Here is a 115,343-nt window from a genome sequence, read left to right as displayed (position 1 = left end):
GTTGCGCAAAAGTCGTGAACTGAAACAGGCGTTGCTGTCTGAAGCGAAAAGCGGCGGTAAAGCGGCGTCTGGGGGAAAGACCGGGCGGTCGGCGCCTGACAAGGCCTCCGGCGGCAAACCGAGCAAACATCGTAAAGGCCCGCCGAAAGCGGGTTCGGCCCCAGCCAAAAGCGGCGGGTCGCGTAAACCTAAGGCCAAGTCATGAGTCAGTTGGAAAAGATCTATGGCGTGCACGCTGTAGAAGCGTTGCTGCGTCATCACCCAAAACGCGTCAAGCAGATCTGGCTGGCTGAAGGCCGCAGTGATCCGCGGGTACAGACGCTGATCGCACTCGCTGCCGAAAATCGCGTAGCGGTCGGTCAAGCTGAGCGTCGTGAGCTGGATGCGTGGGTAGAAGGCGTGCACCAGGGCGTGGTCGCGGACGTTAGTCCGAGTCAGGTCTGGGGCGAGGCGATGCTCGACGAATTGCTCGATCGCACTGAAGGCGCACCGCTGTTGCTGGTGCTCGACGGCGTGACCGATCCGCACAACCTCGGCGCTTGCCTGCGTTCGGCCGATGCGGCCGGTGCGCTGGCGGTGATCGTGCCAAAGGACAAGTCAGCCACCCTGACCCCGACGGTGCGTAAAGTCGCCTGCGGCGCGGCGGAAGTGATTCCGTTGGTGGCTGTGACCAACCTGGCGCGCACCCTGGAAAAACTCAAGCAGCGCGGCTTGTGGGTCGTCGGTACGGCGGGCGAGGCTGAGCAGGAGTTGTATCAGCAAGACCTGACCGGCCCGACCATCCTGATCATGGGCGCGGAAGGCAGCGGCATGCGCCGCCTGACTCGCGATCTTTGCGATTATCTGGTGCGTCTGCCAATGGCGGGCAGTGTCAGCAGTCTCAATGTGTCCGTGGCGACTGGCGTGTGCCTGTTCGAGGCCCTGCGCCAGCGTGGCGTCAAGGGAGCCGCCAAAAAGTCCTGACACAACCCTGTAGGAGCTGCCGAAGGCTGCGATCTTTTGACTTTGACTTTTAAAGATCAAAAGATCGCAGCCTCGTTTCACTCGACAGCTCCTACAGGTGCTCGGCTTTCCAGTCGAGGTGATTGTTCAAATATTCACCAATTGCCTTGCGCCTCTCTTGTCCCTTCTCTACAATTGCGCCCCTTGCTGTGACGGCAGGCACGCATGTGTCTATCGCAAGCAAGTCCATAAGTGTCATTCACTCCTTGTCTGACCGCTTTTGAGCGGCAGGCTACAACCCGTAAGGAGCATTCATGCGTCATTACGAAATCATCTTTTTGGTCCACCCGGATCAAAGCGAGCAAGTCGGCGGCATGGTTGAGCGTTACACCAAGCTGATCGAAGAAGACGGCGGCAAAATCCACCGTCTGGAAGATTGGGGCCGTCGTCAACTGGCCTACGCAATCAACAATGTTCACAAGGCTCACTACGTGATGCTGAACGTTGAGTGCACTGGCAAGGCCCTGGCCGAGCTGGAAGACAACTTCCGCTACAACGATGCAGTGATCCGTAACCTGGTCATCCGTCGCGAAGAAGCCGTTACCGGCCAATCCGAGATGCTCAAGGCTGAAGAAAACCGCAGTGAGCGCCGTGAGCGTCGCGACCGTCCTGAGCACTCCGACGCCGAAGGCGTTGATGGTGATGACAGCGACGCCAGCGATAACGCTGACGAGTAATCCACGGACCTTTTAAGGAGCCTATCAAATGGCACGTTTCTTCCGTCGTCGTAAATTCTGCCGCTTCACCGCTGAAGACGTGAAAGAGATCGATTACAAAGATCTCAACACTCTGAAAGCTTACGTATCCGAGACCGGCAAAATCGTTCCAAGCCGCATCACCGGTACCAAAGCTCGTTATCAGCGTCAGCTGGCCACCGCTATCAAGCGCGCCCGCTTCCTGGCCCTGCTGGCCTACACCGACAGCCACGGCCGCTGAGACCGGGCAGTCGACACGTAGCAAAGGATTGAATGCATGCGCGCCTTAGCTGAGTTCATCATGCGCGGCCGTATGCAGGCCACTCTGGTAGTGGCCGGATGCGCAACATTGCCGTTGTTGTATTGGTTGGGTGCTGCCGCCGGATGCCTTGTGCTCCTGCGGCGCGGATTGAAGGACGCCTTGGGCGTTCTTGCTCTGGGACTGCTGCCGGCGTTGATCTGGTGGCTTTACTCCGACGACCCACGGGCACTTCTGGTGCTGCTGGGGTCTTCGAGCCTTGCGTTGGTTTTGCGCGCAAGCGAGTCCTGGAACCGCGTGCTGCTGGTCAGCATAGCGATGGGGTTGGTGTTTTCAGTGGTGCTGGGGGCGGCTTTTGCGCCCCAGATCGAGATGCTGGCGCAGGCTTTGATAAAAGTCATGCCGTCGCTACTCGGTGATGTCTACCAGCAATTGTCGGTAGACGAGCAAGCGCGTTTCGCGTCCCTGATTGCACCGGTCCTGACCGGCCTGATTGCGGCCTTGTTGCAAATCGTCAGTGTGCTGAGCCTGATTGTCGGGCGCTACTGGCAGGCGTTGTTGTACAACCCGGGTGGTTTTGGTCGCGAGTTTCGCGCCATCCGAATCCCGCTTTTACCGGCGATGTTGCTGCTGGTGTTGATGCTTCTGGGGCCTAACTTAGGCTCGCAGATGGCCATGTTGACACCGTTGTGCAGCGTACCGCTGGTGTTCGCCGGGCTGGCCCTGATTCACGGGCTGGTGGCGCAAAAGCGGCTGGCCAAATTCTGGCTGGTGGGGTTGTACGTCACGCTGTTGCTGTTCATGCAGCTGATCTATCCGTTGCTGGTGGTCTTGGCCATCGTCGACAGCCTGATTGATTTTCGCGGTCGTTCGGCACCGAAAGATGCCGATAGCGCGAACGGTGAAGGTTAAAAGTTAAGAGGATTTTCACATGCAACTGATCCTTCTGGAAAAAGTCACCAACCTGGGCAACCTGGGTGACAAAGTGAACGTTAAGGCTGGTTACGGTCGTAACTACCTGCTGCCTTACGGCAAAGCTACCGCTGCGACCGCTGCCAACCTGGCTGCGTTCGAAGAGCGTCGCGCTGAGCTGGAAAAAGCCGCAGCAGACCGTAAAACTTCGGCTGAAAGCCGTGCCGCCCAACTGGCTGAGCTGGAAGTGACTATCACTGCCACCGCTGGTGACGAAGGCAAGCTGTTCGGTTCGATCGGCACCCACGATATCGCTGATGCACTGACCGCCTCTGGCGTTGAAGTTGCAAAAAGCGAAGTTCGTCTGCCGAACGGCACCATCCGCAACGTAGGCGAATTCGACGTAGCCGTGCACCTGCACGCCGAAGTTGAAGCCACCGTACGCGTTGTCGTGGTAGCAGCTTAAGCAGCACTTGTCGGCTGGCACCCTCGGGTGCTTGTCGGTAACATCGGGCACGATCCTGTTTACAGGTCGTGCCCTTTGTCTTTCTGAAACTCCCAATTCCAAGTGGCCATGAACGATATCTCCGCTCCCGAGCAATACGATCTGCAAACCGCTGCCCTGAAGGTGCCGCCGCATTCCATCGAGGCCGAACAGGCCGTGCTCGGTGGTCTGATGCTGGACAACAACGCCTGGGAACGTGTGCTCGATCAGGTCTCGGACGGCGATTTCTATCGTCATGACCACCGTTTGATCTTCCGTGCGATCGCCAAACTGGCCGATCAGAACTCCCCGATCGACGTCGTGACCCTTGCCGAGCAATTGGACAAGGAAGGTCAGACCTCGCAAGTCGGTGGCCTCGGTTACCTGGGTGAGCTGGCGAAAAACACGCCGTCCGTCGCCAACATCAAGGCCTATGCGCAAATCGTTCGTGCACGGGCGACGTTGCGGCAGTTGATCGGCATTGCCACCGAAATTGCTGACAGCGCTTTCAATCCGGAAGGCCGCACGGCTGAAGAGATTCTCGACGAAGCTGAGCGGCAGATCTTCCAGATCGCCGAGGCCCGGCCAAAAACCGGCGGCCCGGTGAGCGTGAATGACCTGCTAACCAAGGCTATCGACCGTATCGATACCTTGTTCAACACCGACAACGCCATCACTGGCCTGTCCACCGGTTACACCGACCTCGACGAGAAGACCAGCGGCTTGCAGCCTTCCGACCTGATCATCGTCGCCGGCCGTCCGTCCATGGGTAAAACCACCTTTGCAATGAACCTGGTGGAAAACGCCGTGTTGCGCAGCGACAAGTGCGTACTGGTTTACTCGCTGGAGATGCCAGGCGAATCGCTGATCATGCGTATGCTTTCGTCCCTTGGGCGTATCGACCAGACCAAAGTCCGGGCCGGTCGCCTGGACGACGACGATTGGCCGCGCCTGACCTCGGCGGTCAATCTGCTGAACGATCGCAAGCTGTTCATCGACGACACGGCCGGTATCAGCCCGTCGGAGATGCGTGCGCGGACCCGGCGTCTGGTGCGTGAACACGGCGACATTGCCCTGATCATGATCGACTACCTGCAGTTGATGCAGATCCCAGGTTCCGGCGGCGACAACCGGACCAACGAGATTTCCGAGATCTCCCGTTCCTTGAAGGCCCTGGCCAAGGAATTCAACTGCCCGGTGGTGGCGCTGTCCCAGCTCAACCGCTCCCTGGAGCAACGACCGAACAAACGCCCGATCAACTCCGACTTGCGGGAATCCGGAGCGATCGAGCAGGATGCTGACGTGATCATGTTCGTGTACCGGGATGAGGTGTACCACCCGGAAACCGAGCATAAAGGCATCGCCGAGATCATCATCGGTAAGCAGCGGAACGGCCCGATCGGCACGTCACGACTGGCGTTCATCGGTAAATACACCCGTTTCGAAAACTTGGCGCCGGGCAGCTACAACTTCGACGACGAGTAAATTATTCGTTGTCTGGTCGGGCCTCTTCGCGGGCAAGCCTCGCTCCTACAGGGATCACGCCGAAGCTGTGGGAGCGGGCTTGCCCGCGATGGGGTTGTCGCAATTTCCGACCATAGCCGTCGGAATTGGTCAAATTTTGTGCTATATTCCGCGCCCGCGAAATTCAATGAAAGCCAACACCGGTTATCGACATGCAAGCAGCCAAGCCGTTATTTGACTATCCCAAGTACTGGGCCGAATGTTTCGGGCCGGCGCCATTCCTGCCGATGAGCAGGGAGGAGATGGATCAGCTTGGCTGGGATTCCTGCGACATCATCATCGTCACCGGTGATGCCTACGTCGACCACCCGTCGTTCGGCATGGCGATCATCGGCCGACTGCTGGAGGCCCAGGGCTTCCGCGTCGGGATCATTGCACAGCCGAACTGGCAGTCCAAAGACGACTTCATGAAGCTCGGCGAGCCAAACCTGTTCTTCGGCGTCGCGGCCGGCAACATGGACTCGATGATCAACCGCTACACCGCCGACAAGAAAATCCGTTCCGACGACGCCTACACCCCCGGTGGCCTGGCGGGCAAACGTCCGGATCGCGCGAGCCTGGTTTACAGCCAGCGCTGCAAGGAAGCCTACAAGAATGTACCGATCGTGCTCGGTGGCATCGAAGCCTCCCTGCGCCGCATCGCCCACTACGATTATTGGCAGGACCGGGTGCGTAACTCGATCCTGATCGACGCTTGCGCCGACATCCTGCTCTACGGCAACGCCGAGCGCGCGATCGTCGAAGTCGCCCAACGCCTGTCCTACGGTCACAAGATCGAAGACATCACCGACGTGCGCGGCACCGCGTTCATTCGTCGTGACACGCCGAAAGACTGGTACGAAGTCGACTCGACGCGCATCGACCGTCCGGGCAAGGTCGACAAGATCATCAATCCGTATGTGAACACCCAGGACACTCAGGCCTGCGCCATCGAGCAGGAAAAGGGTCCGGTTGAGGACCCGAGCGAAGCCAAGGTTGTGCAGATCCTCGCCAGCCCGAAGATGACGCGTGACAAGACTGTGATCCGTCTGCCATCGGTCGAGAAAGTCCGTGGCGATGCGGTTCTCTATGCTCACGCCAACCGCGTGCTTCACTTGGAAACAAACCCGGGTAACGCCCGCGCGCTGGTGCAGAAGCATGGCGAAGTGGACGTCTGGTTCAACCCGCCTCCGATTCCGATGACCACTGAAGAAATGGACTACGTGTTCGGCATGCCTTACGCACGGGTTCCGCACCCGGCGTATGGCAAGGAAAAAATTCCTGCCTACGACATGATCCGCTTCTCGGTGAATATCATGCGCGGTTGCTTCGGCGGCTGTACGTTCTGCTCGATCACCGAGCACGAAGGCCGGATCATCCAGAACCGTTCCGAAGAGTCGATCATTCGCGAAATCGAAGAGATCCGCGACAAGGTCCCAGGCTTCACCGGGGTGATCTCCGACCTCGGCGGCCCGACTGCGAACATGTACCGCATTGCCTGCAAGACTCCGGAAATTGAATCCGCGTGCCGCAAGCCTTCGTGCGTGTTCCCCGGCATTTGCCCGAACCTGAACACCGATCACTCATCGCTGATCCAGCTCTATCGCAGCGCCCGTGCCCTGCCGGGTGTGAAGAAGATCCTGATCGCGTCTGGCCTGCGTTATGACCTCGCGGTCGAGTCGCCGGAATACGTCAAGGAGCTGGTGACTCACCACGTTGGTGGTTACCTGAAGATCGCTCCGGAACATACCGAGGAAGGTCCGCTCAACCAGATGATGAAACCGGGCATCGGCAGCTATGACAAGTTCAAGCGCATGTTCGAGAAGTACACCAAGGAAGCCGGGAAAGAGCAGTACCTGATTCCGTACTTCATCGCCGCTCACCCGGGCACCACCGACGAAGACATGATGAACCTGGCGCTGTGGCTCAAGGGCAACGGTTTCCGTGCCGACCAGGTGCAGGCGTTCTACCCGTCGCCGATGGCCACCGCCACCGCGATGTACCACTCGGGCAAGAACCCGTTGCGCAAGGTCACTTACAAGAGTGACGCCGTGACCATCGTCAAGAGCGAAGAACAGCGTCGCCTGCACAAGGCGTTCTTGCGTTATCACGACCCGAAAGGCTGGCCGATGCTGCGTGAAGCGCTGACCCGCATGGGCCGCGCCGACCTGATCGGACCGGGCAAGAACCAGTTGATCCCGCTGCATCAGCCGGCGACCGACAGCTACCAGAGCGCCCGTCGCAAGAACTCGACACCGGCCGGCAGCCACAAAGTGGCAGGGGAAAAGACCACCAAGATCCTGACCCAGCACACCGGTCTGCCACCACGTGCCAGCGATGGCGGTAACCCGTGGGACAAGCGTGAACAGGCCAAGGCTGCGGCGTTCGCCCGCAACCAGCAGGCGGCCAAGGAGCGCAAGGACGCGGCCAAAGGCAAGGGGCCAAAACCGGCCCGCAAGCCAGTCGTGCCGCGTTAATTTCCGCGCCATATCGCAAAACGCCAGCCTCAGTGCTGGCGTTTTGTTTTCTAGCGAGTGTGCGGCCTGTTTGCTAAGGTGACGCGCACTTCAATGGCGGCCCTGGAAACCGATTTCCCTATACGACGCCAAACCCTGTGGGAGCCGGGCTCGCCCGCGATGAAGGCGGCACAGCCAATAAAGATCTAACCCCCGATCTTCAAGGACGATTCACATGAGCACCCCCTTACCGGGTATCGGCATGGACTACAGCCCCTCCCAGTTCATGGCCCGCCAACGCATCGAAAGCCAGATCAACCTGCCACGCCTGTTCGCCGCCATCGACGCCGATCCCGGAATTGTCGGCGCGGGCGTGGTGTACATCGACGCCGAATTCAACGTAGTGACCCTGCGCGAGTTCAAGCCGATTTGCAGTATCAGGCCCAAGCGAATCATTTTGCGCGAGGCGCAGAAGTACATTGCGCCTGCGCAGTTTGCTGATCAGGTAAAGAACAACCCACGTGAATCTCGTTTAGTGGGGGAGGCAGTCAATACGACATTATCTTGTGCCGGTGCCATTCTGGGCTGGATCGTGGTTTTCAGTGGCACAATTGCAGTTCCGTTTACAGCAGGTGCCAGCTTGGTTGTAACAGCAATTGGAGCAACAGCTGCTGCCGCGAGTACTGCGCAGTGTGTGGTGGGAGGCACGAGGACGTACAACGAAATCAACGACCCATCAGCCAATGATGATATGGACAGCGAGGACTGGTATCGCTATGCAATGCCGGTACTGGATGCTGCATCATTGCTGGGAGCCGGTGCGTCTACTCTAACCACCCTGAGGCTCTTGCAGGCCAGGAAGGTCTCGACCGGCAGGAGTTGGTACGAGCTTTCTAAAGGTCTGACCCGTCAGCAAAGAAAGGCGTTGACCAAAGAATTGTTAACATTAAAAGACCTGAGCCTGACAAATAAACTATTGAAGCTTCGCCAGCGTTCGGGGGCGCTTGCAAAGCGTTATACAGCTACTCAAATCAATCACGCGACGGTCACTCAGATTCGCGACTCTCTGGGGGCGGTCATAGGCTTAACAGGAAGTAGCTTAGCTGGGAACCTCAGAACAATTGCTGTTGGTCTGTATGAGGAGGTTGAGTAATGGATCGCAAGTATTCATTGAACGCTTTCCTTGCTCACTATTTTCCGACCTTTATCTGCGCCTTTTTTCTAGCTTGTTTTGCTCTTTCTGCTTCGATTTCATTAGTCTCAAGTACTTACTTTCGAGGCGATCCTGAACGGGGCAAGTATTCGTTTATTGTGGCGTTGGTGCTGTCTTTGCTCTTGGCTTTGAGCCACTTTGTCATGATCAGGGGGCGATCCTGGGGTGTGCGGGCCATCATCGTATTCTATTTGGTGTGTTTCCTCACAGTCCTCCCCACTTATGGTTATAAGCCGCATCCCGTCGCCTATGTGACTGGGTTGTTATTTCCGATGCTGGGTTTGCTACTGCTTAATAGCAAACGCCATCGAGAAATGCGCCAGAAGTTGCTTGAATTACGTCATGAGCGTATCGCAGCAAAATCTGCCGTCGGGCTTCAGAAAAACAAGAAGGGACGCTAGGTGGAACACTATCCGTTTTTTCTCAATTTTATGAAGCGCTACTTCCCAACCTTTATCGCCGCGATCTTCGTGGCGAAAATATCGTGTTTGCTTGCTCTCTTTGCTCTTCTCGATAACTTCTTTGTGAGCGCTCCACTGGCAGACGAAGCGAAATTCTTCGCCGTATGCACTGTTATTTGCATAGGGGTTCTGGTCCATAGCAACTTTATGGTCGTACGCGGCAGACCGGGTTGGGTCTGGGTGTTCGCAGGGCTTTTTGTGGTCTGTCTATTGTGTGTGTTGCCGACTATTGCCTATCGGCCAAATCGATTCGTTTATGCGGCAGGCATCCTCTTTCCATTGCTAGGCCTACTGCTACTCAACAGCAAACGCCACCGCGAAATGCGCATCCAACTGGTTGAAATCCGCCGTCAGCGCGAGTTGATCAGGCAAGCCTTCAAGGCATCGCGCCGCCGTTGAGTCGACTCAACCACCGATCCGCCACATTTATGTGCGCTCCTTCGCGCACGAAAGCGAGCAATGCGCGCTTTTAGTGCTCTACTGCCTTGAGTAACGGAAGAAAGGGTCCGACCTGCCTGCATGGCATAAGTCTTGCGCCGCTTTCGATAACGTCCAGGCTCGCAGGAGGCACGCCGTGTCGATTCATGTCGCATTGCACCACGTCACGCATTACCGCTACGACCGCGCCGTCGAGCTCGGTCCGCAGATCGTTCGCCTGCGCCCGGCTGCCCACAGTCGCACGCGGATACTGTCCTATGCGCTGAAAGTCTCTCCCGAGCAGCATTTCATCAACTGGCAGCAGGATCCCCAGGGCAATTACCTGGCGCGGTTGGTGTTCCCGGAGAAAACCGATGAGCTGCGGATTGAGGTCGACTTGCTGGCGGAGATGGCGGTCTTCAATCCGTTCGACTTCTTCCTCGAGCCCTACGCCGAAAAGATCCCTTTCGCCTACGCTGCGGATGAGCGCAAAGAGCTGGCGCCGTACCTGGAAACCTTGCCCCTGACGCCGAAATTCAAGGCCTATCTGGAGGGCATCGATCGCACGCCGCTACCGAGCGTGGATTTCCTGGTCGCGCTCAACCAGCGCCTCAGCGAAGACATTGGCTACCTGATTCGCATGGAACCGGGCGTACAGACCCCGGAATACACTCTCGAGCATGCCTCCGGTTCCTGCCGCGACTCGGCGTGGTTGCTGGTGCAGTTGCTGCGCAACCTCGGCCTGGCGGCGCGTTTCGTGTCCGGTTACCTGATTCAGTTGACCGCCGATGTCAAAAGCCTCGACGGCCCCTCGGGCACCGAAGTGGATTTCACTGACCTGCACGCCTGGTGCGAGGTCTATTTACCCGGTGCTGGCTGGATCGGCCTGGACGCGACTTCTGGGCTGTTTGCCGGTGAAGGACACATTCCGTTGGCGTGTAGTCCCGATCCGTCCTCTGCGGCACCGATCAGTGGCTTGGTGGAACCGTGCGAGTGCGAATTCACCCACGAGATGTCGGTCGAGCGGATTTGGGAAGCGCCGCGGGTTACCAAGCCCTACACCGAAGACCAATGGCTGGCGATTCAGGCATTGGGCCGGCAGATCGATGCCGACCTGTTCGAAGGCGACGTGCGCCTGACCATGGGCGGCGAACCGACGTTCGTTTCCATCGATGACCCGGACGGCGCCGAGTGGAATACCGCAGCGCTAGGGCCCGACAAGCGTCGACTGTCTGCCGAACTGTTTCAACGCATGCGCAAACATTACGCACCCAAAGGTCTCGTGCATTTCGGTCAGGGCAAGTGGTATCCCGGCGAGCAACTGCCGCGCTGGTCGCTGAACTGCTACTGGCGTCGCGACGGTGTGCCGATCTGGCACAACAGCGCGCTGATCGCCGATGAGCAGGAAGACTACGGTGCCGATGGCGAGTTGGCCGGGCGTTTTCTGGCGAGTGTCGCCGAACGCCTGAAAATTCCGACACGCTTTGTATTCCCGGCCTACGAAGACAATTTCTATTACCTCTGGCGCGAAGGCGCTTTGCCACAGAACGTCAGCGCCGAAGACTCTCGTCTCGAAGAGCCTTTGGAGCGGGCGCGTCTGCGCAAAGTCTTCAGTCAGGGTCTGGACAAGGTTATCGGTCAGGTCCTGCCGCTGGCGCGCACCGCCAAGGGCGATCAGTGGCAGAGCGGTCGCTGGTATCTGCGCGAAGATCATTGCCGATTGGTGCCGGGGGATTCGCCGCTGGGGTATCGTTTGCCACTCGGTTCGCAGCCCTGGGTGAAGGCAGCGGAGTATCCGTTCATTCACCCTGTCGACCCGAATCAGGATTTCCCTGAGCTGCCGGGCACCGACCAGCTACAGAATCACGCTCAACCGCAAACCGCCGACGAGCGTGCGCCAAAGATCGACGAGTCCGCCGACTGGCTGACCCGCACCGCATTCTGCGCCGAAGCGCGAGAAGGCCGGTTGTACCTGTTCATGCCGCCATTGGAGCGGGTCGAGGACTATCTGGAACTGGTCGCCGCCATCGAAGCCACCGCCGAGGAATTGCATTGCCCGGTGTTGCTGGAAGGCTATGAACCGCCAAGCGATCCGCGCCTGAGTAACTTCCGCGTTACTCCGGATCCAGGGGTGATTGAGGTTAACGTCCAGCCGTCCGCCACCTGGGATGAGTTGGTGGAGCGCACCGAGTTTCTTTATGAAGAGGCGCGCCAGACTCGACTCACCACCGAGAAGTTCATGATCGACGGCCGGCACACCGGCACCGGCGGAGGCAACCATTTCGTATTGGGTGGCGCGACCCCGGCTGACTCACCGTTTCTGCGCCGTCCCGATCTGCTGCGCAGCCTGATCAGCTACTGGCACAATCATCCATCCTTGTCCTACCTGTTTTCCGGTTTGTTCATCGGCCCGACGTCCCAGGCGCCGAGGGTGGATGAGGCGCGCAACGATTCGCTGTATGAGCTGGAAATCGCCTTCGCACAAATGCCGAAGCCGGGCGAGGAGTGCCCACCTTGGCTGGTGGATCGACTGCTGCGCAATCTGCTGATCGACGTGACCGGCAACACCCACCGCGCCGAGTTTTGTATCGACAAACTGTATTCGCCGGACGGCGCCACCGGGCGCCTCGGGTTACTGGAACTGCGAGCCTTTGAAATGCCGCCCCACGCGCGAATGAGCCTGGCTCAGCAATTGTTGCTGCGGGCGTTGGTGGCGCGGTTCTGGCGCGAGCCTTATGCACCGCCGAAACTGGCGCGCTGGGGCACAGAGCTGCACGACCGGTTCCTGTTGCCGCACTTTATCGAGCAGGATTTCGCTGATGTGATCGTCGACCTCAATGCCGCCGGTTACCCCGTGCGGGCCGAGTGGTTCGCGGCGCATCTGGAATTCCGTTTTCCCAAGATCGGCGACTACGCCGTCAGCGGCATCCAACTGGAATTGCGTCAGGCGCTGGAGCCTTGGCATGTACTCGGCGAGGAGGGCGCGGCAGGTGGCACGGTGCGTTACGTGGATTCGTCGCTGGAGCGTTTGCAGGTCAAGCTCAGCGGCCTGCCGCCCCAGCGTTATCTGTTGACCTGCAATGGCATTCCAGTGCCGTTGCAACCCACGGGGCGAGTCGGTGAGTTCGTCGCCGGCGTACGCTTTCGCGCCTGGCAACCGGCCAACTGCCTGCAACCGACCATCCCGGTCCACGCGCCGCTGGTGTTCGACTTGCTCGACACCTGGATGGGGCGTTCGCTGGGCGGTTGTCAGTACCACGTCGCCCACCCGGGCGGGCGCAACTACGACAGCCTGCCGGTGAACGCCAATGAGGCCGAGAGCCGGCGGATGGCGCGATTCTTCCGTCTCGGACACTCGCCAGGGAAACTTCCTATACCGAATCTGGAAATTAACGACGAGCTACCGATAACTCTCGATTTACGACGTTTCTAAACCGTACGCGACGCTCGGATTTTTCGTATATCCGGGCGTCATGAGCCTGCGTTAGTCTGACCGTTCTTTGCTGTCTGCCGAGCTTTCCATGCCTGACCTGCTTGACCGCTACCCGCTGACCGCGGGCACTTACCACGAACTGCTCGACGACAGCGGTGCCGTGCGCCCGCACTGGCAGCGACTGTTCGATCAATTGCAACGCAGCACGCCAGCGCAACTGGTGCAGCGTCAGGCTCTGCTGACCCGACAGATCCAGGAAAACGGCGTGACCTATAACGTCTACGCCGACCCCAAGGGTGCCGACCGACCGTGGGAGCTGGACCTGCTGCCTCATGTGATTGCCGCCGATGAGTGGGAACAATTATCGGCCGGGATCGCTCAACGGGCGCGCTTGCTCAATGCTGTGCTGGCGGATTTGTACGGCCCTCAGCGCTTGATCGCCGAAGGCCTGCTGCCGGCTGAGCTGGTGTTCGGTCACAACAACTTCCTCTGGCCCTGTCAGGGCATTGCGCCGCCCGACGGGGCCTTTCTGCATCTGTACGCCGTGGATCTGGCGCGCACACCTGACGGTCGCTGGTGGGTGACGGCGGACCGGACTCAAGCGCCATCCGGTGCCGGTTACGCGCTTGAAAACCGCACCATCGTGTCCCGGGCCTTCCCCGAGTTGTACCGCGATTTGAAGGTGCAGCACCTGGCCGGGTTTTTCCGCACCCTTCAGGAAACGCTCGCCCGTCAGGCGCCGAGCGATGACGAAGCGCCACTGGTGGTGCTGCTGACGCCGGGACGTTTCAACGAAAGCTATTTCGAACACTTGTACCTGGCTCGTCAGCTCGGTTATCCGTTGGTGGAGGGCGGCGACCTGACCGTCCGGGATGCCACGGTCTACCTGAAAACCTTGAGTGGTCTGCGTCGGGTTCACGCGATCATGCGTCGGCTCGACGATGATTTCTGCGACCCACTGGAGCTACGCACCGACTCGGCCCTCGGCGTGCCGGGGCTGCTTGAAGCTGTGCGTCAGGGCCGGGTGCTGGTGGCCAACGCCCTCGGCAGCGGCGTGCTGGAGTCGCCAGGGTTGCTGGGTTTCCTGCCGAAGATTAATCAGTATCTGTTCGGTGAAGAGCTGATCCTGCCGTCCATCGCGACCTGGTGGTGCGGTGAAGCGCCGGTGCTGGCCCAAGCCCTGGAAAAACTGCCAGAGCTGTTGATAAAACCGGCGTTTCCGTCGCAGAGCTTCGCCCCGGTGTTTGGTCGTGATTTGAGTGAAAAACAGCGTCAAGCCTTGGCTGAGCGCATGCAGGCACGGCCTTATGCCTATGTTGCGCAAGAATTGGCGCAACTGTCCCAAGCGCCGATCTGGCAGGCCGAAGGTGGTCAGTTGCAACCGCGGGCCATTGGCATGCGCGTGTATGCGGTGGCCAGTCGGGACGGCTATCGAGTACTGCCCGGCGGGCTGACCCGGGTTGCCGCCGAAGCCGACGCCGAAGTGGTGTCGATGCAGCGCGGCGGCGCCAGCAAGGATACTTGGGTGTTGGGCGATCGCCCGCCCAGCGGTGAACAATGGAAAGCCCAGCGCAACATTGGCGTTCATGATCTGGTACGACGCGATCCGTATCTGCCATCGCGGGTGGTTGAGAATCTATTCTGGTTCGGCCGTTACTGTGAGCGCTGCGATGACAGCGCGCGGCTGCTGCGCATCATGCTCGCGCGCTATGTCGATGGCGATGACCCGCAAGCCCTGGAGGCGGCAGTCGATCTCGGTGAGCGTCTGAATCTGTTGCCGGAGGAGGGCGAATTACCAGAGCGATTGTTGGCGGCGCTGCTCGGCGATGATTGGCCGTTCAGCCTGCGCTCCAATCTGCAACGCTTGCAGTGGGCGGCGTCGCAAGTGCGCGGCAAGCTTTCGCGAGAGAACTGGCAAGCGCTGGTGGAGTTGCAGCGCGAGGCCATGGAACTGGAAACCGAAGAGCCGGATTTCGGCGAACTGCTGGATTTCCTCAACCGACTGGTGATGTCACTGGCGGCGCTGTCCGGTTTTGCCCTTGACGACATGACCCGGGACGAAGGCTGGCGTTTCCTGATGATCGGACGACGGATCGAGCGGCTGCAGTTTCTCAGCGGCAGCTTGGCGGCGTTTCTGCGTGGCGCCGGGACTTTCGATCAGGCCGGGCTGGAATGGCTGCTGGAGCTGGGCAACAGCAGCATCACCTACCGCTCGCGGTATCTGGCGGTGGCGCAATTGATCCCGGTGCTGGACCTGTTGTTGCTCGACGAGCAGAACCCTCACGCGGTGCTGTTCCAGTTGAAACTGGTGACCCGCACGCTGAAGCGCTTGAACGATGACTTTGGTGCGCCGCGTGAAACAGGTCTGCCGCAGTTGGTGGATCGGCTGGCGCGCTTCGATCTGGGTTGCCTGGAAAACTCATTGTTTGGCGAGGCGAGTGTTCGAGCCGCCATAGAAGGGTTGGCCGATCTGTTGCAAGAAATCGCCGATGCCAGCGGACAAGTATCGGATCGCCTGGCCTTGCGCCATTTCGCCCATGTCGATGATGTCAGCCAACGTACGGTGTCCGTCTGATGAATGCCCATTACCAGATTTTTCACGACACCCATTATCACTATGACAGCCCGGTATCCCTGGCCCAGCAATTGGCGCATCTGTGGCCGCGGGCTTGCATTTGGCAGCGCTGCACCGATCAGCAATTGCAGATCAGTCCCGATCCGACCTCGCGCCGGGATGAACTGGATGTGTTCGGTAACCCGCTAACCCGGCTGGCATTCGAGCGGCCGCACGATGAGTTGCTGGTCAACGCCAGCCTGACGGTCGAAGTGCTGGCCCGACCATCGTTGGACTTCAATCAATCACCAGCCTGGGAAGAAACCTGCAATGCGCTGACCTATAGCAGTCAGCCGCTCTCTCCTGAACTGCTGGAAGCCTGTCGTTACCGGTTCGAATCGCCTTACGTGCACTTGAAGCGCAACTTCGTCGAGTTCTCCGAAAGTTGTTTTCCTCCAGGCCGGCCATTGCTGCTGGGGGTTCAGGCGTTGATGGAGAAGATCTTCAGCGAATTCACCTTCGACGCCGAAGCGACCCAAGTGGCAACGCCGCTGGTGGAAGTGCTGGAGAGGCGGCGCGGGGTTTGCCAGGACTTTGCGCACTTGATGCTCGCTTGTGTGCGCTCCCGTGGATTAGCGGCGCGCTATATCAGCGGCTACTTGCTGACCCAGCCCCCGCCGGGCCAGCCACGGCTGATTGGTGCCGATGCGTCTCATGCCTGGGTGTCGGTGTTTTGCCCGGTGCTGGGCTGGGTGGATTTCGACCCGACCAACAATGTGCAACCGGCGCTGGAACACATCACCCTGGCCTGGGGACGGGACTTTTCCGATGTGTCGCCGTTGCGTGGGGTGATCCTGGGCGGTGGCAGCCATGATCCGGAGGTACGAGTTACCGTAATGCCATTGGAGTAACGAAGATCCAGTGTGGGAGATTCTATGTGGTGAGGGGGAGGGATTTCAGATGGGACTGTGAGGGTCAGCAACATCGTTGCTGACCCTGGACACAGATCCGGTGGGCCTGATCAGATCATCGGGCCCTGAGGGTCTCAGGCGTCGGGCGCCTGATCTTTCGGTGCTTCAGTTTCGTCTGTAGCCACTTCGCCTTCGGTATCCGGGTTCAGTGCTGCTGCTTCTTCTTCAGCTGTAGCTTTCTTGCGCTGAAGCTTTTCCTCTTTCTTCTGCTCCTTGGCCAAGTCTCTCTGACGTTTGGCGAAGGAATAATTAGGTTTAGCCATGGGCGATCCTCTGGGGTCGAAGGTGAGGTTGAGCGGCGCATATTCTGCCCTGTATCGATGCCTAGCCGTTAGCTGGGTTTTTGCTCGGTCCATTTTGGCGGTACCGAGGGTTGCCAGGCGTCCAGTGCATCGAGCAGGGTTTGCGGCGATTCGCTCATTTGCAGCATGTCACGGTGCGCTTCGCGAACGAAGCCTTCGCCGACGATATGATCAAGAAAAGACGTCAACTTGCTGTAGAAACCGTTCACTTCCAGCAAACCCAGCGGTTTGCCGTGATAGCCGAGCTGGCCCCAGGTCCAGACTTCGAACAGCTCTTCCAGGGTGCCCAAGCCGCCGGGCAGAGCGATGAAGGCGTCGCTGAGCTCGGCCATTCGCGCCTTGCGCGCATGCATGCCATCGACCACTTCCAGGCGAGTCAGGCCGCTGTGGCCGATTTCCTTGTCTTTGAGGCTCTGCGGGATGATTCCGATCACTTCACCGCCGGCCGCCAGCGCGGCATCGGCCACAATCCCCATCAGCCCGACGGCGCCGCCGCCATAGACCAGAGTCAACTTGCGCTCGGCCAATGCTCGCCCCAGGGCGACAGCCGCTTCACGATAAGCCGGGTTAGTGCCAGTGCTGGCACCGCAAAATACACAAACGGACGCTAAAGACATGCCTTACTCCATGGTCATCAGGGCCACAGAGTAAAGGCAGGCTTGCCTCGTTCCAAGGGTTAAACCTCGCGTTCAGGTGTTTCACAGGTACCGCTGGCGCCACAGGCATAAGCGGCGAGCAAACTGCTCAAAAAACGGTTGAAAGACATGACAGGCGCTCCGGATGAGAGATGACGGTCCTGATGATAGGGCCGTGCCAGACGTCTGGCTGGTAGATTGTTTCGATGAGTGTCATAGCTCGAAAGTTGTATACAATTTTTGATTCAGGTCATAGGAACTTGCGAAGATTTCAGGCAGTCTTCTGTCCATTAGCACTTTTGTTAACCCTGCCTTGGAGATTCACCATGTTTGCCAAACTTGTTGCAGTATCCCTGCTGACACTGGCCAGCAGCCAATTGATGGCTGCCGAGTGCAAGACGACCATCGACTCCACCGATCAGATGTCCTTCAACACCAAGGCCATTGAAATCGACAAAAGCTGCAAGACCTTCACCGTTGAGCTGACCCACTCCGGCAGCCTGCCAAAAAACGTGATGGGCCATAACTGGGTGCTGAGCAAAGAAGCCGACATGCAGCCGATCGCTACCGATGGTTTGACTGCCGGCATCGACAAGGACTACCTGAAAGAAGGTGATGCCCGCATCATCGCTCACACCAAGCTCATCGGCGCCAAGGAAAAAGACTCGGTGACTTTCGACGTGTCAAAGCTCAATGCTGCTGAAAAGTACGGTTTCTTCTGCTCGTTCCCGGGCCACATCTCGATGATGAAAGGTACGGTTACTCTGAAGTAATCGAATCGAACCCACAAAAAAAGCGTCCATTAGGGACGCTTTTTTTGTGCTCATTATTGGGCCAGGCCGAATCCTTGTAGGAGCTGTCGAGTGAAACGAGGCTGCGATCTTTTGATTGTGATCTTAAAAGCAAGATCAAAAGATCGCAGCCTCGTTTCACTCGACAGCTCCTACAGGTTTCTATAAGGGCAAGGTCCTCAAGGCGCAAACGGCATCACACGCTTGTGATGGGTCTTTTTGTAAGTGTCGCAGATGATCTTGAACGCTTCTTCACGCACCGGTTCGCCGTGCAGGAAGGCGTCGATCTCGGCGTAGGTCACGCCGTGGGACGCTTCGTCCGGTTTGCCCGGCGACAGGTCTTCTAGGTCGGCGGTCGGGATTTTTTCCACCAGCGACTCCGGTGCGCCGAAACTGCGGGCAATCGCCCGGACCTGATTTTTCACCAGGCCGCTCAGCGGTGCGAGGTCGCAGGCGCCGTCACCGAATTTGGTGAAGAAGCCCATTACCGCTTCTGCCGCGTGATCGGTGCCGATCACCAGGCCGTGAGCTGCGCCGGCGATGGTGTATTGCGCGACCATGCGCATCCGCGCCTTGGTGTTGCCCAGCACAAAATCCTTCTGTACCGCCTCCTTGCCCTCGAAGGCCGCCACTTCGCTGGCCAGGGATTTGACCGCCGGGCCGATGTTTACGGTGTGGCGCTCATCGGGGGCAATGAAGTCCACTGAGGCCTGGGCATCATGCTCGTCGAACTGGACGCCATAAGGCAGGCGCACGGCGATGAACTTGTAGCTGGCATTACCCGTGCGCTCGCGCAGTTCACGCATGGCGCGCTGGGCCAGCAGGCCGGCGGTCAGGGAGTCGACGCCGCCGCTGATGCCCAGCACCAGCGTCTTGAGCCCGGCATTGACCAGGCAGTCCTGAATGAAGGTAATCCGCCGGGCAACTTCAGCCTCGAGGGCGAGTTGGTCCGCGAAGGGCGGTTGGACCTTGAGCTGTTCAGCAATCTCACGCTGTACGGCTTGCATGAATTCACTCCTTGCTAGATGGGCTGGAAATGGCGGCAGGTACTTGGAAAACATGTCGCAAATAGGCGACGAAATTCGGGTCTTTGCAGTGAGTCTTGCCAGGCTCATCAGAAATCTTGGCCACTGGCTGGCCGTTGCAGGCCGTCATTTTAAGCACGATGCTCATCGGTTCGACACCCGGAATATCGCACGTCAGGTTGGTGCCGATGCCGAAGCTGACATTGATCCGACCGCGCAATGCCCGAAAAATCTCCAGAGACTTGGGCAGCGTCAGACTGTCGGAAAACACCAGGGTCTTGCTCATCGGGTCGATGCCAAGCTTGTGATAGTGGGCGATGGCTTTTTCCGCCCACTGCACCGGGTCACCGGAATCGTGGCGCAAGCCGTCGAAGAGCTTGGCAAAGAACAGGTCGAAATCGTTGAGGAAGGCATCGGAGGTGATGCAGTCGGTCAGGGCGATCCCCAGCAAACCCCGATATTCGCGGACCCAGCAGTCGAGGGCGGCAATCTGGCTGTCGATCAGCCGCGGACCGAGTTGCTGGTGCGCCATGATCCATTCGTGGGCCATAGTGCCCAGCGGCTTCATGTCCAGCTCCCGGGACAGGTGCACGTTGCTGGTACCGACGAAGCGACCGGGGAAGTCATGCTTGAGCACGTTCACCACTTCTTCCTGTACACGGTACGAGAAGCGACGGCGGGTGCCGAAATCGGCTACTTGCAACTCGGACAATTCGTCCGCGCTGGCGTTGGCGGTCAGCCAGTCGAACTTGCGATAGAGCTGTTCGCGGGCCTGCTCCAGAACGATTTCCCGGTAGCGATAACGGTTGCGTACTTCGCTGACCATGGCCAGTAGCGGCACTTCGAACAGAATCACGTGCAGCCACGGTCCGCGCAGACGGATGAACAACTCGCCGTTTTCGATGCCGGTATGGATATAGCGCAGGTTGAAGCGGAACAGCCCGAGAAAACGCAGGAAATCCGGTTTCAGAAAGCTGATGCGCTCCAGGAAACTCAACTGATCGGCACTGAGGCTCAATTCGGCCAGACGCTCGATCTGAAAGCGGATCTCCGCCAGGTACGGGCGCAAATCCTCACTGTTACGGCAACGAAACTCCCATTCGACTTCCACATTAGGGTAGTTGTGCAGCACCGCCTGCATCATCGTCAGTTTGTAGAAGTCGGTGTCGAGCAGGTTCTGCACGATGCGATCGGCAAACACACTCTCGCTCATAAGGGGTCTCCAGGCTGGCCGCGGCCCGTGGCAGCGACGTTGCAACTGTTTCAATGAATGGGGCTAGTGGCGCATATCAGGGGTGGGGATAGCCAGTTTTTTTTGTGTTCATGATGGAATAATCACATATTGCTGGCCCCTTCAAATGCAAACACCTGTGGTTCCTCAATTATCTGCTGTTGCCTCAAGCGCTGCCTGGATGACGAGCGCCAGGCTTTCCCAGCTTCTTACATAGCCATCAAGGTGGGAGTGACGAGGAATAAGCCCTGTTTCAATTGCCTTGATCATTGCTGCTTTTATCATTTCATGGGTCGCTGATTTGGCCACGATTTACACTCCTTTGAATGTTATTTGGTCCAGCACGTCGACACCGTCCTGTAGCAATAAATAGGCTGGAAGTATCAGGCGGAAGAAATCAGCATCATTAGTATGTTTAACGGTTACAGAGGTCAACGCCTCTAAAAGGCTCGTGGCAGCGCGTATTCTGAAGCAGGCATCTTCAAATAACAGGTGGGGTGCGATGTGCGAGTCTATATAAAAAGTTGGAGTGTTAGATGCGTTAGATTTAAGAGGCTGATAGCGATTCACAGACGAACTCCTTGAACGCGCTTGGGGTGTGAGGGCGCGAGTAATTGTTTTTTTATGGGTGTTGATATTGCCTGGGCATTGCTTGTCGGCTGAACCACCGCATAAGTGCGCTGGCTCAGCGTTCATTGAAATTTACGCGATCTGAGCTTTAGCAGCGGGCCGATCCGCACAAACAGAGTTCTTCGGCGAGAGAGGATTTGTTATCGCGGGCCAAGCTGTCAAATCGAGATCCAGATCGCTAAATTTGCTTGAGTCAAAAACGGGGGTTTTTGTTCCAGCGCGACGTTGTTCATCATAGTCGCCAAGGATTCGCGTACAGACTTTGAATAGCAGTGTCATCGCAACAAGGTTGACCAAGGCCAAAAGTGTCATGGTGATGTCGGCAAACGCGAGCACCGTGGAAAGGTCTTCAACCGAACCCCAAAAGACCAGCATCAATACGGATATGCGGTACGTAACTAATGATTTATGCGGCGCTGCGAAGATGAATCGTAAACTGTTTTCTCCCAGATAGTAGTTGTAGAGCATTGCCGTGAACACAAACAGGGCAAGTACCACGCTGATAAACATCCGGCCCCAATCGCCTACTACCTCAGCAAGCGAGTTTTGTGCCAACGCAATACCGTCGCCTTCGAAACCGGGAGCATAAAAACCAGAAAGCAAAATGATCAACGCGGTACACGTACAAATAACGATGGTATCGATGAAGACACTGAACGCCTGCACCACGCCTTGTGCTATCGGATGGGCGATTTTTGCCGCAGAGGCGACGTTAGGCGCGCTGCCCAGTCCTGCTTCATTGGAGAACACTCCGCGCCTCACCCCCATAATGATTGCACTGCCCACCAGCCCGCCCAAAGCCTGATCCAGTCCGAACGCGCTTTTGACAATGCTGAGCAGCACTCCGGGGACCTGGTCGATTTGCAACACGATCACGTAAAGCGTTACACCGATATAGGCAACAACCTTAAGGGGAACCAATAAATCGGCGACCGCCGCGATACGCTTTATACCGCCCACGAACACTATGCCCAGCAACAAAGACAGCGTGAGTCCGGACCATGTCGTCGATAAACCAAAGGCATTGTTGAGAGAGTGCGATACGGCATGAGACTCAAGGCCATTAATGGCAAACCCGAAGGTCACCAAAAGCAGGAGAGCGGCAATCGTTCCGAGCCAGCGTTTGCCCAGGCCATGCTGGATGTACCAGGACGGGCCTCCACGATATTGACCGTTTGCATCGCAGCGTTTGTAGAGTTGACCCAATGCGCATTCGAAAAAGCTACTCGACATACCCAATAGAGCTGTCATCCACATCCAGAACACCGCACCGGGGCCGCCCATGCTCACGGCAATGCCGACGCCAACGATATTGCCGGTTCCGACCCGTCCGGCAAGGCTGAGCGTCAATGCCTGCAATGAGCTCAAGTGGGTGTTGCCGGTATGCGAGCTGCCACGTAATACCGAAATCATGTGGACGAAGTAGCGAAGCTGTACAAATCGTGACCGGATGGTGAAGTAGGTTCCAAGTCCAAGAACTAAAGGTATCAAAACCTTTCCAGAGAGAAAGTCATTAATGACGTCAAGCATTCAAAGCTCCTTGCTATTTAGAGTGCTGGCGGATTGATAGTGTGGCGATTCCTGAAAGCTTTCAGGTCCCGTAATATCCGGTCATTTATCGTTGTGCGCAATTTCGCAAGTTGGTTAAAAGTGATGCGAGTTGCTGCTATATTTGAGCCTTCTGGCACTACTGTGAAGGCTTGTATGCGTGATTTTCTTCCGGCTAACTTAAGGCTGCTGTGTAGTCACTACCGATCTGTCGCTGAAGTCTGTAGGAAACTTCGGATTAATCGTGGGCAATTTAATAAATACTTATGTGGGAATAGCGTTCCAACAGCTTTTAACCTAAAGCGTATTTGTGATTTTTTTGGGGTGGAAGAGTTCGAAATAGGTCTGCCGACAGATCAGTTTGTCAACCTTGTTGGTGGCAAGGCGGTGCGAATAAACTCTTCTCGCGAGGTGTCGGCGCCGGAACGAATACTTGAACACCTTCGGCAACAGTCTTCTTTGCAAATAAAAGCCTATACGGGTTACTACTATGAGTATTACCACGCGATGACGGAGCCTGGCTCTATTATTTGCGCTTTGGTGCATGTATATGAAGAAGACCAGCACTTCGTGTACGAACGAAATGAGCGTTTACAAATAGTCGGCGCGGAAGAGGAGTATGAGCAGTATCGGTATGTGGGAGTAGCCTACTACCTACAGGATCGCTTGTTTCTCATTGATTACGAATCGCTGACCTCCAACGAAGTCAGCCAAACCATCCTTATTCCTAGCTTCAAAAGCTGTATTACTCGGCTCAATGGCTTGAAAATTGGCGTTTCCGCTGCGGACCATCGCACTCCCGCGTGTTCGCGTGTTGTTTGGGAATATCTCGGTCAGGAGATCAATCGAATCGATGTGTATCGCAAGGTGCGGCTATACAGCATGGATGATCCAGTTATCGACGATGATTTGCGCGGACGCCTCGCGCAAACCAGCGTTGTCGACGGGCTCTTTGTTATTTCGTGAGGCCGCAGTGATCCTGACAAGCCGGGTTGTCAGATTGAAGGGCCGCTGCGCGACCCAACGGGAGCAAGCTCCCTCGCTACAGGTACTGAGTGCGGCACTAAATTTGTGACAGGTCAGGACTATCAATCTGCTCCAGCATCCACTTCACAAAATCCCGCACCTTGGGTACTTCCGCCGAATGCTCCGGATACGCCAGGTAATAAGCATCGGTGCTGGGCATCGCATGCTTCCAGGGAATGACCAGTTTGCCGTCGGCCAATTCCTCTTCCACCAGAAACTTCGGCAGCAGCGCCACGCCGCAGCCGACCTGGGCGGCGCGGATGCACATGTAGAAGGTTTCAAAGCGCGGGCCGTGGTAGCTGTGTTCGGTGTGGTAGCCCTGGCTGTCGAACCAGTCGTGCCAGGCCTGGGGCCGGGAAGCATTTTGCAGCAGGACCAGGTCGGTGAGTTGCGTCGGGTCGGTGAACGGCGTGTCCGGCAGGCTGCCCGGTGCGCAGACCGGTACCAGCTCCTCGCCAAACAGCTTCAGGCATTCGGTGCCGGGCCGAGAGCCCTGACCAAAGTAGAACGCCAGGTCGCTGCGACCTTGCAGCAGATCATCAGCTTCCTGTTCGCTGCACAGGTCCAGATGGATCGACGGATGTCGCAGGCGCCAGCCTTTCAAGCGAGGCACTAGCCAGCGCGCACCGAAGGTCGGAGGCGTCGAGACTCGCAAGACTTCGGTATCACCGCCGTAGGAGCGCAGGTAATGGGTCGACATTTCGACTTGGGTGAGGATTTTTCGCACCTCCACCAGGTACAAATCGCCGGCGGGGGTCATTTGCAGACGTCGACGCACCCGGCGGAACAACAGGTGCTGCAGCAATTCTTCGAGTTGCGCGACCTGTTTGCTCACGGCGCTCTGCGTCAGGTTCAGCTCTTCGGCGGCACGGGTGAAGCTCAAATGCCGGGTCACGGCCTCGAAGCACTGCAACGCGGTGATCGACGGCAAGTAGCGTTTATTCAGCATGGGTGGTCCTTTTTCTTGTTTCTCTATGCTCTTTTTTACCGGCAGATTCGCAGCATGAATAAACGGAATGATATCTCTCTTAAAGGTCGTTTGTTGGGTAACCTCTGGAGAGCTAAAACTACAGGTCTGATCAGCCGAATAAATCCGGCTGAACGTCTTCTGTTTTTTGCTTGAGGAGTGACCCATGGTTGCCGCATTGCTTGATCGTCTTGGTGTGAACCCGGCCCTGTATCAGAACGGCAAAGTGCCGGTGCATTCGCCGATCGATGGCAGCCGTATCGCTGCCGTGAACTGGGAAGGCGCCGCTGAAGTCGAGCAGCACATCAGTCGCGCAGATCATGCGTTCGAACTCTGGCGCAAAGTTCCGGCGCCGCGCCGTGGCGAGTTGGTGCGCCAATTGGGCGACATCCTGCGCGAGTACAAAGCCGACCTCGGTGAGCTGGTGTCCTGGGAAGCTGGCAAGATCACTCAGGAAGGTTTGGGTGAAGTTCAGGAAATGATCGACATCTGCGACTTCGCGGTCGGTCTGTCCCGTCAGCTGTACGGTTTGACCATTGCCTCCGAGCGTCCTGGCCACCACATGCGCGAAACCTGGCACCCGCTGGGCGTCGTTGGCGTGATCAGTGCGTTCAACTTCCCGGTCGCCGTTTGGGCCTGGAACGCCACGCTGGCGCTGGTCTGCGGCAACCCGGTGATCTGGAAACCGTCGGAGAAAACCCCGCTGACCGCATTGGCCTGCCAGGCGCTGTTTGATCGCGTCCTGAAAAATTTCAGCGATGCCCCGCCACACCTGAGCCAAGTGATCATCGGTGGTCGCGATGCTGGCGAAGCCTTGGTCGATGACCCGCGTGTCGCGCTGGTCAGCGCCACCGGCAGCACCCGCATGGGCCGTGAAGTGGCGCCGAAAATCGCTGCACGTTTTGCCCGCAGCATTCTTGAGCTGGGCGGCAACAACGCAATGATCCTCGGCCCAAGCGCCGATCTGGACATGGCCGTACGGGCGATTCTGTTCAGCGCCGTCGGCACCGCCGGTCAGCGTTGCACCACTTTGCGTCGCCTGATCGCCCATGAGTCGGTGAAGGAAGAAATCATCACCCGCCTCAAAGCCGCTTACTCCAAGGTGCGCATCGGCCATCCGCTGGAAGGCAATCTGGTGGGTCCGCTGATCGACAAACACAGCTTCGAAAACATGCAGGACGCGCTTGAGCAGGCCTTGAGCGAAGGCGGCCGGGTGTTTGGCGGTAAGCGTCAGCTGGAAGACAAATTCCCCAACGCTTACTACGTTTCGCCAGCCATCGTCGAAATGCCGGAACAGAGCGATGTGGTGCGCGACGAAACCTTCGCGCCGATTCTGTACGTGATCGGTTACAACGATTTCGAAGAGGCGCTGCGCCTGAACAACGCCGTGCCACAAGGCCTGTCGTCATGCATCTTCACCACCGACGTGCGTGAAGCCGAGCGGTTCATGTCGGCGGTGGGCAGCGATTGCGGCATCGCCAACGTCAACATCGGCCCGAGCGGCGCAGAGATCGGTGGCGCGTTTGGCGGCGAGAAGGAGACGGGCGGTGGTCGTGAGTCCGGTTCGGATGCATGGCGCGGATACATGCGCCGTCAGACCAATACCGTGAACTATTCGCTGGAATTGCCGTTGGCTCAGGGGATTACGTTCGACTGAAATGAGCTCAGATCTTTGATCCAATGAAAATCCAATGTGGGAGCGGGCTTGCTCGCGAAAGCGGTCTTTCAGTTACATAGATACTGAATACACGGACGCCTTCGCGAGCAAGCCCGCTCCCACACTGGAATGGATGTGTTTGTTAGGTTTCTGTTGGAGTCTGGCAATGCCGTTACGCGAAGAGTGTCTGTGGGAAAAACTGACGCCGCAAAGGCCCGACAACGCGGCGCTCAAAGGCGAGGTGACGGTGGATGTCTGCGTCATCGGTGCCGGTTTCACCGGTTTGTCGGCGGCGGTGCATCTGCTGGAACAGGGTAAAAGTGTCTGTGTGCTGGAAGCGCATCGCGCCGGGCATGGCGGTTCGGGGCGTAACGTCGGGCTGGTCAACGCCGGGATGTGGATTCCACCGGATGAAATCGAAGCCGGGTTCGGCGAGGCGGTCGGCAGTCAGCTCAACCGCATGCTGGGTGCGGCGCCGTCACTGGTGTTTAGCCTGGTCGACAAATACAACATCGATTGCCAGTTACGCCGCGAAGGCACGCTGCACATGGCGCACAACGCGCGTGGCGAAGCGGATCTGCGCAGTCGCGAAGAACAATGGAAACGTCGTGGTGCGCCGGTCGAACTGTTAACCGGTCAAGCCTGCGAACAAGCCACCGGCACAAAAAAGATCGCCGCCGCCTTGCTCGATCGGCGCGCCGGCACGATCAACCCGATGGCCTACACCACGGGGCTGGCCAATGCGGCCATCAGCCTTGGCGGTCAGCTGTTCGATCATTCACCGGTGACCCGACTTGAACGTCAGGGCCAGCGCTGGTCGGTGCAAACCGCCCAGGGTTCGGTGCTGGCCGAGCAGGTGGTCATCGCCTCCAACGCTTATACCGAAGGTGACTGGACGGAGCTGCGGCGCAATTTCTTCCCCGGTTATTACTATCAAGTGGCCTCGGTGCCGCTGACCGAAGAGGCTGCACAGCAGATTCTGCCCGGCGGCCAGGGTTCCTGGGACACCCGGCAGGTGCTCAGCAGTATTCGGCGGGACAAGGACGGTCGTCTGTTGCTCGGCAGTCTCGGCAACGGCAACCAGAAACCGACCTGGTTCCTGAAAGCCTGGGCCGACCGGGTTCAGCAGCATTACTTCCCGTACCTGAAACCGGTGGAGTGGGAATGCACCTGGACCGGTTGCATCGCCTTCACCCCGGATCATTTGATGCGCCTGTTCGAGCCGGCACCGGGTCTGGTGGCCGTCACCGGCTACAACGGTCGAGGCGTGACGACCGGTACAGTGGTCGGCAAAGCCTTTGCCGATTATTTGTGTAATGGAGATCCTCAAGCCCTGCCGATTCCCTTCGCGCCCATGCAGCCATTGGCAGGTGTGGGGCTGAGAAGCTGCCTGTATGAGGCCGGATTTTCGTTGTATCACGCGGGCCAGTGCCTGCGGATCGTCATCTGATTGTTGAAATATGTTGCTGGAAGCGGCGCTTTTCAGCGAAGCGGCTAGCCTGTAATGGTGCGGGTTGTAGCAGTTGCGCACCAGCAGTGTGCAGTTCGGTGACGCGAGCTGTTACAGGCTGGTTGCACATCGTTTGGCGCTGCGGTTGCAATGATGGCGCGCGTGGGTTGCGCCTTTAAAAATAAATGGTTTCACCTCCCGCGGTTTAGACGGTTGCACGCCCAATGAAAATGGGCCCGAAACAGTCGAAAAAACAATAAGGCAGCGACTTTTCCCAGAATAAAAAACCGATGGCACGGCCCTTGCTCTGAGCATTCAGTGAAGTCGCAGTGCCAACTAAAAAAAACCTTGGAGCACCACCTCATGTCCCAGACGTTTTACAAGAAAGGCTTTCTGGCCCTCGCAGTGGCAACTGCGTTGGGTGTTTCTGCGTTTGCTCAGGCTGACATCAAGATCGGCGTAGCGGGTCCAATGACGGGCGCCAACGCGGCATTTGGCGAGCAGTACATGAAGGGTGCGCAGGCAGCGGCTGATGCAGTCAACGCCTCTGGCGGTGTCAACGGGGAAAAAATCGTACTGGTCAAAGGCGATGATGCCTGCGAACCGAAACAGGCTGTGACGGTCGCCAAGGACCTGACCAACCAGAAAGTCGCTGGCGTAGTCGGTCACTTCTGCTCCTCATCGACCATCCCGGCCTCCGAGATCTACGACGAAGCAGGCATCATCGCGATCACTCCAGGTTCCACCAACCCGGCTGTTACCGAGCGCGGCCTGAGTGCCATGTTCCGTATGTGTGGGCGTGACGACCAGCAAGGCATCGTGGCCGGCGACTACATCGTCGACATACTCAAGGGCAAGAAAGTGGTGGTCCTGCACGACAAGGACACCTACGGCCAAGGTCTGGCGGACGCCACCAAGGCCCAGCTGGAAAAGCGCGGCGTGAAGCCGGTGCTGTATGAAGGCCTGACCCGTGGCGAAAAAGACTTCAGCACCATCGTCACCAAAATCCGCGGCGCTGGCGCCGACGTCGTTTACTTCGGTGGCCTGCACCCGGAAGCCGGTCCTCTGGTTCGTCAACTGCGTGAGCAAGGTCTCAAAGACGTCAAGTTCATGTCCGACGACGGCATCGTAACCGACGAGCTGGTGACCACCGCTGGCGGTCCGCAATTCGTTGACGGCGTGCTGATGACCTTTGGTGCCGACCCACGCATGCTGCCAGACAGCAAGACCGTAGTGGACGAGTTCCGCAAGAAAGGCACCGAGCCTGAAGGCTACACCCTGTACGCCTATGCTTCGGTCCAGGCCCTGGCCGCAGCCTTCAATGGCTCCAAATCCAACAGTGGCGAGAAAGCCGCCGAGTGGCTGAAGAAAAACCCGGTCAAAACCGTGATGGGCGAGAAGACCTGGGACGCCAAGGGCGACCTGAAAGTCTCCGACTACGTGGTTTACCAGTGGGACAAGGATGGCAAATACCACCAGCTGGAAAAACAGAAGTAAGGGCTGACGCGATCGCCTGATCCCTCAGTTCCCTGTGGGAGCGGGCTTGCCCGCGATGATGGCCTGACAGACGACAATTTTGTTGAATGTTCTACCGCTATCGCTGGCAAGCCAGCTCCCACAGGGGCGGTGGTGTCTGGGATGATCGCGTCTGACATTGCTCCGACGTAAATCTGTATTTTCCCTAGAAGAACCGCACAACGCACAGGCGTGCAGGTTCTCACTGCGTGAGATTGCGTTATGGATGGTATTTTCCTGCAGCAACTGGTCAACGGCCTGACCCTCGGGTCGGTCTATGGCCTGATCGCCATCGGCTACACAATGGTCTATGGCATCATCGGCATGATCAACTTCGCCCACGGCGAGGTTTACATGATTTCCGCTTACCTCGCGGCAATCAGTCTGGCTCTGCTGGCATACTTCGGTATTGAATCCTTCCCCCTGCTGATGCTTGGCACACTGGTCTTCACCATCATCGTCACGGCGGTGTATGGCTGGGTCATCGAGCGCGTCGCCTACAAACCGCTGCGCAACTCCACCCGACTGGCACCGCTGATCAGCGCCATCGGTATTTCGCTGATCCTGCAAAACTATGCACAAATTTCCCAAGGCGCCCGTCAACAGGGGGTACCAACACTGCTGACCGGTGCATGGCGAGTTGAGGTCGGGACCGGCTTCGTCCAGCTTACCTACACCAAGATCTTCATTCTGATCGCAGCGTTTGTCGGGATGGCCCTGCTGACCTACGTCATCAAGTACACCAAGCTCGGCCGTATGTGCCGCGCCACCCAGCAAGACCGCAAGATGGCCTCGATCCTGGGGATCAACACCGATCGGGTAATTTCCTACGTGTTCATCATCGGTGCGGCGATGGCGGCCCTGGCCGGCGTGCTGATCACCATGAACTACGGCACATTCGACTTCTACGCCGGCTTCATCATTGGCATCAAGGCGTTCACCGCCGCGGTGCTCGGTGGGATCGGTTCGCTGCCTGGGGCGATGCTTGGCGGGATCATTCTCGGGATTTCCGAGTCGCTGTTCTCCGGATTGGTCAACTCGGACTACAAAGACGTTTTCAGCTTCTCGCTGCTCGTTCTCGTTCTGGTCTTTCGGCCCCAAGGCCTGCTCGGCCGTCCTCTTGTGTCGAAGGTGTAAGCGATGTCTTCAACCACTAAAAAAACCATTGATCTCAAAAGAAGCCTGGTTGACGCGATTCTTGCCGGTCTGGTGGCCCTGATTGTGTTCGGCCCGATTGTCGGCGTAGTCCTCGACGGCTACGGCTTCAACCTGGAAGCGACCCGGGTGGCATGGATTGTCGCCATCGTCATGGCCGGCCGCTTTGCCTTGAGCCTGTTCCTGCAAACCCCCAAGGGCCTGAGAATTCTTGAAGGCTTTGAAAGTACCGGCTCCGGGGTCCATGTACTGCCGCCTGATTACAAATCCCGCTTGCGCTGGATTATCCCGGTGATGATCGTCATCGCCGTGGTGTTCCCGTTTTTCTCCAACTCCTATCTGCTGGGCGTGGTCATCCTCGGGCTGATCTACGTTCTGCTGGGCCTGGGGCTGAACATCGTGGTCGGCCTGGCCGGCCTGCTCGACCTGGGTTATGTGGCGTTCTACGCCATCGGTGCCTATGGGCTGGCGCTCGGTTATCAATACCTGGGGCTGGGCTTCTGGACGGTGCTGCCGCTGGCGGCAATCACTGCCGGGTTGGCCGGTTGCATCCTGGGTTTCCCGGTGCTGCGCCTGCACGGTGACTATCTGGCGATCGTGACTCTGGGATTCGGTGAAATCATCCGGTTGATCCTCAATAACTGGCTGTCCCTGACTGGCGGTCCGAACGGTATGGCGGCTCCGTTGCCGACGTTCTTCGGCCTTGAGTTCGGCAAACGAGCGAAGGAGGGCGGAGTCCCGTTTCATGAGTTCTTCGGCATCGCCTATAACCCGGACGTGAAGTACTACTTCATATACGCGGTGTTGTTCCTGGTGGTTCTGGCCGTGCTGTACATCAAGCACCGCTTGACTCGCATGCCAGTCGGTCGCGCGTGGGAAGCCTTGCGTGAAGACGAAATCGCCTGCCGTTCCATGGGCCTGAATCACGTACTGGTCAAGCTGTCGGCGTTCACCATCGGTGCATCGACTGCCGGTCTGGCGGGCGTGTTCTTCGCCACTTATCAGGGTTTCGTTAACCCGACCTCGTTCACTTTCTTTGAATCGGCACTGATCCTCGCCATCGTGGTACTCGGCGGCATGGGCTCGACCATCGGCGTGGTGATTGCGGCGTTCGTGCTGACTGTTGCCCCGGAACTGCTGCGCGGCTTCGCTGAATATCGCGTGCTGCTGTTCGGCATCCTGATGGTGTTGATGATGATCTGGCGACCGCGCGGCCTGATCCGGATCAGCCGCACCGGTGTGACCCCGCGTAAAGGAGTGGCGCCATGAGCGAAGAAATCGTTCTCTCGGTCGAAAATCTGATGATGCACTTTGGCGGCATCAAAGCGCTGAATAACGTGAGCCTGCAAGTCAAACGCAACTCGATTTTCGCGTTGATCGGTCCCAACGGCGCGGGCAAGACCACGGTGTTCAACTGCCTGACCGGATTCTACAAAGCGTCCGGCGGGCACATCGAACTCAATGCCCATGGTGTGAAAACCGATGTCATCAAAATGCTCGGGGAACCGTTCAAGGCCGTTGATTTCGTTTCGCCGAAAAGCTTCGTCAGCCGGCTCCACTACAAGATGTTCGGTGGCACGCACCTGATCAACCGTGCCGGTCTGGCGCGGACTTTCCAGAACATTCGCCTGTTCAAGGAAATGTCGGTGCTGGAAAACCTGCTGGTGGCCCAACACATGTGGGTCAACCGCAACCTGCTTTCGGGCATCCTCAACACCAAGGGCTATCGCAAGGCTGAAAGCGATGCACTGGACCACGCCTTCTACTGGCTGGAAGTGGTGGATCTGGTGGACTGCGCCAACCGCCTGGCCGGTGAACTGTCCTACGGTCAGCAACGCCGTCTGGAAATCGCCCGGGCCATGTGTACCCGGCCGCAGATCATCTGCCTCGACGAACCGGCCGCTGGCCTCAACCCTCAGGAAACCGAAGCACTGAGTGCGATGATCCGGCTGCTGCGCGACGAGCACGATCTGACCGTGGTGCTGATCGAACACGACATGGGCATGGTAATGAGTATTTCCGACCACATCGTTGTATTGGACCACGGCGTTGTCATCGCCGAGGGCGGGCCTGAAGCGATTCGACACGACCCGAAAGTGATTGCCGCCTACCTGGGCGCTGAAGAAGAGGAAGTGGTATGAGTGCACCCATCCTCGAACTCAAGGAACTGGACGTGTTCTACGGGCCGATCCAGGCCCTGAAGAAAGTCTCGTTGCACATCAATGAAGGTGAAACCGTCAGCCTGATCGGCTCCAACGGCGCCGGCAAATCGACCCTGCTGATGTCGATCTTCGGCCAGCCTCGGGCCGCTGACGGGCAAATCATCTATCAGGGTGTGGATATCACGCACAAGTCATCCCACTACATTGCGTCCAACGGTATTGCTCAATCGCCGGAAGGCCGGCGGGTGTTCCCTGACATGACCGTCGAGGAAAACCTGTTGATGGGTACGATTCCAATCGGTGACAAGTACGCCAAGGAAGACATGCAGCGCATGTTCGAGTTGTTTCCACGGCTTGAAGAGCGGCGTACCCAACGCGCCATGACCATGTCGGGTGGCGAGCAACAAATGCTCGCCATCGCCCGGGCGCTCATGAGTCGACCAAAGCTGTTGCTGCTCGATGAGCCGAGCCTGGGTCTGGCGCCGATTGTGGTGAAACAGATCTTCGCGACCCTGCGGGAACTGGCCAGCACCGGTATGACCATCTTCCTGGTGGAGCAGAACGCCAACCACGCCCTCAAACTGTCGGACCGGGCGTACGTGATGGTCAACGGCCAGATCCGCCTCAGCGGCACCGGTAAGGAGCTGCTGGTGAACGATGAGGTGCGCAACGCCTACCTCGGCGGGCACTAAACCGAAGAGCCCCAAAAAACGCCCTGACGCACTCAACGTCAGGGCGTTTTTTTTGCCCACAGAATCTCCCGTAGGAGCTGCCGAAGGCTGCGATCTTTTGATCTTGCTTTGAGGTGTCTGTGGAAAAGATCGCAGCCTTCGGCAGCTCCTACACGGGACGGTGCTTTGAGGTAAAGGGAAATTGTGGAAAACAATATTCACGACCTCTCAAAGCGCGACATAAAGCCGCTGCAAATTGCTGTTTTGTCACGGTTTTGACTTGTCCCCGTTTGCTGTGGAGCTGGCTGTGAATAACGTGGGAGTAGCTGGCTGAAAGCCTTTGAATCCGTGGCTTGTAGCGACGTGGTTGTTTTTTGATCAGGTGTTTTTGCTGGACATCGAGCCGGCTTTGTCAACCTTTTTGTTAGAGGTAAACACGCTATGAATCGAGGTGGACAAGCCTGTGGATAAGTCTGTGGTTAAACTCTGGAAAGAGTCGGCTGAGGGCCGTGGTTACTGGCTTGGCGCCATCGTCGGTTTGACCGCTCGGTCGTGCAAATTGCCCGGGGTTACACAGCAGGCACCTGAGGGTCAAGCAAAAAACTTTCTAATCTGCCCGCAAAGCCTTGTGGACAGCGGCTTGCAGCTTTTGCACTTGCCCCCGGAAACTGTGGACCGGCCTGTGGATAAGGTGCGCGTACATGGCTGCAAGCCACAGCCCATATGGCGTTGCCAGTGTTGATTGTTTTTTGTACGGTTTTTGCGATGGTTGCCGCTGTGGACAAGGCCGGGCATGCTGGCAACTGATTTTCTATTCCAAGGGCTGTCGATCAGCCGAAGCAAGGAGAACACGATGTCCAACACCCTGTTTATTACCGGCGCGACCTCCGGTTTTGGTGAAGCCTGCGCCCGTCGTTTTGCCGAAGCCGGCTGGAAACTGGTGCTGACAGGTCGTCGTGAAGAGCGCCTCAATGCCCTGTGCGCCGAGTTGTCGAAGCAGACCGAGGTCCATGGGCTGGTGCTCGACGTACGGGATCGCAAGGCCATGGAGGAGGCGATTGCCAACCTGCCGCCGTCCTTTGCCAAGTTGCGCGGGCTGATCAACAACGCCGGCCTGGCCTTGGGCGTGGATCCGGCTCCCAAGTGCGATCTTGATGATTGGGACACCATGGTCGACACCAACATCAAAGGCCTGATGTACAGCACTCGCCTGTTGTTGCCGCGTTTGATCGCTCACGGTCGTGGCGCCGGCATCGTCAACCTCGGTTCCATCGCCGGCAACTACCCGTACCCGGGCAGCCACGTGTATGGCGCGAGCAAGGCGTTCGTCAAACAGTTCTCCCTGAACCTGCGTTGCGACCTGCAAGGTACGGGCGTGCGGGTCAGCAACATCGAACCGGGCCTGTGTGAGAGCGAGTTCTCGCTGGTGCGTTTCGCCGGTGACCAGGAGCGTTACAACGCCACTTACGCCGGCGCCGAGCCGATCCAGCCGCAAGACATCGCCGAAACCATTTTCTGGGTGCTCAACGCACCGGCCCATATCAACATCAACAGCCTCGAGCTGATGCCGGTGAGCCAGACCTGGAGCGGGTTTGCCATTGAGCGTAATGCCAAGGCCTGAGACCGAGTAACGGCTATTCGCGGGCAAGCCTCGCTCCTACGGGTTTTGTGTTGAATCACGATTCTGCGAACGACACATGACCTGTAGGAGCGAGGCTTGCCCGCGAAAGCAATCGCCCAGTCAGCGCAAATATTTGACCAACCCGCGATAACAGGTCGCCAAGTGATAAGGCGTGGTCGAAGGCATGTCCTTGCGGCTTACTTCGCCATGTTCATCGCGACACTCATACCAGCCCCCCGCATGCAAAAAGCGCTGTTGCAGCGCCTGCAATTGGCGCTGCACAGAGGCTTCGCTGCCTGGGCGCAAGGTCAGGGCTCGCAGGTATTCAGCCTGGGCCCAGATGCGTTGGGTCGCATCACGAGGGTGGTCGTCCAGTTCCAGCATCGCGCGCACAGCCCCGGTCTGCTGATCCACGCCCAGTTGCTCGGTAAACGTAAAGGCGCGGTCCAGCGACGCATGCAGTTTGGAGCCGCGCAGCAAGGGTGAGGACTCCAGCAGGAAATACCATTCGAACTGATGGCCAGGCTCGAACCAGTTATCCACAGCGCCCAGCGGCTTTTCCATCAATACCGCGTGCTGCGGATCGATGAAGCGCTTCTGCATGGCTGTGCATAACTTGAGAAGCGCGCTCTGCACAGCAACGTCCTCGCGCACCGAAAGGATGGCGAGGAAGGCTTCGGCCAAATGCATCAATGGATTCTGCAGCGGCCCGGAGTTGAGCGCGGACCAATCACGGTCCAGGCTGGCTTCGTACAGGCCGTCGCCTGTGGCGAAGCGCTGTGCCAACACTTCCAGCGTGGCGTTGAGCACCGACTCCACCAGCGGTTCGCGAACCTTGTCCCAGTAATGGGCGCAGGCGAACAGGATGAAAGCGTGGGTGTAGAGGTCTTTGCGTTGATCCAGCGGCGCACCTTGCGGGTCGATGCTGTAGAACCAGCCGCCATGCTCGGCATCGTGGAAATGCTGTTGCAAGGAGCGGAACAGTGCCGCCGCCCGTTCTTCGGCCTCAGGCACTTGGCCGATCAGGCTGGAAAACAGGTACAGCTGCCGCGCGCAAGCCATGGCCCGGTAGCGCTGCGGTGGCAGCGGCTGATGCTCGGCGTCCAGCGCTTCATACGGCAATGCCATGTCGGCGTTCCAGCCGGGGCCTTGCCAGAGCGGCACGATCACGTCCTGGAAGTGCTGTTGCACCGAGGCGAACAGGGCGGTCAATTCAGGCTGGGAAGCAGAGCGGGAAACAGAGGGCATTGGCTGGCGTCGTCACGGCAGGGGCGATTGCGCGACATGGTAGCAGAGAGGCAGGCTTGAGAGAGGCGGTGTCTGTCAGGCCGCCTTCGCGGGCAAGCCTCGCTCCTACAGGTTATTTGTTGTCCGCGCACCGCGACCAACACAATTCCTGTAGGAGCGAGGCTTGCCCGCGAAGAGGCCATAACTGACGATAAAGAAATCAACCCGCCAGCAACCACACCCCAGTCGTCGCCGAAGCCGCACCCGCCAGCCGAACCAGTGGTGCTGCCGCTTGAGGCAGCACGCGAACCACCGCATAACCCGCTGCATGCAACGCCGCCGTCGCCACCACAAACCCAGCCGCATACGCCCAAGGGCTCGTCATATCCGGCAACTCCAGACCATGCGCCACGCCATGAAACAGCGCGAACAATGCGGTCGCACCCACCGCCAGGCTCAACGGCGGACGCACCGCCAAAGCCACCGCCAGGCCTAACGCCAATACCGAGGCAGCAATCCCGCTTTCCAGCGCCGGCAGGTTCAGCCCTTCAAAACCCAGCAGGCCGCCGATCAGCATCGTGCCCACGAACGTGCACGGCAGCGCCCAACGCGCGGCGCCTTTCTGCTGCGCGGCCCACAAGCCCACGGCAACCATTGCCAGCAAATGATCGAGGCCGCCGATCGGGTGGCTGATGCCGGCCATCAAGCCATTGTCGCCGTGGCCCGGGTGAGCGAACGCGATGGCCGGGGTCAGCAGCAGGGCCATGGCGCCCAGAATGCGTTTCAGTGTCATGGATAAGCTTCCTTGTTGATAAGTGTGATCAGGCCGCAGTCAGTAAGCCCTGGCGTTCGATGAAGGCGATGATTGCTTCCAGGCCCTGACCGGTTTTCTGGTTGCTGAAAACAAACGGTTTGCCGTTGCGCATGCGTTGGGTGTCGCTGTCCATCATCTCTAGCGAGGCGCCTACCAGCGGCGCGAGGTCGATCTTGTTGATCACCAGCAAATCGGATTTGCAGATCCCCGGCCCGCCTTTGCGCGGGAGCTTGTCGCCGGCCGAAACGTCGATCACATAGATGGTCAGGTCCGACAGTTCCGGGCTGAAGGTCGCCGAGAGGTTGTCGCCACCGGACTCCACTAGGATCAGGTCCAGCCCTGGGAAGCGCCGGTTCAGTTGATCCACGGCTTCGAGGTTGATCGAGGCGTCTTCGCGAATCGCCGTGTGCGGGCAGCCGCCGGTTTCCACGCCGATGATCCGCTCGGGCGCCAGGGCTTCGTTGCGTACCAGAAAGTCGGCGTCTTCGCGGGTGTAGATGTCGTTGGTCACGACGGCGAGGTTGTAACGGTCGCGCAGGGCCAGACACAGGGCCAGGGTCAGGGCGGTTTTGCCGGAACCGACCGGGCCGCCGATGCCGACGCGCAGGGGTTGTGTGTTCATGTGATTCTCCAAAATAAAAGGCCCTAGGAACGGAACAGACGGCTGTACTGGCGCTCATGGGCCATACACGCCAGGGACAGGCCGAAAGCGGCGCTGCCAGAGTGTTCGGGGTTGATTCGGGTGGCGTCTTGCTGCGCCTGTTGCAGCAGCGGCAGCAGTTCGCTGGTCAGGCGCTGGGCGGCTTGCTGGCCCAGGGGCAGGGTTTTCATCAGCACCGCCAATTGGTTTTCCAGCCAGCTCCAGAGCCAGGCGGCCAGCGCATCTTGTGGGTTGATCTGCCAGGCGCGGGCCGCCAGCGCCCAGCCAAGGGCCAGGTGTGGTTCAGGGCATTGGTCGAGAAAGGCCCGGGCCGGCGCATCCAGTTCCGGTAAACCGTTGAGCAGTTGCTTCAACGAATAACCCATCTGCCGACTTTCCTGATGCAGCTCACGGGTTTCCCGGCTGGCGCGATGCTCTTCACAGCGTTGCAGCAGTTCGGCCCAGTTTTCTTCAGCCGCAGCGGTGCAATGGGCGAGCAGTAGCGGCGCGTCGAAACGCGCGAGATTGAGCAGCAACTGATCGCTGATCCAGCGCCGCGCGCTGTCGGGATCGTTCACGCGGCCGTTATCCACAGCCATCTCCAAACCCTGGGAATAGCTGTATCCGCCAATCGGCAGCTGCGGGCTGGCCAGACGCAGCAGTGCCCAGGCTGGATTCATAAACGCACGCCGAACTGGTGCAGTTTCGGCGGGTAGTTGAAATCCTCATCGCCATGGCGCGAGTGGTGATGACCGCCGCCGTAAGCACCGTGTTCCGGCTGGAACGGCGCTTCGATGTTCTCGACCTTGGCATCAAGCTGTTCGAGCATGGCCTTGAGCACGTAATCGTCGAGCAGGCGCAGCCAGCCATCACCGACTTGCAAGGCCACATGGCGGTTGCCCAGGTGATAGGCGGCGCGGGTCAGTTCGAAGGCGTTGGCGCAGGTGACGTGCAGCAGTTGTTCGGGGCGAGCGCAGACGCGAACGACGCGCCCGTCTTCGGCTTGCAGGCATTCGCCGTCATACAGCGGCGGCTGACCGCGCTCCAAAAATAACCCGACGTCCTCACCTTCGGCACTGAAACAGCGCAAACGGCTTTTGCTCCGGGCTTCGAAAGTCAGGTGCAACTCGGCGGCCCAGACGGGTTGAGGGTCGATTCTGCGATGAATCACCAGCATCGGAAGGCTTCCAGCAATGGACAATGCTCAGGGCTAGAGCAAGGGGCTTGCCAATCGGGGGAGGCGTAGGAAATGCCTGTCGGTACTTGGTAGGCGATGCTGGATGTTGCCGCAACTTGGTGCGTGACAGGATTTGCTGCACCGATTTGCGGCGCATAAAAAAGATCGCAGCCTTCGGCAGCTCCTACAGGGAAATGCGATCCACGTAGGAGCTGCCGAAGGCTGCGATCTTTTAACAGGTCACTCGGTACTGCCGAGTCCCTGCCAATGCTTCAGTCCGATAAAGATGAAGCGCAACTGCTGAGTAATCTTCGCCTGTGGCGTCAAATGCTCCGGCAACGCTTGCGCCGGTGGATCAATAATGTCCGGCAGGGTCGCGAACACGCTCTTGACGATCAGATCAGCCATGACACCCAGCCCCGCGATGTCCAGATGCTGCAGTTTCGGCATCAGCGACAAGTCCGCCGCCAAGTCCGAGCTGATGTCTTCGCGCAAGCGGCCAATGGCTTGGCGCACCGGCAGCGAGCCGCCGTACTGTTCGCGGGCAAGAAACAGGAACTGCGAGCGATTGGCCGTGACCACGTCGAGAAAGATCCGCACCGAGGCGTCGATGATGCCGCCCATGACGAACTCGTTATGGCGCACCAGGCGGATGGTTTCACGGAAGGTCTGACCGACTTCGCTCACGAGCACCAGGCCCAATTCATCCATGTCGGCGAAATGCCGGTAGAAACCGGTGGGGACGATCCCGGCGGTTCGGCTCACTTCGCGCAGGCTCAGGCTGCCGAATCCTCGGCCGCTTTCCATCAAGTGGCGGGCAGCGTCCATCAGGGCGTTGCGGGTCTGTTGTTTCTGTTCGGCGCGGGGCAGCATCGCAAAGGTGTTTTCTGGACAGGGACAGCGGCGCACTCTAGCAAATCGGCTTCGCTGGCGTCGAACGACTATCGGGGGATCACGCGGGGAAATGCAGCTTTTATGAAGTCAAAAGCCCAATCCGGGGATTGGGCTTTTTTTCGGGGCCGCCATGGGCTTAGCTCACAGCGCTGTTGCGTTCGATTACACGGTCACCACCACCTTCAGCAAGGGTCTGGCCTTGTGGAGTGCGATCGGAACCACCTTCAGCAAGGGTTTGGCCTTGTGGAGTGCGGTCGGAGCCGTCGGCAGCCAGGGTCTGGCCTTGTGGAGTGCGGTCGGAGCCGTCGGCAGCCAGGGTTTGACCTTGTGGAGTGCGATCGGAACCGTCAGCGGCCAGGGTTTGACCTTGTGGAGTACGGTCGGAACCGTCAGCGGCAAGCGTCTGACCTTGTGGGGTACGATCCGAGCCATCTTGAGTGATCAGGCCTTTTTCTTTCAGGCGATCATTGCCACCTTCGGCCAGGGTCTGACCTTGTGGAGTGCGATCGGAACCGTCAGCGGCAACGGTCTGGCTGAACACCGAGTGGCTGTCTTTGACTTGTGGAGTGGCCTGATCAGCGGCCGGCAAAGCAAAAGCGGTGCTGGCTAACATCGAGAGGGTCAGGCTAAGCAGTAATTCGCGTTTCATGATGGGTTGCTCCTTGGGAGGGCGATAAAGTGGGTACGAGGGCAATGCTACTCTCGATAAGTCGATACAAAAGTTCATAAACGCAATGGTAATAATCAACAGAATTGATTGTTCGGCCGCAGCGCTCTAGAACGGGCGTTTCCGGCGAGCTTTTTTGCACTGAGGTGGGTATTTTCGACCCGTTCTCGCCTCGCAAAAGTGCGGGTGCGGTAACGCCGGATGAGGGAGCAGGGTGTCCCCGGCCGATTATTTGAGTGTTAAGTGCCTATTCGGTTAAACCTGCGTGCCATTTCCCAGTCCTAGATTTCATGGCAGGCCAGTTCTGGCCTAACGTTTCATCAGTGCGTCGCTGTCGGGGCGCTCAGTCGTATTCAGGAGCCCTGTGCAATGACGCGCACTCGTAAAATTCTTGCCTGGACCTTCGCCAGCCTCGTTGTCCTGCTGGCCGTCCTGGTGCTGATCATCGCGTTCTTCGATTGGAACCGGATCAAACCGCCCCTGAACGCCAAAGTGTCCGAAGAACTGCATCGTCCGTTCGCCATCAATGGCAACCTTGCGGTGATCTGGCAGCGCGAGCCTGACGAGGGCGGCTGGCGGGCCTGGGTGCCATGGCCGCATGTGGTGGCTGAGGATTTGAGCCTGGGCAACCCGGACTGGTCGAAACAACCGCAGATGGCCACCCTCAAACGCGTCGAGCTGCGCATTTCGCCGCTGGCCTTGCTGGCGCAGCGGGTGGTGATCCCGCGTATCGACCTGAGCGAGCCCAATGCCGACCTGCAGCGTCTGGCCGACGGCCGCGCCAACTGGACATTCAAGTTCGACCCCAAAGACCCGAATGCCGAGCCTTCGAACTGGGCGCTGGACATCGGTGCCATCGGCTTCGACAAGGGACACGTCACGCTCGACGATCAGAAGCTGAAGACTCAGCTTGATCTGCTCATCGATCCGTTGGGCAAACCGATTCCGTTCAGCGACATTGTCGGAGGCAAAGCGGCAAAAAAAGCGGTTGAAAAGGGTGGCTCGCCACAGGATTACGCCTTCGCATTGAAGGTCAAAGGCCAATACCACGGTCAGAATCTCGCGGGCGAGGGCAAGACCGGCGGTTTGCTGGCTTTACAGGACGCCTCCAAGCCGTTTCCGCTTCAGGCGCAAATGAAGATCGCCGACACCAGCGTCGAGATGGCCGGCACGCTCACCGATCCATTGAACCTCGGCGCCCTGGATCTGCGCCTGAAACTGGCCGGTGCCAGCCTGGGTAATCTCTATCCGCTGATCGGCGTAACCCTGCCGGATACTCCGCCTTACGCCACCGACGGGCACTTGGTTGCCAAGTTGAATGAGCCGGGCGGGGCGGTGTACCGCTATGAGGCGTTCAACGGCACCATCGGCCAGAGTGACATTCATGGCAACCTGACCTACGTGGCGAGCCAGCCGAGGCCCAAGCTCAGCGGGGCGCTGGAGTCCAATCAACTGCTGTTTACCGACCTGGCCCCATTGATCGGTGCCGATTCCAACGCCAAGCAAAAGGATCGCGGCGGTGAAAGCAAGCAGCCGGCGGACAAGCTGCTGCCGGTCGAGGAGTTCAGGACTGAACGCTGGCGCGACATGGACGCAGATGTGGAATTCACCGGCAAACGCATCGTCCACAGCGCAAAACTGCCGTTCAACGATCTCTACACCCATGTGGTACTGACCGATGGCGTGCTCAGCCTCGAACCCCTGCGTTTCGGCGTGGCTGGCGGCAATCTGGATGCGCAGATTCGTCTGGACGGGCGCACCGAGCCTTTGGAAGGCCGGGCCAAACTGACCGCGCGTAAGTTCAAGCTCAAGCAGTTGTTCCCCACCCTGGAGCGGATGAAAACCAGTTTCGGTGAGCTTAATGGCGACGCCGATCTTGTCGGTCGGGGCAACTCGGTAGCCAAGCTGCTGGGCACTGCCGATGGCAATTTGAAGATGCTGATCAATGACGGCGCTATCAGCCGTGAGTTGATGGAGCTGGCGGGGCTCAATGTCGGCAACTATGTAGTGGGCAAGATCTTTGGTGACCGGGAAGTGAAGATCAATTGCGCGGCGGCCGATTTCGAGATCAAGGCCGGTCTGGCAACCACGCGGCTGTTCGTTTTCGATACCGAGACCGCGATCGTCTACGTCGACGGCACGGCGAACATGGCGACCGAGCAACTGGACCTGACCATTTCTCCGGAATCCAAGGGCTGGCGCTTGATTTCGCTACGTTCGCCGCTGTATGTGCGGGGCAAGTTCATCAAGCCGGATGCGGGCGTGAAACCGGTGCCGTTGATGCTTCGTGGGGCCGGGATGGTTGCACTGGGTGTGATCGCCGCGCCAGCGGCGGGCTTGCTGGCATTGATAGCGCCCAGCGGTGGTGAGCCGAATCAGTGTGCGCCGTTGCTGGAGCAGATGAAGGCGGGCAAGGCGCCGGTGACGGTCAAACCCACCCGGTAGATCAAAAGATCGCAGCCTGCGGCAGCTCCTACAAATGTGGTGTTCGCCGCGATTTCGCGGATAAACGCTATCCCCTGTAGGAGCTGCCGAAGGCTGCGATCTTTGCTTTCAGGTCTCGCCAGCTCCTACAGAGGAATGCGTTCTCCCGTAGGAGCTGCCGCAGGCTGCGATCTTGGCAATAGACCCGACAATCGAGCCTCCTCCTGCAACCACGCAAAAAACGCCCGCACCGGCGGATGCCGTTCACGGCCCGGTACGCACAGCGCGCTGTATCCGGCCCCGTCGACCTGAATGTCCCCCCGATAGGGCAGTAGCAAGCCGCTGGCCACACTCTCCGACACCAAAATATTGCTCGCCAGCACCAGGCCTTGCCCGGCGATGGCGGCTTGCAGGGCGTAATGCTCTTCGTCGTATTCACGCACCGCTGGTTGTTCGGTTAACCAGGTTTCACCGGACTGCGCGCACCAGGCCTCCCAGCCGTGTGCGTACAACTTGGAGTTGTGCCAGCGCACGCTAATCAGCGTCGGTACCCGACTGGCTGCCAGAGTCACTTGTTCGGGCGAGCCATAGACCCCGAAGGATTCGTCGAACAGGCACAGGCCATACAGGTTCGGGTAATCGTCGAGGCTGTAACGCACCACCAGATCGACGCTGGCGTCCTGATGCAAATCGATGACTTCACAGTGAGTGTCCAGGCGCAGGCTGATGTTCGGATGGCGGGCGTAAAAACGTCCCAGCCGAGGCACCAGCCAAAGGGCTGCGAACGCGGCTGTGGTGGAAATCGTCAGGTTCGTGCCGCTGCGTTGCGGGCGCAAGGTATCGACGCTTTGCGCCACTTCCAGCAGGGCGCCGTGCAGGCTGCGGAACAGCCGTTCGCCGCATTCGGTCAGGCGCACCTGCCGGGGCAGTCGTTCGAACAACGGCACGCCGAGCCAGTTTTCCAAGGAGCGGATCTGATGGGAAACCGCCGTCGGCGTCACGGAGAGCTCTTCGGCGGCGGCCTTGAAACTCAACAGGCGCGAGGCAGATTCGAAGGCGCGCAGGGCGGTCAGCGGCAACGAAGCAAACATTTAAAACTCCATGGATGAAATAGATTCATCCAGACTGATTTCTGTTCATTTGAAGAGCGGCGGTTCCACGCTTCAAGCTGCAAGCACAAGCCGTTTCAGTTTAACCCTTCAAGGAGATTCAGATGAGTAGAATTCTTGCCATTCACGCCAGCCCCCGTGGCGACCGATCACATTCGCGGCGTTTGGCCGAGGTGTTTCTTTGCGCCTGGCAGGGCCGCAACCCGCAGTCGCAACTGACCCGCCGTGAAGTCGGTCGGGCGTTGATTCCAGCTGTCAACGAAGCGTTTGTGGCGGCCGCTTTTCATCCGGAACCCGAAGCGCGACCACTGTCGATGCAGGCCGACCTGGCACTCAGCGATGAATTGGTGGGGGAGTTGCTCGGCCATGATCTGTTGGTGATTTCCACACCGATGTACAACTTCAGCGTGCCCAGCGGCCTCAAGGCCTGGATCGACCAGATTGTGCGGCTCGGGCTGACGTTCAATCACACCCTGGACAACGGCGTCGCTCAGTACGAGCCGCTGGTGCAGGGCAAGAAGGCGTTGATCGTCACCAGTCGCGGCGGTTTTGGTTTCGGCCCCGGCGGTGAACTTGAAGCGATGAACCATGCCGATCCGTTGCTGCGCACGGCGCTGGGGTTTATTGGCATCACCGATGTCACGGTGGTCGCCGCCGAGGGCGAGGAGTCCGCCGAACGCACCTTCCAGGTGTCCGTGGCCGAGGCCGAGCAGCGTCTGCTGGCGCTGGCCAGGGAGTTCTAGATGGCCTGGTTGTTCCTGCTGATCGCTGCCGGGTTCGAGGTCACCTTCGCCATGGGCATGAAGTACGCCGAAGGCTTCACCCGGCTCTGGCCGTCAGTCATTACGGTGGTGGCCGCGGTAGGCGGGATTTACTTCCTGACCCTGGCCATGCGCGAATTGCCAGTGAGCATCGCCTACCCGATCTGGACCGCCATCGGTTCACTGGGCACGGTGTTTCTCGGCTTTGCGCTGCTCGGCGAAAGCCTGACAGCGCTCAAGCTGGTGTCGGTCGGGCTGATTGTGGCGGGTGTGGTGGGGTTGAAGTAGGCGATGTCATAGACTGGTCGTTGAGTTGTCATCTTGGGTGGCGATGCTTGGCTGATGCCTTGCATCCGGCCTTGCTTCATCTCACCGATCACAAGGATGTTTATCCATGTCGCAAGGTTCCGCCACGCGTTACCCCTTGGTGCTGGTCCCGGGGATGCTCGGTTTTATCCGTCTGTTGCTCTATCCCTATTGGTACGGAATCATTTCGGCGCTGCGCCGGGATGGGGCGACCGTGATTGCGGTGCAGGTCTCGCCGCTCAACTCCACCGAGGTACGCGGCGAGCAATTGCTGGCACGCATCGAGGAAATTTTGCGCGAAACCGGTGCCGAGAAGGTCAACCTGATCGGCCACAGCCAAGGCTCGCTGACCGCCCGTTACGCCGCGGCAAAACGCCCGGACCAGGTGGCTTCAGTGACCTCGGTGGCCGGGCCGAATCACGGCTCGGAGCTGGCGGACCATCTGCACACCCATTATCCGGCTGACAGCGCCAAGGGCCGGCTGCTGAGCTTTTTACTGTGGCTGATCAGCGCGTTGATGTGCCTGCTGGAAACCGGCTATCGCGGGCCGAGACTGCCGGTGGATATCCCGGCTTCGCACCAATCCCTGACCACGGCGGGCGTGGCGCTGTTCAATCAGCGTTATCCACAAGGTCTGCCTGACACTTGGGGCGGGCATGGTCCGGAAGTGGTCAATGGCGTGCGTTATTACTCCTGGTCCGGAACCTTGCAGCCAGGCAAGACCGATCGCGGGTGCAATCTGTTCGACGGGACAAACCGCAGTTGCCGGTTGTTTGCCAGGACCTTTGTGCGTGAAGCGGGGCATTGCGACGGGATGGTCGGGCGTTACAGCTCGCATTTGGGGACGGTGATCGGTGATGAATACCCGATGGATCACTTCGATATCGTCAACCAGTCGCTGGGGCTGGTGGGCAAGGGGGCAGAGCCGGTGCGGTTGTTTGTTGAGCATGCGGCGCGGTTGAAGGCGGCCGGTGTGTGAACGGCAGTGGGACCGCGTTATCGTTCTTCGCGGGCAGCCACGCTCCCACAGGTTTTGTGTCGGACGCCCGTAATAGGCACGACGCCAAACCTGTGGGAGCGTGGCTTGCCCGCGAAAGCGTCATATCAGGCAACACTGACCTTTCGGCCCAGCACCGTGGTCCAGCGCTCCGACAAAATCACCCCGCCCAGCGTCAACACCCCACCCACCAAGTGATACAGCGCCAACTGTTCATGCAGCACCACCGCCGCAATCAGCGCAGTAATCAACGGCAGCAAATTGAAAAACAGCGTGGTCCGGCTCGGCCCCAGGCGCACCACGGCCTGCATCCACGCCAGCGGCGCAAGCATCGAGGCCAGCAGGCAGGCGTAGAGCACCAGCGGAATGTTATGCAGGGTCGGGCCGATTTTCGGTGAGGCGAGGAACAGCGGAAACAGCACCACCACCGCGACCAACACCTGCAAATACAACAACACCAGCGGCGGCAAACGCAGCTGCCATTTCTTCAGCAAGGTGCTGTAAATCGCATACGCCAGCGTGGCGATCAGCATCATCGCGTCGCCCAGGTTCACCCCGTGTTCCAGCAAAGCGCCAAGGCTGCCGGACGACACCACCACCAAAACCCCCGCAAACGACAACACCGCGCCGGCCAGTGCGCCGGCGGTCAGGCGTTGGCCGAGGCAGACAATCGCCATGGCCAGCGACATCAATGGCATCAGCGACAAAATGATCCCCATGTTGGTGGCCGAAGTCAGCGTCGCAGCAAAGTAGGCCAGGCTCTGATAAACCGCCATGCCGAGCACGCCAAGGATGAAAATCCTGCCAAGGTTCGGGCGGATCAACGACCAGTGGGCGATCACCGGTTTAAGCATGAAAGGCGTGAACAGCATTGCGGCCAGCAGCCAGCGGTAGAAACCGATTTCGGCGGGAAAGATCGCGCCGACCGCGAGTTTGTTGATCACGGTGTTGCCGGCCCAAATGAAAATGGCCAGCAGGGGGTAAGCGTATTGCATCGGGAAAAACCAGAACGTTAATGAAGGGTGATTATCCGCTTGTCTGAATCAATGCCTATACTGCGATCCAGACAACTTGCCTCTGATTCCGGACAGCATGAGCAGCAAACACATCGATCTGCTGGATTTCAGCGAACTGCCGGCCCCGGTCTATTTCCGTTATGCCGACTTCAACACCCACGAATACGCCTCGGTCCACCATCACCCTTGGGGCACCCTCGAGTATTCGGCCAATGGCGTCTTGCACATGGAAATCGGCAGCCGCCGCTTCATGTCGCCGCCGCAGTACGCGGTGTGGGTGCCGCCCGGGACCGAGCACAGTTTCTATAGCAATCAGCCGATCAACTACCGCGCGGTCTGTCTCGCGCCGGCGCTGTGTCGCGATCTGCCGCAGCAGGCCTGCACCCTGGCGATCAGCGACATTCTCAAGGCGATCCTGAAAGACTTCGCCGCCCGCGATGTGAAAATTCCCGAGCACGATGCAGACCAGCGACTGGCTCAAGTGCTGGTGGACCAACTGCAACAGGCGCCGATGCATGAGTGTTACTTACCCTACGCCAGCAGCACCGGGCTGCTCGCAATCCTTGAAGCCTTGCAGACCGAGCCTGGGGACAACCGGCCATTGGCGCACTGGGCCGCGCAAATTCACGTCAGCGAACGCACGTTGGCCCGGCAGTTTGTCCGCGAGTTGGGCATGAGTTTCGGTGAGTGGCGGCAGCGGTTGCGGTTTCTGGCGGCGATCGAAGCGCTCGATAGCCAGCGCAGCATTCAGGAAATCGCCTTCGACATGGGCTACAGCACCGGCTCGGCATTCATCGCGATGTTTCAGCGTCAGGCCGGGTGCACGCCTGAGCAATATCGACGCAGCCACCTCGATAGCAGGTGAACGTGTAACAGGCTTTGTCTACACTCCGAAACAAGGCCGCATCCATCGGTGCGGCAACAAGGAGAACACTCCATGAAGATGTTGCGTGCCCCGTTGTTGATGGTCGGTTTGCTGCTCTGCTCCCAAGGTTTCGCCGCCACTGCCCAACAGAACAAAATGACCACCTGCAATGCCGACGCTACCGCAAAAAGCCTCAAGGGTGACGAGCGCCAAGCCTTCATGAGCACCTGCCTCAAAGCCGCGCCGGCCGCCGATGCCGCCAAGCCCATGACCCCTCAACAAGAAAAGATGAAGACCTGCAACGCCACCGCCGCCACCCAGGCCCTCACGGGTGATGCGCGCAAAACCTTCATGAGCGATTGTCTGAAGAAAAAATAAAGATCAAAAGATCGCAGCCTTCGGCAGCTCCTACAGGGAACGCGATCTTATGTAGGAGCTGCCGCAGGTTGCGATCTTTTCGGAGCGACGCCGCTTGAAGGTCATCCGCTCGCTTCGGCGCCGGAACGCTGGCAGACTGCCAATCCTTTTACGTCGTTCGTTTTGAGGCTGTATGTCAGCGTTTTCTCAGCGTCAGGTCTTGTTGCTCATCAGCTGGGTCATCATTTTTGGTGGTTTGCTGCTGGTGCTCCCTCTGCGATTGCTGCCCAGCCTGCTGGCCGGGTTGTTGGTGTTCGAACTGGTCAACATGCTCACGCCGCAATTGCAGCGGCTGATCGAAGGCCGCCGTGCGCGCTGGCTGGCGGTGGCGTTGCTGGGGACATTAGTCGTCAGCGTGCTGGCGCTGATCTTTGCCGGTGCGATCAGTTTTCTACTGCACGAGGCGGAAAACCCCGGCGCTTCCCTCGACAAATTCATGGTCGTGGTCGACCGCGCGCGCGGGCAGTTGCCGCCGTTCATCGACGCTTATCTGCCGGCCAGTGCCGCCGAGTTCCGGGTGGCCATCGGCGAGTGGATGAGCAAGCACCTCAGTGACTTGCAACTGGTCGGCAAGGACGCGGCGCACATGTTCGTGACGCTGCTGATCGGCATGGTGCTGGGGGCGATCATTGCCTTGCAGCGAGCGCCGGATGTGACCAAGCGCAAGCCCTTGGCCGCGGCGCTGTTCGACCGTTTGCACCTGTTGGTCCAGGCGTTTCGCAACATCGTTTTCGCCCAGATCAAGATTTCCCTGCTCAACACTTTCTTCACCGGGATTTTCCTCGCGGTGGTCCTGCCGATGTTCGGGATTAAACTGCCGCTGACCAAAACCCTGATCGTGCTGACCTTCCTGCTCGGCTTGCTGCCGGTGATCGGCAATCTGATCTCGAACACCTTGATCACTATCGTTGGCTTGTCGCTGTCGATCTGGGTGGCGGTGGCGGCGTTGGGTTATCTGATCGTTATCCACAAGCTCGAATACTTCCTCAACGCGCGCATCGTCGGCGGGCAGATCAGTGCCAAGTCGTGGGAGTTGCTGCTGGCAATGCTGGTGTTCGAAGCCGCGTTCGGCCTGCCGGGGGTGGTGGCGGGGCCGATTTATTATGCGTATCTGAAGAGTGAGTTGAAGCAGGTGGGGATGGTTTGATCCGGTGTTGATCTACTGTGGCGAGGGGGCTTGCCCCCGTTGGGTCGCGAAGCGGCCCCCCTTATCCCCAAAAGAAGGGACTGCTGCGCAGTCCAACGGGGGCAAGCCCCCTCGCCACAGGGTTTCAGGTCAATCCATCGGGCCGTAACGCTTGGCCGCCTCGATCGCCAACCCACTGCCGATGCTGCCGAAGATGTTCCCTTCCACATGCCGCGCATTCGGCAACATCGCCGAGACGCTGTTGCGCAGCGCCGGAATCCCGCTTGAACCGCCAGTGAAGAACACGGTGTCCACCTGATCGACCCGCACATTGGCGTCGTTCAGCAACTGGGTCACGCTGTTGCGCACCCGCTCCAGCAAGTTGTCGATGGCCGATTCGAACAGTGCCCGGCTCAGTTCCACGCTCAAACCCGGTTCGATACGATCCAGTGGCACATGGCGGCTGTCGGCGTGGGTCAGCTGGATCTTGGTTTCTTCCACTTCCATGGCCAGCCAATGCCCGGCGCGCTGGTCGATCAGCTTGAACAGGCGATCGATGCCGCCGGTGTCTTCGATGTCGTAACGCATGCTGCCCAGGGCCAGGGTCGACTTCTGCGAGTACACCGAGTTGATGGTGTGCCAGGTCGCCAGGTTCATGTGGTGGCTGGTCGGCATGTAGGCGCCACTCTTCATCCGGCTGCCGTAGCCGAACAGCGGCATCAGGCCTTGCAGGCTCAGCTGCTTGTCGAAATCGGTCCCGCCGATGTGCACGCCACCGGTGGCGAGGATGTCGTCGTGGCGGTTGTCGTGGTTGCGGCGCTCGGGGGACAGACGCACCAGCGAGAAGTCCGACGTACCACCGCCGATGTCGACAATCAGGACAAGCTCTTCTTTTTCGATGGTCGACTCATAGTCGAACGCCGCCGCAATCGGTTCGTACTGGAACGAGACGTCCTTGAAGCCGATGGCGCGGGCTACATCCACCAAAGTGTTTTCCGCTTCCTGGTCGGCCAGTTCATCGTCATCGACGAAGAACACCGGACGGCCCAGCACCACTTCTTCGAATTCCCGACCGGCAGCGGCTTCGGCACGCTTTTTCAACTGGCCGATGAACAGCCCGAGCAGGTCCTTGAACGGCATCGCCGTGCCGAGGACGCTGGTGTCGTGCTTGATCAGTTTGGAACCCAGCAGGCTCTTGAGCGAGCGCATCAGCCGGCCTTCGTAGCCTTCCAGGTACTCGTGCAGCGCCAGCCGGCCGTACACCGGGCGGCGTTCTTCCATATTGAAGAAGACCACCGAGGGCAGGGTGATCTTGTCGTCCTCCAGCGCGATCAGCGTTTCCATGCCGGGGCGCAGCCAGCCGACGGTGGAGTTGGACGTGCCGAAGTCGATACCACAGGCACGGGCTGGAGATGCGTTTTTCATGTCTTTCAAGTTCCGGTTAAAAAACGGCCGCGCAGTGTATGTCAGTGCGGCGAAGATTCGAAGGCCGACTATCCGTTAAATCGCAGCGATCAGCGCTTGAAAGATGCTCCAACACCCCCAAACTTCCCTGCATAGACTTGGCAACCCCTGGGGCGACTGCAAGAACCGCGCCCTGCTGCCGATAAACTTCTGATGCGCTGCCCGGTCACAACCTTGAGATCGGTCAATCCAAACGCTGCAAACAAGAGCATGCTGTGCCTGGCTGCGCGATTTCGATAATGGATGGTGATTCCCTCGATGGACTTCAAAGACTATTACAAGATTCTCGGTGTGGAGCCGACCGCGGACGATAAGGCGATCAAGGCCGCCTATCGAAAGCTGGCGCGCAAGTACCACCCCGACGTCAGCAAGGAAAAGGACGCCGAGTCCAAGTTCAAGGATGCGTCGGAAGCCTATGAAGCGCTGAAAAGTGCCGACAAGCGCGCCGAATACGACGACTTGCGCAAATACGGTCACCACGGTCAGCCCTTTCAAGGCCCGCCGGGATGGCAGAGCCGCGGTGGTTTCGGTGGTGGTGGTCAGGACACGGGCGATTTTTCGGACTTTTTCAGTTCGATCTTCGGCAACCGTGGTCCGGGTTTTGATGGTGGTGGACGGTCGGGCCGAAGCGCCGGGCGTCGAGGGCAAGACGTGGAAATGGAATTACCGGTTTTTCTGGAAGAAACCCTCTCGACCGAATCGAAGAAGGTCAGCTTCCAGGTGCCGCATTACAACGCGGCCGGCCAGCATGTCAGCAACACCAGCAAAAGCCTGAACGTGAAGATCCCCGCCGGCGTGACCGACGGCGAGCGCATCCGCCTCAAGGGCCAGGGCGCGCCAGGTATCGGTGGCGGGGCCAATGGTGACCTGTACCTGACCATCCGTTTTGCGCCGCACCCCAAATTCGACGTCGAAGGCGAGAACCTGATCATCACCTTGCCGCTGGCACCGTGGGAGCTGGCGCTGGGAACCGAAGTCGCGGTGCCGACCCTGACCGGCAAGATCAACCTCAAGGTGCCTGCCGGTAGCCAGAATGGCCAGCGCATGCGTGCCAAGGGCCACGGCCTGCTGCACAAGGCCGGTCACCGTGGTTACCTGTTCGTGCAGCTCAAGGCAGTGATGCCGAAAAAACTCGACCATGACGTCAAAGAATTGTGGGAGGAGCTGGCAAAAAAAGCCGCTTTCGATCCGCGAGAGAACTTTTGATTTCGAGATAAGGAGTAGCCAATCATGAGCGACCCCGTGATCGTTCTACTGGACCTGGCAGAATTCTGTGAGGCGACCGAATTGTCGGACGTGCACGTGATCGAGATCGTCGAACACGGCATCCTCGAACCTCAGGGAACATTGCCCAAGGATTGGCGCTTCACCGATTACGAGCTGGTGCTGGCCAAGCGCGCTGCCAAGCTGCGGCGCGACCTTGAGCTGGAATGGGAAGGCGTCGCCCTGGCGCTGGACCTGCTGGAAGAGGTCCAGCAACTGCGGGCCGAGAACCGCATGCTCAAGCAGCGGTTGGGGCGGCTGGTGGTCGAGTAATCGTTCTGGTGTTTTTGTGTTGCCCTTGAGGACGCTATCGCGGGCAAGCCCGCTCCCACAGTGGATCGTTGGTATTCACAAATATTGTGTTCACAACAGACACCTGTGGGAGCGGGCTTGCCCGCGATGAACGATAACGCGGTCTCCTCGCCTCTGGAGAAAATTCAGAACAGGAAATATCGCTGCGCCATCGGCAATACATCCGCCGGTTCACACCACAGCAATACACCGTCGGCCTTGACCTGATAGGTCTGCGGATCGACATCGATGTGCGGCAGGTAGTCGTTATGGATCAGGTCGGTTTTCTGCACGTCGCGACAACCTTTGACCACGGCGATTTTCTTCTTCAAACCCAAGGCTTCGGGCAAACCGGCTTCCTGCGCCGTCTGGCTGATAAACGTCAGGCTGGTGGCGTGCAGAGAGCCACCATAACTGGCGAACATCGGCCGGTAGTGCACCGGTTGCGGTGTCGGGATCGAAGCGTTGGCGTCGCCCATCAGGCTGGCCGCGATGGCACCGCCCTTGAGAATCAGCGTCGGTTTGACTCCAAAAAACGCCGGGCGCCAGAGCACCAGATCGGCCCATTTACCCACTTCCACCGAGCCCACTTCATGGCTGATGCCGTGGGTGATTGCCGGGTTGATGGTGTACTTGGCGATGTAGCGTTTGGCGCGGAAGTTGTCGTTGCCTTCGCCATCACCCGGTAACGGGCCGCGCTGCTTTTTCATTTTGTCGGCGGTCTGCCAGGTGCGCGTGATGACTTCACCGACGCGACCCATGGCCTGGCTGTCGGAGCTGATCATCGAGAAGGCGCCGAGGTCGTGAAGGATATCTTCGGCGGCGATGGTTTCCCGGCGAATGCGGCTTTCGGCGAAGGCCACGTCTTCGGCAATGCTCGGGTCCAGGTGGTGGCAGACCATCAGCATGTCGAGGTGTTCGTCGATGGTGTTGCGGGTGAACGGCCGGGTCGGGTTGGTCGAACTCGGCAGCACGTTGGCGAAACCGCAGGCCTTGATGATGTCCGGGGCATGGCCGCCACCGGCACCTTCGGTGTGGTAGGTGTGGATGGTGCGGCCCTTGAAGGCGGCGAGGGTGGTTTCGACGAAGCCCGACTCGTTGAGGGTGTCGGTATGGATCGCCACCTGCACGTCGTACTGATCGGCCACGTTCAGGCAGTTGTCGATGCTCGCCGGGGTGGTGCCCCAGTCTTCGTGCAGCTTGAGGCCGATGGCGCCGGCCTTGACCTGTTCGATCAACGGCTCCGGCAGGCTGGCGTTGCCCTTGCCGGTGAAGCCGATGTTCATTGGGAACGCATCGGCGGCCTGAAGCATGCGCGCCAGGTGCCATGGTCCGGAGGTACACGTGGTGGCATTGGTGCCGGTGGCCGGGCCAGTGCCGCCGCCGATCATGGTGGTGACGCCGCTCATCAGCGCTTCTTCGATCTGCTGCGGGCAGATGAAGTGGATATGGGTGTCGATGCCGCCAGCGGTGAGGATCATGCCTTCACCGGCGATCACTTCGGTGCTGGCACCGACGGCGATGGTGACGTTGGGCTGGATGTCCGGGTTGCCGGCCTTGCCGATGGCCGCGATGCGCCCGTCCTTGAGGCCGACGTCGGCTTTAACGATGCCCCAGTGGTCTATGATCAAGGCGTTGGTGATCAGTGTGTCGACCACTTCCGCGGCTAGTAACTGGCTTTGGCCCTGGCCGTCGCGAATGACTTTGCCGCCGCCGAATTTCACTTCTTCGCCGTAGGTGGTGAAGTCCTGTTCCACTTCGATCCACAACTCGGTGTCGGCCAGACGGACCTTGTCACCGACGGTGGGGCCGAACATATCGGCGTAGGCTTGTCTTGAGATTTTCATGCGCTTGCCTTGGGATTCAATTGTGTTTGAGACCGCTCGCGTCGCTCGCTATCGCAGCCTCGCTGCGCTCGACAGCTCCTACAGGGGGATCATGTTCCCCGTATATCGCGTTTTCCTGTAGGAGCTGTCGAGCGAAGCGAGGCTGCGATCTTTTGATCTTTAATCGAGATCGCCCATGATCCTGCCGGCAAACCCGAACACCCGACGATGACCGGCCAGGTCCACCAACTCGACCTCGCGGCTCTGCCCCGGTTCGAAGCGCACGGCGGTGCCGGCGGGGATGTTCAGGCGCATGCCGCGGCTGGCGGCGCGGTCGAAGGTCAGGGCGTCGTTGGTTTCGAAGAAGTGATAATGCGAGCCGACCTGGATCGGCCGGTCGCCGCTGTTGGCCACCTTCAAACTGAGGGTGCGGCGGCCAACGTTGAGTTCGATGTCGCCGGGCTGGATCTGGTATTCACCGGGAATCATCAATGGGCTCCTTGGAGAATCTTGTAGTAAAGGGCAGTCGGTTTGTAGCGGCCGTTCGGGTCGCAGGCGTAGTCGGGGATTTCGCCGGCGCGGGTGTAGCCCATCGCCTTGTAGAAGTCTTCGGCGGGGGAGCCGGCCTCGGTGTCGAGGTAGAGCATGCCGCGTTTGTGTTGGCGGGCTGCAAGCTCAAGGGCATGCATCATCTGTTGGCCCAGACCGCGACGACGGGCGTGTTCACGCACCAGCAATTTCTGCACTTCGGCGCGATTGAGCCCATTGGCTTTCTGGCACAACGTCAGTTGCACGCTGGCCTGCACCTGTTCGTCCTTGACCACCACCCACAGCAGTACGTTGCCTTTGTTCAGGTTCTCCTGGACTTCATCGAAATAGGCTCGGGCCTGAGTCGCGTCCAGGTCCGCCATGAACCCGACACTGGCGCCATAGCCGACGGCGTCGAGCAGCAAATCAATCAAACCCTGACGATAGTGCGCAAAGCTTTCAACATTGACGCGGCGCAGTTGGGCGGCGTTCATGGGTATCACTCCTTGTGGGGACCGGGTGGCATTGCGCCCGGGTCGAGGATCAGTTGCATGAAGGTCAGATCCAGCCAGCGGCCGAACTTGGTGCCCACCTGCGGCATTTGGCCGGTGACGACGAAGCCGGCCCTCTCGTGCAGCCGAATCGAGGCGCCGTTACCGCTTTCGATGGCGGCGACCATCACGTGTTTGTTGCAGCCTTTGGCGCGTTCGATCAGCGCTTCCATCAGTTGCGGCCCGAGGCCATTGCCCCGCTGATCGTTGCGCACGTACACCGAGTGCTCGACCGTGTGGCGGAACCCATCGAACGGGCGCCAGTCACCGAATGAAGCGTAGCCGAGTACGCTGTTATCGCCGTCGACGATCACCAGGATCGGATAGCCCTGGTCTTGCCGGGCGCTGAACCAGGCTTGGCGGTTGCCCAGGTCCACGGCCTGTTCGTTCCAGATCGCCGTGGTGTTGAGGACGGCGTCGTTGTAGATGTCGCGGATCGCTGGCAGGTCGGCGAGCAGCGCATCGCGGATGTGGTAAGTCATGGCGCGGCCTCAGGCGATCGGTTGGTGAACGGTGACCAGTTTGGTGCCGTCGGGAAACGTCGCTTCGACCTGGATCTCCGGGATCATTTCCGGGATGCCTTGCATCACTTGTTCGCGGCTGAGCAGGGTGGTGCCGTAATGCATCAGCTCGGCCACGGTCTGGCCGTCACGGGCGCCTTCGAGCAGCGCCGCGGAAATATAGGCCATGGCCTCCGGGTAATTGAGCTTCACGCCGCGAGCCAAACGCCGCTCAGCCACGAGGCCGGCGGTGAAGATCAGCAGCTTGTCTTTTTCGCGTGGGGTCAGGTCCATCGTTTGGAATCCATAATCGGCAGTTAAAAAGTTCACTCCCCCTGTAGGAGCGAGGCTTGCCCGCGAAGGGAGCGCCTCGGTTTAACGGGAAGACCGCGTTATCGTTCTTCGCGGGCAAGCCTCGCTCCTACAGGGGATCGTGTTCAGGTACTCCAGATTCGCGGTGGTATGGCTTCGCGGCCCAATAGCGCCGGGCGTAGCAACCGCCACACATCAATCAGCCAACCACGTGCCAACAGCGCTTCACTGGCCAGGCATCGGGCAACCAAAAGCCCCGGCAATTGCGTCAGATCCCCGCGCACGTCATTGGGCAGTGAGCGGCACTTGTCCAGCAATTCGCTATCGATTTCACCCGTCACCAGCAACGTTGCAAACACCGGTTGGCCATCCAGCCCTATTGGCGAATCCAGCAAGCCATCATTCCCGACAATGCGCTGGCGTTCGTGCCAGAGCAACTGGCCGTCGCGGCGGATGTCCAGTTGCGCCTGAAAGTGCCCGAGGTCAAAGCGCTCGCCACTGGCCGGGCGTCCCAGGGCCACCACGTCCCAGTAGAACAACCGCGCATCGCCCTCAAGGTCGATGCTGGTGCTGAGTTCCGCCTGAGCGTCGCTGAAGATAATCGTCTCTTGCGGCAGCCACTCCAACGTAGCACCGGTGGCCACGCGCAGGTCGAGTTTCTGATAAGCCGGCCCGGCCGCGCGATACCACTTGGCGGCGCCTGGGCTGGTGATTTGCGCCCAGGCGTGCGTGCCGACGCTGGCCGAGATGTCCAGCCGATCACCCCCGGCAATCCCGCCCGGCGGGTGGACGATGATGTGCTGACACACTTCGGGGCCTTCGGCGTACAAATGCTTCTGCACCCGCAGCGGGCCTTTGTGGCGGCGCTGCACCGGGCGTGTGCTGTCGTCGAAACGGGCGTAGCCGAGTTCGAGCTCGGCATGCCAACTGGGGGTGAACAACGTGATGGGGGCAGGTAAATTCATGATTTCTGATTATCGTCAGGAGGCTGCAGGTTAGATCGTAACCAGTCCACGGACGCCTTCGGCTTCCATATTCTCACCGCGACCCTGCTGCACGATCTCGCCCCGGGACATCACCAGGTATTGATCGGCCAGCTCAGCGGCGAAATCGTAGAACTGCTCCACCAGCAAAATCGCCATGTCGCCGCGCGCTGCAAGTTGCTTGATCACCGCGCCGATTTCCTTGATCACCGACGGCTGGATGCCTTCGGTGGGTTCGTCGAGAATCAGCAGCCGTGGACGGCTGGCCAGTGCTCTGCCGATCGCCAGTTGCTGTTGCTGTCCACCGGACAAGTCACCGCCGCGCCGTTGCTTCATTTGCAGCAGCACCGGGAACAGCTCGTAAATGAACGCCGGGACTTCCTTCGCTTCAGAGCCCGGAAACCGCGACAGGCCCATCAGCAGGTTTTCTTCCACGGTCAGTCGGCCAAAGATTTCCCGACCCTGAGGCACATAAGCGATGCCGGCATGCACCCGTTGGTGCGGCTTGAACGTGGTGATCGGTTTGCCTTCCCAGTTCACCGCACCTTCCTTGGCCGGCAGCAAACCCATCAGGCATTTGAGCAGGGTGGTCTTGCCCACGCCATTGCGTCCGAGCAGGCAGGTGACTTCGCCGACCTTCACCTCAAACGTCAAGCCCCGCAGGATGTGGCTACCGCCGTAGTACTGGTGCAGCTTGTCGACTTGCAGCATGTTCAAAATTCCTTCTGTGTGACACGGGTCCCACTCTGGATCTGCTGGATCACTGGATTTGCCTTGCATCTGCTCTTGTAGGAGCTGTCGAGTGAAACGAGGCTGCGATCTTTTGATCTTTGCATGTCGCACCTCCGGAAGATCAAAAGATCGCAGCCTCGTTTCACTCGCCAGCTCCTACAGTGGGCAGTGGCTATGGACCATGGTCTAGCGGCCGAGGTAAACCTCGATCACCCGCTCATTGTCCTGCACCTGTTCCAGCGACCCTTCGGCCAGCACGCTGCCCTGGTGCAACACGGTGACGTGGTCGGCGATCGAGCCGACGAAGCCCATGTCGTGTTCCACCACCATCAGCGAATGCTTGCCCGCCAGGCTCTTGAACAACTCGGCAGTGAATTCGGTTTCGGCGTCGGTCATGCCCGCCACCGGCTCATCGAGCAGCAGCAGTTGCGGGTCTTGCATCAGCAGCATGCCGATTTCCAGAAACTGCTTCTGACCGTGGGACAACAACCCCGCCGGGCGATTGACCGAGGCGGTCAGGCGAATGGTTTCCAGAACTTCAGCGATGCGATCTTTCTGTTCGCCACTGAGACGAGCCCGCAGGCTGGCCCATACCGACTTGTCGGTTTTCTGCGCCAACTCCAGGTTTTCGAACACGTTCAGGGCTTCGAACACCGTCGGCTTCTGGAATTTGCGGCCGATGCCGGCCTGGGCAATCTGCACTTCACTCATCTGCGTCAGATCGAGGGTTTCACCGAACCAGGCTTTGCCGTGGCTGGGCCGGGTCTTGCCGGTAATTACGTCCATCAGCGTGGTCTTGCCCGCGCCGTTGGGGCCGATAATGCAGCGCAATTCGCCGACGCCGATGTACAGGTTCAGATCGTTCAGCGCCTTGAAACCATCGAAGCTGACGCTGATGTCTTCGAGGGTCAGGATGGTGCCGTGTCGGGTATTCAGACCTTTGCCGGCGCTCTGGCCGAGGCCGATGGCATCGCGGCTGCTGCCGGCGTCCCTGTTGGGCTCCAACGGCGGAAAAAAGGCCGGCTCAAGCATGAATTCAGCCGTTGCAGTCACTCTCATTGCTCACCCCTTTTCTTCAGCAACCCGATCACACCTTTGGGCAGGTACAACGTCACGACGATGAACAGCGCGCCGAGGAAGAACAGCCAGTATTCCGGAAACGCCACGGTGAACCAGCTCTTCATCCCATTGACCACACCCGCGCCGAGCAGCGGACCGATCAACGTTCCGCGACCACCCAGCGCCACCCACACGGCGGCTTCGATGGAGTTGGTCGGCGACATTTCACTCGGGTTGATAATTCCGACTTGCGGCACATATAGCGCGCCGGCCAAACCACACAACACCGCGCTCAGAACCCAGACAAACAACTTGAAGCCGCGTGGATCGTAGCCGCAAAACATCAGGCGGTTTTCCGCATCGCGCAACGCGGTCAGCACCCGGCCGAACTTGCTTTGCGCCAGCCGCCAGCCAATAAACAGGCTCGCCACCAGCAACAACACCGTGGCGAAAAACAACACCGCACGCGTCCCTGGTTCAGTGATGCCAAACCCGAGAATGGTGCGGAAGTTAGTGAAGCCGTTGTTGCCGCCAAACCCGGTTTCGTTGCGGAAAAACAGCAGCATTCCGGCGAAGGTCAGGGCCTGGGTCATGATCGAGAAATACACGCCCTTGATCCGCGAACGGAAGGCGAAGAAACCGAACACCAGCGCCAGTAATCCCGGCGCCAATACCACCAGACACATGGCCCAGAGGAAGCTGCTGGTGCCGGTCCAATACCACGGCAATTCAGTCCACGACAGGAACGTCATGAACGCCGGCAAGCCATCGCCCGAGGCCTGGCGCATCAGGTACATGCCCATCGCGTAACCGCCGAGCGCGAAGAACAGACCGTGACCCAGCGATAACAGGCCGGCGTATCCCCAGACCAGATCGAGGGCCAGGGCGACGATGGCGTAGCAAAGAATCTTGCCCATCAGGGTCAACGTATATGCGGAGACATGCAGCGCGCTATCGGCCGGCAACAACGACAGCAATGGCAACGCCAGCAGCAGAGCGAGGATCACCGCACCGACGGCGATCGTGACCTTGGGGCCGGCCTTTTGTGTGGCCGTGAGCAGCAGAGGCTGGTTCATCAGTCGATCACCCGTCCTTTCAGTGCGAAGAGGCCTTGCGGACGTTTCTGGATGAACAGAATGATCAGCGCGAGGATCAGGATTTTGCCCAGCACCGCACCGATCTGCGGTTCGAGAATTTTGTTGGCGATGCCCAGGCCGAACGCGGCGAGCACGCTACCGGCCAGTTGACCGACACCGCCGAGTACCACCACCAGGAATGAGTCGATGATGTAACTCTGGCCGAGGTCCGGGCCGACGTTGCCGATTTGGCTGAGCGCCACACCGCCGAGGCCAGCAATGCCGGAGCCGAGGCCGAAGGCGAGCATGTCGACGCGCCCGGTCGGTACGCCGCAGCAGGCAGCCATGTTGCGGTTCTGGGTGACGGCGCGCACGTTGAGGCCCAGGCGAGTCTTGTTCAGCAGCAGCCAGGTCAGCACCACCACAAACAAAGCGAACGCGATGATCACGATGCGGTTGTACGGCAGCACCAGATTCGGCAGCACCTGAATCCCGCCCGATAACCACGCCGGGTTGGCCACTTCGACGTTCTGCGCGCCGAACACCAGGCGCACCAACTGAATCAGCATCAGGCTGATGCCCCAGGTGGCGAGGAGGGTTTCCAACGGGCGACCGTAGAGATGACGAATCACCGTGCGCTCCAGCGCCATGCCGATCCCGGCGGTGACGAAAAACGCTACCGGTAGGGCAATCAGCGGGTAGAACTCGATGGCCTGCGGGGCGAAGCGCTGGAACATCAGCTGCACCACGTACGTCGAGTAAGCGCCGAGCATCAGCATCTCGCCATGGGCCATGTTGATCACACCGAGCAGGCCGAATGTGATTGCAAGACCTAGCGCCGCCAGCAACAGAATTGAACCGAGGGACATGCCGCTGAAGGCCTGCCCAAGCATCTCGCCGATCAGCAATTTGCGCTTGACCTGGGCCAGACTGGTTTCGGCGGCGGTGCGCACATTGGCATCGGCTTCGACGCCGGGTTCGAGCAAGCCTTCGAGGCGGGTGCGGGCCAATGGATCGCCGGTTTCACCGAGCAGACGCACAGCGGCGAGGCGCACGGCCGGATCGGTATCGACCAGCTGTAGATTGGCCAACGCCAGACTCAGGGCGGCGTGAACGCTTTCGTCTTTTTCACTAGCCAGTTGCTGGTCGAGGAATTTCAACTGCGCGGGTTTTGCGCTTTTCTGTAATTGCTGCGCGGCGGCCAAGCGGATTTTGGCGTCGGCGGCGAGCAACTGGTGGCTGGCCAAAGCGGTGTCGATCAGACCGCGCAGGCGGTTATTCAGGCGCAGGGTTTTCGGTTGGCCATCGACAGTCAATTCGCCTTGTTGCAGGGCGTTGATCAGTTCGATACGGACCGGATCGGGCTGCGCGGCCCAGGCTTCCAGAAGTTTTGCTTGTTGCACGGGATTGGCCGCGACGAAGTCTTCGGCGTCGCCGGCGTGGGTGGCCATCGGCAATAACAGCGCGATGGCGAGAATGAGACGGTAAAGGGCGGTGGGCATAAAAAGTCGCCTTGCGCGGACATTGTGGGAGCTGTGTCGGGCTCGAGCTCCATGCTCAAGCCCCAATGGCTTAGTTGCGCTTCACCGCATAATCCGGCTTCTTGTCATTACCCGAGATAAAAGGGCTCCACGGTTGGGCGCGGATCGGCCCCTCGGTCTGCCACACCACGTTGAACTGACCGTCGGCCTGGATCTCGCCGATCATCACCGGCTTGTGCAGGTGGTGGTTGGTCTTGTCCATGGTCAGGGTGTAGCCGGACGGCGCGGCGAAGGTCTGGCCGGCCAAGGCTTCGCGGACTTTGTTGACGTCGGTGGACTTGGCTTTCTCCGCCGCTTGCGCCCACATATGGATACCGACATAGGTAGCTTCCATCGGGTCGTTGGTCACCGCTTTGTCGGCGCCAGGCAGGTTGTGTTTCTTGGCGTAGGCTTTCCAGTCGGCGACGAATTTCTTGTTCTGCGGGTTCTCGACCGACTCGAAGTAGTTCCACGCCGCGAGGTTGCCCACCAACGGTTTGGTGTCGATGCCGCGCAGTTCTTCTTCACCCACGGAGAACGCCACGACTGGAACGTCGGTGGCTTTCAGGCCCTGGTTGGCCAGCTCTTTATAGAACGGCACGTTGGAGTCGCCGTTGACCGTGGAGATGACCGCAGTCTTGCCACCGGCGGAGAATTTCTTGATGTTGGCCACGATGGTTTGATAGTCGCTGTGGCCGAACGGGGTGTAGACCTCTTCGATGTCCTTGTCGGCCACACCTTTGGAGTGCAGGAACGAGCGCAGAATCTTGTTGGTGGTGCGCGGGTAAACATAGTCGGTGCCGAGCAAGAAGTAGCGCTTGGCGCTGCCGCCTTCTTCGCTCATCAGGTATTCCACCGCCGGAATCGCCTGCTGGTTAGGCGCCGCGCCGGTGTAGAACACGTTCGGCGACATCTCCTCGCCTTCGTACTGCACCGGGTAGAACAGCAGGCCGTTGAGCTCTTCGAACACCGGCAGCACCGATTTACGCGACACCGAGGTCCAGCAACCGAACACCACCGCCACCTTATCCTGAGTCAGCAACTGCCGGCCCTTTTCCGCGAACAGTGGCCAGTTCGACGCCGGGTCAACCACCACCGGCTCCAGCATCTTGCCGTTCACGCCGCCCTTGGCATTGATTTCGTCGATGGTCATCAACGCCATGTCTTTGAGCGAGGTTTCGGAGATCGCCATGGTGCCGGACAACGAATGCAGAATACCGACCTTGATGGTCTCGGCGGCCTGGACCGTCCAGGCCATGCCCATCGCGGCAATGCTTGCCGATAGTGTGAAAGCCTTGATCAAACTGCGACGCTTCATTGTGCGATCTCCATGAACGTTAAAGTTTTTTATGGTTGGCAGATGCGGACGACTGAAGGGTCTTTAGCAAGGGCTGTGCCCGGTCGGGGAAGGGCAAGGAAATGTCGTATTAGAGCGGTTGCGCGGGTTTGGCGGCGCACCATGAAAGACCGCGTTGGGCGCACTGGTGCGAAGAGGTGCGCCACATTGGGGCGCAGGCAGTGCAGACACCGCGGATCAAATGTGGGAGCGGGCTTGCTCGCGAAAGCGGTGGGTCAGTCACGGTGATGTTGAATGTGCCGCCGCCATCGCAGGCAAGCCAGCTCCCACAAGGGGAGCGGGCATATACAAAATTTGTGTACGACACAAATCCTGTGGGAGCGGGCTTGCTCGCGAAAGCGGTGGGTCAGTCACGGTGATGTTGAATGTGCCGCCGCCATCGCAGGCAAGCCAGCTCCCACAAGGGGAGCGGGCATATACAAAATTTGTGTACGACACAAATCCTGTGGGAGCGGGCTTGCTCGCGAAAGCGGTGGGTCAGTCACGGTGATGTTGAATGTGCCACCGCCATCGCAGGCAAGCCAGCTCCCACAAGAGAAGCGGTCATATACAAAATCTGTGTACGACACAAATCCTGTGGGAGCGGGCTTGCCCGCGATGGCGGTGTGTCAGTCACAGTGATGTTGGATGTGCTGCCGTCATCGCGGGCAAGCCCGCTCCCACAGTATTGCGGTGTATCTGGGAGCTACGCCGGGTCGACGTTATCCAGCGCCCGGTTCACCGCCAGCTCCGCCAGCATGATGCTTTGTTGAATCGCCAGCGCCGAGTAGCGCTGCGGGCCGATCAGATCGTTGGCGAAATCGCTGGCCAGGACACTTGCTGTGGCCAACGATTCGTAGGCGTGGGCCAGGAGGCTTTCGGTATCCATATTCGGGGCGACGATGAACATGGTGCTGGGGCGGCGGGGTTTTTCGGTGTATTGCGCCGCGGGATCGAGGTAGTAGTCGAGGGCGCGTTTTATGGCTTCGCGGTCTTTGAGCAGGTCGTCGTGGCGAGAGGTTTCGGGATCGGGAGTGCTGGTGTCGACGGGTGGGTCGGGTACGAGTTTCTTGTTCATAGTATTTCCAATTTTTTTTAAATGAGAGCAACCACCTGCCGTTTCTCACGCGGCGAAGAAGGGGTGGCAGCTATGTGCGGGGTGAGAAACCGGTAAAAAAATAGAAAAACCCGGCCAGACCGAAGTCTGCCCACACACAGCCGCCATAACGCTTTTGCAGACAGCGATGAAGCTGGCGGCAATTATGCTGATACGAAGACTGCATGGCTATTTTTTACCGGGTTCTCACGCCCGATCACTGATGTGCAGTGACAGCCACAGACTAGAGAGCCCGCGTCCGACGAACAACCTGAAAAACCCGTGGGAAACTTCCGTGTTTTGACACATCCGTTAAACATTCAAAAGCGGAATGCGGAGCGTCCCTGGCGGCGTTCCCACGCGGGAGCGTGGGAACGATCAATCCCGCGTCTGACACCGAATTCCGTCTGCCACCGAATGCTCGTCTGACACCGAATTCTCGTCTGCCACGGATTACCGTAGGAGCTGTCGAGTAAAACGAGGCTGCGATCTTTTGATCTTAAAAAATCAAGATCAAAAGATCGCAGCCTCGTTTCACTCGACAGCTCCTACAGTCCACAGTCCTACAGGGGCCTGTGTGCATCTGGAGAAAAGAGGTCAGCGGCGGCGCATCAGGCCGATGAAGAACAACCCGCCAATGGCCGCAGTGGCGACGCCGATGGGCAAGTCTTCCGGGGCGATCAGGGTGCGTGCGGCCACATCGACCCAGACGAGGAACAGGCTGCCCAACAACACGCACACCGGCAGCAATCGCCGGTGTTCAGCCCCAACCAACCGCCGCGCAATGTGCGGCACCATCAACCCGACAAACCCGATAGACCCACTGATCGACACCAACACCCCTGTCATCAGCGAAGCAATCAAAAACACCCGCAGCCGCACAGTGCGAGCATTCAAGCCGAGGGTCACAGCCGTCTGCTCACCCGCCATCAACGCATTCAACGGCCGAGCCATCCCCAACAACAACACCAACCCGAGCAACACACTCGCCGCCGGCACCGCGAGCAATTCCCAGCGCGCCAACCCGAGCCCGCCGAGCATCCAGAACATCACCGCGGAACTGGCGCGATGATCCCCAAGAAACAACAGCAAATTGGCGATCGCCATCATCACAAACGACACCGCCACGCCGCACAACAGCAGCCGATCACTGTCCAGCCGCCCATGACGGTTGGCGATCATCAGCACAATCAACATGCTCAACAACGCGCCGATAAATGCCGCAATCGGCAAGGTCAGCACCCCGACAATCTCACCGACATGCAGCACCACGATCACCGCGCCGAGGGTCGCGCCGGAGGTCACACCGAGCAGGTGCGGATCAGCCAACGGATTGCGCGTCACCGCTTGCAGCACCGCGCCAATCAACGCCAGACCGGCGCCCACCAGCGCGCCGAGCAACATGCGCGGCACGCGGATCAGCCAGACGATGTGTTCCTGGCCGGCAGTCCAGTCCGCAGCACCGAACCCCAAAATCTTGTGCAGCAATATTCGCCACACCACCTCCACCGGCACCCGCGCCGGGCCGAAGCCCAACGACACCACGCACGACACCAACAACAGCGCGCCGAGGGCGATCAGTAACAAGGCATAGCGACGATCAATCATTCGCCGTGGAAACCCTTGGCCAGGGTTTCGACCGCCAGCACGTTGTCGATCCCGGGCGTGGCCTGCACGTACGGAATGACGATGAAGCGCTGGTTCTTGATCGCGTCCACCGATTGCAGGGCCTGGTTGTTGAGCAGGAATTGTTCCTTCTGCGCGGCGGTGACTTCGCCGTAATCAACGATCACAATCACCTGCGGATTACGCTCGACCACGTTCTCCCAATTCACCCGGGTCCAGCTCGCCTCGACATCGTCGAGGATGTTGCGCCCACCGGCAGCGTCGATCAGCGCTTGAGGCATGCCGAGGCGCCCGGAAGTCATGGCCCGGTCCTCACCGCTGTCGTAGAGAAATACCCGAGGTTTGTCCGTCGGCAGATCCTTGCGCACCTCGGCGACTTGCGCCTGCATCTCGGCGATCACGGCGTTGGCGCGGTCCTGCACGTCGAAGATTTTCCCGAGGTTGCGCAGGTCGTTGTAAGTGTCTTCCAGACTGGCGGGCGGGCGCTTCATGACGAAGGCGCAGGACTCGGTGAGTTCGTAGACGTTGATGCCCAGCGGTTGCAGGGTTTGCGGCGTGAGATCACCGCCGACGCGCATGCCGTAATCCCAACCGGCGAAGAAGAAGTCGACGTTGGCGTTGAGCAGGGTTTCCACCGACGGGTACTTGGCCGCCAGCTCCGGTAAGCCATCGAGGATGGTCTGCATCTCGGGCGTCACCGACTTCCAGCCCGTCACGCCGCTATATCCCGCCATCCTTGGTTTGAGGCCGAGGGCGAGCATCATCTGGGTCATGTTGATGTCATGGCTGACCGCATGTTTCGGCGCTGCCTTGAAGGTGACTTCGCGGTTGCAGCTCTGGACTGTCAGCGGGTAGTGGGTGGCCTCGGCCAATGCTTGGGCACTGCCCAGCAACAGCGCGAGGCAAAGCAGGGAACGCAAAGTCATGGTTGGGTTATCCAGGTGATTCGTGGGTAGCCGTGCAAGGGATGGTCATCGATCAAGGCGTTGACGCCGAACACGTTGTGCAAAAGTTGTGTGGTCAGGACTTCTTTGGGTGTGCCGCTGGCCACGATGCGCCCGTGATTGATCACGTACAGCCGATCGCAGAAGGCCGCCGCCAGATTGAGGTCGTGAATGCTTGCCAGCGTGCCGATCTGCAGACGCTTGACCAGTTGCAACAGCTCCAGCTGATAGCGCGGGTCGAGGTGATTGGTCGGCTCGTCGAGGATCAGCAATTGCGGCTGCTGGGCCAGGGCGCGGGCGAGGATCACACGCTGTTTTTCACCGCCGGAAAGGGTGGCAAAGGCGTGGTCTTCGAAGCCTTTGAGGCCGACCGATTCGAGGGCGTGGGTCGCGAGTTTTCGGTCTTCAAGGGTGTCGCCATCAAACAACCCTTTGTGCGGCGTGCGGCCCATGGCGACCACTTCTTCGACGGTCAGGCCGAAGGCGTCGGGGAATTCCTGCAACACCACGGCGATGCGTTGCGCGCACCAGCGTGAGGATTGCTTCCAGACGTTGTGGTGGTCGAGTTTGACCTCACCGCTTTCCGGTTTGCTGAAACGCCAGGCGCAACGCAACAGGCTGGTTTTGCCGCTGCCGTTGGGGCCGATCAACCCCACGAACTCACCGGCGGCCACGTGCAGCGATGCGTCACGCAGCTGGAACTGATGATGGCAATGGCCGTGGCCCAAGGGTGTCCAGGCGAGGTTTGTGAGGTTCAGCGAGGTCATGCATTTGCTCTGAGATATTGGGTGATGCTGATGACGCCATCGCGGGCAAGCCCGCTCCCACAGGGATCGCGCAAATCCTGTGGGAGCGGGCTTGCCCGCGATGGGGCATTTGAATCTGAATGGCATATTTGAGTTATACAGTAACACTAAAAATGACCATGAGATAAGCGCGGGAAGTCTACAGGCCTCTCTAAAACACGCATCTCACCTGCTTCATGATGAAGCTGAAGTGGATTCAGTTTGCCGGCTCAAGCGCGACAGCAGCACTCGATCCAATACCCACACGACCACCAGCGAAGCCCCCACCAACGGAAACATCACCGCCAGCCCAAGCATGATGACCATCGCGGCTTTCCATTTCGGCAGGTCGTGACGCAACGGCGGTACACCAAATTTGCCCTGTGGACGGCGCTTCCACCAGATCACCACACCGCTGACGGCGCTGAGCAAAATCATCAGGCAGATCAGCAGCACGATGATCTGATTGAACGGGCCGAACATCTTGCCTTCGTGCAGCATCACGCCGACTTCGGTGGCGCGGGCGACGTTGCTGTAATGCTGCCAGCGCACGTCAGCGAGGACGTTGCCGGTGTACTGGTCGACATGCAGGGTGGCGTCGTTGCGTGGGTCGTCGGCGAATAGCGCGATGGTGAATACGCCGGAGGCCGTGGTGGGGAAGGTGATGCTGTAACCGGGCTCAACCTTGCGTTGCACGGCGATGTTTTGCACGTCTTGCAGGCTGATGGTCGGCGCTGCCGGACCGGTTTGCGTGCTGGCGTGGGCCATGTGTTCGGCGTGGTCGCCGGACATCGGCATCGGCGTGTTTTCCATGGCCCACGGCACGGTCTGGCGCGTGGCGCTGTTGAGGCTGCGGGCCTCGACGTCGGACTTCGGCACATCATTCCACATGGCTACCGGGAAGCGGTTCCAGAGGTCGGCGTATTGCTTGCCCCAGAACCCGGTCCAGGTCATGCCGCTGAGCAGCATCACTAGCAGCAATGCCGCGCCCCAGAACCCGGTCACCGCGTGCAGGTCACGCCAGAGCACTCGGCCGCGACTGTTCAAGCGTGGCCAGAGAATCCCGGCGGACTGGCCGCGCGGCCACCACAAAAATACCCCGGAGACCACCAGCACGACGCCCCAACCGGCGGCCAGTTCCACCAGCCGATCACCGACGGTGCCGATCATCAACTCGCCGTGAATCGAGCGCGCGACTGCTTGCAGATTCTTCTTCGCGTCTTGCTCGCCAAGGATGTCGCCGTGGTACGGATCGATGAACACGTTCAGTTCATGACCTTCGTTGATCACCACAAATTGCGCACTGCGTTCAGCGTTGACCGGCGGCAGGTACTGTTTGATCCGGCCTTGTGGATACGCCTCTTTCACCCGTTTGAGCAGGTCGTCGGCGGAGACTTTGTGATGAGCGGCCGGGACGTTCAGCAGGCTGCCGTACATCAACGGATCGAGTTGCGGTTTGAACAGGTAGATGATGCCGGTCAGGGCCAACATCACCATGAATGGCGCGACGAACAGGCCGGCATAGAAATGCCAGCGCCAGGCCAGGTTGTAGAAATTCGGTTTGGGCTGTTGCATTTGTGTGCTCCGCTAGGCTTGGGTCTTTTGTTGTTGTCTGGTGACTGCTGCGCAGTCGTTCGCGGGCAAGCCTCGCTCCTACGGGATTTATGTCGATCACAAATATTGCGTACGACACAAAACCTGTAGGAGCGAGGCTTGCCCGCGAAGCTCTTAAAAGCTCATATCCACCTTGGTCCAGAGCGTGCGCCCCGGTTCGTTGATGGCTTGCGGATCATTGGCCGGGAAGCCGAAACCGGCGTTGCCCGCCAGGTTCAAGTGTTCGGCGTAGGCCTTGCCAAAGAGGTTGTCGACGCCGCTGCTGACCTTCCAGTTCTTGTTGATCCGGTACGCACCGTTTAGCGAGAACACGCCGAACCCCGAGCTCGTGTCGAAGTCTTTGCCAACCACGTTGCCCTTGTTCTGGTCGATGCGGTTTTGCGCCGCAACCACCCGCCACAAGGCGCCAGCGCTCCAGTTGTCTTCGCTGTAGGTCAGGCCGAAACGTGCATCCAGCGGTGGCATCTGCGGCAGGGCACTGCCGTCGCTGCTGTTCTTGCCCCAGGCGTAGGCCAGGGTCGCGTCGGCTTTCCAGTTGGCCGTCAGCTTGTAGGCCGCGCCGAGTTCGCCGCCCATGATTCGCGCGTCGATGTTCTCGGCTTGCGAGGTCATGCCCATCATCCCCGGCGTGTAGTTGAACAGGATGTAGTCACGCACCTGTCCGACGTAACCCGAGGCCCAGGCTTCGAGGTCTTCGGTCTTGTATTGCAGGCCGAAGTCGAGCTGGGTGGTTTTCTCCGGTTTGATCGAGTCGAAGGCATTCACCGAACCGGCGGGGCCGGACTTGGGCGAAAACAGCTCCCAATAATCCGGGAAACGTTGGGAGTGACCGAGGCCCGCATACAGCGTGGTCGGGCTGTCAGCCAGGTCATGTTCGTAACGCACGAAACCGCTCGGCAGTGTGTCGGCGCGGGTGTCGTCGGCCGTCGGGTTCGGACGGGCCATCATCCCGGAGCCGATGGTCTGCCGATAATCCTTGGCCGACGCGCGATCCAGTCGTGCACCGGTGATCAACCGATCACGGTCGGCGGCGTACCAGGTCAGTTCGCTGAACACGCCGTAGTTGTGGAAGTCGGCGTCCTTGTTGCGCGGCACATCCTTGTAGGCGTCGACGCCCATGGCGCTGCGTTGGCGATGCTCGTTGGTTTGCGCATCCAGGCCACCGATCAGTTGCACATCGGCCCAGCGCCAAGTGGCTTTGATCCGCGCGCCGAGGGTTCGGCGGTCGACGTTGGAGGCCATGGGGCCGGCCATCATCCCGGTGCCCGACGGCGTGCGCAGGGTGTAGTTGTCCATCACGTGGTCGGCGTAGTTGTAGTAGACCTGCGCCTCGACCTTATCCAGCACCTCCCCGATGTTTGATTGCTCGAAACGCAGGCCCAGGCTTTCGCGCAAGAACTGCGAACCGTCCATGCCGCGCCCGGCGTAACGGGCTTCGCCATCGCCCTTGCCGGCGGTCAGTTCCAGCAGCGTGTCGGCGCTCGGCGTCCAGCCGACAGCGACGTCACCGTTCCACTTGTCATAGCGCGAGGGTACGGTGTCGTTGTTGCCATCCTTGTAGTCGTCGGAGTGCGCGGTGTTGCCGATCACTCGCACGTAACCCAGCGGCCCACCGGCAGCGGCGTCCACCACTTTGTCGAAGCGGCCGTTGGAACCGGCCAGCACGCTGGCGTTCACCCGGGTGCCGAGTTCGCCGAAGCTTTCCGGCTCACGGTCGAACAGGACGGTGCCGGCCGATGCGCCGGGGCCCCAAAGCACGGTTTGCGGGCCTTTGATAACGGTGAGCTTGTCGTAGGTTTCCGGTGAAATGTACGAAGTCGGCGCGTCCATGCGGCCGGGGCAGGCGCCGAGCATCATGCTGCCGTTGGTGAGGATATTCAGTCGCGAGCCGAACATGCCGCGCAGCACCGGATCGCCGTTGGTGCCGCCGTTGCGCACCAGCGCGAAGCCGGGGATGGTCTTCAGGTAATCGCCACCGTCGCTGGCCGGCACCGGTTGGCGCGGGTCCTTGGGGTTGGTGACGATGGTCAGTGGCGAACTCGGCGCGATGGCGGTGATCACCGTCGGGGTCAGTTCTTCGGTGTGGTCGGCGTGTTCATCGGCCAGCACCATCGGTGTCAGCAGCAAGCCGCAAAGAACGGCCGTGGCGTGCCTGAAACGAACACGAGATTCGTTCAGGGCAAAAGAAGCCTGGGCAGCGCCCAAACGTGTGTCAGCAGAAAACCTGGACATGACAATTTCCATCGAACAGTCGTAAACGACACGGCCGGCAGCCTGCGCAATCTCTGTGGGATCGGGCTTGTGTGGTGAGGGGGCTTGCCCCCGTTCGGCTGCGCAGCAGTCGTAAAACGTTGCACGCGGTGTACCTGATACACGGCGATTGCAGGTTTTGGGGCCGCTTCGCGACCCAACGGGGGCAAGCCCCCTCGCCACACAAGCCCGCTCCCACAGGTTACTTTGGCTGTCTTGCGGGCCGTGTGAGATCGGAGGTGGGTGTTTACGCGATGATGGGCGGCGCACGGGTGCGGGCGCCGGGGAAGAAGGTTTGCCGGGCGTGGCCCAGACGGGTAGCGGGAGTGCTGAAAGTGGTTGTCTGCGGACTGTCGAAGGCGACGAAGGACTGACCGCCAGTGAGCGCCGGGCAATTGAACAGCAGGCTGCAATAGCCGCATTTTTCCCAGAGTGCGTGATGGTCGGCTTTGGGCGGACAGTGCTCGGCGGCGGGTTGCGCGCCATGCTCCATGGCCTGCATGTCCATGGGCATGCTCATGCTCATGCTCATGGACATTGAGGCGCGTTGATCCATCGGCATCGACTGAGAAATCAGCGGACCGATAAAGATCATCAGCATGGCGAACAGGCTGATCCAGCTGCCGCGGGTCAGGCTCATTGACTGACTGCGGGGCACGGATGACCTGACGCTAAGCGCACGCATGGGCGTATTCAGCTTGGACGATTACTGGGCGTGCATGTGCTCTTGCATGCCTTCAGGCGCTTTTTTCTGCACCGCGACCTCGACCGTTACATCGCCGGATTTCTCGAAGTGCATCGTCAGCGGGAAGCGTTTGCCGTCGCTCAACAGGCTGCGGTCTTTCAATTCCAGCAGCATCACGTGATACGCCATCGGTGCGAAAGTAACTTCGCCGCCAGCCGGAATCTCGACGCTGGGCACTTGCTGCATTTTCATCAGATCGTTTTGCATCACGTGCTCGTGCAGCTGGGCAACGCCTGCGATCGGCGAGTCGACGCTGAGCAGTCGGTCGGTGGTTTTGCCGTTGTTGTGAATCACAAAATACGCGGCAACTGTAGGCGCGTTAGGCGGCAACTCTTGCGACCACGGATGGGCGATCTCAAGCTCGCCAGCCTTGTATTCGTGGGCATTGGCAAAACAGGCAGGCAGCAGCAACGCAGCCAGGACGATGAGTTTGTTCAACATGGCAGTTCTCCAGAACGATTCAAAACGCAGGTCAATTGCGAGAAGGAATCACACCAGAGGGGAAGCGCGGGGGTTGAGACTCGGCCATTGCTGGCGCGGTGTTGGTGTGTCGAGCGTGGCAGGCGGCAGGCTTCGATTGGCCTCAAAATGCGCGAAATACAACTGCTGCGCATGCCCCGGCAACGCCACCAATGGCGCGGAACCCGAGCAGCACCAGCAATGCTGCATGTTGGAATGATCGTCGCTCTGCGGAGCTTTCTGCTCGATGTCGCCCAGGGAAATCGCCACCAGCTTGGTGCCGTTGGAAGAGCAGAAACTGCCCCACAACAATTGCTCTGCAGGCGATTTCGCCGTCTGCGCCATCGCTCCGGACATCGGCATGGCGAGCATGTTGAACAGCACTGCAAAGCAGGCGATCCAGGCAAATGCGAGCCGTTGTCGGGACATGAGGGCAGATCCGGTTGAGTGAGCAATCAGGCGCGGCTATTTAGCCTGATCAGGGGCGATAAGTAAAAAGGCCGCGTGCGGTGTGGTGTCGCAGCAGACTTTCAAACGAGTGTAGCGGTATCGATTCGAAATGCCGGATGAGTTGCGGCTAATTCACAATCCTGTGGCGAGGGAGCTTGCTCCCGTTGGATTGCGCAGCAGTCCCTTTCTTTTTTGAGATAGGGGGGCCGCTTCGCGGCCCAACGGGAGCAAGCTCCCTCGCCACAATTATTTACGCGTCCGTTAGATTGCGCTTCGCCAGTTCTGCCAGCACCTCATCCACCGCCCCAAACTCCCGCTCAACCCCCGGCAACACCGGCCGCTTCAACACCAGCACCGGTACTCCACGTTCCCGCGCCACTTCCAGTTTCGGCTCGGTGGCGGTGCTGCCGCTGTTCTTGCTGATCAGCACGTCGATCTGCCGCCGTTCGAACAGCTCGCGTTCATCCCCGATCAGAAACGGCCCACGCGCGCCGATCACTTCGCAGCGTTCGTTGCCCGGATAAACGTCCAGCGCACGCAACGTCCAGAATTGCTCCGGCGGGATTTCGTGCAGGTGCTGCAGCGGTTCGCGGCCGAGGGTGAACAGCGGTCGGCGGAAGGGTTTCAGTGCTTCGATCAGTTCGGCCCAGTCGCTGACTTCGCGCCAGTCATCTCCGGCGTGTGGTTGCCAGGCCGGGCGCCGCAAAGCCCAGCACGCAATGCCGCTCAACTTCGCGGCGGTGGCGGCGTTCTGACTGATTTGCGCTGCGTAGGGATGGGTCGCATCCAGCAGTAGATCAATGTCTTCATCCCGGATGAATTGCGCCAGACCTTCAGCGCCGCCATAGCCGCCAACGCGAACCTGGCAGTTCAGATCCGTCGGCACACGACCGACACCGGCCAGGCTATAGATGTGTTCCGGCCCCAGAGTCCGGGCGATGGCCAGGGCCTCAGTGACGCCGCCGAGCAACAACACGCGCTTCATTGAAAAACTCCCGCATGGCCGACAATCCCGCCCTGGCGATCGATGGCGAATACTTCGACCTGAACCTGCGCCGGCACCACGCTGCGGGTAAAGTCCAGAGCGTGTTGACACACTGCGTCACCGAGAGCGATCCCGGCAGCGCTGGCCATGGCCAATGCCTGCTGACTGGTATTGGCTTCGCGGATCGCCTGTTGCAGCGCCGCATCGGCACCGACCGCCGCGGCCCATTCGGCCAATTGCGGCAGGTCGATGCTTGAATGCCGACTGTGCAAATCCATATGCCCGGCCGCCAGTTTGCTGATCTTGCCGAAGCCGCCGCACAGGCTGAGTTTATCCACAGGCACTTTGCGCAAATGCTTGAGCACCGCGCCGACGAAGTCGCCCATTTCGATCAGGGCGATTTCCGGCAAGTCATAGACTCGGCGCATGGTGTCTTCGCTGGCGTTGCCGGTGCACGCGGCGATGTGCAGGTAACCGTTGGTTTTGGCGACGTCGATGCCTTGATGGATCGAGGCGATGTAGGCCGCGCAGGAGAATGGCCGGACGATGCCGCTGGTGCCAAGGATCGACAAGCCGCCAAGAATTCCCAGCCGCGGGTTCATGGTTTTCAGCGCCAGGGCTTCGCCGTCCTCGACGTTTACCGTGACCTCGAAGCCGCCCGGGTAATCCAGCTCCTCGGCCAGCAGCGTCAGGTGCTCGCTGATCATTTTGCGCGGCACCGGGTTGATCGCCGGTTCGCCGACGTTCAGCACCAGCCCGGGCCGGGTGACGGTGCCCACGCCACGGCCGGCGCTGAAGCGAATGCCCGGTTCGCTGTGCAGGCGCACCTGGGAAAAGAGCAGGGCACCGTGGGTCACGTCCGGGTCATCGCCGGCGTCCTTGATCGTTCCGGCTTCGGCGCCGTCGTTCATTAACCGACAGAATTCCAGGCGCATCTGCACCCGTTTGCCTTTGGGCAGAATGATCTCGACGGCGTCCGCCTCCACGCCGCTGAGCAGCAGGCGTGCCGCCGCGAGGCTGGTGGCGGTGGCGCAGCTGCCGGTGGTCAGGCCGCTGCGCAGCGGTGCGGGTTGTTCGGCGGTTTCGTCACGCATCGAGGGGTTTCGTCACGTCCAGCAGGGTAATCGGCAGCGCCTGACGCCAGGTGTCGAACTCGCCCAACGGTTGCGCCTGAGCGACGTGAATGCGGGTCAGTTCACCACCATGCCGTTCGCGCCAGGCCATCAGGGTCACTTCGCTTTGCAGGGTGACGGCGTTGGCCACCAGTCGGCCGCCGGGTTTGAGTTGCGCCCAGCAAGTATCGAGCACGCCTTCGCGGGTGACCCCTCCACCGATGAAGATCGTGTCCGGGCGTTCTAGCCCATCCAAGGCTTGCGGCGCGCTGCCGCGAATCAATTGCAGACCGGGGACGCCCAAGGCATCGCGGTTGTATTCGATCAACAACTGCCGCCCTTCATCCGCTTCGATGGCCAGCGCCCGGCAACTCGGGTGAGCGCGCATCCATTCGATGCCAATCGAACCGCTGCCAGCGCCGACGTCCCACAGCAGTTCTCCGGGGGTCGGTGCGAGGCGCGCGAGGGTGATGGCGCGCACGTCGCGTTTGGTCAGTTGGCCGTCGTGCTGGAAGGCTGAGTCCGGCAGGCCGGCCAGTCGGGACAGGCGTGGCGTGTTCGGTTCGGCGATGCATTCGATGGCGATCAGGTTCAGGTCGGCGATCACCGGCTCGCTCCAGTCGTTGGCAACACCCTCGATGCGTCGTTCGGCTTCGCCGCCCAGATGTTCCAGCACGGTGAGGCGACTCGGCCCGAAACCGCGCTCGCGCAGCAACGCCGCGAAGGCCGCCGGACTCTGGCCGTCATTGCTCAACACCAGCAAGCGCACACCACTGAATACATGGGCGTTGAGCGCGGCGAGGGGACGGGCGACCACAGACAGGGTCACTACGTCCTGCAACGGCCAGCCCATTCGCGCTGCCGCCAATGACACGGAAGACGGGGCGGGCAGAATCAGCATTTCCGCACCGGGCAGTTGCCGCGAAAGGCTGGCACCAACGCCATAGAACATCGGGTCGCCGCTGGCCAACACACAAACCGGCTCGCCACGCAGTGCCAGCAATGGTTCCAGGGAAAACGGACTCGGCCACAATTGCCGTTCGCCGCGAATGCACACCGGCAGCAAATCCAATTGCCGCTGGCCGCCGAAGATCCGCGAGGCGCCCAGCAGGGCGCGACGGGCATTCTTGCCCAGGCCCTTGAAGCCGTCTTCACCGATACCTACTACTGTCAGCCAGGGTGACATCTGCCGTCCTCAAAAAAAGTCCACAAACGGACTGTTCCGACGGGCAGGCTTTTCATGCCGTCGGACAAAGCAGGCATAATACCGCGCCTTCGCCCGCGAAGCGCCTTTCCCACACAGCCGGTCGCCCCTTTGAACGAACGCCCGATGTCCACCGCCTTACGCCCCTCGGCCTGCCCGGGGTTGCTGCGTATTGTCCCGGCACTGGATGGCGGCATTTGTCGGATCAAATTGAACGGCGGCTCAATCAGCGCCGCCCAGGCTGAAGCGGTGGCCAGCGCGGCCGAGCGGTTTGCCGGGGGCGTGATTGAAGCAACCAACCGCGCCAACCTGCAGATTCGCGGGATTGGCGGCGAGCAGACGGCCTTGATCGACAGCCTGCTCGCCGCAGGATTGGGCCCGCGTACCTCGGCGGGCGACGATGTACGCAACCTGATGCTCAGCCCGAGCGCCGGGATCGACCGGCAGATGTTGCTCGATACGCGCCCGTTGGCCGAACAGATCCTCACCAGCCTGCAAAGCCATGAGCGTTTTCACCAATTGAGCGCCAAATTTGCCGTGCAGCTCGATGGCGGCGAAAGCCTGGCGATGCTCGAACATCCTCACGACCTGTGGTTGAGCGCCGTTGAGCAAGAAGGCGAGTGCGTGTTGGCCTTCGGTTTGGCGGGTTGCCCGACTCAGGCTCCGTCGGGCGCGGTGCGACTGGAGGATGGCCATGCGCTGGTGATCGCGGTGCTTGAGTTGTTCCTCGATCTGGCGCGTCCCGATCAGACGCGCATGCGTCATCTGCTGGCCGAGTACCCGGTTGCCGGGTTTGTCGCTCAAGTGGCCGAACGTGTGCCGCTACTGTCCATCGTGAGCGGGTCACGCGTTACGAACTCGAACGTTCTGCACTCTCGTGTTCTGCACATAGGCGCTCATCCTCAGCGTGAAACCGGCCGTGTTTATGTCGGGGCGACGCCGCCTCTGGGCCGACTCGATCCCGCCATGCTTCGGGGCGCGGCACAACTGGCCCGTGAACGAGGTGACGGCAGCCTGCGTTTCACACCTTGGCAAAGCCTGCTGTTGCCCGATATCCACGAAGATGACGTCGCTCAAGTTATCCACAGCCTGGAAAATTTGCGCCTGCGCTGTTCGGCAGACGACGCCTTGGCGCATCTGATCGCCTGCACCGGTTCGGCGGGTTGCGGCAAAGGCCTGTCCGACACGAAAGGCGATGCCCTGCAACTGGCGACGTTGTTGCAACGTCACGGCCAAGTCTTTGATGTGCATCTGTCTGGCTGTACGCGTTCCTGCGCGGCGGCGCACATCACGCCAGCGACGTTACTGGCAGTCTCACCCGGTCACTACGACCTCTATTTTCGCGACGCAGCTCAGCCGGGTTTCGGCGCGCTGCAAGCACGCAATCTTACTATTGAAGCGGTCGCGACCTTGCTCGACGCCCGCTCACGGAGCCCCCTTGATGCTTGATTACATCCGCGACGGTCAGGAGATCTATCGCAACTCCTTCGCGATCATTCGCGCCGAGGCCAACCTGGCGCGTATTCCGGCCGATCTGGAGAAACTCGCGGTGCGGGTGATCCACGCCTGCGGCATGGTCGAGGCCATCGACGGGCTGCAATTTTCCGAAGGCGCCGGCAAGGCCGGGCGCGATGCGTTGGCGGCTGGTGCACCGATTCTGTGCGACGCGCGGATGGTCAGCGAAGGCGTGACCCGCGCGCGTTTGCCGGCCAATAACCCAGTGATCTGCACCCTGCGCGATGACAGCGTCCCGGAGCTTGCCCGCGAGTTGGGCAACACCCGTTCCGCTGCCGCGCTGGAACTGTGGCGTCCGCACCTGGAGGGCAGCGTGGTGGTGATCGGCAATGCGCCGACCGCGCTGTTTTATCTGCTGGAGATGCTCGACGCCGGCGCGCCGAAACCGGCGCTGATCCTCGGCTTCCCGGTGGGTTTCGTCGGCGCCGCCGAATCCAAGGCGATGCTCGCGGCGGACAGCCGTGGCGTGCCTTTCGTCATCATGCAAGGCCGGTTGGGCGGTAGTGCCATGGCCGCCGCCGCCGTCAATGCCCTCGCCACGGAGATCGAATGATGCAGCAACCTGGACGTTTGATTGGCCTGGGCGTCGGCCCCGGTGATCCGGAACTGATTACCGTCAAAGCCTTGCGCCTGTTGCGCGAATCTCCGGTGGTGGCGTACTTCGTCGCCAAGGGCAAGAAGGGCAATGCGTTCGGCATCATCGAAGCGCATCTGCAGGACGCACAAACCCTGCTGCCGCTGGTGTATCCGGTGACCACCGAAGCGCTGCCGGCGCCGTTGTCGTACGAACAAGTGATCAGCGATTTCTACGATGCGGCCGGCGAACAACTCGCCGCGCATCTGGATGCGGGCCGTGACGTGGCGGTGATCTGCGAAGGCGATCCGTTCTTCTACGGCTCCTACATGTACCTGCACGATCGTCTGGCTGAACGCTATGAAGCCGAAGTGGTGCCGGGCGTCTGCTCGATGCTCGGCGGTGCGTCGGTACTCGGTGCGCCGCTGGTGTATCGCAATCAGAGCCTGTCGGTGTTGTCGGGTGTACTGCCCCACGAAGACCTCAAGCGGCGACTGGCCGATGCTGATGCGGCGGTGATCATGAAACTGGGGCGCAACTTTCCCAAGGTCCGTCAGGTGCTCGAAGAGCTCGGTCTGGCCGAGCGTGCGCTGTACGTCGAGCGCGCGACTATGGCCAATCAGAAAATCGTCCCGCTGGATCAGGTCGAGCCGATGTCCTCGCCGTATTTCTCGCTGATCATCGTTCCCGGTGAAAGGTGGCAAGGCTGATGGCCCATTCCGCTCCGGCGATTGTCATCCTCGGCAATGGCAGCCTCGCGACCGCGCGCAAGATTCAGCAGGTGTACCCGGGCGCACTGATCCATGGATTGGCCGAACGGGTCGACGGGGCGGACCGTGTTTATCACGAGTTCGGCGCGACCCTGCGCGAACTCTATCAACAAGACACGCCGATCATCGCGCTGTGCGCCGCCGGGATTGTGATCCGCACCCTGGCGCCATTGCTGTTGGAAAAAGGTGCCGAGCCGCCGGTGCTGGCCGTGGCCGAAGACGGCAGCGCGGTGGTGCCACTGCTCGGCGGTCTTGGCGGGGTGAATGTCATGGCGCGCGAGATTGCCGCTGGCCTCGACGTCGCAGCGGCGATCACCACCAGCGGTGAGTTGCGTTTCGGCACCTGCCTGCTCAATCCTCCCAGCGGCTATGCCTTGGGCGATCTGGAGCTGGGCAAGCGCTTCGTCTCGGACTTGCTGGCCGGCGAACACGTGCGCATCGAAGGCGCTGCGCCCTGGTTGGCGCAAGCACAATTGCCAGAAGACCCTCAGGCGCATTTGTCGATCCATGTCGGCAGCGCCGAACGGACGCCGGCCGCCAATGAATTGTTGATCTACCCGCGCAGTGTCTTGCTGGCGGTCAGCGCCAGTGTGGCGGATTTGCCCCAGGCGATTCGCGCGGCGCTGCGTCAGGCGCGAGTTGCCGGGCAATCGCTGGCGTGCATGCTGGCGCCGGTCACGGAGATGGCCAGCCCGGCATTGCGCGAAGCGGCGCTTGAGTTGGGTGTGCCGCTGCGTTTTGCGTCGACCGCCAGCGATGCCAGTGAGTTGGCTCGCGGGTCCGTTCCCGGCGCGACAATTATCTCGATCGACACGAACCTGGCGTTGGCAATCGCTGAACAACCGCTGGACATCGCGCGGATAGGCCGCCCTCGCGGTCGGCTGGCGGTGATCGGCCTGGGCCCGGGTGCTGCCGAATTGATGGTGCCTGCGGTGAAGGCTGAATTAGCCAGAGCCACGGATGTGCTTGGCTATGAAACCTATGTGCGCATGGCCGGCCCGTTTCGGCCGGATCAAGTGCTGCACTGCACCGACAACCGCGAGGAGATGCAGCGTGCTCGTCACGCCTTCGAACTGGCGGCCCAGGGGCGTTCGGTGATTGTGGTTTCGTCCGGTGACCCCGGCGTGTTCGCCATGGCAGCCGCAGTGCTCGAAGCGTTGCATGAGTCGAGTGACCCGACCTGGCACAGCGTCGATCTGGAGATTCTGCCCGGGGTTTCCGCTTCACTGGCGACGGCTGCTCAGGCCGGTGCGCCGTTGGGGCATGACTTCTGCGTGATGTCGCTGTCGGACAACCTCAAGCCGTGGTCGATCATCGAGAAGCGTCTGGACCTGGCCGCCGAAGCCGATCTGGCGCTGGCTTTCTACAACCCGATATCCCGTTCTCGGCCGTGGCAGTTGGGCCGTGCTCTGGAAATCGTCGCACAGCATCGCACGCCTGAAACTCCGGTAGTTCTGGGCCGTGATATCGGCCGGCCCGGTCAGACGCTGCGGGTTACCACACTCGGCGCGCTCACGCCGGAGCAAGTGGACATGCGCACCATGGTGCTGATCGGCTCGTCCACCACCTGCGTGTTCCCCCGTGCCGAGGGTGGCGACTGGGTGTACACACCGCGCTGGTATGGCAGCAAACCCCTCTGCTGAACCCAGGCGGCCCGCTCGGGCCGCCTCCTTCACTGAATCCCGTTATTTTCCCGATTGTTTCGGCATTTGTGCGCGTAAGCCTGTTCGGTTGTTTGAGTGGGACTGGGTCGTCTGTCCAGGAAGAACTTTGATCTTGCATTGTAGGAAGTTCTACTTTGATGCGGGTGTTTTTCAAGGTGTGACGATTCATGGTTTAAGACGACTGTTATAAGGTCGGGCTTATACAGGCCTTTTTCGGGGCTCTAATGTGTATGTCATCAGTAAATGAAGCGGTGTGAGTTAAGTCTGTAACAGTGGGTGTGGTATTGGCTTTGTAATTAATTGAATTCCTTGTGGGTTGAGCTGTGTTTGGGTGGTGGGTTAGTTTTGTTTTGCACTTTGTTGGTGTTAATTGGGTGTGGAAGGTTGATGTAGTATTTTTTCGGTCTTAAGCGTATTGATATTTCGAGGTTTGCTCAGAAGGGGTGGCACTTTTTTATTGAGAATAAGTGTGAGTGTCTGAGTTGGAATCATCATTGTCCAGAGTCGATCCCGGCTATTTATATACGATAAATGGAAGTGTTGTTTATGAGTGAGTCTAAGTTTTCTGTTGCGGATGGCTATGTCAATTTTGTGGATCTGTTTAATCGTGGGGACCTTGAACAGGCCTTGATATCGTACAAGGGTACCGATCAATACGATGCGGTGCTCCGATATTACTTCGGGTGTTTCGGCTTGCTGGACTCTCCACAAATGTTGGAGCCATTGGGTCTGCTCAAGCAGGCTTTGGGTGCCTTGGAAGGAAGTAGCCGGCGCCGCCGCGCGGCAGAATCGGAACTGCCCATGAGTCCTGGTGTTGCCGGGACTTCTGATTTGGCGGACCTCTACAACAGAGTCGAGGGTTTTGAGACGCGCCTGCACAACAGCCTCGAACAGCTGAAGTTACCCGCCACCGAAGTGCCGAAAAATCTGCACTTTGTCTGGCTGGGGGGCGGTGTCGGGGCGATTCAGCGCGACTACATCAATATCTGGAAGCGGGTGATGGCCAAGGACGGCTACCAGCTGAATGTCTGGTATGACAGCGATGGGCTACTGGTTCACGAAACCAACCGAATCATTGTCGAGGCGGCCAAGGCTGATGTGTTGTCCGGCGATGGGCTAAAGGTTACTACCGGTCATGATTTGGCAGATCGGTATGAAGAGCGAGCCACTGCGTTGAAGCGCCAGATGTATATGCACATCAATAAGGCAACCGAACTCGGTCAGAGTGCTGATCAGGCGCGAATAGACTTGCTGGTTCGCGGCTACGGGCAAGACGAGGTAACCCTGCGCACGTTAAGGGATAAAAATGCTCAAGTCATGGGCAGTCTCAATGACGAACACATCCGGTTGCGCGATGTTCATGAACTCCAGGCATTCTCTCGACTGAGTGATTTCTATAACCGTGAAATGTCCTTGCGCGGCAATCTCGCGGCAGCCTCGGACATTGTGCGGGTGCTGGTAGAACAGGGTGAGGGCGGGATCTACAGCGACGTGGATTTCTTGCCGCCGCTTGCTCAGAACATGGCTGGCATTGACATTAGCCAGCTAGAGTTCGACGCAAGGCTGGGTATTCTGCAATTGTTGCTGGACCACAATCCTCAATGGATGCCGGGTCGCCAGACGCTGCGCAGTCGCTATACCGACTACTCCAAACGAATCCCTGAGGCACATCGCGAAGCGCTGGAAAAGTTTGCCAAAAGCGCACCTTCGTTAGAGCAGGTATTTGTTTCGTTCGATGAACGTTATGTTCGGCCCGATAGTTTACGGTTGGCGATGATCGACAATGGCGAGTCCAACGCGCTGATTATTAGCCATCCCGGATCAGCTGCGCTGGAAGCCATCATCGAACGCTTCGAGATCCACCGGCGTGTACTGCTCGCGGTTGCGCTCGAGGCCGACAAGCGCAAAATCAAAAACTACGATGGCGATGGCATGTATGGGCTAACGGAGGAAGTGCTCAGGAACGAATTCGATATCGTCGACGAAAAAGCCGGCAGAGAGGATTTTCGCGCCAGTGACTTGTGTAGGGGGATCGCCGATTACTTCAGTGACGGCATCCGTCCCAACGCCCAGGGGTCGATATTCTTGACGGGACCGGGGGCTGTGCGTGCCGGTCTGTTGGACTTCGAAAGCAAGTTCTTGACGCCGGGGGGCGCTGACGCATTTCGGGATGCCATGCGGTTGCACTCCGGGTTCAACAACGCTACGGAGGAGGATAGGGACCACTCGTGGAAAGAAAATGCTGAGAATACGGAGGCCTGGTTCGAAGCGGAAAAAAAGCGTTGGACCGATGGCGAACTGAAAGCCCGCTACACAGGACACATGGCAGAACTGCTCAAGCACCAGAGCATTGAGTTTGAGGAAGGCTGGCCGGTAATCGAGGGGCGCCATGTACTGTCCACTGACCTGTTGCAGCATCTGGCTGACGAGCTGGGCGAGCCGTTCATGCGCATGATGAATCGTAGCCATAACGGTGCGGTGATCTTCGACAAGGCTGTGCCACTGAGCTTCGATGATCGCCAGTCGATCCTTGCCCAACGTACCGATGCACGGCCGCCTGCATCATTGAGTGATCCGCAGACGCAACAGCTGCCTATCGATGAACTTCTGAGCGGACTTGCCAAGGGCACGGTTGAAGTCGTCCAGTTGAGTCCCTTGCAGCGTCTGCTGCTCGGCGCCTTGACCGGTGCGCAGGCATTGGATAATCGCAGCTTTGACGCGGTTCGCCCGCAACTGGAAAACCTCGCCAACAGCTTCGGTGAACTGGGGACGGCGGGCCGCTACGCGGCGATCGAACACATGCTTTACCAACATCAGGCTCCGGCGTTTCTGGCCGGGCTTGCCAGCCCTGCCGATCATCCGCCGGTGCATTCGGAAACTGCTCTGGGGCTGAAGAAAAATGCGCTGGAACAACCGTTGACTTTGCGCCAGTGGGGCAAGCACATCGCCAGAATCCAGCAGGTGGCGAAACTTGAATATCGTGACCAGGTTGTCGAGCGCGTCGGTGTTGTTCTGGACGGTTTTGAAGCGGGCACCATCAAGCTTGTGCCGCAGGATTTACTCTTGCAGGGCGTCGGTGACTCGGTGGGCGGACGTTGTTATCCACTGGCCCTGGTGATGGCGGCAGCGTTATCGGAGGGGAAGGCCGCGGCCAACACCTTGCGTGAGCGATTCTATCTGGGGGTTATCGAGCCGCAAGGGAGCGATTCAGCGATCTTTCTGCAGAGCCTGGAGGCGTTGCGGGATGTACAGCTCAATGAGGTGGGCAACGCGCTGGCGCGCTCGGATCTGAATCAGGTCGTGGACATTCTAGAAGCCAGAACAGCCACCAGTACGCTGATGCTCAACTCCGATAATCACGCCATGCTGGTGGCTAAAACCATTGAGGGCGAGCGCAGCACTTATCACTTTTACGATCCGAATTTTGGCGTATTCGAGTTCGAGGACCCGACGCTGTTCAGGCAGGCGCTGGTGCAGTTCTTCCTTGAACAGAAGATGGCCAGGCATTACGCGGCCTATGGCAATGAGTCCCGTCCGACTTTCGATCTGATCGAACTGGAAGGCGCGCGGGTGTCGGGAGTGGCATTGCCGGGCGCAATTAGGGTCTCGGAACTGCTGCAACCCGGCACGTTGCCGGGACAGTCGCAACGCCCAGTCAGGCAGCGTCTGGCCAGTGCCCGCGGACAATCATTGATGAGCAACGATCGTCTGGGCAGTTGTCTGTTGGCGCTGGACAGTCATTGGTGGGGGCAACAAATCGAGCAAGTGACAACTCGCCTCCGGCAGCAGAATCAGTTGGCACCACAGCTTGTGCCGTTGTTCGAAACCCTGGAGATCACGCCGGACGGGACATACCGGATGAGCCTGATCGACCCTGCAAACCCTGAGCGCGTGGTACGAGTCATCACCGACGACCATCGACTCTTGCGCATTAAAAGCTACCTCTCGGAACGTTTTGCAGCCTTGGCCAATAAGTCGTCCGTCCCGGGCGATCCCGTCGACCCCACCGATGTGGGTAGCGTCCATACCTTGAATGCCGGCTTCGCCATACAAGCGCTGATGAACGCGTTGAAGGGGAGGGAAGGACCTGATCGATCTCTGACCCTGGCTGTCCGGTTGCACGCTTATGTCAACTACGCACAGTTGGTGCATGGCAACGTTGTCGACATAGCGGGCCTGGTGGGTCTGGCCCGGCAGGCACTGGCTGAAGAGAAATTGATCGCCCATACCGTCGCGCCAGTGGTCAAAGCGGCTGTGGGGCCTGCCGTGGGTGAAGCGACCGGAGGACTGTTGCAGTTGGCGAATGTCGGTTTCGACATTTATCAATTGGCGACTGCGAAAAACGATGTCGAGCGCGCCCAGTTCGGGACGCAACTGGCTTTCGACTCGGCCAGTCTGGTGTTGGCGGTGGGCGCTTACGCTGCCGGCGCCACCATCGCCGGGGCGTTTCTGGGCGGGGCAGCCGTGATTCTGGCGGGGTTGGCAGTGGGGGTGGCGGCGCTGGTTCAGGGCTTTGCCACCATTGCCGAAGAAGCCAAACAGGTCGGGCTGTTTTTCGATGAAATCGAGAAGGCTCATCGTCAAGGCTATCGATTCGACAGCGCTTTGGCCGCATGGGTACCCCGTTCATCGCTGATCGTCCAGACGCTGGATCTGGCCGCCGGCAAGCTGCTGCTCGACAGCCCCAAGCTGTACCCGCTACGCGATCATTTCGGAGTGCCGACCTTTGACAACGATTACGAACGGGCGATCAATATACGTCGGGAGCTGGACCTTCCTAGCCAGATAAAATTCACTCCGCCCACCGGGCAAGTCATTGTGCTGCCCTGTACACCACAAACCTGTTACAGCTATGAGTACAAGGCGCTGCCCTTCGCAACGCTGCGCCATGACAGCGGGTTCGATACGGCCCGGCGTCTGGAGAAAAAGAAAGCGGACGGCGGATGGCTGTTCCTGTTTTCCTTCTATTCGTTTCCGAGTGAGTACATCCTTTATCGCCTGTTCCCGGCCTATCGACCAACAGTGATCGATGTGCTGCTCGATGCCGTCGAGCGCTCGCTGGTGGTACCGGTTCTGCCCCCGGCATGGCATGGGAAAGTCGCCTATCGGATTCAGGGCGCCGGCAAGCAATGTGCATTGGTGCTCAATCCCGGGGTGAGTCTGACACTTGAGTCACCCAGCGTTACTACCTCCCGATGGGTGCTGGAGGCGGCGTGGGCCAGCGAGAGCGACGTTGTTCTGGACGGGTCTACGGGTCTGCAGATCGGCACCGTCAAGGTGGCGTTCACGGGCCGAGGTCTTCATGACGTTCTGATCCGGATCAGCAACAATCAGCTGTTCCAGCTCGATCGCGGAAAACGGCAGATGAACCTCGTCGAGCAGGATGTGCCCCCGGGCATGGATCGGCGGACGTTGCAGGAACATCTCAAGACCCTGGCTCAAGAGCATCATTTGGTGATGCCGTATACGCCGGTGCATAACTATCTGATTCCATTCGAGAGGCCGGATGAGCCCCGGTACACAACCGCCTGGTACGACGCCAAGGAGGATCGCTTCCTGTACATCCGCAACGACGAGGTAGTGGGCGCCGATGAAGCATTGCTGGGGACGGTGGCTGGTGGCTACGCCTATTACTACGAACCGCAGAATTTCTTGATATGGCAAGTCGACGCGGTCACCGGGCTGCTCAGTCATCGTTATCGGTTGCTGCCTAAATACACGGGAGCCACCATCAAGAGCGTAGAGGCGGACGCGCAGGGGGTGATTCACGTCGTACAGGAAATCGCTCACGAGGATAAGGCCAACGATGTACTGATCTACGTGATCCATGACGGACAACTGCTGCTGAGCTCGGTCACCCGCGACATGGATCCGGCGCTGGAATCAGTCTTCAGTGCCAGCAACACACTGGCCGACTGGTCGCAGGTACTTGGCAGCTATTACACCTTTAAGCCTGTCGACAATGATGCCTTTGTTACCGTCGACTGGCAGCCGGCCCCCTTTGTTTCGGTCTGCTGGAAATTCGAAGCAAAGGCGCGGGACATGGCCTGGGTTCGTCACAGTGACCACCTGATCATCCGTCCCACTCCACGGCTCCATCGCGGGCGCGGCTGGGCAGATTCGATCAAGAACATGACTGATCTGACGTTGCTCGCACCGGCTGACGGCAGCGATGTGTTTGTCATCTACGACAGGCTCAAGCAGCAGCTGTGCCGCAAGCAACGTACCCTGGTGGATGGCAAAGGGCATTGGTCCCATACATGGGAACAGCCCGCGAAGCTGGTAAATGTCGTGGCAGTCGAAGGTGGGTACCTGGCGCTGACGTCGGAGGGCCTGTTCTTCAACCTGACCCCCCAGGGGTACCTGACGCTGGGAGGCCTTGGCGAGTCGTGGTTCAAGGATCGGATGCACTGGTGGTCCGCTTTGGAACCGCTTGCCCGGCAACACGTGGCCGAGCATTTTGCCCTTGTTGGCCTGAGCAACTTCAACGGCGACGCCAGGTTGTGCGCCTGGTACGTTGGCAATCGATTGTTGCTGGCTGATCTGGGCCATGGAAAAGAAGTGCGCCTGCTCAGCGTTACCCCTGATAGCGAGGCGGCCTGGTTGTTCGATGTTTCGAGTGGCGAAGTCTATCGTCAGGCGTTCATCGACCCGCAGCGACTGGAACCTGCATTCGGCCAAGGCTCGCGATTGCTACTGGCTGACGCGCTACCCGCCGCCGAGCGTGAATGGGCGCCTTGGCAATTTGCCGAGGTGACGGTTGAGGGCGGCGGACTGCGCGGTATGACACGTGAAGGCGTGGTGCTCGAGCTGCCTTATCAAGAACCGGCGTTGATCACCGGCGTCACCCATGAGTGGGTCATGACTCAGAAGGGGCGAGCGTACGAAGCCCTTAATCAACTGGCGGACAGCCAACCTCATGCCGCGCTGCTTTCGGTGGAGGAGCCCGGGAGCTTGACGTGGTTCGTGGCCGATACCGAACGTTTTATTCGGGTGCCAAAGGCCGCGATTCCAGAGGCCTTCGAGCTGCTGGGAACGCAACGGCAAACCAGTGTATTGCTTCATGAAGACAAGGAGGGACTGCTGCTGACGTACCCGGGCATGGGGCATGCGGGACCACTCAGTTATGTCCAGCGTAATGCCGACGTACTGGTCATTGAAGGTCAGATGAAGATCGGCGATGTACTGCCGCTGATGCCCGACGATGTCACGAGCCTGATCCTGCGCATGGGGCAAGGTGCGGTAAGTTACCGGTTGTCGAAGGCTGCCTGGCGGAGGCTCGAGTTGGTCATTCTCGACTGCCGGCACTCGCTGGGTAGTGTGGAAACGATTCCCGGCAAGTTGATCTGGGAGCTGGATACTCCTGAAAAGCTGTTGCTGAGTATCGTCCAGGAACACTTGGTGATCATTGACCCGGACAGCGGGCACAGTGTGATCTTTCGTGAAGTGTATGCGACGGATGTCAACTTGCGCGGCGAAGTCTTGCTCGGGTTCGAAGGGCATCGACCCTATGCCGTTTCGACACTGGTGCAGAGGCTGGTCGCTTGGCAGAGCCTGCATGCCAGTGCAACGCTGGGTGAACTTCTCACCATAGCGCCTGCTGAGTTGGAAAGCAGTCTGGCGGGATAGCCTTGAGCTGAGATTTGGAAGTTTTTCCAGGTTGACGGTTCTTGAGTATGCAAATCCTGATGTGAGTTTTTAAAAAGATATCAGCCGATTTAAAAGGATATTAAGTTGAGCAGTGAGAAAGAAATACGGATGGGGCGCGACTGGGCGCAGGCGCTTGAGTGGGTTGAGTTAGAGGCCGTAATAAAACGTTTCCTCAATGTAGAGTCTCAGGGCAATGCCTTGCGTTACTACGAAGGTGCTGTCCAGGCCTCCAGCCTTGCCGAACAACTGACAGCGGTCAGTTTGCTCAAGGAAACTATCGGCTCCATTCCGAACGCCTCGAATAGCGCAGTGCAGCAAGTTCAAGGCAAACTGGCCGATTACCATCTTCGCTTGTCCACTACTGTGGGAATGCTAAGTTCTGCCAGACCCGTTCCCAAGAAATTGCATTTTGTCTGGTTGGGTGGAGGTATTGGTGCTATCCAGGGCGATTACATCAACGTCTGGAAACAGATGGTGGGGCCTGATGGGTATAGCCTCAATCTCTGGTACGACAGCGACGGACTGTTAGCCCATGAAACCAATCGAGTCATTGTTGAGTCGGCCAAGGCCTCGGGCGCCATGTCCGCACCTCAAGATATGGCAGATACACCCAATGCATTGGCCAATCGTTATATCGAACGAGCACGCGCACTTCGTCAACAGATGTTTGAACATATCCAGCGGGTCCTCGGTGAAGGCGGAAGTGCCGATCAGGCACGAATTGATCTGTTGGTGAGTGCCTATGGCCAGGATGAAAGTACGCTCAAGGCACTCAAGGCACGGAACCTGCAATCGCTGGAGGCTTTAGGGCACAAGGGGATTTTGCTGCGCGACATTCGCACGCAGCTATCCGATCAACCGTTGTTCGATATTTATGAGCGCGAAATATCCTTTCGCACCAATTTGGCGGCGGCATCGGATATCACACGTCTGCAGGCTCTGAAGATTGAGGGCGGCACCTACCTTGATGCCGATCTGCTGCCATCCCTGCATGAAAAAATCGGTGGGGTGGATCTCACCGGTTTTGATGCCGAAGCGCGAATAGGTGTGATGCAGTTATTGCTTGATCACAATCCGCAACTGCTGCCGAATCGGGGCTCGCAGTATGCTGACAAGCGCCGCTTTGTCCCGGCGGACAACAACGATGCATTAACCGGGTTTGCAAAAAACGTATCGTCATTGGGGGACATTTTTGCGCCGTTCAATGATGTGCTGGTCTCTGCGGACGGGGTGCGTGCCGGCAACAAGAACAGTCCTCACCAGTTTACAAACCACACACCCTTCAATGGTCTTTCCAACGCATTGTTGAGCGCTCATGCAGGGTCTGCGGCACTTGCCGCGATCATGAATAAAATCCGCAATAACTATGCCTTCAGAGACCGGGTGGTAGAGCAGTCTAAAAAAGGCCACATCTCGCTTGAGGATCGCAATGCGTTCCCCGAACTGATTATCCGTGAGATGGAGAAGCTGTACGGCCCGATATCAGATTGGGGCGACGCTTTGCGCGCTCACGACCAGTTCTCGCAGGCTGTTATGAACTACGACGCCGATGGCATCAAATTCGGTGCCCAATCGGCCATCGTCATGAGCGGGCCATCAGCGGTATCGAATGGATTGAGCGATTTCGTCAATGAGCAGCTGATGGCCAGTGCCCGTCAGCCAATCAGTGACCGGGTCGATCTTTTTGACGGCTTCAATCTGGCGACCGAAGAGGAGACCCACCATAGCTGGAAGGACAACGCCAAGACAGAACCGGATTGGTTTGAACTGGAAACGAAGAGAATTAAGGAAGGCTTCTACAACAACCATTACAAGGGCAACGTAAATGAGCTGCTCAACAGCCGGACGTTGACGTTTAAGCAGGGCTGGCCGGTGATCGAAGGCAAACCCGTGTTGCTGACATCGGTGCTGCAACAGCTGCTTGATGATCTGGGCGAACCCTTCAGGCGCGCGATGAATGACAAGTTGAGCGGCGACATCACGTTCAACGATCGCATTGCCCTCGACTTTGAGACACGACAGAAAATCCTGGCGCAACCGGCCAGCGAGCTTCCTATATCGATAGGCGCCGAGTCGCTTGGCAGTATGAACGAGGCGTTGGCGCGTATCGCTGGCGGCAAGTTGCCTGCGGAGCAGTTGAGCCCGCTGCACCGTGTCGTATTTGGCGGCCTGTTCGGTGCACCCACTCTGGATCAGGAGGGGTTCGCACCTGCCTGGAAGGAGACGGTCGCCCTCGCCGAAAGCACTCAGGATCGCGGGTTATTCGCACGTTACGACTTGATCGAGCAGACCCTGTTCAACCGGCGTCCGGCGATGTTCGAAGCCGGCCACAATGCCTCATCCCTGTCCGGGCAGGTTTCAGAAAACTCGCGGGTACTGAAGGCCCAGGCCCTTGCCGAACCATTGAGCGTGCGGCAGTGGGGGGAGCACGTCCACAGAATCGAAACGGCCACCAGAAACGAATACCGGGCGTCGATTCTGCGCCGAGGGCATTCAGTCCGTGAACGGTTTTTCCAGGCCGGGGCCGACTCTGTCAAACAGGCGCCACAGGAGCTGCTGGTACGCGGCAGTGGAGATCCGGGTCGGCGTTGTTATCCGCTGGCGCTGGTCATGGCCGCAGCGCTTGAAAGTGGCCACACGACAGAGCGGGCCTTGATCGGCAAACTGGCGATTGCCAACCTCACGCCTGATGCCGCTGAAACCCATGCGCTGCTTCATGTTCTGGATGAGTTGCGCGGCCTTCCCATGTCGCAGTTCGGCGAAAAAACGGCGGCTGTGAATCTGGGCGTGGCCATGCAGGCACTGGAAGCGAAAAGCTCCACCGGTAGCTTGATGCTCAACACTGACAATCACTCGATGCTGGTGAGCAAGGTCGTGGAGCACGGAGAGACATCCTATCGATTTTATGACCCCAATTTCGGCCTGTTTGCTTTCATGCGGGCAGAGGATCTGCAGCAAGGCATCAACAACTTTTTGCAGGATGACGTGATTGCCAGGCTCTATGGCCTCGGCGAGATGTCGAATGCGTCTTTCGATGTGATAGATCTCAACGGTTCGAGCATTGCCGAAAAGCCTTTGCCTTCGCGAGTGACTGTCGGCGATTTGCTGAGTCGCGAGCAGATGGTCGGTGGACGGTCAGTTGAGCCTTGGCAGCATCACGCGGCATTACGTGTCCGTTCATTGTCGGAAAATGCCCGGCTGGGTGATGGCCTGGCGCGGCTGGACGCCCAGGGTTGGGCGCGGCAGATCGAAAGCGCCACCACTCGCTTGCAGGCAGAGCATCAGTTGAGTCGTGACTTTGTGCCGGTCTTCGAGTCATTGAAGACCAGTGCGACAGGCCAGCGTGAAATTACCCTGGTCAATGCCAGGGACGCCGGTCAGACCCGCAGAGTCGTGACCGATGACCTGCATCTGGACACGATCAAATCTCACCTGACAGACATTTACCAGGCGCTGTCGGTCAAGGCGCCCCGCCCCGGTGTGGTTGATCCGACCGATGCGGGTGCCGTTCATACGCTCAATGCCGGATTCGCCATTCAGGCCTTGTTGTTCGCTCTGAAGGATCGGGAGTCCTCCAGAAACGGGACGACGGCATTAACGTCTGCGGTGCGCCTGCATGGCTACCTGTCTTATGCACAACTGACCCACGGCATCGTGGTGGATGTTGTGGAGCTGATCAATCTGGTGCGTATCGCGTTCACTAACAGCCTATTGGTCGCCAAAACCACCTCGTCGGTGGTGATCAATGCCTTGGGGCACGTGGCCAATGAAGGGGTAGGCAATATTCTTCAATTGGCTGCGGTCGGATTCGATATTTATCTGCTGGCCAATGCCGAGAATGAAGCTCAGATTGCCCAGTTCGCTACCCAACTGGCGTTCGATTCCGCAGGCCTGGTGGCAGGGCTGGGCGGGCTTGGCGCATCCCTGGTCGGAGCCGGCACCGCGGCTGCGTTTCTGGGTGGGGCGAGTGTCATTCTGGGGGGGCTGGCGGTCGGCATCGGTGCGTTGGTCGAAGGTTTCAGCGGAATACTGGAGCGGGCCCGACAGGTCGGCAAGTATTTGAATCTGATTGATCAGGGTTATCGCAGCGGCGGGTTTTCGCGGATCGACGATGCGCTGTGTATCAGCCCCTATGTCGTCGTCACACACTTGGACCTCGGTGCACGGCTACTGCGTTACGGCGGCGTCCTGGATATATACGCGGCCATTCCCCATGAGTTGCATCCGCCGAAGGGCAATCCGGATCGGTTATTGTCGATCAGCATCCGTGAGTCGCTCGGCTATGCCTACGAAAGCACGCTTCCCGATGCCGCAGACTTTGATGTTGTCGTGCTCCCGTGCATGCCGCATTGCTACTTCGGATTCGACTATAAGGCACTGCCAGGCTCGACCTCCCGCAGGGAGCATTTTGAAACGGCGCTGAAACTCGAGTACGACAGTGCAGGGGAGCGCCAGTTCTGGTTCAGTTTCTACAGGTTCCCGAGCGAATACGTGCTGCATCAACTGATACCCAATTACGCGGAGACGTTGATCAACGTAGTACTGGATCGCAGGAACCGCTTTCTCCACGTGCCGAAATTGCCAAGAGAGCTGCACAATTACCTGTCCTACGAAATTCTGGGGAGGGGTGGGCAATGCACGATGGTGCTGGCCGAGGGTGTCCGGGCGATCACGCTTATAAAGACCACGGATGCGCCGTCAATGGCCTGGGCATTGAGTGCAACCTGGCTGGCTGAGAGCGACGTGAAAATTGAAGGGGCTCGTGTGCAGTTGGGCGCGATCCAGGTCCATGTCCCTGACCAGTCGCCTTTGCTTTTGCAACTGGACAAGCAGTCGTATCAAGTGGACTGGGAGCAGGGAAGCTTGCTCATCTCCGAGATCGCGATCGGCTCGGGCGGTAATGCTTCCGCTGCACAGGCGTCTATCCGCGAGCTCGCGCGTTCCATGCGTCTGGCCGGTCGCTACACGACTGTGCGGGATTTTCCTGTTCCCTACAGCGATCCCCTCAAACCGGTTTACACCACGGCCCAATACGACCGCAACGAAGACCGTTTCCTGTTTGTCCGTGGCCTGGATCCGGCCTATCAGAAAGTCGCTTGCCTGGGCGCCATTGTCGACAAGTACGCGTACTACTATGTCCCCGATGATGTTCTGATCTGGCGGACGGATGTGACCACCGGGCAGGTCAACCGGATTTACCGGTTGATGGATCCAGTGCCGGGCTCAAGGATTTCGGCCTTCCAGGAACTGGAGGGAGGGCTGATGCGGATCGTTCAGAAAGTCGTGCTGCGTAACGGTCGTGACATGAAGATGACTTACCTGCTCGGCGCAAATGACCTCTCGCTGTTTTCTGTCATCGGCGCTCTGACCGAGGGCCAGAAGGCATTGCTGCAACGCAGGAACACGGTCTCCCTTGCGTATTTCTTTTGGGATTACGAATTGATGGTGCGCAATTCGAAGCTCGCGCCTTTCGATGCCGTGAGTGTCGTGGATTATCAATGCGCTCCCCTGACCTCAATCACCTATTGGCATGAGGATTCTCGCAACCCCATCAGCCTCTGGTTGCGACGGGATGACGGGCTCGTGATTCGGCCAAACCTGGAGGCGGACTCTGGCAGTCTGATTTTGCTGAACACCCAGGACGCCGACGGCGATACGTTCCTGTTCTATGATCAGCGCCATCGCAGTCTCTACCGACAGCGAGTGACGGCGCAGAATGACGAGCCGTCCGCGTCTGCTACAAAGATTCTGCCTCACGAGGTGGTCGAGGTGTTTTACCAGGAGCAGCGCCACATTGCGCTCACTCAGGACGGCATGCTGTTTCAACTGAGCAGGACTGATGAATCGCAGCTTGTCGCGCTGAGCGGGGACTGGCTGGCACAGGCCGCAGCGGCTGCAGGTGATGGTTTCGAATGGCACGCGAGCGTTCTGGCACTTGCCGAAGCGTTGGCCGCCGACGGTTTTGAAGTGTCGGGTGTGCAGAATGTCCCGGGCAATGCGTTCCTGCGTGTCTGGTGCCTGGGGCGGCGCATGCTGATTGCCGACATGAGGCCGAATCAATCCGTACAGCTATTGGCGCAGACCCCGGACAAAAAGGCTGCATGGTTATGGGATTCGGCCTCGGGGCAGGTCTATCGTCAGCCCTTCATGGAGCCCGAAGCATTTGCGGCGGCCTTTGCCAACGGCACGCGCCTGTTGCATCGAGATCGGCTGCCGGCAATGCAGCGGGTAGCTGCGCAATGGTCTTTCACCCGGATCGCACCCGAAGGCGCGGGATTGCGTGGCCTGACCCGAGAGCATGTATGGATCGAGCTGTTTGAAGGTGAAGCACCTCGTATCGTCGGTGTCGAAAGCGATTTCTTCTTTGGTCTTGGCACCCGGCAGGCGCGGGAAAACAAGCTGCTCCAGTTGATTGCCGGCCGCTCCCACGCACCTGTTTTAACGGCGGGCAGATTCGATGATCTCTTTGCCTGGTATGACACAAGTGCCAGGCGCGTGTACTACTCGACCGTACAAACCAACGGGCATTGGCCTGCTTATCTGGGTGTGCGCAATGGCGAAATTGCGCTGCTGTACAACACCATCACCCATGAGGTGTTCAGTAACAGAAACGGTGCATGGCTGGTGCCGGACCATGATGTCTGGATGTATGCAGACACGGTGAGTCGAACGGCCCAGGTAATGACGATCCAGACCCGGGACAATATCGAGGACTTGCTGATGCTGATTCCGGACGGTGTCACCACACTGGTGTTGGGTCTCAATGGCGGGATGACATGCCTGATCTCAGAAGCCGCCTGGTTACGGCTCGACTGCCTGATCATCGACTTTCATCAGCCAGCACCCCGAAAGCGCCAATTGATCGTGCAACTGCCGCCTATGGATCACTGGCGGATCACGCTGGCCGAGGGGCATTTGTTGCTGACCGATCCAGATGACGGGCGTAGCCTGGTTTTTCGAAGTGTCGAGTCCGCCGGAGCGGAATCGCGGGACACGTTTGAACTGCTGATCAATGTTTCCGGCGATCCGCTGTTCGTCACCCTTGAGGATCTGATGCAGGACCTGGAGGAGGGTGTCAGTCTTGAGCTGGTGAAACTGCTGGCGAAGGCCGTCGAGGCGTAGACCCGGAAGCGGGCAATCTGTCTCTGGGGGTTACGCGAGGCTGCGGGGTTGACTCCACGCAGCCTTTTTCATGAGGCACCGGCGCCAGGCACGAGATAGCCCTTCACCCCGGTAAAAATAATCTGCGCCGCCAGCGCGCAGACAAACAACCCCATCAGTCGGCTGACAATCTGCAAGCCCTGATCGCCGAGAATCCGTTCTATCCGGTTGGACAAATAAAGCACCACGCCGACCGTGAAACTGGCCAGGGCAATACTGAGGATCGCGGTGAGTTTGTCGTCCCAGTGCGGCTGGCTCACGCCCATCACCAACAGCGCACCGATGGTGCCGGGGCCGACGGTCAGCGGAATGGTCAGCGGAACGATGGTCACATCCTGCTGCACGTTATCGGTCTGCACTGCCGACTTGCCTTGGGCCATGCCCAGCGCCGAGATGAACAGCACACTGCCAGCGCCGATGCGGAAGGCGTCCACGGTGATGCCGAAGACATTGAAAATCACCCGCCCGAACAGGTACAGCAAGACGCTGGAAACCAGCGTGGCGGTCGCCACTTTCCAGGCCAGGCGTCGTTGCTCCTTGCGCGAATAGCCGCGGGTCAGGCTGATGAAGCAAGACAACACGAAGAACGGGCTGTAGAGCACCAGCATCTTCAGGTAAACGCTGAACAACACATGGAGCATGGCAAGCTCACTGGCGAGGGACGTCGTGGGGAGTCTATCAGGCGCTGCGGGGTCTGTCGGCTCAGGAGGTCTGAACCGCTGCACGGTTCTGCTGATCACGCTGGGCAACCCAGTGTTCGATCAGGTCGCGCAACTGCGACAGCTCGACCGGTTTGGCCATGTGCCCGTCCATGCCGGCCTGGCGCGCGCGCTCTTTGTGCTCGGCGAGGATGTGTGCGGTCAGCGCTACCACGGGGGTGCGTATCCGCTGATTGCCGACTTCCCAGGCACGCAGCTGCTGGGTGGCGGAGAAGCCGTCGAGGATCGGCATTTCGCAGTCCATCAGCACCAGGTCGTAGCGCTGGGCCTTCATCGCCATCAGGGCTTCTTCGCCATTGCTGGCGGTGTCCGGTTGCAGGTTGAGCTTGCCCAGCATGCCGCGTATGACCTTGGTCGAAATGCTGTTGTCTTCGGCCACCAGAATGCGGAAATCGCTGGGCACCTTGACCGGAAGGGTTGGGCCGGTGGGCAGCTGCTGGGAGACGGACAGGCCTTTGTTGCGCTGGTTCAGCTCGTCCGCCAGAGTGGTCTTGAGTGTATAGCCGGCCACCGGTTTGGCGAGAATGCGCTTGATCCCGGAGTTGCGCGCGATGATCTTGCTCGGGGCGTTGCTGATGCCGGTGAGCATGATCAGCAGAATGTCATGGTTCAGGCTCGGGTCTTCCTTGATCTTGGCGGCCAGTTGCATGCCGGTCATGCCGGGCATGTTCTGGTCCAGCAGGACCACGTCGAAGTAATCGCGCAGATGGGCCTTGGTGCGCAGCAGCGCCAGGGCCTCCTTGCCGGATGGCACGGCGCTGACATTCAAGCCCCAGGCGCTGCACTGCTGCACCAGCACCTTGCGGCAGGTGTCGTTGTCGTCCACGACCAGTACGCGTGCGCCTTGCAACGGGCTGTCCAGGTCCGACGTCGGATGTTCGAGACGGTCCGGGTCCAGCGGCAGGGTCAGCCACAAAGTGCTGCCCTGGTTGGCGCCGCTCTTGATGCCGAACTCGCCTTGCATCAAACGGATCAGTTGACGGGCGATGACCAGCCCAAGATTGCCCCCCAGACTGGTGGCCGAGAGGAAGTGCTTGCTGTGCAGTTCGGCATGCATCAGCGCGTCGCGTTCTTCCGCCTCCATGGGCTGGCCGCTGTCCTGCACGGCGATGCGCAGTCGCGGTTTGGTGCTACGTTCGTCGAGGGCGACGACGATCAGGATCTCGCCTTCGTCGGTTTTCTTCAGGGCGTTTTCCAGCAGGCTCAGCAAGGTCTGGCGCAGACGCGTCGGATCTCCGCTGATGACGCGTGGTACTTGCGGCTGGATAAAGCTGATCAGCTCGACGTTCTGCTGTTCAGCCTTGGCGCGGAAGATGCTCAGGCAGTCTTCGATCAGGGCGTTGAGGTCGAACTGCACGTCGTCCAGTTCGATCTGCCCGGACTCGAGTTTGGAGATGTCGAGAATTTCGTTGATCAGTGTCAGCAGCTCGTTGCCAGCGCTATGGATGGTCTGCACATAGTCACGTTGCTTGACCGACAGCGGTGTGCCCAGAAGTAGTTCGGTCATGCCCAGCACGCCATTCATCGGGGTGCGGATTTCGTGGCTGATCTTCGCCAGGAATTCGGCTTTGGCGTTGATCTCTGCATTGCTGGCGGCCAGATCGCGACTGACGCTGAAACGGTCTTCGGTGATGCTGCGCTGTCGCTCGCCCAAGGCAATACTCATCAACAGGCCACTGATACAGATAAACACCAGCAGAATAATGATCAGCCCTTGCGGCGCGACAAGGGTCAGCCCCTGCAGCGCGGGCAGAATAATCAATGTGCCGAGGTTGAATACCACCATGGCCGCCACGAACAGGCGCGCCGGGCGATAACCTTTTTGCCAGTGATGGGCGCTGACGAACAACATGCTCAGGCCGGCCAGGGCAACCAGCCCATAGGTGATGAGGTTCAGCGGCAGTGTGTTGACGAACAGCAACAGCAGACCGCAGACCACGATGAGCAGGATGTCGCCCAGCAGCAGCTTGTTCAGTGGGTGTGGGCCGAGAGGGGCGAAGAAACGGTAGGCGAACATCAGGCCGCAAGGTGCGGTCAGCAACAAGGCGAGGTAGGCACCAGGTGTCTGCAAGGAGGGCCAGTTCGGTAACCATGGGCCGGCCAGATTCAGCAGCAACACCAGACTGAGCAGCAACAATACTTCGCACGCCGCCAGCCAGAGGCTACTGCGTGAGCGTGTATAGGCATAACGGGTCAGGTTATGCAGGATCAGCATTGCGATGCAGCCAAAGAGCAGCCCGTAGATCAGCGTCAGGTTCTGAGTGGCCGCGGTCATGACCGCCGATTGCAGGGTGATGTAAGGCCGCAACTGGTGTTCGGAGACCAGCCGTAAGTAAACGTCGAGGGTTTTGTCGCTTTGTGGCAGCGGCAACATGAAGTCGCTGCTGGGGAGGGGGCGCGTAGCCTGGAGCTGCCCGCCACCGGTATTCAATTGATCGATCAACTGGTCGCCGTCGAGCACATACAGATTGAGGTGCGACAGGTCCGGTGCGAACACTCGCAGCAACTGTTCATGCTTGCCGGGCGCGAGCCTGAAACGCAGCCATAGCGCACCCTCGGGCGCGGCCGCGGTGAGGCGCTCGAGTTCGATGGGGCTGAATTGATTGGTGTAGCGGCTGGAACGGATGTCGCTCAGCTGCAGGTCGCCCTGTTCGTCGAGCAATACCGCCCAGCCACTGCCTTGCGCGGCTTGGGCCGGGAGCATGCAGAGCAAGGTCAGCAGAGTGACGGTGAAGCCTATGGCAATCCTGAGCCAGCGCACGGCGAAATCCCTTCGTAGGTTAATGCCAGAGTATAACTATGCGCGGCGCCGGAATAGTCAGGCAAGGGCCGCAAGCCCTTGCCTGGCCGAATGGATGGCTTATTCCTGATTTTCGCCACGCTCGCGGGCAATGGCGCGGTAGCCAATGTCCTTGCGGTAGAAGCAGCCTTCCCAGTCGATTTTAGCTGCCAGTTTGTAAGCTTGCTGCTGGGCTGCGTCGACGCTGGTGCCCATGGCGGTTGCGCACAGCACCCGACCACCGGCGGTCACCACCTGACCGTCCTTGAGCGCAGTACCAGCATGGAAGACTTTGCCTTCCAGTGCCGCGGCTGCATCCAGGCCGTTGATGGCAACGCCTTTGGCGTAGTCACCCGGGTATCCGCCGGCGGCCAATACGATGCCGACGCTCGGACGTGGATCCCATTGCGCTTCGACCTTGTCCAGCGCTTGCGCCAGGGCGGCCTCGACCAGCAACACCAGGCTCGACTGCAAACGCAGCATCACCGGTTGGGTCTCAGGATCGCCGAAACGGCAGTTGAACTCGATAACTTTTGGGTTGCCCGCCTTGTCGATCATCAGGCCGGCATAGAGGAAGCCGGTGTAGACGTTACCTTCCTCGGCCATGCCACGCACGGTCGGCCAGATCACCAGGTCCATGACCCGCTGGTGGACTTCGGCCGTGACGACCGGGGCCGGGGAGTAAGCGCCCATGCCACCGGTGTTCGGGCCGGTGTCGCCGTCGCCGACGCGTTTGTGGTCCTGGCTGGTGGCCATCGGCAATACGTTCTTGCCGTCGACCATGACAATGAAGCTGGCTTCTTCGCCGTCCAGGAACTCTTCGATCACCACGCGGGAGCCGGCATCGCCAAACGCGTTGCCTGCGAGCATGTCGCGTACGGCGTCTTCGGCTTCGCCCAGGGTCATGGCGACGATCACGCCCTTACCGGCGGCCAGGCCATCGGCCTTGATCACGATCGGTGCGCCTTTTTCACGCAGATAAGCCAGGGCCGGCTCGATCTCGGTGAAGTTCTGGTAGTCGGCGGTCGGGATCTTGTGGCGAGCCAGGAAGTCCTTGGTGAAGGCTTTCGAACCTTCCAGCTGAGCAGCGCCAGCGGTCGGGCCGAAGCAATCCAGGCCACGGGAGCGGAACAGATCGACGACACCGGCGACCAGCGGTACTTCCGGGCCGACGATGGTCAGGGAAACGTTTTTCTCCGCGAAATCTGCAAGCTGCTCGAGGGCGAGCACGTCGATAGCGACGTTCTCGCACTTGGCTTCAATGGCGGTGCCGGCGTTGCCCGGGGCAACGAAAACTTTCTGCACGCGCGGATCCTGAGCCACTTTCCAGGCCAGGGCGTGTTCACGGCCACCGCTGCCAATGATCAAAACATTCATTTCAAAAACCTCGGATGACGCTAATTCTGGATAGCACCGCTGGTGCTTTGTGTGGGAGCGGGCTTGCTCGCGAAAGCGGTTTGTCAGTCACATCGATGCTGGATGTGCCACCGTCTTCGCGAGCAAGCCCGCTCCCACATTCGATCGTCTTATCAGTGACGGAAGTGGCGCATGCCCGTAAAGACCATGGCGATGCCGGCTTCATCAGCTGCAGCAATCACTTCGTTATCACGCATCGAGCCGCCCGGCTGGATCACCGCAGTGATGCCGACCTTGGCCGCATTGTCCAGACCATCGCGGAACGGGAAAAAGGCGTCGGAGGCCATCACCGAGCCTGCTACCTGCAACCCGGCGTGCTCAGCCTTGATCGCCGCAATACGCGCGGAGTTCACGCGGCTCATCTGGCCGGCGCCAACACCGATGGTCTGACGGTTCTTGGCGTAGACGATGGCGTTGGATTTAACGTACTTGGCGACTTTCCAGGCAAAGATCAGGTCGTTGATTTCCTGTTCGGTCGGGGCGCGCTTGGTCACGACTTTCAGGTCTTCGCTGCCAATCATGCCGATGTCGCGGCTCTGTACCAACAAACCGCCATTGACACGTTTGTAGTCCCAGGCCGGAGCGCGATCAGCCGACCACTCGCCGCAGGCCAGCAGGCGTACGTTGGCTTTGGCCGCAACGATGGCGCGAGCTTCTTCGCTGACGCTAGGGGCGATGATCACTTCGACGAACTGACGCTCGACGATGGCCTTTGCAGTTTCAGCATCCAGCTCACGGTTGAACGCGATGATGCCGCCGAACGCCGACTCGGTGTCGGTGGCGTAGGCCAGTTCGTAGGCCTGACGGATGCCGCCTTCAGCGTCCGGGCTAACGGCCACGCCGCACGGGTTGGCGTGCTTGACGATCACGCAGGCCGGCTTGACGAAGCTCTTCACACATTCCAGCGCGGCGTCGGTGTCGGCCACGTTGTTGAACGACAGCTCTTTGCCTTGCAGTTGGGTCGCGGTGGCGATGCCGACTTCGGCAGGCTTGGCTTCAACGTAGAACGCCGCACTCTGGTGCGGGTTCTCGCCGTAGCGCATTTCCTGCGCCTTGATGAACTGGCTGTTGAAGGTGCGCGGGAATTCGCTGCGACCTTCGGTGCTGAGGGTTTCAGCCGCCTGATTCACGGTGCCCATGTAATTGGCGATCATGCCGTCATAGGCGGCGGTGTGTTCGAAGGCCTTGAGCATCAGGTCGAAACGCTGAGCGTAGGTCAGGCCGCCGGCCTTGAGGCTTTCCAGGACGTTGGCGTAATCGCTGGCATTCACCACGATAGCCACGTCTTTGTGGTTCTTGGCTGCCGAACGGACCATGGTCGGGCCGCCGATGTCGATGTTTTCGATAGCGGTCGGCAGGTCGCAGCCTGGCTTGTTGATGGTGGCTTCGAACGGGTACAGGTTGACCGCAACCAGATCGATCGGCTTGATGCCGTGCTCGTTCATGATGGCGTCGTCGATACCGCGACGACCGAGGATCCCGCCGTGGATTTTCGGGTGCAGGGTTTTCACCCGACCGTCCATCATTTCTGCGAAACCGGTGTAATCCGCGACTTCCACTGCGGCAACGCCGTTGTCACGCAGCAGCTTGAACGTCCCGCCGGTGGAGAGGATCTCGACGCCCAGGGCTTCGAGCTCCTTAGCGAATTCGAGGATCCCGGTCTTGTCGGAAACGCTGATCAAGGCGCGGCGGATCGGCAGGCGGGTAGTCTGGTCGGTCATTTCAATTTCCATCAAAAGCAAAGGAGTCAGCAAAAAAGGCGACCGGTTTTAAGCGGGCGCCTTTCTGGTTTGATTGAATGCTTACAGCAAATCGTACTGCTTGAGTTTCTTGCGCAGGGTGCCCCGGTTCAGCCCGAGCAGCTCACTGGCCTTGGTCTGGTTGCCCTTGACGTAGTTCATCACGCATTCGAGCAGGGGAGCCTCGACTTCGGAGAGCACCAGGTTGTACACATCCGTGACGGCAGCGCCCTCAAGGTGGGCGAAATAATTGTGCAGCGCCTTCTCGACACTCCCGCGAAGGGTCTGACCTTCTTCGCTCGGCGTATTGAGGTGCTGTTTCAAATTCACGTTGTCGCTCACGGGTGTTGTTCCACTCACTAAAGTCTCGGTCATCATCGTCATGCAGCCACCCCTTCTCCGTCCCCTGTCAGGCTCTTGTAGCGTTCGGCGAAGAAGGCCCGAACGTAGGCGCATTGTGCTTCCGTATCTTCCAAACGATTGAAGTGGGCGCGGAACTCCCTGGCGCCCGGCAAGGTTGCGAGATACCAGCCCACATGCTTGCGAGCTATGCGCACGCCCATGACGTCGCCATAGAAGGCATGCAGCGCAGCCAGATGCTCAAGCAGAATACGTTCCACCTCGATCAGTTCCGGTGCCGGGAGTTTTTCGCCGGTACGCAGATAATGGTCGATTTCACGAAAAATCCATGGCTGCCCCTGGGCAGCCCGACCCACCAACAGGCCATCGGCACCGGTCGCGTCGAGCACGTACCGGGCTTTCTCGGGCGAATCGATATCGCCATTGGCAAAGACCGGAATCGACACCGCCTGCTTGATCGCGGCAATGGTGTCGTACTCGGCTTCACCGGTGTACAGATCTGCACGGGTGCGGCCATGCACCGCCAGCGCCGTAATGCCTGCCTGTTCGGCGATCTTCGCCACGGTCAGGCCGTTCTTGTTCGCCCGGTCCCAGCCGGTGCGGATCTTCAGGGTGACCGGCACATCGACTGCGGCCACCACGGCCTGCAGGATCTCGGTCACCAATGCTTCATCTTTCAACAGGGCGGAGCCGGCGGCCTTGTTGCAGACCTTCTTGGCCGGACAGCCCATGTTGATGTCAATAATCTGTGCGCCCAGTTCAACGTTGGCCCGGGCCGCATCCGCCAGCATCTGCGCATCTCCGCCAGCGATCTGTACCGAGCGGGGCTCGGGATCGCCTTCGTGGATCATGCGCATCCGCGATTTGCGGGTGTTCCACAAGCTCATGTCGCTGGTGACCATTTCCGAGACTACAAGGCCCGCGCCCAGTCGTTTGCACAGCTGACGAAAGGGCTGGTCGGTGACACCCGCCATGGGGGCGAGGATCAAGCCGTTGTGCAATGTATATGGACCGATGCGTACCGCCGACATAGGACTTCCCTGTTGTGGGGCCGGATCATGAGAGTTCGAAAAAGGGTTGGCATGATACCCGCTCTCGATGACTGGATAAAGGCTGAATTGAACAAAATCTGAACAGTTATTCTGTTATCGCCAGCGGTTTGGTTTGAACGGGCACAGTCAGAAATCTGCCGTCAAGCCTGTAACGGTGAACCGTTTCACTCGGGCGAGTGGAAGCTCAGGCTGTAGTTCACCGCCTTGGAGCCTGGATCGAGAATGTCCAGCGCGATATGGATCGGCGTTTGCGGCGGCATTTCCGCCAGCCCCTCGAGATCGCCGCTGAGGTACTCGCCGGGCTTGAAGCGACGGCTGGCGATCAGGTGGCCGTTGAGGTCGGCAAAGCGCAGCTCCAGCAGCGGGAAGGGCTGGGAGAAGGGCGCACGGTTGTAGATGATGGCATCGACCACCAGGGCGCCGTTGAAGTCCGGGTGGCTGCGGACTACCAGATTGCTGCTTTTGACTTTCGCGATGTCGACTTTGGATGGCACGGTGCAGCCGATCTGCGGACACAGTTGCTGGAACCATGGACGGTATTGGTCCTGGCGTGCCAGTTCGTCGAAGTGGTAGGCGACGTATTGGCCGGCGAGGCCGGCGGCGCCGAGCAGGATCAGCAGCAGCCAGAAAAAGCGCCGACCCCAGGGTGAACGACGTTTTTGCCAGTCCAGTTGCAACGGATCGTCGGTCAGGTCCTCCAGCTCTTCCGCGCGCAGGGTCGGTGCGCTGCGTTCGCGTCGCTTGCGCAGGGGCTCGACCGAGGGCAGATCGTCGTCGATCTCCTCGGTGGTCGCCGACAGGCCCCCAAAGGGGATCGGGGCGTCGAGCGGGTCGTGCAGGCGCAGCTGTTGTATTTCGGGCTCGTCGCCCAGTTCCACGGGCTCCAGCGACAGCGAAGGCTCGGTGCGCGAGTGTTTGCTCGGCTCGATCGTCGGTTCTGGTGTGGGCGCGTCGAGGGTTTGTGCGCGATCGGCGGCCGATTCACTGAAGAGACTGTCGGACCAGGGCTCCTGGTCGTGCTCGGTGATATCTCGGCGAGCGCTGAGGCTGTCTTCGCGGGGCCGAGTGAATTCCGTTGTTGGCTGGATTTCCCGCTGTTCGAGCCGGGCGAGCTCTTCGTCCAGATCCAGGCTGTCCAGATCCATTTCGGCAGCGGTCCATTGCTTTTGGCTGATGGCTCGCTGCACGGTCGGTTCGACGGGCGCCGGTGCAACCGGTTTGACCGTCTCCTTGCCGGCCCGCTGCTCGAGTAACTGCTTGGCGGCGTTGAACACCTGCAAGCACGAGCCGCAACGAACCACTCCACGGGCCACGCTCAACTGAGCATGGCTGACGCGGAAGCTGGTTTGGCAATGCGGGCACTGGGTGACGAAGCTGTCGGTCATGCGGCAATCCGGTTTATGCAGGCGTTCATTCTAGCGCCGACGGCCAGTAATGCGTACCCAGCCGTCGCGATTGGCGATCGGGTCCAGATCGAAGTCCTGAGCGTAGGCGGCGGCGACTTCTTCACCTTGTTCGGCGAGGATGCCCGACAGCGCCAAACGACCGCCCGGCTTGACCAGGCTGGACAGTTGCGGCGCCAGCGAAACCAGCGGGCCGGCAAGAATGTTGGCGACCAGAACGTCGGCCTGAACCTGTGGCAGGTCTTGCGGCAGATACAGCGGGAAGAGTTCGTCGGCAATGTTGTTGCGACCGGCATTGTCGCGGGAGGCTTCCAGTGCCTGCACGTCGATGTCGGTACCGACGGCTTGCTTGGCGCCCAGTAGCAGGGCGGCAATCGCCAGAATCCCCGAGCCGCAACCGAAGTCGAGCACGTTGTAATCTTTCAGGTCCTGACCGTCGAGCCATTCCAGGCATAGCGCGGTGGTCGGGTGAGTACCGGTGCCGAACGCCAAGCCTGGGTCCAGCAGCAGGTTCACCGCGTCAGGCTCGGGCGCGGCATGCCAGCTCGGGACGATCCACAGGCGCTGACCGAAGCGCATCGGCTGGAAACCGTCCATCCAGCTGCGTTCCCAATCCTGGTCTTCGATCACTTCGCTGTGATGCTCGGGCAACGGGCTGCCGGTCAGCAGTTCTAGGTGGGCCAGTACGCTGGCGGCTTCGGTGCCACCTTCGAACAGCGCCAGCAGGTGCGTGTGCGACCACAGTGGGGTGGTATTGAGTTCCGGCTCGAAAATCGGCTGATCTTCGGCGTCCATGAAGGTCACCGACACGGCGCCCACTTCAAGGAACGCGTCTTCGTAGGTTTCGGCTTGTTCTGGGCTGATGGCGAGACGGACTTGCAGCCAAGGCATGGCGGGCACCTTTGAAAAATATAGATTGCAGCCTAGCGGGCTGCGAGAAGCGCGCAAGTTTACGCGAGCGCGAGGCAGAAGACGACCATGGTTGAAAAGCAAAGGATCGCAGCCTGCGGCAGCTCCTACAGGGGAATGCGTTCAAAATGTAGGAGCTGCCGCAGGCTGCGATCTTTTGATCTTTCTTTTCCGCCAGAAACAACAAAGCCGCTCGAAAGCGGCTTTGTTGGTATGGATCACAGCTTAATGCTTTTCGCCAGCCAGCTTGTGTTCCAGGTAGTGGATGTTGACTCCGCCTTCGCAGAAGCCAGCATCACGGACCAGATCGCGGTGCAGCGGGATGTTGGTCTTGATCCCGTCGACAACGATTTCGTCCAGCGCATTGCGCATGCGCGCCATGGCTTCGTCACGGGTTGCGCCGTAGGTGATCAGCTTGCCGATCAACGAATCGTAGTTCGGCGGAACGGCATAACCACTGTACAGGTGCGAATCGACGCGAACGCCGTTGCCGCCTGGAGCATGGAAATGCTTGACCGTGCCAGGGCTAGGCATGAAGGTTTTCGGGTCTTCGGCGTTGATCCGGCATTCCAGCGCGTGACCGCGGATAACGACGTCATCCTGGGTGTACGACAACTTATTGCCAGCGGCGATGCTGAGCATCTCCTTGACGATGTCGATGCCGGTGACCATTTCCGATACCGGGTGTTCTACCTGGACACGAGTGTTCATCTCGATGAAGTAGAAGTGGCCGTTTTCGTACAGGAACTCGAAGGTGCCAGCGCCACGGTAGCCAATGTCGATGCAAGCCCGGACGCAGCGTGCGAGAACTTCCTCGCGCGCGTTCTCGTCGATGCCCGGTGCCGGCGCTTCTTCGAGAACCTTCTGGTGACGACGTTGCAGCGAGCAATCGCGGTCGCCCAGATGGATGGCGTGGCCCTGACCGTCGGAAAGTACCTGAACTTCCACGTGACGTGGGTTGGTCAGGAATTTTTCCAGATAGACCATCGGGTTGCCGAACGCTGCGCCCGCTTCGGAGCGGGTCAGTTTCGCCGAAGAGATCAGGTCTTCTTCTTTGTGCACCACGCGCATGCCACGACCACCGCCGCCGCCAGCGGCTTTGATGATCACCGGGTAACCGACTTCGCGACCGATGCGCAGAGCGGTTTCTTCGTCTTCAGGCAGTGGGCCGTCGGAACCCGGAACGGTTGGAACGCCAGCAGCGATCATGGCGTGCTTGGCCGATACCTTGTCGCCCATCAGGCGAATGGTGTCGGCTTTCGGGCCAATGAACGCGAAGCCGGAGTTCTCGACCTGTTCGGCAAAGTCGGCGTTTTCCGCAAGGAAGCCGTAGCCCGGGTGGATGGCGGTGGCGCCAGTCACTTCAGCAGCGGCGATGATGGCCGGAATGTGCAGGTAAGAGTGCGCGGCCGAGGCCGGACCGATGCAGACGGATTCGTCTGCCAGGCCCAGGTGCATCAGCTCTTTGTCGGCCTTGGAATAAACGGCGACAGTCTTGATGCCCATCTCTTTACAGGCACGCAGAATCCGCAGGGCGATCTCACCGCGGTTGGCGATCAGAACTTTTTCCAACTTCGCAGTCATCAAAGTTTCTCCGCGGTTCAAACGATGGTGAACAGCGGTTGGTCGTACTCAACCGGCTGGCCGTCTTCGACGAGGATGGATTCGATCACACCGCTGGCTTCAGCTTCGATGTGGTTCATCATCTTCATGGCTTCGACGATGCACAGAGTGTCGCCTTTCTTCACGGTCTGGCCGACTTCAACGAAGGACGGCGAGGACGGCGAAGATTTGCGATAGAAAGTACCGACCATCGGCGAACGGGCAACGTTGCCGTTCAGCACAGGCGCAGCCGGAGCTGCAGGAGCAGCGGCGGCAACCGGGGCAGCAGCGACAGGCGCAGGTGCCGGAGCATGCATAGGAGCGGGAGCGTAGTACTGCTGAGCCGGCGTCTTGCTGTGACGGCTGATGCGTACGGACTCTTCGCCTTCCTTGATCTCGAGCTCGTCGATACCGGACTCTTCCAGCAATTCGATCAGTTTCTTAACTTTACGGATATCCATGAATCATCAACTCCCAAGGGTCGGTCAGGGGCGTTACGCTTGTTGTTCAAGCTGTTGCCGGTCTTTCAAGCTGCTCTAGGGCGGCCTCCAGGGCCAGTCGATAACCGCTGGCGCCAAGGCCGCAGATCACTCCCACCGCAACGTCGGAGAAGTAAGAGTGATGGCGGAAAGGTTCGCGTTTGTGCACGTTAGACAAATGCACTTCGATGAATGGGATGCTCACTGCCAGCAGCGCGTCACGTAATGCGACACTTGTATGCGTAAAAGCTGCTGGATTGATCAGAATGAAGTCCACACCTTCGTCGCGAGCCGCGTGGATGCGATCGATCAATTCGTACTCGGCATTGCTTTGCAGGTAGAGCAAATGGTGGCCGGCATTGCGCGCCCGCTGTTCCAGATCCTGATTGATCTGCGCCAGCGTCGTTGCACCGTAGACGCCCGGTTCCCGGGTGCCGAGCAGGTTCAGGTTGGGGCCGTGTAAAACCAATAGGGTCGCCATCTGCTGCTCCTTTGTCATCTGTGTGCAATTTGTCAGCACCCGGCGACTATGCCGCAAAGCCTTTGTGACTGTCCAGTTCTATGCAATAGCCAGCACGATGGCCGATGTTTACGCGAAATATGTGACCGGCTATTTAAATCCGGTCATTTGCTTTCGCAACACGTTCGGCGAAGTTTTTCGCGCTGATCTCGCCGATCACCCGCACATCGGCACGTTCGACGCCATCTTTGCCAAAAAACATCAGCGCCGGAGGACCGAATAGCGCGTAGCGGTCGAGCAGGGCGCGTTGTTCGGCGTTGCTGGCGGTGATGTCGAAACGGATCAATCGATAGCCTTTGAGGCGTTCGACGACATTGGCATCGTTGAGGACTTCGTGTTCGATGACTTTGCAGCTGATGCACCAGTCGGCGTACCAGTCGAGCAGCAGCGGCGTGCCGGAGGATTTGGCTTCGGCGAGGACGCGGTCCAGTTCGGCTGGCGTGGTAATGGTTTGCCAGTTGCCGACGATTTGCGGTTGACCGTTGCCGGCGACATTGCGCGGTTGACCAATGGGGTTGAACGGATCGGTCTGGCCGCTGAAGGCGCCATACCAACAGGCCAGGGCATAAAACAGCAGGAACATCCCGAGCAATTGCCCCAGGCGTTTTCTTGGCGGTTTATAGACGAATTCCAGTGCGCCCATAAACAACCCGACGCCCCCGGCGAGCAAGCCGATTAACAGCAAAGTGATCTGGCCCGGCAATACCCGGCTGAGCAAAGCGATCGCCAGCCCCAGCAGCAGCACTCCAATCGCGTTTTTCACGTAGATCAGCCACGGACCACTTTTCGGCAGCCAAGCCGCGCCGCCGGTTGCCACCAACAACAGCGGAGCACCCATGCCCAGGCCGAGCATGAACAGTTTCAATCCGCCGCCCAGAGCATCACCGCTGGCGCTGATGTACAGCAGCGCGCCGGCCAGTGGTGCCGATACACAAGGCGAAACCAGCAGGCTCGACACCACGCCCAGCACCGCCGCGCCCCACAACGAACCACCCTCGGTACGCCCGGCAATCCGGTCCAGGCGGCTGCTGATGGCATGGGGGAGTTTCAGTTCGAATACGCCAAACATGGCCAGGGCAAACACTGCGAAAAACATCGCGAACGGCACCAGCACCCAGGCCGACTGCAAGCGCGCCTGAAGATTGAGCTGTGCGCCGAACATTCCCATCAATGCACCGAGCAGGGCGAAACAGACGGCCATTGGCAGCACATAAGCCAGCGACAAGTTGAAACCGCGTAAACCACCGACCTGCCCGCGCAGGACCACCCCGGAAAGGATCGGCAGCATCGGCAGCACGCAGGGGGTGAAGGTCAGGCCAACACCTGCAAGAAAAAACAGCGCCAGTTCGCGCCAGCTCCAGGATGTGGTCGCGGCGCCACTGCCATCAATACTCAGCCGCTCGGTCTCGGGCGGGTAACACAGGCCTTTGTCGGCACAGCCCTGATAGGTCACGACCAGCGTAAAGGCGCGGGAATCAGTGCGTGGCAGGTCTATATCGAGAATGCCGTGGTAAACCTCGACATCGCCGAAGAACTCATCGTGCTTTTGTTCGCCCTTGGGCAGTTGCGCTGCGCCGAGGCCAATGTCGGCCGGTTCGGCGCGAAACTGGAAGCGATGGCGATAGAGGTAGTAACCCTCGGTGGCGACGAAGCGTAGCTTGATCGATTGCGGCGTGCTTTCTACCAGGCTCAATTTAAAGGCTACGCGCACCGGCAGGAAGTCTGCGCTGTTATTGATCGCACCCAGGGTGGAACTGGGCCGACTGTCCAGCAACCCGGCGGCATAGGCCGGCAGGGCGAGCACTAAAAACAGCAGGCAGAGCAAACGGCGCATGACAATCTCGCATATCGAAAGTGTGGGCATGATAGCGGACAGTGACGGGGTGTGCAGGGCGGGGCATTTTGCGGTGGTTGTTCTGACGCCATCGCGGGCAAGCCCGCTCCCACAAGGACAGCGCATACCCTGTGGGAGCGGGCTTGCCCGCGATGGCGGATTATCAGGCGCGGAAGGCCTGAACGGTTGTATATAGACCGCCATCTTGACGGTTTTTCTGGTCGCTCCGGTGGGCAGCGTCGAGCTTACTTTGTTGATTGATCGCTGGAGTGGTTGCACAAATTGATTGTTACAGGGGTGTAGTGGGTGCTGTTGGTATGCCGAAACAGCGTGCTGCTGTGATACTCGTAGACTTCCTGGTTGGTCGATACATTGATGACCGAGCCTTGGACATTGACCTTTATGGCTGGATCTCGGGTGACGAGAAACGGACCGGCAGTCTTGAGTTCAGACGCTATTTGTTCGTCGGATGTCAGTTCGCGATAGACATAGTATCGATAGCTGAATGGCACTGTTGCTCCACCTCGATCATCCTTGACACCGTAGATGAAGCCATTTTCGCCAAGGGGTAGTTTGAGTACTACATCGGTCAGCACCGGGGTGCTGGAAGACATAAGCCATGTCCAGCCGATGTAAACCAGGCATACCGCCAGCAGGCAGGAGGTGACGATTGTGTATGCGGTTTTATGGAGGCCAACTGCTATGTTTTCCTCCACAGATACGCTTGGGGGCGAAGGTGGAACTATCACGGGGCACTCCTGTGCTCGCACGATTAATTGAAGCGCTAAACCCTAGCATCAAAACGACGACTAAAAACCACCGCATAGCTAAATAGACGTTTCATACAATAGTCCAGCTCGTTAGTTGCGTTCGGGCCCGCAGCCCTTAGACTCGAAAGGCCTGAACGGCTGTATGCAACCGCCCGCCCAACACCAACAAATTCTCCCCCTGTTCACGCCCCTCGCCGATGCGCAGCAAGTTATCCCCACCCCATTGGTGAATCCGTTCACTGTGATCGCGGATCTCGCTGACAGCGCCGCTCTGCTGGGCAGTGACATCGGCGATGCGCACGGCGGTGTCGGAAATGGTCTGGATCGCCCCGACGATTTTATCCAGCGCACCGTCAGCCGCCTGAGCCTGATTGGCCGTGGCTTCGGCGTGTTCGACCTGAGCGCGCATGCCTTCGACCGATTGCCGCGCGGCGGTTTGCAGGCCGGCGATCAGCGTCTGGATCTCGGCCGTGGCCCCGGCGGTGCGTTGCGCCAGTGAGCGAACCTCTTCGGCAACTACCGCAAACCCTCGGCCCATTTCTCCGGCGCGGGCCGCTTCGATGGCGGCGTTCAGGGCCAGCAGGTTGGTCTGGTCGGCAATCGAGCGAATCACCGTTAGCACGCCGCCGATGGTCGCCGACTCCTCGGCCAGATGTTCGATCATCTGCGCGTTGCCTTGCACTTCCCCCACCAACGCATGCAGACCGGTGAGGCTCAGCCCGATCACTTTCTGACCGTGTTCTACCGCAAGCCCTGCATGGCGGCTGGCGTCGGCAGCCTGGCTGGCGTCGCCGGCAACTTGTTGAATCGTCGCCTCGAGTTCACCCAGAGAGTCGCGGATCAACGCGGTGTCGCCGGCCTGATGTTCGGCGCCGCTGTGCAGGTCATTGCTTAATTCGGCCAAGGTTCGGCTGCTGCCGGCGACTTGCTCGGCGTTGAGGCGAATGGTGCCGACCAGGTCGACCAGATAGGCGCGCAAGCGATTGAGCGAGGCTTGAATATCATGCAATTCGCGATTGGTCGCGCCCAGTTGAATGTCGCGGCTGAAGTCACCTTCGGCCCAGGTCGACAGCGCCGGGGCGAGGTTGGTCAGCGTTCGGGCCAGGCGTCGCTGCAAGGTATCGATGAGCAATGCGATCAGCAGAATCAGCCCGATCATCACCCCTTGCATCAACCGCACTTCGCTCTGAATCTGCCCGTGCTGGGCACGCACCACCGGCTCCAGCTCGGCGATGGACTGCTGCACGGCGGCGATTTTCAAGTGCGTCGCGGTGCTGAGGTCGGCGCGTTTCTGGATCTGTTCGCGAGTGCGCGCCAGTTCCGAAGGGTAGCGGGTGAGCAAGCTATTGAGTTCACGCTTGAGGCCGACGCCGGCATCTTCGGCGACGGTTTTCTCGGTGTTCTCCAGCCCCATCATCGCGGCGAAATCATCGGTGTTCGATTCAGTGCCGGCAGTCACACCAAGCAGCGGTAAAGCGTCCAGTTGCTCGGCTTGAGTGCGGATGTTGGCGACTTCGCGTTCGACATCGGCGGCCAGCTCGCTACGACCACTGCTGACCAGTTTGTCTCGGGCCAGTGACAGTTTGCCCAGATGCTGGGAGGCAACGAGCAAGGGCGTCAGATACGTCGCATTGCCGCTGGCGTATTGGCTGAGCTGATCGAGGCTGGCACCGAGTTCGCGCTCGGCTTGCAGCAGCAGTGCTTGCGGGTCGCCCGCGAGTTTGCCAGCGGCCAGCAGGTCGGTTTTGCTGAATTCAGCCAGGTTCGACAGGCTCGGACGCAAGGTGTCAGCCAATGCCGGTGGCAACTCACCGAGTTCCTTTTGCAAGGTGTCGAGGGCCTGACTGGCGCTGCTCAGGCGCAGGGCATTGCCGCTGGCCAGGTAATCCTCGACGTTGCGCGCCACTTCATTTTGGAACTGCTGAGACAGGCCCAAGTAACGCTCCATCAACAGATAGGGGCGCTCCAGGGCTTTTTGCGACCACCAGAGTGTGGCGCCAAGGGCCACGCACACGGCGACCAGAAGGAGGGTATTGAGATTGGTCAACAGCTTCAGGCGCATCATGGTCTACCAACGGCAGAATGGTAAGTGCCTGAAGTTATTGCGTTTCTGTTACAGAGTTATGACCGAATGGGTCGATTCCGATGAAAAAGTGGCACTTTGCTTTGACTCCCGCGCGGCTTGTACGCGGTTACGTCCGGCGTTCTTCGCACGGTACAGCGCCTCGTCCGCCTGGCTGGCCATCAGCAGGCTGTCAGAGTCTTCGCGCAATTCGACGACGCCGGCGCTGAAGGTGCACCAGAGGTCCTGGGGCTGAGCCGGGTAGTGAATTTCGGCAAAGCGCTGACGGATTTCATCGAGCACCTTGTAGGCCGATTCGATATCAGTGTCCGGCATGACGATGGCGAACTCTTCACCGCCGTAACGGCCGATGAAGTCGGTCTTGCGTAACCGTTGCTTGAGGAACAGCGCCAGGCTCTTGATCACCCGGTCGCCCATGGGATGGCCGTGGCCGTCGTTGACCCGTTTGAAGTGGTCGATGTCGAGCATCGCAAAGCTCAGCGGCTTGTTTTCGCGGCGGGCGCGGAATGAACAGTCTTCGAGCAATTGCAGAATGTGGGTGTGGTTGTACAAACCGGTCAGGCTGTCGCGCACCATCCGCGCCTTCAGATTGCGTGCTCGCGCCGCGCGGTTGCGCACGGTGGTGATCAGGTGCCGTGGCTTGATCGGTTTGGTGAGGAAATCGTCGCCGCCCTCGCTCATGGCGTCGAGTTGCTTGTCCAGGTCGTCTTCGGCCGACAGATAAATGATCGGCACGCTGACATAGCGGTCGTTATGCCGGATCACCTTGGCCAGTTCCGTGCCGGTGCAGGCCGGCATGTACATGTCGAGGATGATCAGGTCCGGCTGGAAGTCCGCCAGTTCGGCCATGGCCTGGATCGGTTCGATCAAGGTCCGCGTGACGATCCCGGCGCTGTTGAGCAGGCGTTCGGTGTGCAAGGCCTGGGCGCGAGAGTCGTCGATGATCAGCACTTTATAAGGTTCGTACTGGGCGACGCAGGTCAGGACTTCGATCTTTTCCAGCAGGCTCGAGGCTTCGAGGGTGCCGGTGAGAAATTCCTGGCCACCGGCGCGCACGGCGGCGAGGCGGGTCGGGGTATCGGTTTCGTGCAGGCTGAAAAACAACAGCGGCAAGGGCTGATCGAGGCCTTCCTGAGCTTCGGCCGCCAGTTTCAGACCGATGCCGGCGCCGCTGAAATCGACGTCCATGACAATCGCCGCCGGCAACCGCTCGACCATCGAGGAGCGGAACGCGGCGACACTGTCGAGGGATTGAGCGCTGAGCCCGAAGAATTCAAGTTGCTTGGCCAGCCGCTCGGCCCGGTCGTGATCCTGCAACATCACGTAGATCGGTTTGCGCAGCGGCGGCAGAAAAGTGTGTTCGAGCTGGTCGCCATGACGCAGGCCGGTGCGGGACAGGCGCTGCATCAGGCGATTGAGGTCAGTGATCAGTCCGCTGCTCAGACGTCCGCGATTGGCGTCGACCGCTTCCAGCGACTGGCCGATGTGGCGCGCCAGCTGGGTGTGTTCCGGCTGTTCGAAACGTTCGGCAAAGCGCAGCAAGCGCAGATTGGCCTCACTCAGCTCCGACAAGTCGGTGGTGGACCATTCGTTGCGTTGCAGGCGTTGCCATATCTCAAGAATTTGACGTGCCTGATGAATTACCCGCTGGGCAAAGTGGTGCTTGAGGCGCTCACGGCTGGGGTCTTCTGGCTCGGTCATATCCTGACTACTAGTTAGGGTGCATGCTGAGATCGACTGGTGGCTCTATGCTAGCACCTCTTTTCGATTGCATGAGTGTCGTACGTCAATAATCTGCAAAGCGACTTCATTCAGTTTCTGACCGGTCGGTTTTGTTTTTCCGGTCGATGTCCACATGAGCCAGCGTATAGGCTGTTTCTGGACGTTTCCCGCTTGTTTCAGAGGAACTTCCGAGCGTCCGGCATACGTCGTCTGTCAGGGATTTCTGATTTTTCATTGGCATGATTCGGGCGGCGTTTACGACTGTTAGGGTTCAGGGATTCCCTTAGACGCTCGTCCGCAAACCATGACCCAGTGTTTCAAAGAACACCCCATCGATGATCAGCGCCTGAATCACAACAGCACGCCCGTTGCTGACTGTGAGTGTAAGGAGGTGCGGCTTTATGGCAGCAAGACCCTGGTTACGGACGTGCCGATTCTTACTTGCTCATGCCTCTGGCGTACCTATCAGCGTGAGGCAGAAAAAATCGTCGCACCGGATGGTGAATTGATTGCTGACCCGGTAGAGCGTAACCGTGCGATCAATGCCGCTTACGCCCGATTGTGGCTGCATGACCGGCGCTTCCAGTGGGCAGGGTTAGCGGCCTTCGCCTCGAAGCAGGTTGGTTGCGGACTGCTCCATGCGGCGGACAGCATTGATCTTATTCGCGATGAGTATGAAGCGCGGCAGCGTTTGCGGGACAGTCGCCGTGAGTCAGGGATTTTGA

Annotated in this window: 95 protein-coding genes (2 of these 95 cut by a window edge); 40 read left to right on the top strand and 55 right to left on the bottom strand. The window is 59.4% G+C overall.

Annotation, left to right across the window (positions count from 1 at the left end):
- The 14 genes from rnr to F6R97_RS11710 all read left to right on the top strand — a co-directional run.
- Window positions 1-205, top strand: partial view of a ribonuclease R gene (rnr, locus tag F6R97_RS11775; protein WP_048396144.1) — the 3' portion only. Its footprint begins 2,423 nt before the window's first position; the window shows 205 of its 2,628 coding nt (coding positions 2,424-2,628); the start codon falls outside the window, past its left edge; its stop codon occupies window positions 203-205.
- Window positions 202-963 carry a 23S rRNA (guanosine(2251)-2'-O)-methyltransferase RlmB gene (gene rlmB / locus F6R97_RS11770; protein ID WP_038978717.1) on the top strand — a complete coding sequence of 254 codons (762 nt, stop codon included), beginning with the start codon at window positions 202-204 and terminating at the stop codon, window positions 961-963. Before rnr ends, rlmB begins: the two co-directional genes overlap by 4 nt.
- Window positions 964-1,256: 293 nt before the next feature.
- The gene (gene rpsF / locus F6R97_RS11765) at window positions 1,257-1,679 is read left to right on the top strand and encodes a 30S ribosomal protein S6 (RefSeq protein WP_007902678.1); all 423 of its coding nucleotides are present in this window, start codon (window positions 1,257-1,259) and stop codon (window positions 1,677-1,679) included.
- Window positions 1,680-1,707: 28 nt separating this feature from the next.
- Window positions 1,708-1,938, top strand: a complete 231-nt coding sequence (gene rpsR, locus F6R97_RS11760) for a 30S ribosomal protein S18 (RefSeq protein WP_002551829.1) — start codon at window positions 1,708-1,710, stop codon at window positions 1,936-1,938.
- A 36-nt stretch (window positions 1,939-1,974) separates the two neighbouring features.
- A complete protein-coding gene (locus F6R97_RS11755; RefSeq protein WP_218397213.1) occupies window positions 1,975-2,868 on the top strand; it encodes a hypothetical protein in 894 nt (297 codons plus the stop codon).
- Window positions 2,869-2,887: 19 nt separating this feature from the next.
- On the top strand, window positions 2,888-3,334 hold the full coding sequence (gene rplI / locus F6R97_RS11750) for a 50S ribosomal protein L9 (RefSeq protein WP_003197251.1): 447 nt from the start codon (window positions 2,888-2,890) through the stop codon (window positions 3,332-3,334).
- 108 nt (window positions 3,335-3,442) lie between these two features.
- Window positions 3,443-4,837 carry a replicative DNA helicase gene (dnaB, locus tag F6R97_RS11745; protein WP_007902695.1) on the top strand — a complete coding sequence of 465 codons (1,395 nt, stop codon included), beginning with the start codon at window positions 3,443-3,445 and terminating at the stop codon, window positions 4,835-4,837.
- Window positions 4,838-5,028: 191 nt separating this feature from the next.
- Window positions 5,029-7,332, top strand: a complete 2,304-nt coding sequence (locus tag F6R97_RS11740; RefSeq protein ID WP_038978718.1) for a YgiQ family radical SAM protein — start codon at window positions 5,029-5,031, stop codon at window positions 7,330-7,332.
- 214 nt (window positions 7,333-7,546) lie between these two features.
- The gene (locus F6R97_RS11735; protein ID WP_315866580.1) at window positions 7,547-8,464 is read left to right on the top strand and encodes an NAD synthetase; all 918 of its coding nucleotides are present in this window, start codon (window positions 7,547-7,549) and stop codon (window positions 8,462-8,464) included.
- Complete coding sequence (locus tag F6R97_RS11730; RefSeq protein ID WP_038978719.1) at window positions 8,464-8,925, top strand: hypothetical protein; 462 nt, start codon at window positions 8,464-8,466, stop codon at window positions 8,923-8,925. Before F6R97_RS11735 ends, F6R97_RS11730 begins: the two co-directional genes overlap by 1 nt.
- Window positions 8,926-9,384, top strand: a complete 459-nt coding sequence (locus tag F6R97_RS11725; protein WP_315866579.1) for a hypothetical protein — start codon at window positions 8,926-8,928, stop codon at window positions 9,382-9,384.
- A 175-nt stretch (window positions 9,385-9,559) separates the two neighbouring features.
- Window positions 9,560-12,835, top strand: a complete 3,276-nt coding sequence (locus tag F6R97_RS11720) for a transglutaminase family protein (RefSeq protein ID WP_315866578.1) — start codon at window positions 9,560-9,562, stop codon at window positions 12,833-12,835.
- Between the two features lie 88 nt (window positions 12,836-12,923).
- Window positions 12,924-15,410, top strand: a complete 2,487-nt coding sequence (locus F6R97_RS11715; RefSeq protein ID WP_315866577.1) for a circularly permuted type 2 ATP-grasp protein — start codon at window positions 12,924-12,926, stop codon at window positions 15,408-15,410.
- Window positions 15,410-16,300 carry a transglutaminase family protein gene (locus F6R97_RS11710; protein ID WP_315866576.1) on the top strand — a complete coding sequence of 297 codons (891 nt, stop codon included), beginning with the start codon at window positions 15,410-15,412 and terminating at the stop codon, window positions 16,298-16,300. The genes F6R97_RS11715 and F6R97_RS11710 overlap by 1 nt, the downstream gene beginning before the upstream one ends.
- A 134-nt stretch (window positions 16,301-16,434) precedes the next feature.
- On the opposite strand, the gene F6R97_RS11705 is transcribed toward F6R97_RS11710, so the two are convergent.
- Entirely contained in the window at window positions 16,435-16,623 is a 189-nt protein-coding gene (locus F6R97_RS11705) for a hypothetical protein (protein ID WP_007902706.1), read from the bottom strand.
- A gap of 68 nt (window positions 16,624-16,691) precedes the next feature.
- Window positions 16,692-17,279: a TIGR00730 family Rossman fold protein gene (locus tag F6R97_RS11700; protein ID WP_007902708.1), complete on the bottom strand. Its 588-nt coding sequence runs from the start codon at window positions 17,277-17,279 to the stop codon at window positions 16,692-16,694.
- A gap of 344 nt (window positions 17,280-17,623) precedes the next feature.
- Here F6R97_RS11700 and azu point away from each other — a divergent pair, with 344 nt between their 5' ends.
- Window positions 17,624-18,070, top strand: a complete 447-nt coding sequence (gene azu / locus F6R97_RS11695; protein WP_038978723.1) for an azurin — start codon at window positions 17,624-17,626, stop codon at window positions 18,068-18,070.
- 197 nt (window positions 18,071-18,267) lie between these two features.
- On the opposite strand, the gene nadE is transcribed toward azu, so the two are convergent.
- The 4 genes from nadE to F6R97_RS11675 all read right to left on the bottom strand — a co-directional run bounded on the left by nadE (window position 18,268) and on the right by F6R97_RS11675 (window position 22,504).
- A complete protein-coding gene (gene nadE / locus F6R97_RS11690) occupies window positions 18,268-19,095 on the bottom strand; it encodes an ammonia-dependent NAD(+) synthetase (RefSeq protein ID WP_048396149.1) in 828 nt (275 codons plus the stop codon).
- 4 nt (window positions 19,096-19,099) lie between these two features.
- Window positions 19,100-20,326, bottom strand: coding sequence for a nicotinate phosphoribosyltransferase (gene pncB, locus F6R97_RS11685; protein ID WP_223570425.1), 1,227 nt, complete (start codon window positions 20,324-20,326; stop codon window positions 19,100-19,102).
- Between the two features lie 165 nt (window positions 20,327-20,491).
- Complete coding sequence (locus F6R97_RS11680; protein WP_156877841.1) at window positions 20,492-20,653, bottom strand: hypothetical protein; 162 nt, start codon at window positions 20,651-20,653, stop codon at window positions 20,492-20,494.
- A 393-nt stretch (window positions 20,654-21,046) separates the two neighbouring features.
- Window positions 21,047-22,504 carry an alanine/glycine:cation symporter family protein gene (locus tag F6R97_RS11675; RefSeq protein ID WP_315866575.1) on the bottom strand — a complete coding sequence of 486 codons (1,458 nt, stop codon included), beginning with the start codon at window positions 22,502-22,504 and terminating at the stop codon, window positions 21,047-21,049.
- Window positions 22,505-22,678: 174 nt separating this feature from the next.
- Between F6R97_RS11675 and F6R97_RS11670 the strand changes: the two genes are divergently transcribed.
- Window positions 22,679-23,488, top strand: coding sequence for a helix-turn-helix domain-containing protein (locus tag F6R97_RS11670; RefSeq protein WP_048396153.1), 810 nt, complete (start codon window positions 22,679-22,681; stop codon window positions 23,486-23,488).
- A 97-nt stretch (window positions 23,489-23,585) separates the two neighbouring features.
- On the opposite strand, the gene F6R97_RS11665 is transcribed toward F6R97_RS11670, so the two are convergent.
- A complete protein-coding gene (locus F6R97_RS11665) occupies window positions 23,586-24,497 on the bottom strand; it encodes a LysR family transcriptional regulator (protein WP_315866574.1) in 912 nt (303 codons plus the stop codon).
- A gap of 184 nt (window positions 24,498-24,681) precedes the next feature.
- Between F6R97_RS11665 and F6R97_RS11660 the strand changes: the two genes are divergently transcribed.
- The 8 genes from F6R97_RS11660 (at window position 24,682) to F6R97_RS11625 (ending at window position 34,746) form a co-directional block, all read left to right on the top strand.
- A complete protein-coding gene (locus tag F6R97_RS11660; protein ID WP_038978727.1) occupies window positions 24,682-26,172 on the top strand; it encodes an aldehyde dehydrogenase family protein in 1,491 nt (496 codons plus the stop codon).
- A gap of 166 nt (window positions 26,173-26,338) precedes the next feature.
- Complete coding sequence (locus F6R97_RS11655; RefSeq protein ID WP_315866573.1) at window positions 26,339-27,622, top strand: FAD-binding oxidoreductase; 1,284 nt, start codon at window positions 26,339-26,341, stop codon at window positions 27,620-27,622.
- Window positions 27,623-27,985: 363 nt separating this feature from the next.
- A complete protein-coding gene (locus F6R97_RS11650) occupies window positions 27,986-29,119 on the top strand; it encodes an ABC transporter substrate-binding protein (RefSeq protein ID WP_315866572.1) in 1,134 nt (377 codons plus the stop codon).
- 240 nt (window positions 29,120-29,359) lie between these two features.
- Complete coding sequence (locus F6R97_RS11645) at window positions 29,360-30,274, top strand: ABC transporter permease subunit (RefSeq protein ID WP_030128310.1); 915 nt, start codon at window positions 29,360-29,362, stop codon at window positions 30,272-30,274.
- A 3-nt stretch (window positions 30,275-30,277) separates the two neighbouring features.
- A complete protein-coding gene (gene livM, locus F6R97_RS11640; protein WP_038978730.1) occupies window positions 30,278-31,561 on the top strand; it encodes a high-affinity branched-chain amino acid ABC transporter permease LivM in 1,284 nt (427 codons plus the stop codon).
- Window positions 31,558-32,433, top strand: a complete 876-nt coding sequence (locus F6R97_RS11635; protein ID WP_038978731.1) for an ABC transporter ATP-binding protein — start codon at window positions 31,558-31,560, stop codon at window positions 32,431-32,433. Before livM ends, F6R97_RS11635 begins: the two co-directional genes overlap by 4 nt.
- Complete coding sequence (locus F6R97_RS11630) at window positions 32,430-33,146, top strand: ABC transporter ATP-binding protein (RefSeq protein ID WP_038978732.1); 717 nt, start codon at window positions 32,430-32,432, stop codon at window positions 33,144-33,146. Before F6R97_RS11635 ends, F6R97_RS11630 begins: the two co-directional genes overlap by 4 nt.
- Before the next feature lie 832 nt (window positions 33,147-33,978).
- Entirely contained in the window at window positions 33,979-34,746 is a 768-nt protein-coding gene (locus F6R97_RS11625; RefSeq protein WP_038978733.1) for an SDR family oxidoreductase, read from the top strand.
- A gap of 120 nt (window positions 34,747-34,866) precedes the next feature.
- Here the strand turns inward: F6R97_RS11625 and F6R97_RS11620 are convergent, their stop codons facing one another.
- The 7 genes from F6R97_RS11620 to F6R97_RS11590 all read right to left on the bottom strand — a co-directional run bounded on the left by F6R97_RS11620 (window position 34,867) and on the right by F6R97_RS11590 (window position 40,147).
- Window positions 34,867-35,994, bottom strand: a complete 1,128-nt coding sequence (locus F6R97_RS11620) for an AGE family epimerase/isomerase (protein WP_315866571.1) — start codon at window positions 35,992-35,994, stop codon at window positions 34,867-34,869.
- A gap of 199 nt (window positions 35,995-36,193) precedes the next feature.
- Entirely contained in the window at window positions 36,194-36,766 is a 573-nt protein-coding gene (locus tag F6R97_RS11615) for a HupE/UreJ family protein (RefSeq protein ID WP_038978735.1), read from the bottom strand.
- A gap of 28 nt (window positions 36,767-36,794) precedes the next feature.
- Window positions 36,795-37,409, bottom strand: a complete 615-nt coding sequence (gene ureG / locus F6R97_RS11610; RefSeq protein ID WP_038360437.1) for an urease accessory protein UreG — start codon at window positions 37,407-37,409, stop codon at window positions 36,795-36,797.
- Between the two features lie 23 nt (window positions 37,410-37,432).
- Window positions 37,433-38,107 carry an urease accessory protein UreF gene (locus F6R97_RS11605; RefSeq protein WP_315866570.1) on the bottom strand — a complete coding sequence of 225 codons (675 nt, stop codon included), beginning with the start codon at window positions 38,105-38,107 and terminating at the stop codon, window positions 37,433-37,435.
- A complete protein-coding gene (gene ureE, locus F6R97_RS11600; RefSeq protein ID WP_048396157.1) occupies window positions 38,104-38,604 on the bottom strand; it encodes an urease accessory protein UreE in 501 nt (166 codons plus the stop codon). The genes F6R97_RS11605 and ureE overlap by 4 nt, the downstream gene beginning before the upstream one ends.
- A gap of 240 nt (window positions 38,605-38,844) precedes the next feature.
- The gene (locus F6R97_RS11595) at window positions 38,845-39,477 is read right to left on the bottom strand and encodes a TetR family transcriptional regulator (protein WP_038978739.1); all 633 of its coding nucleotides are present in this window, start codon (window positions 39,475-39,477) and stop codon (window positions 38,845-38,847) included.
- A gap of 157 nt (window positions 39,478-39,634) precedes the next feature.
- The gene (locus F6R97_RS11590; protein WP_315866569.1) at window positions 39,635-40,147 is read right to left on the bottom strand and encodes a hypothetical protein; all 513 of its coding nucleotides are present in this window, start codon (window positions 40,145-40,147) and stop codon (window positions 39,635-39,637) included.
- Between the two features lie 387 nt (window positions 40,148-40,534).
- Between F6R97_RS11590 and F6R97_RS11585 the strand changes: the two genes are divergently transcribed.
- Window positions 40,535-42,610 carry an AsmA family protein gene (locus F6R97_RS11585; RefSeq protein ID WP_315866568.1) on the top strand — a complete coding sequence of 692 codons (2,076 nt, stop codon included), beginning with the start codon at window positions 40,535-40,537 and terminating at the stop codon, window positions 42,608-42,610.
- A gap of 125 nt (window positions 42,611-42,735) precedes the next feature.
- Here the strand turns inward: F6R97_RS11585 and F6R97_RS11580 are convergent, their stop codons facing one another.
- Window positions 42,736-43,680: a LysR substrate-binding domain-containing protein gene (locus F6R97_RS11580; RefSeq protein ID WP_038978742.1), complete on the bottom strand. Its 945-nt coding sequence runs from the start codon at window positions 43,678-43,680 to the stop codon at window positions 42,736-42,738.
- Between the two features lie 122 nt (window positions 43,681-43,802).
- Between F6R97_RS11580 and F6R97_RS11575 the strand changes: the two genes are divergently transcribed.
- The 3 genes from F6R97_RS11575 to F6R97_RS11565 all read left to right on the top strand — a co-directional run bounded on the left by F6R97_RS11575 (window position 43,803) and on the right by F6R97_RS11565 (window position 45,744).
- On the top strand, window positions 43,803-44,441 hold the full coding sequence (locus F6R97_RS11575; RefSeq protein WP_038978743.1) for an FMN-dependent NADH-azoreductase: 639 nt from the start codon (window positions 43,803-43,805) through the stop codon (window positions 44,439-44,441).
- Window positions 44,442-44,747 carry a DMT family transporter gene (locus tag F6R97_RS11570; protein ID WP_007903452.1) on the top strand — a complete coding sequence of 102 codons (306 nt, stop codon included), beginning with the start codon at window positions 44,442-44,444 and terminating at the stop codon, window positions 44,745-44,747. It abuts the gene before it with no gap.
- 106 nt (window positions 44,748-44,853) lie between these two features.
- On the top strand, window positions 44,854-45,744 hold the full coding sequence (locus F6R97_RS11565) for an esterase/lipase family protein (protein WP_048396159.1): 891 nt from the start codon (window positions 44,854-44,856) through the stop codon (window positions 45,742-45,744).
- Window positions 45,745-45,869: 125 nt separating this feature from the next.
- Here F6R97_RS11565 and F6R97_RS11560 read toward each other — a convergent pair whose 3' ends face one another.
- Complete coding sequence (locus tag F6R97_RS11560; RefSeq protein ID WP_048396160.1) at window positions 45,870-46,757, bottom strand: DMT family transporter; 888 nt, start codon at window positions 46,755-46,757, stop codon at window positions 45,870-45,872.
- A gap of 97 nt (window positions 46,758-46,854) precedes the next feature.
- Between F6R97_RS11560 and F6R97_RS11555 the strand changes: the two genes are divergently transcribed.
- The 3 genes from F6R97_RS11555 to F6R97_RS11545 all read left to right on the top strand — a co-directional run bounded on the left by F6R97_RS11555 (window position 46,855) and on the right by F6R97_RS11545 (window position 49,207).
- Window positions 46,855-47,643 (top strand): AraC family transcriptional regulator, encoded by a 789-nt coding sequence (locus tag F6R97_RS11555; protein ID WP_048396161.1) that lies wholly within the window; start codon window positions 46,855-46,857, stop codon window positions 47,641-47,643.
- A 72-nt stretch (window positions 47,644-47,715) separates the two neighbouring features.
- Window positions 47,716-48,021 (top strand): PsiF family protein, encoded by a 306-nt coding sequence (locus F6R97_RS11550; RefSeq protein WP_048396162.1) that lies wholly within the window; start codon window positions 47,716-47,718, stop codon window positions 48,019-48,021.
- A gap of 172 nt (window positions 48,022-48,193) precedes the next feature.
- A complete protein-coding gene (locus tag F6R97_RS11545; protein ID WP_038978748.1) occupies window positions 48,194-49,207 on the top strand; it encodes an AI-2E family transporter in 1,014 nt (337 codons plus the stop codon).
- 129 nt (window positions 49,208-49,336) lie between these two features.
- On the opposite strand, the gene F6R97_RS11540 is transcribed toward F6R97_RS11545, so the two are convergent.
- Entirely contained in the window at window positions 49,337-50,611 is a 1,275-nt protein-coding gene (locus tag F6R97_RS11540) for an Hsp70 family protein (protein ID WP_038978749.1), read from the bottom strand.
- Window positions 50,612-50,908: 297 nt separating this feature from the next.
- Here F6R97_RS11540 and F6R97_RS11535 point away from each other — a divergent pair, with 297 nt between their 5' ends.
- Window positions 50,909-51,856: a DnaJ C-terminal domain-containing protein gene (locus tag F6R97_RS11535; RefSeq protein ID WP_038980197.1), complete on the top strand. Its 948-nt coding sequence runs from the start codon at window positions 50,909-50,911 to the stop codon at window positions 51,854-51,856.
- A gap of 24 nt (window positions 51,857-51,880) precedes the next feature.
- The gene (locus F6R97_RS11530) at window positions 51,881-52,186 is read left to right on the top strand and encodes a chaperone modulator CbpM (RefSeq protein ID WP_315866567.1); all 306 of its coding nucleotides are present in this window, start codon (window positions 51,881-51,883) and stop codon (window positions 52,184-52,186) included.
- Between the two features lie 164 nt (window positions 52,187-52,350).
- Here F6R97_RS11530 and ureC read toward each other — a convergent pair whose 3' ends face one another.
- From ureC to cbiE, 23 genes are all read right to left on the bottom strand, one after another.
- Entirely contained in the window at window positions 52,351-54,051 is a 1,701-nt protein-coding gene (ureC, locus tag F6R97_RS11525; RefSeq protein WP_048396163.1) for an urease subunit alpha, read from the bottom strand.
- 159 nt (window positions 54,052-54,210) lie between these two features.
- Window positions 54,211-54,519: an urease subunit beta gene (locus F6R97_RS11520; protein WP_008011171.1), complete on the bottom strand. Its 309-nt coding sequence runs from the start codon at window positions 54,517-54,519 to the stop codon at window positions 54,211-54,213.
- Window positions 54,519-55,052 carry a GNAT family N-acetyltransferase gene (locus F6R97_RS11515; protein ID WP_123721456.1) on the bottom strand — a complete coding sequence of 178 codons (534 nt, stop codon included), beginning with the start codon at window positions 55,050-55,052 and terminating at the stop codon, window positions 54,519-54,521. Before F6R97_RS11515 ends, F6R97_RS11520 begins: the two co-directional genes overlap by 1 nt.
- 5 nt (window positions 55,053-55,057) lie before the next feature.
- Window positions 55,058-55,591 (bottom strand): GNAT family N-acetyltransferase, encoded by a 534-nt coding sequence (locus F6R97_RS11510; protein WP_223570433.1) that lies wholly within the window; start codon window positions 55,589-55,591, stop codon window positions 55,058-55,060.
- 9 nt (window positions 55,592-55,600) lie between these two features.
- Window positions 55,601-55,903, bottom strand: coding sequence for an urease subunit gamma (gene ureA, locus F6R97_RS11505; protein ID WP_038978753.1), 303 nt, complete (start codon window positions 55,901-55,903; stop codon window positions 55,601-55,603).
- A gap of 143 nt (window positions 55,904-56,046) precedes the next feature.
- On the bottom strand, window positions 56,047-56,886 hold the full coding sequence (locus tag F6R97_RS11500) for an urease accessory protein UreD (RefSeq protein ID WP_315866566.1): 840 nt from the start codon (window positions 56,884-56,886) through the stop codon (window positions 56,047-56,049).
- A 30-nt stretch (window positions 56,887-56,916) separates the two neighbouring features.
- Complete coding sequence (urtE, locus tag F6R97_RS11495; protein ID WP_007907370.1) at window positions 56,917-57,615, bottom strand: urea ABC transporter ATP-binding subunit UrtE; 699 nt, start codon at window positions 57,613-57,615, stop codon at window positions 56,917-56,919.
- A 207-nt stretch (window positions 57,616-57,822) separates the two neighbouring features.
- Complete coding sequence (gene urtD / locus F6R97_RS11490; RefSeq protein WP_315866565.1) at window positions 57,823-58,695, bottom strand: urea ABC transporter ATP-binding protein UrtD; 873 nt, start codon at window positions 58,693-58,695, stop codon at window positions 57,823-57,825.
- The gene (urtC, locus tag F6R97_RS11485; RefSeq protein ID WP_038978756.1) at window positions 58,692-59,771 is read right to left on the bottom strand and encodes an urea ABC transporter permease subunit UrtC; all 1,080 of its coding nucleotides are present in this window, start codon (window positions 59,769-59,771) and stop codon (window positions 58,692-58,694) included. The genes urtD and urtC overlap by 4 nt, the downstream gene beginning before the upstream one ends.
- Entirely contained in the window at window positions 59,771-61,273 is a 1,503-nt protein-coding gene (gene urtB / locus F6R97_RS11480; RefSeq protein WP_315866564.1) for an urea ABC transporter permease subunit UrtB, read from the bottom strand. Before urtB ends, urtC begins: the two co-directional genes overlap by 1 nt.
- 70 nt (window positions 61,274-61,343) lie before the next feature.
- Entirely contained in the window at window positions 61,344-62,609 is a 1,266-nt protein-coding gene (urtA, locus tag F6R97_RS11475; RefSeq protein ID WP_315866563.1) for an urea ABC transporter substrate-binding protein, read from the bottom strand.
- A 724-nt stretch (window positions 62,610-63,333) separates the two neighbouring features.
- The gene (locus F6R97_RS11470; protein ID WP_048396168.1) at window positions 63,334-63,705 is read right to left on the bottom strand and encodes a DUF6124 family protein; all 372 of its coding nucleotides are present in this window, start codon (window positions 63,703-63,705) and stop codon (window positions 63,334-63,336) included.
- Between the two features lie 615 nt (window positions 63,706-64,320).
- A complete protein-coding gene (locus F6R97_RS11465) occupies window positions 64,321-65,331 on the bottom strand; it encodes a FecCD family ABC transporter permease (protein WP_038978759.1) in 1,011 nt (336 codons plus the stop codon).
- A complete protein-coding gene (locus F6R97_RS11460) occupies window positions 65,328-66,275 on the bottom strand; it encodes an ABC transporter substrate-binding protein (RefSeq protein ID WP_048396170.1) in 948 nt (315 codons plus the stop codon). Before F6R97_RS11460 ends, F6R97_RS11465 begins: the two co-directional genes overlap by 4 nt.
- Window positions 66,272-67,060: an ABC transporter ATP-binding protein gene (locus tag F6R97_RS11455; protein ID WP_315866562.1), complete on the bottom strand. Its 789-nt coding sequence runs from the start codon at window positions 67,058-67,060 to the stop codon at window positions 66,272-66,274. Before F6R97_RS11455 ends, F6R97_RS11460 begins: the two co-directional genes overlap by 4 nt.
- A gap of 213 nt (window positions 67,061-67,273) precedes the next feature.
- Complete coding sequence (locus F6R97_RS11450) at window positions 67,274-68,653, bottom strand: PepSY domain-containing protein (protein WP_315866561.1); 1,380 nt, start codon at window positions 68,651-68,653, stop codon at window positions 67,274-67,276.
- Window positions 68,654-68,806: 153 nt separating this feature from the next.
- Window positions 68,807-70,924: a TonB-dependent copper receptor gene (locus tag F6R97_RS11445; protein WP_315866560.1), complete on the bottom strand. Its 2,118-nt coding sequence runs from the start codon at window positions 70,922-70,924 to the stop codon at window positions 68,807-68,809.
- 265 nt (window positions 70,925-71,189) lie between these two features.
- On the bottom strand, window positions 71,190-71,627 hold the full coding sequence (locus F6R97_RS11440) for a DUF2946 domain-containing protein (RefSeq protein ID WP_315866559.1): 438 nt from the start codon (window positions 71,625-71,627) through the stop codon (window positions 71,190-71,192).
- Window positions 71,628-71,648: 21 nt separating this feature from the next.
- Complete coding sequence (locus tag F6R97_RS11435; RefSeq protein ID WP_315866558.1) at window positions 71,649-72,128, bottom strand: copper chaperone PCu(A)C; 480 nt, start codon at window positions 72,126-72,128, stop codon at window positions 71,649-71,651.
- A gap of 48 nt (window positions 72,129-72,176) precedes the next feature.
- Window positions 72,177-72,575: a DUF2946 domain-containing protein gene (locus F6R97_RS11430; RefSeq protein WP_315866557.1), complete on the bottom strand. Its 399-nt coding sequence runs from the start codon at window positions 72,573-72,575 to the stop codon at window positions 72,177-72,179.
- A 271-nt stretch (window positions 72,576-72,846) separates the two neighbouring features.
- Window positions 72,847-73,581: a cobalt-precorrin-6A reductase gene (locus tag F6R97_RS11425; protein WP_315866556.1), complete on the bottom strand. Its 735-nt coding sequence runs from the start codon at window positions 73,579-73,581 to the stop codon at window positions 72,847-72,849.
- Window positions 73,578-74,675: a cobalt-precorrin-5B (C(1))-methyltransferase gene (locus F6R97_RS11420; protein WP_315866555.1), complete on the bottom strand. Its 1,098-nt coding sequence runs from the start codon at window positions 74,673-74,675 to the stop codon at window positions 73,578-73,580. Before F6R97_RS11420 ends, F6R97_RS11425 begins: the two co-directional genes overlap by 4 nt.
- Complete coding sequence (cbiE, locus tag F6R97_RS11415; protein ID WP_315866554.1) at window positions 74,668-75,879, bottom strand: precorrin-6y C5,15-methyltransferase (decarboxylating) subunit CbiE; 1,212 nt, start codon at window positions 75,877-75,879, stop codon at window positions 74,668-74,670. Before cbiE ends, F6R97_RS11420 begins: the two co-directional genes overlap by 8 nt.
- A 144-nt stretch (window positions 75,880-76,023) precedes the next feature.
- On the opposite strand from cbiE, the gene cobG reads away from it, so the two are divergent.
- From cobG to F6R97_RS11385, 6 genes are all read left to right on the top strand, one after another.
- Window positions 76,024-77,346 (top strand): precorrin-3B synthase, encoded by a 1,323-nt coding sequence (cobG, locus tag F6R97_RS11410; RefSeq protein WP_315866553.1) that lies wholly within the window; start codon window positions 76,024-76,026, stop codon window positions 77,344-77,346.
- The gene (locus tag F6R97_RS11405) at window positions 77,339-77,965 is read left to right on the top strand and encodes a precorrin-8X methylmutase (RefSeq protein ID WP_007937188.1); all 627 of its coding nucleotides are present in this window, start codon (window positions 77,339-77,341) and stop codon (window positions 77,963-77,965) included. The genes cobG and F6R97_RS11405 overlap by 8 nt, the downstream gene beginning before the upstream one ends.
- Window positions 77,965-78,696, top strand: coding sequence for a precorrin-2 C(20)-methyltransferase (locus tag F6R97_RS11400; RefSeq protein WP_030128260.1), 732 nt, complete (start codon window positions 77,965-77,967; stop codon window positions 78,694-78,696). Before F6R97_RS11405 ends, F6R97_RS11400 begins: the two co-directional genes overlap by 1 nt.
- On the top strand, window positions 78,696-80,399 hold the full coding sequence (cobJ, locus tag F6R97_RS11395) for a precorrin-3B C(17)-methyltransferase (protein WP_315866552.1): 1,704 nt from the start codon (window positions 78,696-78,698) through the stop codon (window positions 80,397-80,399). Before F6R97_RS11400 ends, cobJ begins: the two co-directional genes overlap by 1 nt.
- 567 nt (window positions 80,400-80,966) lie before the next feature.
- Complete coding sequence (locus F6R97_RS11390) at window positions 80,967-88,049, top strand: TcdA/TcdB pore-forming domain-containing protein (RefSeq protein ID WP_315866551.1); 7,083 nt, start codon at window positions 80,967-80,969, stop codon at window positions 88,047-88,049.
- 105 nt (window positions 88,050-88,154) lie between these two features.
- Window positions 88,155-95,192 carry a TcdA/TcdB pore-forming domain-containing protein gene (locus F6R97_RS11385; RefSeq protein ID WP_315866550.1) on the top strand — a complete coding sequence of 2,346 codons (7,038 nt, stop codon included), beginning with the start codon at window positions 88,155-88,157 and terminating at the stop codon, window positions 95,190-95,192.
- Window positions 95,193-95,260: 68 nt separating this feature from the next.
- Here the strand turns inward: F6R97_RS11385 and F6R97_RS11380 are convergent, their stop codons facing one another.
- The 15 genes from F6R97_RS11380 to gcbA form a co-directional block, all read right to left on the bottom strand.
- A complete protein-coding gene (locus F6R97_RS11380) occupies window positions 95,261-95,872 on the bottom strand; it encodes a MarC family protein (protein WP_038978774.1) in 612 nt (203 codons plus the stop codon).
- Window positions 95,873-95,933: 61 nt separating this feature from the next.
- A complete protein-coding gene (locus tag F6R97_RS11375) occupies window positions 95,934-98,711 on the bottom strand; it encodes a hybrid sensor histidine kinase/response regulator (RefSeq protein ID WP_038978775.1) in 2,778 nt (925 codons plus the stop codon).
- Between the two features lie 99 nt (window positions 98,712-98,810).
- Entirely contained in the window at window positions 98,811-100,106 is a 1,296-nt protein-coding gene (gene purD / locus F6R97_RS11370; RefSeq protein WP_123358617.1) for a phosphoribosylamine--glycine ligase, read from the bottom strand.
- Window positions 100,107-100,258: 152 nt separating this feature from the next.
- Entirely contained in the window at window positions 100,259-101,866 is a 1,608-nt protein-coding gene (gene purH, locus F6R97_RS11365; protein WP_315866549.1) for a bifunctional phosphoribosylaminoimidazolecarboxamide formyltransferase/IMP cyclohydrolase, read from the bottom strand.
- 81 nt (window positions 101,867-101,947) lie between these two features.
- A complete protein-coding gene (gene fis, locus F6R97_RS11360; protein ID WP_007907419.1) occupies window positions 101,948-102,268 on the bottom strand; it encodes a DNA-binding transcriptional regulator Fis in 321 nt (106 codons plus the stop codon).
- Window positions 102,265-103,275, bottom strand: coding sequence for a tRNA dihydrouridine synthase DusB (gene dusB / locus F6R97_RS11355; RefSeq protein WP_007907421.1), 1,011 nt, complete (start codon window positions 103,273-103,275; stop codon window positions 102,265-102,267). Before dusB ends, fis begins: the two co-directional genes overlap by 4 nt.
- A gap of 185 nt (window positions 103,276-103,460) precedes the next feature.
- Window positions 103,461-104,681 (bottom strand): DUF3426 domain-containing protein, encoded by a 1,221-nt coding sequence (locus tag F6R97_RS11350; protein WP_050681969.1) that lies wholly within the window; start codon window positions 104,679-104,681, stop codon window positions 103,461-103,463.
- Between the two features lie 30 nt (window positions 104,682-104,711).
- Complete coding sequence (gene prmA, locus F6R97_RS11345) at window positions 104,712-105,590, bottom strand: 50S ribosomal protein L11 methyltransferase (protein ID WP_315866548.1); 879 nt, start codon at window positions 105,588-105,590, stop codon at window positions 104,712-104,714.
- A 243-nt stretch (window positions 105,591-105,833) separates the two neighbouring features.
- Complete coding sequence (gene accC / locus F6R97_RS11340) at window positions 105,834-107,192, bottom strand: acetyl-CoA carboxylase biotin carboxylase subunit (RefSeq protein ID WP_038978780.1); 1,359 nt, start codon at window positions 107,190-107,192, stop codon at window positions 105,834-105,836.
- A gap of 17 nt (window positions 107,193-107,209) precedes the next feature.
- On the bottom strand, window positions 107,210-107,671 hold the full coding sequence (gene accB, locus F6R97_RS11335) for an acetyl-CoA carboxylase biotin carboxyl carrier protein (RefSeq protein ID WP_038978781.1): 462 nt from the start codon (window positions 107,669-107,671) through the stop codon (window positions 107,210-107,212).
- Window positions 107,672-107,717: 46 nt separating this feature from the next.
- On the bottom strand, window positions 107,718-108,170 hold the full coding sequence (gene aroQ, locus F6R97_RS11330) for a type II 3-dehydroquinate dehydratase (protein ID WP_038978782.1): 453 nt from the start codon (window positions 108,168-108,170) through the stop codon (window positions 107,718-107,720).
- 133 nt (window positions 108,171-108,303) lie between these two features.
- Window positions 108,304-110,043, bottom strand: coding sequence for a protein-disulfide reductase DsbD (locus F6R97_RS11325; RefSeq protein WP_315866547.1), 1,740 nt, complete (start codon window positions 110,041-110,043; stop codon window positions 108,304-108,306).
- Window positions 110,044-110,288: 245 nt separating this feature from the next.
- Window positions 110,289-110,792, bottom strand: a complete 504-nt coding sequence (locus F6R97_RS11320; RefSeq protein ID WP_231669702.1) for a hypothetical protein — start codon at window positions 110,790-110,792, stop codon at window positions 110,289-110,291.
- A gap of 136 nt (window positions 110,793-110,928) precedes the next feature.
- Entirely contained in the window at window positions 110,929-111,972 is a 1,044-nt protein-coding gene (locus F6R97_RS29590; protein ID WP_409999797.1) for a methyl-accepting chemotaxis protein, read from the bottom strand.
- Window positions 111,973-112,926: 954 nt separating this feature from the next.
- Window positions 112,927-114,597 (bottom strand): diguanylate cyclase GcbA, encoded by a 1,671-nt coding sequence (gene gcbA / locus F6R97_RS11310; RefSeq protein WP_038978785.1) that lies wholly within the window; start codon window positions 114,595-114,597, stop codon window positions 112,927-112,929.
- A gap of 325 nt (window positions 114,598-114,922) precedes the next feature.
- On the opposite strand from gcbA, the gene F6R97_RS11305 reads away from it, so the two are divergent.
- Window positions 114,923-115,343, top strand: the start of a protein-coding gene (locus F6R97_RS11305) for a DUF2515 family protein (RefSeq protein WP_038978786.1). The gene runs 731 nt beyond the window's last position; only the first 421 of its 1,152 coding nucleotides appear in the window; the start codon lies at window positions 114,923-114,925; the stop codon falls past the right edge of the window.

It is taken from the genome of Pseudomonas sp. JV414 (assembly GCF_032424305.1).
GTDB lineage: Bacteria > Pseudomonadota > Gammaproteobacteria > Pseudomonadales > Pseudomonadaceae > Aquipseudomonas > Aquipseudomonas lini.
This window is presented reverse-complemented; position numbering and strand designations above follow the sequence as displayed.

Excerpts from the sequence above, each read along its gene's own strand:
- rlmB (WP_038978717.1), top strand. The coding sequence starts at position 202 with ATGAGTCAGTTGGAAAAGATCTATGGCGTGCACGCTGTAGAAGCGTTG.
- rpsF (WP_007902678.1), top strand. The coding sequence starts at position 1,257 with ATGCGTCATTACGAAATCATCTTTTTGGTCCACCCGGATCAAAGCGAG.
- rpsR (WP_002551829.1), top strand. The coding sequence starts at position 1,708 with ATGGCACGTTTCTTCCGTCGTCGTAAATTCTGCCGCTTCACCGCTGAA.
- F6R97_RS11755 (WP_218397213.1), top strand. The coding sequence starts at position 1,975 with ATGCGCGCCTTAGCTGAGTTCATCATGCGCGGCCGTATGCAGGCCACT.
- rplI (WP_003197251.1), top strand. The coding sequence starts at position 2,888 with ATGCAACTGATCCTTCTGGAAAAAGTCACCAACCTGGGCAACCTGGGT.
- dnaB (WP_007902695.1), top strand. The coding sequence starts at position 3,443 with ATGAACGATATCTCCGCTCCCGAGCAATACGATCTGCAAACCGCTGCC.
- F6R97_RS11740 (WP_038978718.1), top strand. The coding sequence starts at position 5,029 with ATGCAAGCAGCCAAGCCGTTATTTGACTATCCCAAGTACTGGGCCGAA.
- F6R97_RS11735 (WP_315866580.1), top strand. The coding sequence starts at position 7,547 with ATGAGCACCCCCTTACCGGGTATCGGCATGGACTACAGCCCCTCCCAG.
- F6R97_RS11730 (WP_038978719.1), top strand. The coding sequence starts at position 8,464 with ATGGATCGCAAGTATTCATTGAACGCTTTCCTTGCTCACTATTTTCCG.
- F6R97_RS11715 (WP_315866577.1), top strand. The coding sequence starts at position 12,924 with ATGCCTGACCTGCTTGACCGCTACCCGCTGACCGCGGGCACTTACCAC.
- F6R97_RS11710 (WP_315866576.1), top strand. The coding sequence starts at position 15,410 with ATGAATGCCCATTACCAGATTTTTCACGACACCCATTATCACTATGAC.
- F6R97_RS11705 (WP_007902706.1), bottom strand. The coding sequence starts at position 16,623 with ATGGCTAAACCTAATTATTCCTTCGCCAAACGTCAGAGAGACTTGGCC.
- F6R97_RS11700 (WP_007902708.1), bottom strand. The coding sequence starts at position 17,279 with ATGTCTTTAGCGTCCGTTTGTGTATTTTGCGGTGCCAGCACTGGCACT.
- azu (WP_038978723.1), top strand. The coding sequence starts at position 17,624 with ATGTTTGCCAAACTTGTTGCAGTATCCCTGCTGACACTGGCCAGCAGC.
- nadE (WP_048396149.1), bottom strand. The coding sequence starts at position 19,095 with ATGCAAGCCGTACAGCGTGAGATTGCTGAACAGCTCAAGGTCCAACCG.
- pncB (WP_223570425.1), bottom strand. The coding sequence starts at position 20,326 with ATGAGCGAGAGTGTGTTTGCCGATCGCATCGTGCAGAACCTGCTCGAC.
- F6R97_RS11675 (WP_315866575.1), bottom strand. The coding sequence starts at position 22,504 with ATGCTTGACGTCATTAATGACTTTCTCTCTGGAAAGGTTTTGATACCT.
- F6R97_RS11670 (WP_048396153.1), top strand. The coding sequence starts at position 22,679 with ATGCGTGATTTTCTTCCGGCTAACTTAAGGCTGCTGTGTAGTCACTAC.
- F6R97_RS11665 (WP_315866574.1), bottom strand. The coding sequence starts at position 24,497 with ATGCTGAATAAACGCTACTTGCCGTCGATCACCGCGTTGCAGTGCTTC.
- F6R97_RS11660 (WP_038978727.1), top strand. The coding sequence starts at position 24,682 with ATGGTTGCCGCATTGCTTGATCGTCTTGGTGTGAACCCGGCCCTGTAT.
- F6R97_RS11655 (WP_315866573.1), top strand. The coding sequence starts at position 26,339 with ATGCCGTTACGCGAAGAGTGTCTGTGGGAAAAACTGACGCCGCAAAGG.
- F6R97_RS11650 (WP_315866572.1), top strand. The coding sequence starts at position 27,986 with ATGTCCCAGACGTTTTACAAGAAAGGCTTTCTGGCCCTCGCAGTGGCA.
- F6R97_RS11645 (WP_030128310.1), top strand. The coding sequence starts at position 29,360 with ATGGATGGTATTTTCCTGCAGCAACTGGTCAACGGCCTGACCCTCGGG.
- livM (WP_038978730.1), top strand. The coding sequence starts at position 30,278 with ATGTCTTCAACCACTAAAAAAACCATTGATCTCAAAAGAAGCCTGGTT.
- F6R97_RS11635 (WP_038978731.1), top strand. The coding sequence starts at position 31,558 with ATGAGCGAAGAAATCGTTCTCTCGGTCGAAAATCTGATGATGCACTTT.
- F6R97_RS11630 (WP_038978732.1), top strand. The coding sequence starts at position 32,430 with ATGAGTGCACCCATCCTCGAACTCAAGGAACTGGACGTGTTCTACGGG.
- F6R97_RS11625 (WP_038978733.1), top strand. The coding sequence starts at position 33,979 with ATGTCCAACACCCTGTTTATTACCGGCGCGACCTCCGGTTTTGGTGAA.
- F6R97_RS11620 (WP_315866571.1), bottom strand. The coding sequence starts at position 35,994 with ATGCCCTCTGTTTCCCGCTCTGCTTCCCAGCCTGAATTGACCGCCCTG.
- F6R97_RS11615 (WP_038978735.1), bottom strand. The coding sequence starts at position 36,766 with ATGACACTGAAACGCATTCTGGGCGCCATGGCCCTGCTGCTGACCCCG.
- ureG (WP_038360437.1), bottom strand. The coding sequence starts at position 37,409 with ATGAACACACAACCCCTGCGCGTCGGCATCGGCGGCCCGGTCGGTTCC.
- F6R97_RS11605 (WP_315866570.1), bottom strand. The coding sequence starts at position 38,107 with ATGAATCCAGCCTGGGCACTGCTGCGTCTGGCCAGCCCGCAGCTGCCG.
- ureE (WP_048396157.1), bottom strand. The coding sequence starts at position 38,604 with ATGCTGGTGATTCATCGCAGAATCGACCCTCAACCCGTCTGGGCCGCC.
- F6R97_RS11595 (WP_038978739.1), bottom strand. The coding sequence starts at position 39,477 with ATGCTGCCCCGCGCCGAACAGAAACAACAGACCCGCAACGCCCTGATG.
- F6R97_RS11590 (WP_315866569.1), bottom strand. The coding sequence starts at position 40,147 with ATGAAACGCGAATTACTGCTTAGCCTGACCCTCTCGATGTTAGCCAGC.
- F6R97_RS11585 (WP_315866568.1), top strand. The coding sequence starts at position 40,535 with ATGACGCGCACTCGTAAAATTCTTGCCTGGACCTTCGCCAGCCTCGTT.
- F6R97_RS11580 (WP_038978742.1), bottom strand. The coding sequence starts at position 43,680 with ATGTTTGCTTCGTTGCCGCTGACCGCCCTGCGCGCCTTCGAATCTGCC.
- F6R97_RS11575 (WP_038978743.1), top strand. The coding sequence starts at position 43,803 with ATGAGTAGAATTCTTGCCATTCACGCCAGCCCCCGTGGCGACCGATCA.
- F6R97_RS11570 (WP_007903452.1), top strand. The coding sequence starts at position 44,442 with ATGGCCTGGTTGTTCCTGCTGATCGCTGCCGGGTTCGAGGTCACCTTC.
- F6R97_RS11565 (WP_048396159.1), top strand. The coding sequence starts at position 44,854 with ATGTCGCAAGGTTCCGCCACGCGTTACCCCTTGGTGCTGGTCCCGGGG.
- F6R97_RS11560 (WP_048396160.1), bottom strand. The coding sequence starts at position 46,757 with ATGCAATACGCTTACCCCCTGCTGGCCATTTTCATTTGGGCCGGCAAC.
- F6R97_RS11555 (WP_048396161.1), top strand. The coding sequence starts at position 46,855 with ATGAGCAGCAAACACATCGATCTGCTGGATTTCAGCGAACTGCCGGCC.
- F6R97_RS11550 (WP_048396162.1), top strand. The coding sequence starts at position 47,716 with ATGAAGATGTTGCGTGCCCCGTTGTTGATGGTCGGTTTGCTGCTCTGC.
- F6R97_RS11545 (WP_038978748.1), top strand. The coding sequence starts at position 48,194 with ATGTCAGCGTTTTCTCAGCGTCAGGTCTTGTTGCTCATCAGCTGGGTC.
- F6R97_RS11540 (WP_038978749.1), bottom strand. The coding sequence starts at position 50,611 with ATGAAAAACGCATCTCCAGCCCGTGCCTGTGGTATCGACTTCGGCACG.
- F6R97_RS11535 (WP_038980197.1), top strand. The coding sequence starts at position 50,909 with ATGGACTTCAAAGACTATTACAAGATTCTCGGTGTGGAGCCGACCGCG.
- F6R97_RS11530 (WP_315866567.1), top strand. The coding sequence starts at position 51,881 with ATGAGCGACCCCGTGATCGTTCTACTGGACCTGGCAGAATTCTGTGAG.
- ureC (WP_048396163.1), bottom strand. The coding sequence starts at position 54,051 with ATGAAAATCTCAAGACAAGCCTACGCCGATATGTTCGGCCCCACCGTC.
- F6R97_RS11520 (WP_008011171.1), bottom strand. The coding sequence starts at position 54,519 with ATGATTCCCGGTGAATACCAGATCCAGCCCGGCGACATCGAACTCAAC.
- F6R97_RS11515 (WP_123721456.1), bottom strand. The coding sequence starts at position 55,052 with ATGAACGCCGCCCAACTGCGCCGCGTCAATGTTGAAAGCTTTGCGCAC.
- F6R97_RS11510 (WP_223570433.1), bottom strand. The coding sequence starts at position 55,591 with ATGACTTACCACATCCGCGATGCGCTGCTCGCCGACCTGCCAGCGATC.
- ureA (WP_038978753.1), bottom strand. The coding sequence starts at position 55,903 with ATGGACCTGACCCCACGCGAAAAAGACAAGCTGCTGATCTTCACCGCC.
- F6R97_RS11500 (WP_315866566.1), bottom strand. The coding sequence starts at position 56,886 with ATGAATTTACCTGCCCCCATCACGTTGTTCACCCCCAGTTGGCATGCC.
- urtE (WP_007907370.1), bottom strand. The coding sequence starts at position 57,615 with ATGCTGCAAGTCGACAAGCTGCACCAGTACTACGGCGGTAGCCACATC.
- urtD (WP_315866565.1), bottom strand. The coding sequence starts at position 58,695 with ATGAGAGTGACTGCAACGGCTGAATTCATGCTTGAGCCGGCCTTTTTT.
- urtC (WP_038978756.1), bottom strand. The coding sequence starts at position 59,771 with ATGAACCAGCCTCTGCTGCTCACGGCCACACAAAAGGCCGGCCCCAAG.
- urtB (WP_315866564.1), bottom strand. The coding sequence starts at position 61,273 with ATGCCCACCGCCCTTTACCGTCTCATTCTCGCCATCGCGCTGTTATTG.
- urtA (WP_315866563.1), bottom strand. The coding sequence starts at position 62,609 with ATGAAGCGTCGCAGTTTGATCAAGGCTTTCACACTATCGGCAAGCATT.
- F6R97_RS11470 (WP_048396168.1), bottom strand. The coding sequence starts at position 63,705 with ATGAACAAGAAACTCGTACCCGACCCACCCGTCGACACCAGCACTCCC.
- F6R97_RS11465 (WP_038978759.1), bottom strand. The coding sequence starts at position 65,331 with ATGATTGATCGTCGCTATGCCTTGTTACTGATCGCCCTCGGCGCGCTG.
- F6R97_RS11460 (WP_048396170.1), bottom strand. The coding sequence starts at position 66,275 with ATGACTTTGCGTTCCCTGCTTTGCCTCGCGCTGTTGCTGGGCAGTGCC.
- F6R97_RS11455 (WP_315866562.1), bottom strand. The coding sequence starts at position 67,060 with ATGACCTCGCTGAACCTCACAAACCTCGCCTGGACACCCTTGGGCCAC.
- F6R97_RS11450 (WP_315866561.1), bottom strand. The coding sequence starts at position 68,653 with ATGCAACAGCCCAAACCGAATTTCTACAACCTGGCCTGGCGCTGGCAT.
- F6R97_RS11445 (WP_315866560.1), bottom strand. The coding sequence starts at position 70,924 with ATGTCCAGGTTTTCTGCTGACACACGTTTGGGCGCTGCCCAGGCTTCT.
- F6R97_RS11440 (WP_315866559.1), bottom strand. The coding sequence starts at position 71,627 with ATGCGTGCGCTTAGCGTCAGGTCATCCGTGCCCCGCAGTCAGTCAATG.
- F6R97_RS11435 (WP_315866558.1), bottom strand. The coding sequence starts at position 72,128 with ATGTTGAACAAACTCATCGTCCTGGCTGCGTTGCTGCTGCCTGCCTGT.
- F6R97_RS11430 (WP_315866557.1), bottom strand. The coding sequence starts at position 72,575 with ATGTCCCGACAACGGCTCGCATTTGCCTGGATCGCCTGCTTTGCAGTG.
- F6R97_RS11425 (WP_315866556.1), bottom strand. The coding sequence starts at position 73,581 with ATGAAGCGCGTGTTGTTGCTCGGCGGCGTCACTGAGGCCCTGGCCATC.
- F6R97_RS11420 (WP_315866555.1), bottom strand. The coding sequence starts at position 74,675 with ATGCGTGACGAAACCGCCGAACAACCCGCACCGCTGCGCAGCGGCCTG.
- cbiE (WP_315866554.1), bottom strand. The coding sequence starts at position 75,879 with ATGTCACCCTGGCTGACAGTAGTAGGTATCGGTGAAGACGGCTTCAAG.
- cobG (WP_315866553.1), top strand. The coding sequence starts at position 76,024 with ATGTCCACCGCCTTACGCCCCTCGGCCTGCCCGGGGTTGCTGCGTATT.
- F6R97_RS11405 (WP_007937188.1), top strand. The coding sequence starts at position 77,339 with ATGCTTGATTACATCCGCGACGGTCAGGAGATCTATCGCAACTCCTTC.
- F6R97_RS11400 (WP_030128260.1), top strand. The coding sequence starts at position 77,965 with ATGCAGCAACCTGGACGTTTGATTGGCCTGGGCGTCGGCCCCGGTGAT.
- cobJ (WP_315866552.1), top strand. The coding sequence starts at position 78,696 with ATGGCCCATTCCGCTCCGGCGATTGTCATCCTCGGCAATGGCAGCCTC.
- F6R97_RS11390 (WP_315866551.1), top strand. The coding sequence starts at position 80,967 with ATGAGTGAGTCTAAGTTTTCTGTTGCGGATGGCTATGTCAATTTTGTG.
- F6R97_RS11380 (WP_038978774.1), bottom strand. The coding sequence starts at position 95,872 with ATGCTCCATGTGTTGTTCAGCGTTTACCTGAAGATGCTGGTGCTCTAC.
- purD (WP_123358617.1), bottom strand. The coding sequence starts at position 100,106 with ATGAATGTTTTGATCATTGGCAGCGGTGGCCGTGAACACGCCCTGGCC.
- purH (WP_315866549.1), bottom strand. The coding sequence starts at position 101,866 with ATGACCGACCAGACTACCCGCCTGCCGATCCGCCGCGCCTTGATCAGC.
- fis (WP_007907419.1), bottom strand. The coding sequence starts at position 102,268 with ATGACGATGATGACCGAGACTTTAGTGAGTGGAACAACACCCGTGAGC.
- dusB (WP_007907421.1), bottom strand. The coding sequence starts at position 103,275 with ATGTCGGCGGTACGCATCGGTCCATATACATTGCACAACGGCTTGATC.
- F6R97_RS11350 (WP_050681969.1), bottom strand. The coding sequence starts at position 104,681 with ATGACCGACAGCTTCGTCACCCAGTGCCCGCATTGCCAAACCAGCTTC.
- prmA (WP_315866548.1), bottom strand. The coding sequence starts at position 105,590 with ATGCCTTGGCTGCAAGTCCGTCTCGCCATCAGCCCAGAACAAGCCGAA.
- accC (WP_038978780.1), bottom strand. The coding sequence starts at position 107,192 with ATGACTGCGAAGTTGGAAAAAGTTCTGATCGCCAACCGCGGTGAGATC.
- accB (WP_038978781.1), bottom strand. The coding sequence starts at position 107,671 with ATGGATATCCGTAAAGTTAAGAAACTGATCGAATTGCTGGAAGAGTCC.
- aroQ (WP_038978782.1), bottom strand. The coding sequence starts at position 108,170 with ATGGCGACCCTATTGGTTTTACACGGCCCCAACCTGAACCTGCTCGGC.
- F6R97_RS11325 (WP_315866547.1), bottom strand. The coding sequence starts at position 110,043 with ATGCGCCGTTTGCTCTGCCTGCTGTTTTTAGTGCTCGCCCTGCCGGCC.
- F6R97_RS29590 (WP_409999797.1), bottom strand. The coding sequence starts at position 111,972 with ATGATCGGGCTGATTCTGCTGATCGCATTGCTCATCGATACCTTGCAG.
- gcbA (WP_038978785.1), bottom strand. The coding sequence starts at position 114,597 with ATGACCGAGCCAGAAGACCCCAGCCGTGAGCGCCTCAAGCACCACTTT.